Source organism: Rhodococcus kronopolitis, assembly GCF_042654025.1.
Taxonomy (GTDB): domain Bacteria; phylum Actinomycetota; class Actinomycetes; order Mycobacteriales; family Mycobacteriaceae; genus Rhodococcus_G; species Rhodococcus_G kronopolitis.
Window position 1 is genome coordinate 1 of sequence record NZ_JBHSFO010000003.1, and the last position, 111,675, is coordinate 111,675.

Genomic DNA, 111,675 nt, shown 5'->3' on the forward strand with positions numbered 1-111,675 from the left:
CACCGTTCCACCAGCCGGAACCGGCGAAACCTGCACATTCAACGTGACATCCGCACCCGCAACCGCCGAAACCGGACCCGTCACCACCGTGGTCGTCGCGACATCCGCCGGCGACACCGCAACCGCATGCGCCGCCGAGGTCGAGGTCAGGAACTCACCCGCACCGGAGTACACGGCCGTGATGCTCTGTGCACCCGCGGCCGCGAACTTCTGAGTGACCGAACCGTTGCCCTGAGCATCCAGGGTCACCGGAGAACCGAGATCTGCCGTGCCGTTCTTGAACTGGACGGCGCCGCCCGACGGAACCGGCGACACATTCACGTTCAACGTGACATCCGCACCGGCAACAGCCGAAACCGGACCCGTCACCACCGTGGTCGTCGCAACATCCGCCGGCGACACCGCAACCGCATGCGCCGCCGAGGTCGACGTCAGGAACTCACCGGCGCCCGAGTACACCGCGGTGACCTGACGATCACCCGCGACGAACTTCTGCGTGATGGAGCCCTTGCCCTGGGCATCGAGGGTGACCGGGCCACCGAGGTTGTCAGCGCCGTCCTTGAACTGCACCGTGCCACCGACCGGAACCGGCGAAACCTGAACGCCGAGAGTGACATCCGTACCCGCAACCGCGGAGGCCGGACCCGTCACCGACGTCGTCGTGGTGACGTTCGCCGGGGTCACCGGAATGTTGAGTGCACCCGAAGTCGACGGCTGGAACTCAGCATGTCCCGAGTACACCGCGGTGATGCTGCGAGCACCCGACGAGAACTGCTTCGTAATGGAGCCCTTGCCCTGGGCATCGAGGGTGACCGGGCCACCGAGGTTGTCAGCGCCGTCCTTGAACTGCACCGTGCCACCACTCGGAACCGGCGAAACCTGCACGCCGAGAGTGACGTCCGTACCCGCAACCGCGGAGGCCGGACCCGTCACCGCGGTCTGGGTCACGACGTCCGCCGGGGACACCGGCACGTTCTGCGCCGCCGAGACCGACTCGTTGGCCTTCGTAGTCCCCAGGAACTTCGCCGTCAGGCTGTGACCACCCGCGGCCGCAGGCGTCCATGCGAGCGCCGCCTTGCCGGCTGCCAGTGGGCCCTGGCCGACCTTGGTCGTGCCGTCGTAGAACTCGACGATGTTGCCGTCGACGCCGCCGGTCACCGTCGCGCTCAGCGGCACCGACTGGCCCACCTTCACGCCGCCGGGCACCGCCGCCAACGCCGTCGTCGAGACGTTCTTGCTCACCGTGACCGTCGGGCCCTTGTTCGGGTAGTTGCCCGCGCCGAGGTTTCCGGTGTAGTTCATCCAGGTCTGCAGCGCGACATCCCGGTCGCAGCCCGGGCCGACCTTGTAGGAGAAGTCGAACGTAACCGACGTCGGGTTGAGGACGGCGTTGATCTTCCAGCTGCCCGAGATCCGCGCGAAGTCCGCGGCCACAGTCTCGGGGGCCTTCGGCGTGCCGTCGACCTTGGCCGAGCCGTCCACGTAGGTCAAGCACGTCGGGTGGTAGTCGTTGATCGACTGGATGGTCTCGTTGGTGACGGTGCGCATGAACTTCGTCGAAGACGTGATGATCTCGCCCTCGGCCGGCGTCACGTTGCTGATGGTGCGGGTGTACTTGCTGCTGCCGTCAGACCAGTTCACCGACCCGGGAGCGGCATCCGCCATTCCGACGCCGGCGGTGACCGCGAACCCCGCCGCCACGGCGAATGCGCTCACACCACCGATCACCCGGCGGGTGTTTCCTACAGACATGGTTTCCTCTCCACAACGAAGCGGGGCAGCTGACCGCCGCCCCGCTCCCCGTCAGTTCTCGTCGACGCACGCAGTTGCAGCGAGATGGTGGCCACATGCGTCGAGTCGATCTGGAGTAGAGCACATCTTTGAACGTTCAATGGTGCTTTCGCGCACAAGCTGGACGATTGATCGGCAAATCACCGGCGATTGCCGACACCGCAGCACAAATGCCCCCGACCTGTACGTTCGCTAACATTCCGCCCCGGTGCGCAAACAAAAAAAGACGCCACCCGCAGCGCGGATGGCGTCCCGATGATCTGAAATTTGGTGGAGCTGAGGGGAATCGAACCCCTGACCTCTTCGATGCGAACGAAGCGCGCTACCAACTGCGCCACAGCCCCTAACCACGCTCCCGTAAGAGCGCTCGGCAACTGTAGCAGGAGCCCCGGCCAAGAAAAAAATCGGCCGGTCAACCACGGTTTCCGAGGCTCCCGCCGGCACTGCGAGCGCCGAGTGAACGGCACGTTCATTCGATCAGATCGAATGAACGCTTCCGTTCATTCGATGACGGACGGGGCGACGGACGGGATGGCGGTGGCGGTGGCGGTGGTGTGCAGGATGGTCTGCCCCTGCGGGGTCGCCCGCCACTGCGCGAACTCCTGCTCGAGCTCGAACTTGCCGCCGGGCTGACGGACCAGCGACCGGGTCTGCGCGTTGCCCGGATTCTCCAGCGACTCGAAGTACTCCACCGACCAGTGGAACCAGCGCATGCAGAACAGCCGCATGGTCAGCCCGTGGGTGACCACGAGCGTGTTCGGCGGGTACTCGGGCTTGGAAAGGTGCCGGTACAGCGTCTCCAGGAACGTGCTCACCCGGTCGAACACGTCCGCGCCGGACTCACCCTCGGCAAACCGGTAGAAGAAGTGACCGTAGGTGTCGCGCAGCGCGGTCTGCCGGGCGATCTCACGCGAGTCCTGGTAGTTGGCCCAGTCCTGTTCGCGCAGTCGCGGTTCCTCGATCCGCCGCTCGATCAGGTCGTCGATGCCGAGCGCCGCGAGAGTCTGGTGGGCGCGAAGGTAGGGCGAGACGTAGACGCAGACGGGACGGCCGCCGAACTGCTCACGCAGGCGCTCGCCGGCCTCGCGCGCCTGATCGACGCCGCGCGCGGTGAGCGGAATCCGGTAGTCCGGCACCCGCTCGTAGATCGAGGGATCGACGTTCGCCTCCGACTCTCCGTGCCGCAGCAGCACGATCCGCTCGGGCGCGGCGTCGGATGCGTCCACGGCTACTCCCCAGCGACTCTGCGCATCTCCTCGCGCGCATACTCCTCGCGCTCGTCCATGTCGTAGTAGTCGAGGTGGTCGAAGACCGGGTCGCCGTCGTCGATCTCAAGCACGACGGCACCCGGGCGCCGCAGCCGCTCCGGGATCAGTCGCAGCTCCTCGTCCTCGCGCGACTCGACGCCGAGCCGGGACCTGCCGAGCCGGGCGGTGCGCCGACGCCGGATCTCCTGTTCGATCTGCACCTGCCGACGCAGGTAGGCCAGGTACCCGACGGTGCCGGCGAACAGGGTCACGGCGACCCACCACATCATCGACGAGACGACGACCCCCATCGCCGCGGTCATGATCGTGGCGAGGATCAGGAACAGCAGGGCGCGCTGACGGAACGAGTACCGGACGGCACGGGCGAGGGCGTCGGCCTCGGGGTCGAATCCCCCGCGCCCACGACGCTGGGGCACGAACCCGCGAGGATCCTCCGACTCGTCGACGTCGTGTCCCGAGTCGGGGCCGTACCGCTCATCTCGGTACCGCTCGTCAGGAGTGGCGTCGGTTTCGGTGTGGGCGTCCATCCAGTCCTCCGCGTCCATGGGGCGGTTGGGGTCACTGACCCAGTTCGGGTCGCTCCGATGTCCGGCCGCGGGGCCACGCTTGTGCTGGCGAGCGAGTTGGTCGCGGTCAAGCACCCGCGTCGCGAGTGCCACGTCCGTGGTCTGCCGGATCCGGGGGCGACGCGTTACCTGCATGGGCAGCAGCACGAAGAGCCACATCACGACCAGCGCAATCCACACAAACGAACTCGGCATACCGGCGACCTCCCTCCAAGTCATCTACCAGCACTTTTGACCCAGTCGGTCATTTCAGGCTAGAGGTTCCGACGCAAAGTTCCCCGTAGACGCGCCGACCCAATTTCCTCTCTTGTCACATTAGTCACTACTGCCGCACGCTCGCACACCGGGTAGCGGAAAGTTAGCCAGATGGCGGCCGGGTCGAACCAGGCTCACCCCCAGGACGCCTTGCCCGCCCTGACCAGCCGGTCCGCGACCGTGCCCTCGACCTCCTCGACGGTCATCGCGACGAGCAGGTGATCACGCCAGTCGTGGTCCACGTCGAGGTAGCGCCGCAGCACGCCCTCCTCGCGGAAACCGACGTTGTGGAGCACGGCCCGGCTGGCCTCGTTCTCCGGCCGCACGGTGGCCTCGACGCGGTGCAGTCCGACCGGACCGAAGGCATGGTCCAGCGCGAGCGCGAGCGCCGCGGTCGCGACGCCACGCCCGCCGACCTCCCTGGTCACCCAGTAACCGATCCAGGCCGACCGCAGCGCCCCTCGGATGACGTTTCCGATCGAGATCTGGCCGCAGAACTTGCCGTCGAGTTCGATCACCATCGGCAGCATCCGGCCCTTGCGCGCCTCGGCGCGCAACGACGAGCACAGGCCCGGCCAGTTCCCGATGTGATGCCGGTCCGCCCAGCGACCCTCACCGGTCGGCTCCCACGGCCGCAGGTGGTCCTCGTCCCTGGTCCGGATCCGGCTCCAGGCGGCGGCGTCACGCAGCCGGATCGGCCGCACCGTCACCACGCCTGCACCCACCCGCAGTGGGCCGAGCTCCATCGGCCAGCCCGGATGGGCGGAGTACCGCCGCATCGGTGTCGCCACGCCCGTCAGCCCCGTTGTGCGAGGAAGGCCACTTCGACTTCGTCCCCGGTCTTGATCTCGGTGGTGTCGGGGTCGATCAGCACGAGGCAGTTCGCCTCGGCGAGGGTGGCCAAGAGGTGCGAGGACGCGCCCGGCGCACCGCCGAGCGCCTGCACCAGGTACTCGCCGGTGGACTCGTCCCGCATCAGCTGCCCGCGCAGGAATCCCTTGCGATTGGCGATCGACGTGATCGGCGAGACGGTCCGGGCGTTGACGATCCGGCGCATCGGCTGCCGACGGCCGAGGGCGATCCGGATCAGCGGCCGCACCATCACCTCGAACACCACCAGCGCACTGACCGGGTTCGACGGCAGCAGGAAGGTCGGCACCTCGTCGCGGCCGAGCTGACCGAAGCCCTGAACCGACCCCGGGTGCATCGCCACTCGCCCGACCTCGAGGTCGCCGAGTTCGCTCAGGGCCGCGCGGACCTGGTCCGAGGCTCCCCCGCCGACCGCGCCGGCGATGACGACGATCTCGGAGCGGATCAGCTGCCCCTCGACCACCTCGCGCAGCCGCCCGGGATCGGTACCGGCGATGCCGACGCGATTCACGTCGGCGCCTGCGTCGCGGGCGGCGGCGGCCAGCGCATAGGAGTTCACGTCGTAGACCTGGCCGGGCCCGGGGGTGCGGTCGACGTCGACCAGCTCGCCGCCGACCGAGATCACCGACAGCCGGGGACGCGGATGCACCAGCACCTTGTCGCGTCCGACCGCCGCCAGCAGCCCGACCTGGGCCGCGCCGATGATCGTGCCCGCCCGGACCGCGACGTCGCCGGGCTGGACGTCGTCACCGATCCTGCGGACGTAGTCGCCGGAACGCACCGGCGCCAGCACCTTGACGCGATGGCGTCCGCCGTCGGTGCGGTCGAGCGGCAGCACCGCGTCCGCGAGGGTGGGCATCGGCGCGCCGGTGTCGACCCGGACGGCCTGCCGGGGCTGCAGCCGCGTCGGCTGACGCGATCCGGCCGACACCTCGCCGACCACCGGCAGGGTGAGCTCGACTGGCTCGCCGTCCTCGCCACGGAGGTCGGTGCCCGCGGTCGCGACGTCGACGCCGCGCACCGCGTAGCCGTCGATCGCGGCCTGGTCGAATCCCGGGAGCGGCCGCTCGGTGACCACCTCCTCCGCGCAGAGCAACCCCTGCGCCTCGGAGATGGCTACGCGCACGGGCCGTGGCGCGACCGCAGCGGCCGTCACCCGGGTCTGCTGCTCCTCGACCGACCGCATGTAGTCACTGCCTACCGACCCCACTACTGTCCCGTCTGCCGCAATCTCTGTTCGAGCCACTCGCGCAACGACGGCCCGTACTCTTCGCTGTCCAGCGCAAAGTCAACCGCAGCGCGCAGGTAACCTCCGGGATTTCCGAGGTCGTGTCTCGAACCGCGGTGCACCACCACGTGCACGGGGTGCCCCTCCGAGATGAGCAACGCGATCGCGTCGGTCAGCTGCAGCTCGCCGCCCTGCCCGGGGCTGATCCTGCGCAACGCGTCGAAGATCGCCCGGTCCAGGAGGTAGCGGCCGGCCGCGGCGAAGGTGGACGGGGCGTCCTCGACCTTCGGCTTCTCGACCATCCCGGTCACCCGCAGCACGTCGGGGTTGACCGCGTCGGGGACCTCCTCGACCTCGAAGACGCCGTACGCACTGACCTGGTCCTTGGGCACGTCGATGGCGCACAGCACGCTGCCGCCTCGCTTGGCGCGCACCCGGGCCATCACGTCGAGCACGCCACGCGGCATCACCAGGTCGTCCGGCAGGAGCACGGCGATCGCGTCCTCGTCGTCGTCGAGCACGGACTCGACGCAGGACACCGCATGACCGAGTCCGAGCGGCTCGTCCTGCACCACCGACTCGACCTCGAGCAGACCCTGCGCCTTGCGCACCTTCTCGAGCAGGTGGGACTTGCCGCTCGCCATCAGCTTGCTCTCGAGCACCAGGTCCTCGACGAAGTGCGCGACGACGCCGTCCTTGCCCTCCGAGGTGATGATGACCAGGCGCGATGCGCCCGAGTCCGCGGCCTCGCCCGCGACCAGCTCGATACCCGGCGTGTCCACGACCGGGAGCAGCTCCTTCGGGACCGTCTTGGTTGCGGGCAGGAACCTGGTCCCCAGGCCTGCCGCCGGCACTACCGCCGTGCGGAACTGCCTATTCTTGTTGGTCCCAGCCTCTGTCATGTCCACACCCTATCTATCCGGTACGTGCGCACGAGATCCTAGGGTTGTCAGTCATGAGTCGACTGACCCGGGCACCGAGGTACGACCGGTGACCGCACCGCAGCACCGCACCAAGAACGAATGGCGCGAACGGATCCTCGCCGAGCGCCGGGCGGTCGACGCCGTCGTCCGCGCGGCCGAGGCCCTGGCGGTGACCGAGACGGCCCTGGCCCTGGCCGGGTCGGGCACCGTCTGCGCCTTCGTCCCGGTCGGCACCGAACCGGGCTCGACGGAGCTGCTGGTGTCACTGCGCGCCGCGGGCGTGCGGGTGCTGCTGCCCGTCGCCCGGGAGCCCGGGCCCCTGCACTGGGCCACCTTCGAATCGCTGGAGACACTGGTACCGGCGCGTTTCGGGTTGCGCGAGCCGGCCCCGCCACACCTGCCCCCGCGGGCGGTGGCGGACGCCGCGGTGGTCCTGGTGCCTGCTCTGGCCGTGGACCGACGGGGTGTCCGACTCGGGCGCGGCGCCGGGTTCTACGACCGAACCCTGTCCCTCGCGGGCCCGAACGCCAAGCTGGTCGCGGTGGTGCGCGACACCGAGCTTGTCGACGTCCTGCCCGAGGACCCCCACGACGTCCGGATGGGCTGGGCGCTCACCCCGGGCGGCGGGCTGCAGCAACTCGGGCGCCCGTCCTGACCCCGGCGACTGTGATGGAATAGGCAGCTGACTAGTGGCGTTGGCACTCCTGACTGTAAAGTGCCAATGCCCGCGGTAGCACTACCTCGGGCCTGTGTACCCCGTTGCGGAGGAACCTTCAGTGCCTACCTACTCCTATGCCTGCACCGAGTGCAGCAACCGGTTCGACATCGTCCAGTCCTTCACCGAGGACAGCCTGACGGTGTGCTCGGAATGCTCCGGCAAGCTGCGCAAGCTCTTCAACTCGGTGGGCATCGTGTTCAAGGGCAGCGGCTTCTACCGCACCGACAGCCGCGGCGGCTCCAGCACCGCGAGCGAGCCCGCCGCCAAGTCGGACGCCTCGGCGACCAAGTCGGAATCCAAGCCGGCCGCCGCCCCCGCAGCCGCCCCGACCGCAGCCGCAGCCAGCTAGTTCCCGGTTTTCCACAGCCACCGAGTTTCGTCCACAGGAGGGGTTCGGCGGCGCATTCCGCGACGTCGCCGCCCGTAGCGTGAGTCCATGGACCGCGCCACCGAGAGCCCCCGCGCATCGCTGAGCCCCACCCTGTCCGACCGGCTCACCGCGCTGACCCGGCCCGGCCGGGCGCGCGTCACCCTGGCCCGGCGGGTGACCGCCGCCGCACTCACCGCACTCGCGGCGGTCCTCCTGGTCCGGGGCGACCGGGACGGCGACACGGTACCGGTAGTCACCGCCGCCCGGGACCTGGCGCCCGGCGCGGTGCTGCGCCCCGAGGACCTGAGGCTGACCCCGCTACGCACCGACGCGGTGCCGAACGGCGTAGTCCGTCGAATCGACGAGGCAACCGGCCGCACGCTGGCCGGGCCTGCGCGCGCCGGCGAACCGCTCACCGACGTCCGCGTACTCGGTCCACGGCTGGCGGGCGCCGCCGCCGGAGTGCCCGACGCCCGGGTCGTCCCCATCCGCCTCGCCGACCCGGAGGTCACCGACCTGCTGCGCGAGGGCGATCGGGTGGACGTGCTCGCCCTGGCCGGCGACCGGTCGCCGGACGCCCGGGTGCTGGCCACCGACGCCGCCGTCGTCCTGGTCTCCCCCCAGGATTCCGGTCGCACCGTCCGGGAACGGGTGGTGCTGCTGGCGTTGCCCGCGGACACGGCCGCCGCGGTGGCGGCGGCATCGCTGTCCGACGCGCTCACGGTCACATTCCACTGATCCACCGCGTGTCCTCCTTCGCTCCCGTCCCCCGAATACCTAGCGTGGGAAACACCCACTCAGGCAGATCCTGCAGTCGAAAACGAAATCGGAGAAACACATGCTCAAGGGCTTCAAGGACTTCCTGCTCCGCGGGAACGTGCTCGACCTCGCGGTCGCAGTCGTGGTCGGCGCGGCGTTCACCGCCATCGTTACGGCGTTCACCTCGAACATCGTGGACCCGCTCATCGCGTCGTTCGGCGGCGCGAACGAGATGGGCTTCGGGTTCCAGATCACCGACAACCCCGAGACCTTCGTCAACATCGGCGCGGTGCTCACCGCCGCGATCAACTTCGTGATCATCGCGGCCGTCGTGTACTTCATCCTGATCGTGCCGTACACCCACGCCAAGAAGCGGTTCACCGTCGCGGAGGAGGCGGCCCTGACCGACGTCGACCTGCTCACCGAGATCCGGGACCTGCTCGCGGGCGAGGCGGACCGGCAGCCCAGCTGACAACCGCCGGCACGACACTGGGCCCGTACCGAATTCGGTACGGGCCCAGTTTCATGTCACAGCCACTGGCGGGCAGGGGCACCCGGTTTTGTCACCCGTGATGCGGAGGCACCTGACTGCGCAGCCACTCGTCGGCCGAGCCGTCCCGGGGATCCGGCCCGTCCGCGCGCTCGTCACGGGTCAGATCCGGCAGCACGTCCCCGAAGATCCGCTCCAGCCGGGCGCGGTCGACCGGGCCCTTGCCGGCATGCGCCGTACCGGGGGGCGACTGTTCGGCCTTGTCGCTGATGACCTACTCCTCGATCCAGGAGAGTTGGCCGATCACGTGACCGGCGAGCGGGGTGAGCGTGGCCATCCCGTCGCGCAGGGCCGCCCTCGAGGAGGCCAGGTTCACCACCAGGGTGCTGCCGGAGACCCCGACCAGTCCGCGGGACAGGCCCGCGTCGATCGCGCCTGCCGCCAACCCGGACGCCCGCAGCGCCTCGCCGATTCCCGGGATCTCCCGGTCCAGGACCGCGGCGGTCGCGTCGGGCGTCACGTCCCGCGGCGAGACGCCGGTGCCACCGACCGAGATGACCAGGTCGACGCCGCCGATCACCGCGGTGTTCAGCGCGTTACGGATCTCGACCTCGTCCGCGGCGACCGCGATCGTCGCGTCGACGAGGAAGCCCGCCTCGGTGAGGAGCTCGGTGACCAGCGGCCCGGTTGCGTCGACACCGTCGCCGTGTGCGGTTCGGTCGTCGACAATCACCACGAGCGCGCGGCCGGACAGCGAGGATTCGATTTCCATGATCCCTACGGTAGTGCCCGGCGGGTTCCGGTACCCGCCCTGGCGGTAATTCATCAGCGGCCGCCCTGGGTCGGCGCGGTGCCGAGGGTGGCCTCGACGGTCTTCTCGTTGCCGCCGTTGGCGTCGGTGTAGGTGATCGACACCTTCTCGCCCGGCGCGTGCGAGCGAATCGCCGCGATCAACGCATCGCCGCTGTCGATGACCCGGTCGTCGACCTTGGTGATCACCACGCCCTTCGGGATCCCGGCCTTGTCGGCGGGGCCGCCCGGGGTGACGTCCTGGACGCCGGCGCCCTGCGTGGCGTCCCGCGAGGACACCGTGACGCCGACGATCGCCTGGGTGGCCTTGCCGGTCGTGGTCAGCTCGTCGGCAATGCGTCGGGCCTGGTCCACCGGGATCGCGAAGCCCAGTCCGATCGACCCGGCCGTCTCGCCGGTCGCGGCGCCGCCGAGGGAGGCAATCGCGGTGTTGATGCCGATCAGCTTGCCCTCCATGTCGACCAGCGCGCCGCCGGAGTTGCCCGGGTTGATCGCCGCGTCCGTCTGGATGGCGTCGATGACCGTGTTCTGGTTGCCGGACTCGCCGCTGGTGGACACCGGACGGTTGAGGGCCGAGACAATGCCGCTGGTGACGGTCCCGGCCAGGCCGAGCGGCGAACCGATCGCCACCACCGACTGGCCGACCTGCAGGCCCGCCGAGTTGCCCAACTCGACCGGGGTCAGGTCGGTCTTGCCTTCCGCCTTGATCACGGCGACGTCCGAGGTGGGGTCGGTGCCGACCAGCTTGGCGGTCGCGCGGGTGCCGTCGGAGAACGCGACGGTCAGCTTGCCGTCCGGCCCGGCGCCGGCGATGACGTGGTTGTTGGTCAGGATCAGCCCGTCCGAGGAGAGCACGACACCGGATCCCTCGCCCTCGGCGCGGGCACCGACGACCTGGATCTGCACCACGCTCGGCAGCACCTTGGACGCGACCGACTGCACCGAGCCTGCCGGTGCGTTCGCGGTCGGGGTGGCGTTGGTCCGCACCTGGTCGAGCGCGTTGGTCACCCCAGCACCGCCGTTGTCGTTCTGCGTCGACATGGCACCGACGGCGCCGCCGATGCCGCCGCTGACCAGCGCCAGCGCGATGGCGCCGGCAACGAGCGCGGACCGTCCGGACTTCGGCTTGGCCGGGCCGGGGGTGCCGACGGACGTCGGTGCCGCGTTCGGGACGGAACCGGCGTGGGAGGCGCCCATCGCGGTGGTGCTGCCTGCGGTGGGGAACTGCTCGGTGGGCCGGTAGCCCTGCTGCTGGTAGGCGCCGTAGGCGGGCTGACCGTAGCCCTGCTGGGGGTAACCCGGGTATTGCGGCTGCTGCGCGGCGGGCTGCTGCACGGTCGGCTGCTGCGCGGCGGGCTGCTGCACGGTCGGCTGGTTGGGGTCCTGATGGGACGGCTGCGGGGACCAGTCGGAATCCTGGCCCTGGTTGTGCTCGCTGTTGCGGTCGTCGCTCATTCTGTCGTCTTCCGTTCTCCCCTGCCGCTCCCTCGTGAGGCGCGACTGCGATTCGATCTCGTTGTCCTCCAGCCAACACCGACGGCCTGAGAGGCGACTGAGATCGGCCTGTCAGTTTCCCTAGTTTTCGCCCGGCACCGTCAGCACCCGTCGACGCCCGGCTCGAAGTCGGCCGTACCCGGTAGCACGATGGTAACCAGCGCACCGCCACGGTCGGACTCACCGATCTCCACCGTGCCCCCGTGCTTGACGATCATCTGCCGGACGATCGCCAGGCCCAGTCCGGATCCCGGCATGGACCGCGCATCGGTCGAACGGTAGAACCGCTCGAACACCAGCTGCCGGTCCTCCACGGGGATCCCGGGCCCCGCGTCGGCGACGGTCAGCGCGAGGTGGCCGTCGTCGAGCTGACGCATCCGCACCCGGACCGCCTGTCCCGGCGGACTCCACTTCGCGGCGTTGTCGAGCACGTTGAGCACCGCGCGCGCCAGACCCGCGCCGTCGCCGTACACGAACCACGGGGTGGTCTCCGCCTCGAAGTCCACCTCGTTGCGGCGCCTGCGGACCCGCTCGAGCGAGCGCTCGACGGTGTCGCACAGGTCGACCCGCTCGTGCACCGTCTCCGGAGCATCCTCCCGAGCCAGGTCCACCAGGTCCCCGACGAGGGTGGAGAGCTCCTCGATCTGCGCGATCACGTCGGTGCGCAGTTCCGCCATGTCCTCGTCCGGGATGCGCGGGGCACCGGGACGGCCGGACGCGATGAGTAGCTCCATGTTGGTGCGCAACGAGGTCAGCGGCGTCCGCAGCTCGTGCCCGGCGTCCGCGACGAGTCGCGTCTGCCGGTCCCGTGACTCCGCGAGCGCGCGCAGCATCATGTTGAACGAGACCGTCAGTCGAGCCAGTTCGTCGTTGCCGGTCACCGGGATCGGGGTGAGGTCGTCGGTGCGCGCCACCCGCTCGGTGGCCTCGGTGAGCCGGGCGATCGGACGCAACCCGGTGCGTCCCACCGCCATTCCCGCGCCGGCCGCCAGCACCACGCCCACACCACCGACGAAGAACAGCACCCACGCCAGCCGGTCGAGCACCTTCTCGGTCGGCGCCAGCCGCTGCGCGATCACCAGCGTGCTGCCGATGTTCGTCTTCTGCGTCAGCACCCGCTGCCCACCGATGGTGCGCAGCGACGAGGTGTGTTCGCCCCGCGCGACGGCCATCTCGGCGTCACCGATCGGCGTGTTCGACCCGGCCGGCATGTACACGGTCATGTCCGGGAAGATCAGGGCCACGCTGATGTCCTGCGAGTAGACGGTGGCCACCGAGATCTGACGGAAGTCGAAGGCGTCGAGGTTGTTGTCGATCAGCGAGGCCGAGCGATCCCGCAGTTGCGAGTCGACGTCCGCGTACAGCGCCCGCGCGACCACCGCATAGGCGGCAATCGCCATGACCGCCACCGCAATTGCCACCACGGAGGCGGCCAGCAGCGTGACCCGCCAGCGCAGCGACACCGATCGGGTCAGCTGCATCGGCGGGCGCATGGGTTCCGGCGCGACCACCGGGACGGGACCGGAGGAGGGCGCGGCCGTCACGGCGGCGTCTCGCGAAGCACGTAGCCGACGCCGCGGACGGTGTGCAGCAGCCGGGACTCACCAGCCGCCTCGGTCTTGCGGCGCAGGTACCCCACGTACACCTCGAGCGCGTTTCCGGAGGTCGGGAAGTCGTACCCCCAGACCTCCTCCAGGATGCGACTGCGGGTCAGTACCCGGCGCGGGTTCGCCATCAGCATCTCGAGCAACGAGAACTCGGTGCGGGTCAGGCTGATCGAGCGGCCACCGCGAGTCACCTCTCGGGTCACCGGGTCGAGGGTCAGGTCCTCGAACGTCATCGCCTCCGAGTCCTCACCGACCTCGGGCACCGCCCGGCGCAGCAGCGCGCGAAGCCGGGCCAGCAACTCCTCCAGGGCGAAGGGCTTGGGCAGGTAGTCGTCGGCACCCGCGTCGAGTCCGGCCACCCGCTCCGAGACCGAGTCGCGGGCGGTGAGCACCAGGATCGGCAGGTCGTCGCCCGCGCTGCGCAGCCGCCTGCACACCTCGAGTCCGTCCAGCCGCGGCATCATGACGTCCAGGACGACGGCGTCCGGTCGTGAGGCGGCGATCTTCTCCAGCGCGTCGAGTCCGTCGACCGCCATCTCGGCGGTGTACCCGTTGAAGGTGAGGGATCGACGCAGGGACTCCCGCACGGCTCGGTCGTCGTCGACCACCAGTATGCGCATGCTCATAGTTTGAACCTATGAACTGAGATATGGCTGAGAGGTCGCTGAGCCGTGTCGTTCAATCCTGCACCAGCCGCGGTCCCGGCAACTGCCAGTGCCGCCACAGCGCGAGCAACCGGATCGCGGCGGCCAGCGTTGTGCCCAGCACCAGCCCGACGTCGACGGACAGCCCCAGCGTCGAGCACGCCACCACCACCGCCGACCCGATCAGCGCCGGTATTGCGTAGAGGTCGCGGTGCAGCAGCAACGGCATCTCGTTGACGAGCACGTCCCGGAGCAGGCCGCCTCCGATCGCGGTGGTCGCGCCGATCAGGCAGGCGGCCTGCCCGCTGGCACCGACCGAGAGGGCGACGGCGGCACCGCTGCTGGCGAACAGGCCCATGCCGATCGCGTCGAGGACCAGGATCTCGCGCCGCAACCGCCGCACGGCCGAGTGCAGGAAGAACACCAGCAGGGAGGTGAGCGACGCGACGGTCAGGAACTTCCAGGTGTTCAGCGACGTCGGCGGGACGATGCCGAGCAGCACATCCCGGATCACGCCGCCGCCGATCGCGGTGATCACCCCGATCAGGCACACCCCGAACAGGTCCAGACGCTTGCTGACCGCGACCAGCGCACCGGAGGCGGCGAAGGCCACCAGTCCGACCAGTTCGACCACGTCCAGCAGCACCGCTCCAGGGTGCCACGCAGTGGTGCCGGACACCGGGTCACCACCGGCGTCCGCACTGCAGCGTCAGCCACGCGGCGCGAGTCCGGTAGGATTGCGAAATCGTGACGCTGCGGACGGACGTCCGCGAGGTCACCTGCGAATTTTTCGGGCCTGTTCCGCGTGCGCGTACGCGGGACATCCCATCGTGGGGAACTGTCCGGCGTCCGCAGTCCAGCTGGTAACACTCGATCGGTAAGGGAAGCAATGGCAGTCAAGAGAGCCCCGTCCAAGAAGCCCCGCGGCGCTGACGCGGGTCGCAAGCCCAAGAAGAACCCGCTCTTCGCGGCGAAGATCGAGCACGTCGACTACAAGGACGTGAACCTGCTCCGCACGTTCATCTCCGACCGCGGCAAGATCCGCAGCCGTCGCGTCACCGGCCTGACCCCGCAGCAGCAGCGTCAGGTTGCCGTCGCGGTGAAGAACGCCCGTGAGATGGCGCTGCTGCCCTTCACCAGCCGGTAGTCAGCCAAGTTCCAGGCAAAGGCCGCGCAGTCCTCACGGACTGCGCGGCCTTCGTCGTTTCCCGACAACCACTAGAATCCGATGGGTTGTTCTCTAGGAGGTTCGCGGGTGTCGGGTGTGTTCGCGGGCTTCACCGTGATCTTCGTGGTCATCGCGATCGGGTACTACCTCGGCCGGGCCCGGGTGCTCGGCGAACACGGCGAGTTCGTGCTCAGTCGGCTGGTGTTCTTCGTCGCCACCCCCGCCCTGCTGTTCGACACCCTGGCCACCGCCGACCTGTCGGTGATCTTCTCCCCCACCCTGGCCGTCGCCGCCGCGACCGCCTTCGCGGTCGGCGGCATCTACCTTGCGATCGCGCTCCGGGCCATGCGCCGCCCCCTGCCCGAGGCGACCATCGGCGCGCTGGCCTCCTCGTACGTCAACTCGGCGAACCTCGGCATCCCGATCGCGGTGTTCGTCCTCGGCGACGCGTCCTTCGTGGCGCCACTGCTGCTGTTCCAGATCGTGGTGTACTCCCCGATCGCGCTGACCGTCCTCGACCTCACCACCACCCGCCGTGGAGCCTCGCTCGTCGAGACCGTCACCACCCCGTTCAAGAACCCCATCGTGCTGGCCGGCGCCGCCGGGCTGGCCGTCTCGCTGTCCGGCTGGACCCTGCCGGAGGCTCTGGTCCAGCCGTTCCGGATCATCGGCGGGGCATCCGTACCGGGCGCCCTGCTGGCGTTCGGGATCTCCCTCTACGGCGTGCGGGTACTCCAACGCGGGACCAGCCCACGCCGCGAGATCGCGCTCGCCTCGGCGCTCAAGATCCTGATCCAGCCCGTGCTGGCGTACCTGATGGGACGGTTCCTGCTCGGCCTGGACGGCCACGAACTGTTCGCGGTGGTCGTGGTGTCGACGCTGCCGACCGCACAGAACGTGTTCGTCTACGCCAGCCGGTACCAGCGGGGCACGGTGCTGGCGCGCGACGCCGCGTTGGTCACGACGCTGGCATCGATCCCCGCCATCGGGTTCGTCGCATGGGCGCTGGCCTGACGCCACAACCTACGCAACCGTAGGTTACGGTACCGTAGGTCAGGCAGATCCACGGTACGAAATGGGGACGACATGCTCAGGCCCGACGTTGCGCTCGACGACCAGCAGGGCGTCTACGACTTCTACCTGGAACACCGGCAGAACCGCCCGCTCGCGAAGCTGGCATACGCCGCACTCAGCGCCCGGTACCGCCCGCGGGTCAGCTTCGCCCCGGGAGCGGTGGAGTCGATCCGGGCACTGCTCTCCGACGGCACCAGCCTGATCATCGCGGCCAACCACCTCACCGACAGCGACCAGTACATCCTGGCGGCGACCGCCTGGCAGACACCGCTGCGGTCGGTGATCGGCCGGACCCGGGTGCTGGCGAAGGACGAACTGTTCCGCGATCCGAGGCTGCGCCGGCGCATCGACCTGATGGGCGGCATCCCCGTCTTCCGGAGCAAGAACCACGGGCTGCGCGCGGTCGCCGACGCCGGCCGACGCATGATGGAGATCTCCGCCGAACGGGTCCGCCGCGGGGACAGCCTGGCGATCTTCCCGGAGGGCACCTGCAACACGGAGGATCCCGCCCGCGTCCAGCACGTCAACAGCGGGATCGGCCACATCACCTCGCGCGCCGGGAAACTCGGTGCGACGCCCGCGCTCCTGCACCTGGGCATCAGCTACGGGCCCGACGCCGCGACCGTGAAGTCCGCGAGCGTCCACGTCGGGCACCCGGTGACCGATCTCCCGGCCAAGCCGATGGAGATCGCCCGGACCGTCCAGCAGCACCTGCAGGGCGCGGTGGACGAGGCGCGGCGGCGGTACTGACTCCCCCTACCGGCGTCGCAGTCGCATGTAGTCGCTGACGACCGCCGCACCGAGACCGTCCAGGTCCGGCGCGACCACCCGGCCACCGACGCGGTGCGCCATCCGGTCCACCACCCGGGCCAGGCCGGGGTCGTCTCCGAGCCGGAAGATCGTCACCTGGGCGCCGAGCCGGGCCACGTTGTCGAGTTCGCGGACGGTCAGCCCCAGCGTCTTGGGGTGCGGCGGGTAGTCGAAGAAGGCGTGGCCGTCCGGCTCGAGGTGCGCGGTCGGCTCCCCGTCGGTGACGATCAGCACCACCGGCTGGGCGTTCGGGTTGCGGCGCAGGTGCCTGCCTGCGAGCAGCAGCGCGTGGTGCAGGTTGGTGCCCTGGTCCCACGCCCCGTCCAGGCCGGCCAACTCGGACGGGGTGAGCTGGCGGGCGAGGCGTCCGAACCCGATCAGTTGCAGGTCGTCGCCGCGGAACCGGGTGGTGATCAGGTGGTTGAGAGCCAGGGCGGTGCGCTTCATCGGCACCCACCGGCCGTCCATCACCATCGAGAAGGACGTGTCCACGAGCAGCGCGACCGCCGCGTGCACCCGCTGCTCGGTCTCGGCGACCTCCACGTCGGAGACCTGCAGGCGGACCGGCAGCCGGGACCGCCCCGACGCCGACTCGCGCAGCACCGCGTTGGTGACGGTCCGGGTGACGTCCCACGGCTCGGTGTCCCCGAACTCCCACTCCCGGCTCGCCCCCGTCGGCTCCCCCGTCGCGCCGGCCCGTTGGGTGTCGCGCTCGCCGCGGCGGCCAGAGAGGCGCCCGGCGACATCGCGCAACGCCGACTGGCCGAGCTGGCGCATCGCCTTCGGGGACAGCCGCCACTGGCCGTCGGCGCCGCGGTCGAGGAAGCCCTGCTGCTGCAGCGCGCGTTCGAGGTCGGCGAGGGTCCGGGCGTCTGCGGCGGCCTCCTCGCCGAGCTGACGCAGCAACGCATCCGGGTCGATGTCGTCGAGCTGGGCGCCCGCGTACTCCTGCGAGAGTTGTTGTGCCAGTTGTTCGAGTTCGGCAATGTCCGCCAGCGCGCCGGTGCCCTCACCCAGCCCCATGCCGTCGTCCCCGCGGAAGCGCTGACCCCCGCCCCAGTCCTCTCCGGGCCGCGCCGCCCGCAGGTTCGCGTCCAGCCTGTCCAGCTGCCCCATCAGGCTCGGGCTGCCGAAAGCCTGCTGTGCCAACGCATCCAACTCGGCGCGCTGCTCGTCGGTCAGCGAGTTCCGCAGCCGTTGCGCGGCCGCCGCCCGGGCGGCCAGCGAGTCCAGGAGTTCCTCGGTGTTGCGGGGATTCTCGGGGAAGAAGTCGCCGTGCCGCTTCATGAACTCGTCGAAGTCCCGCTGACTGTCCTCGCCGCGAGAGTGCTTGTCCAGCAGGTCGTTCAGGTCCGAGAGCATCTCGTCGACGCGCCTGCGGTCCTCGTCGGTGGCGTTCTCGAGCGCCTGCTTCATCCCGGCGAAACGCTGGTCGAGCAGCTCCCGCCCCAGCAGGTCCCGGATCTTGTCGTAGTCCGCCGCCGCCTCGGGGCTGCGCCAGGTGTACTCAGACAGCTCGCGGACGGCCTGCGCGGTGGACGGCGACACCTCGTCGAGCTGCAGCTCGGAGAACCGGGCGTCGTCGTCGAGCGCGCGGGCCAGTTCCTTGCGCTCGGCCAGGACCGCGCGGTCGAGCAGCTCGCGCACCTCCGCCAGGGTGCCGCCGAGATTGCCCTGTTCCAACAACTCCCGTCGGCGCCGCTGTGCCTGCGCGGCGAGCTCGTCGAGCCCGCGCATGTTCCTGCTGCCCCGGCGCAGCAGTTCGCGCAGCGCCCGGCGAGGGGACGACCCCTCCAGCACGTCGTTGCCGATCGCGTCCAGCGCCTCGCGCAGGTCCACCGGCGGCGCCAGCGGATCCGGGCCGCCGTGGTACGGGCCGTAACGCTGGTCCATCAGCTGTACACCAGCTGCCCGTCGTCGTCCGGGTCCTTGGCGATCCGCCGGGCCAGGTACAGGCCCTCGAGCGCCAGTTCCACGGCGGCCGCCCGGGCGCCGGCGGTCTGCGCGCCGAGCCGGGCGGCCAGCTGGTCGAACACCTCGAGCTCGGGCAGCTCGCCGAGCAGGTCCTTCGCGGTGACCCGGGCACCGGTGACCACCGGGCCGCCCGACTCGACGGCCGCCACCAACGGGGCCAGGTCCAGGCCGCCGAGCCGCTCGCGCACCGTGTCCGCGGTGGCCCGGCGCAGCAGGTGCTCGAGCACCTCGAGCTCGCGGCCCTCCTCCCCCGACTCGAACTCGATCTTGCCCCGCAGCACCTCGATCAGGGTGCCCAGGTCCACCGGCCGCGCGGTAGGGTCGGCCTCGCCGAGCACCGCCCCCCGGTGCACCGCCGCGGCACTGACGGTCTCCGCGGCGGCCACCGCGAACCGTGCCGACACCCCGGACCGCTGGTCCACCGACGGCGACTCCCGCAGCAGCCGGGTGAAGCGCGCGAGGATCTCGAGCAGGTGCCCGGGCACCTCCGCCCGCAGCTGAGCCTCCTGCTCGACGACCGCGATCTCGTCGTCGAGCGCGTTCGGGTAGTGGGTGCGGATCTCGGCGCCGAAGCGGTCCTTGAGCGGGGTGATGATCCGGCCGCGGTTCGTGTAGTCCTCGGGGTTCGCGCTGGCCACCAGCAGCACGTCCAGCGGCAGTCGCAGCGTGTAGCCGCGGACCTGGATGTCGCGCTCCTCCATCACGTTCAGCAGCGACACCTGGATCCGTTCGGCCAGGTCGGGCAGCTCGTTGACCGCGACGATGCCGCGGTGCGCGCGCGGCACCAGCCCGAAGTGGATGGTCTCGGGATCGCCGAGGCTGCGGCCCTCGGCGACCTTGACCGGGTCCACGTCGCCGACCAGGTCCGCCACCGAGGTGTCCGGGGTGGCGAGCTTCTCCGAGTACCGCTCGTCGCGGTGCCGCCAGACGACCGGCAGCTCGTCGCCCATCTCGGCGGCCCGCCGGATCGACGCGGGGGTGATCGGCTCGTACGGGTGCTCGCCGAGCTCGGACCCGGCGATCACCGGCGTCCACTCGTCGAGCAGCAGCGGCAGCGTCCGCAGCAGCCTGGTCTTGCCCTGGCCGCGCTCGCCGAGCAGCACCACGTCGTGGCCGGCGATCAGCGCCCGCTCCAGCTGCGGCAGCACCGTGTCCCCGAAGCCGACGATCCCCGGCCAGGGGTCGCGGCCGTCGCGCAGCGCCGCCAGCAGGTTCTCCCGGATCTCGTCCTTGACCGGGCGGGCGACGTGTCCCGACGCGCGCAGCTCGCCCAGGGTGCGCGGGGCAGGCGGCGACGTGGGCGCGGCGGCGATCGTGGTGTGAGGGGCGGGGTTCGAGGCAGTCACCCTCTTCACGCTACGAGCGTTCGGCGGATTCGGCACCGCCAATCCCCGGACCGGGACGAGCCGTCGCGTTTCGGCACTGCTCCGCGACCCTTCCGTGACCGTCGTTGCCCGATGCCGCCCCGCGATCCGGAGTAACTTCCCGCATGTGCGGGCCGCGCCACGCCCCGCGTGAAGAGTGGGGAGAACCGCCGTGACAGACGAACCCGACGACACCACCGCACCCCCGGCCGACAAGGCGCTGCTGGCCGTCGCCGCCGTCCTGCTCGCGCTGCCCGTCGTCGCGATCCTGTGGGTGCCGTTCTACGCCCGCAAGGGTCCCGAACTCGGCGGTGTGCCGTTCTTCTTCTGGTACCAGTTCCTCTGGGTGTTCCTCTGCGCGGCCGCGACCTGGGGCGCGTACCGGCTGGTGCTCAGGGCCCGGCCGCACCGGCCGATGCGTGGATCCGCCGACGACGGCGACGCCCGGTGAGCACGCTGACAGTGCTCGCCGACGCGGACAACAAGACCGGCGTCGACGGCGTGGCCCTGGCCGTGCTGATCGCGCTGTTCGCGCTGGTGACGGTCCTGGGATTCCTGGCCTCACGGTGGCGCCGGGCGTCGAACCCGCAGTCCCTCGACGAGTGGGGCCTGGGCGGGCGCAGCTTCGGCACCTGGGTGACGTGGTTCCTGATCGGCGGCGACATCTACACCGCGTACACGTTCATCGCGGTGCCGGCGGCGATGTTCGCGCTCGGTTCGGTCAGCGGCTTCTTCGCGATCCCGTACACGATCATCCTGTACCCGATCATCTTCGTGTTCATGTCCCGGCTGTGGTCGGTGAGCCACCGGCACGGCTACGTCACCACCGCGGACTTCATCGGCGGTCGGTACGGCTCCAAGGGCCTCTCACTGGCGATCGCGCTCACCGGCATCCTCGCCACCATGCCGTACATCGCCCTGCAACTGGTCGGCATCCAGGCGGTGCTCGAGGTGATCGGCCTCGGCGGCTCGGACAACGTAGTCGCCCGCGACCTGCCGCTGCTGATCGCCTTTGCGGTACTGGCCGCGTACACCTACTCGTCGGGGCTGCGGGCGCCCGCGATCATCGCCTTCGTCAAGGACACCCTGATCTACCTGGTGATCATCGTCGCGGTGATCTACCTGCCGTCCCGGTACGGCGGGTGGTCGCACATCTTCGACGCCGCCGAGACCAAGATGTCCACCCCCAACCCGACGACGGGCAAGCCGACCGGCTCGTTCATCCCGAACAGTCAGCAGTACTGGGCGTACGCCACCCTCGCGCTCGGATCTGCGCTCGCGCTGTTCATGTACCCGCACTCGGTCACCGCGACGCTGTCCTCGAAGTCACGCAACACGATCCGGCGCAACGCCACCATCCTGCCCGCCTACAGCTTTCTGCTCGGCATGCTGGCGCTGCTCGGCTGGGTGGCCATCGCCGCCGGCACCAAGCCCGTCGGCCTGGACGGGAAACCCAACGCCCAGTTGGTGATCCCGCAGCTGTTCGAGGACTCCTTCCCGTCCTGGTTCGCGGGTGTCGCCTTCTCGGCGATCGCGATCGGCGCCCTGGTCCCGGCGGCGATCATGTCGATCGCGGCGGCAAACCTGTTCACCCGCAACGTGTACCGCGAATGGTTCCGGCCGTCGGCGACGCCTGCGCAGGAGGCCAAGGTCAGCAAGGTCGTCTCGCTGTTCGTCAAGTTCGTGGCACTGATATTCGTGCTGACGATGGACAAGCAGAACGCCATCAACTTCCAGCTGCTCGGTGGCATCTGGATCCTGCAGACCTTCCCCGCGATCGTGTTCGGGCTCTACACCCGCTGGTTCCACCGGTGGGCGCTGCTGGCCGGCTGGGCGGTCGGGATGGTCTACGGCTCGGTGGCCGCCTACAACGTGGCCTCGCCCACCGCCGCGCACTTCGCCGGCTCGCTGGCGGCCATCCCCGGCATCGCACAGATGGGCTACATCGCGCTCACCGCGTTCGTGGTGAACATCGTCGTCGCGGCGGTGCTCACCCCGGCGCTGCGGGCGGCCGGGGCGCCGGACGGCGCCGACACGACGATCAAGGGCGACTACTTCGCGGACGCCGGCGACCCGAAGGTCCGCCCGCTGCCCGCCACGCCGACCGAGGCCTCGCCGAGTCCCTGATCGCGGCCGCACCCGCCCCTACACTCGGCCCATGGAGACCTGGCTGCTGCCCACGATGCTCGGACTCGGCCTGGCGGCGGCCACCGGTCTGCGCACCTTCCTCCCACTACTGATGCTCAGTGCGGCAGCGCACTTCGGGCTGTTCGGCATCGCGCTCGGCGAGTCGTTCGCCTGGGTCGGGTCGACCGGCGCACTGGTCGCGCTGGCCGTCGCGACTGCCGTCGAACTGGCCGCCGACCTGATCCCGGTGGTGGACAACGCCCTCGGCGTGTTCGGCACCTTCACCCGGCCGATCGCCGCGGCCATCGCCGCGGGCGCAGTGTTCACCGACCTCGGGCCGAGCGGCGCGGTGATCGCAGGCATCATCGTCGGCGCACCGACCGCGCTGGCGTTCAGCGCCGCCCAGACCGGGACCCGGGCGGCGAGCACGGCCGGCACCGCGGGACTGGCCAATCCGGTGATCTCGGTGGTCGAGGACGTCCTGTCGTTCTTCATGGTGCTGGTCGCGTTCGTGCTGCCCTTGCTGATCCCGGTGCTGCTGGCGTTCCTGCTGTGGTTCGCATGGAAGGGCGTGCGCCGGGTGCAGGCGCTGCGGCGGGCGTAGGTCGCACGCCGGCGCCTGCGTCCTGCAGCGTCAGGGGATCTGCTTGGCCAGGCCGTTGCGTCGGAAGTCGGAGAACCGGCTGTCCGAGCAGAAACCACAGTTCTGGCCGAAGAACTCGGCGCGTGCGTTCTGGTCGTCCATCAGCCAGTACCGCAGCCACGCCGTCGACGGGGCGCGCATGTCGCCGCCGGAGATCCCGGTGCCGAAGTGGGTAGCGCCGCGCAGTTCCGCGTACTCGGCGGGAACGTGGTCGGCGTCGTTGTACATGCCCTTCACCAGGATCGGCCACACGATCGCGTCGAACTGCCCGGCCAGGTACAGGACCGGCTCGTCGATCAGGTCGACGTCGTTGAGCGGCCCCGGCTGGATCGCGACCACCGTGTCCACCCGGGGATCCACGGCCGCGTTGACGGCCGCGGAACCGCCCTGGGAATGACCGGCGGATCCGATCCGGTCCAGGTCGACCTTGCCGAAGAAGACGCTGGACGGGTCGGCGTTGAGCTGCTCGGCGAGGTCGATGCCGCTGCGCATGGTGATCGCAAAGTTGGTCATGGGCGTGTTGGCGGCGACCACGATGAAGCCGTGGCTGGCGTAGTGCCGCAGCAGCAGGGTGTAGGCGCCCGGCACCACCCCGGTGCCGTTGCCCCAGATGACCACTGGGTGCTTCTCGCCGTGCGATCCCATGTTCTGCGGGTAGTACAGCGTGTGGACCAGGCCGACGCTCACCTCCGGCGGGTACGGCCCGGCGGCGCCCCAGTTCCGGCCGACGCTCGGGATGCCCTCGGCCTGTGCGGGAGCGGCGACGGCCGTCATGGTCAGGGCCGCGACGGTGGCCACCATGGCTGCGGCGAGGATTCTGCGGACGGGGGCGGTGCGGGTGCCGTATCTGCGCATGCGCGAACATCTTCCCTTCGGCGGTCGCCTTCGACAGGCGAGGGTGGACCTGCCTGCCCGGCAGGTGAGCTGAAAGGTATTCCCCGCACCGCCGCCGCACAGCGGAAGGCCGAACTGGGACGAACCTTGTGCCCGAGCACAACCCGGCGGTGCCGAGACTGGCCCGCATGCCCAGGATCGGCGCTACCGGCGAGCTGCCTCGACGGCCAGCGCGAGCTCCACCATCTGCCGAGGATCACCGATGGAGCGGCCAGTGAGTTCCTCGATCCGACGTAGCCGGTTGAGGACGGTGTTGCGGTGACAGAACAGTGCGCGCGCCGCGACCTGCGCCGAGCCACCCGCATCGAACCAGGTGGTGAGGGTTGCGAGCAGCAGTTCCCGTTCGGCCCGCGGCAACCGGAGCACCGGGCCGAGGACGACCGTCCGGAGCCGCTCGGCGAGGTCCGACTGGGCTGCCACCAGGGCGGCGGGCAACCGCTGGTCGAGCACCACCACCTCGTCGCCCGCGGCCACACAGGTCTGCAACGCGATCTCCGCCAGCCAACGCGCCCTGACCAGTTCGGCGGGCGAGCCGACTACCGGACTCACGCCGGCCCGCACCCCGGGCACGCCGAGCGCCCGGACCGCGTCTCCGAGATCGCCCGAGCCGAGCGTGATCAGGCCGACCTCGTGATCGGCTCGAATCCGCCACATCACCTGGAAGGCGTCCGTCCGCGGGCCGCCGTGCGCGGATTCCACCCCGCGGCCGTCCGACCGCACGACGGCCACCGCATAGCGGCCGTGTTCGGCCAGGCCGAGGAATGCCGACGCCTCCGCGACCAGGCCCGCACCGCCACCGGCAGGCAGGTCGGCGCCCGGGCCGCCGAGGAGGACGTCGAACAACGCGTTGCGGCGCTCGATGTCGCGGGCCAGTCGCTCCGACTCCGTCTTCTGGTAGGCGTCGGCGACCGCCCCGGTCATCAGGTCGACGATGTCCCAGAGATCACCGACGCAGGGCAACAGATCGGGCAGCGAACCCGGGTCCTCCTCCCGCACCGTCTCGACCATGGCCTGCCACAGCAGGCGGCAACCGCGGCGATAGGCGTGCTGCAGCGAGGCGAGCGGCAGCCCTTGCTCGGCGCGGACCCGCCCGGTCCGGGTGGCGTCGGAGAGGTCCACCGGCCGGTCCGCCGACCGCGCGCGCATCGAGGCCGTCGCGTGGCGCAGGTTGTGCAGGATGGTCTCCCGCAGTTCCGCGGGTTCTATCAGTGCCGCGTAGGCCGCGTCCTCGGCCAGGATCTCGCCGGCCAGACCGCCCGCGATCGTGGGCAGCCGACGGGCGAGGGACCTGTCGACGGCGGTGAGAATGTGCGCTGCCGTGTCCCGGACGACCACCACCGCGCCGCCTCTCCTCGCCCGACCGTGCCCGCACCACGGGGAACGGGCGGAGCAGCAGAATATCCCGGCGGACAGTGGTGTGCGGGTGGTTCCGCGGCCGAGCCGTCCTGACAGACTGGTCCCCATGGCCGACATCGAGACCACCTTCACCAGCGGCGACGTCACCCTGCACGGCAGCCTGCGGATGCCCGCCGCGACCGCCGGTCCGGTGCCCGCGGCGCTGCTGCTCGCCGGCAGCGGACCGACCGACCGCAACGGCGACAGCGCCCTGCTGCCCGGCGACATCGGCACCCTGCGGTTCCTCGCCGAGACGCTGGCCGAGGCCGGCATCGCGAGCCTGCGCTACGACAAGCTCGGCAGCGGCGAGACCGGGCTCGGCCCGTACGAGGTCGAGGACGTCGCCGGGCTGGGCTTCTCGACCTTCGTCGACGCGGCCGCCGATGGCCTCGATCACCTTGCGGCGCAGCCGAACATCGACGCCGACCGACTGCTCGTCATCGGACACAGCGAGGGCGCGCTGGTCGCCCTCGCGCTGGCCGTCGCCGACGATTCCCCCGCCGTCGCGGGCCTCGGCCTGCTCGAGCCCCTCGCGGTCCGGCTGCTGGACCTGCTGACCCGGCAGATCAACGCCCAGGTGGACGCCGCGGTCGGCGCCGGGCAGCTCCCGCTCGAACTGGCCGACGAGCTGCGCACCGCGCTGGCCGAGGCCGTCGAGTCGCTGCGCGGCGACGGCACCCTCCCCGACGACCTGCCCGACCCGCTGCGGATGGCCGGATTCGTACCGGTCAACGCCAAGACCCTCGCCGAGGAGGACGCCCTCGACCCGCGCGCGCTGGCCGCAGCGCTGCCCGCCGGGCTACCCGTGCTCACCAGCTGCTCGGCCCGGGACACCCAGGTGACCGGCACCGACGTGGACGCGTTGGATGCGGCGCTGGCCGGGACGGCGTTGACGTCGCTGCGGATGACCACGGCGAACCACGTCCTCAAGGAGATCGGCCAGCGCTCCTCGACCGGCGCCGACTACATCGAGGACCTGCCGTACTCGGCCGAGTTCACCGCCGGATTCCAGGCCTGGCTCGCCCGCTTCTAGTTCCGCGCCGCGGTCGGGTCGGGCGCGCTGACCGATCGACAGTTGCGTCTCGCGCCCCACCCGACTGCATCGAGATGTCTGCATTGCCAAAGGAATTGGACTCGACGCACTGATCCGGGCGACGCGCCCGAGCCGGAAGAGGCCGGTATTGCCGGCGACACGACGCCCTCCCAGATCTCTGCCGTGTCCGAGAAGCACTGCGGCGCAAGGGGAATCGCGCAGCTCTGCCAGATCCTCGATCTGGGCGACGGCGGCGCGGAGTCGCCACCGTCAGAGCGCATCCGACTGGCCCTGATCGACGACGGACTGCCGCGGCGTCAGACACAGGCCAAGATCCGGAACCGGTCCGGGCGGATCCTCGCCCGCTCGGACACGGGCTGGGCACGCTGGAGGGTGCTCGTCGAGTACCACGGCGAAGGCCACCGACAGGAATGCCGGCGCACCTGGGACTACGAGCCGCTCGACCTGCTCGACTGGCGGGTTGTCCGCGTCAACTCGGCCCAACTGCGACTGCGCCCGCACACGATCGCCGCCCGGGCCGCAGCCAAGCTCCGGGAAGCTGGCGCACCCCTGTGACCAGCGCGGATTGTGCACCTTCCGGCAACCCGACTCGGCCGATGCTCCCGTATCTGCGCGCGCGGCCGACACGCCGCGGAACGATATCGAAGTGCAGATGCTGTCACCGTGCTGTAGCGTTCTCGCCTAACCACCATGCCTAGAGGAAAGGGACGGCCCACAGTGAAGCAGTTTGCGCATTCTTGCGTTGCACATTTCAACGGTGCACGCAGCGGCGCCGTACCCATGTGGCTCCGCCACTCCCAGGCAATGCGTGGAACCCGAGAACACTCCTGACGTAACGGATCTGTTCTCGGCACCCGGGCAATCGCCCCGGGTGCCGTTCTTCTAGCTACCCCAAACTTCTCGAGATCGTCGCTACCAAAGCACTCTCGAAACTGCACAACAAGGAGATCCACATGAAGCTTCGTATCCACACCCTGGCCGCGGTCCCGCCGCTGGCAGACCTGCCGGCCGACCTCTCCGGCCAGGTCATCACCCTCGACCTCTCGCACACCGACACCAGTCAGCGGGCTGCGGCCACCGACCTGGCTCGCGAACTGCTCGACCGCGGCGCCGCCCGCATCGTGATCTCCGGGACGTCGGCCGCCTGATCCGACCGCGCGAGTGTGCACCTTGCGGGGCATCGACCTGGAGAAACACCGAGAGGTGCACACTCGACGGAGTCGAGCGCGCACCTCTCGGTGAACGAAATGAGCTGACCGTCAGGTCAGTGGGCGAAGTGCCGGGCCCCGGTCAGGTACATCGTGACGCCCGCGGCCTTGGCCGCCTCGATGACCTCGTTGTCCCGCACGGATCCACCGGGCTGGACGACGGCGCGCACGCCTGCGTCGAGCAGCACCTGCAGGCCGTCCGGGAACGGGAAGAACGCGTCCGACGACGCGACCGAACCGGCGGCACGATCACCGGCACGCTGCACCGCGAGGTGCGCGGAGTCGACCCGGTTGACCTGACCCATGCCGACGCCGACCGAGGCGCCGTCACTGGCCAGCAGGATCGCGTTGGACTTCACGGCGCGGCACGCGCGCCACGCGAACTCGAGGTCGGCGAGGGTCTGCTCGTCGGCCGGGTCGCCGACCACCAGGGTCCAGTTCGCCGGGTTGTCGCCCTCGGCGTCGAGCACGTCGCGCTCCTGCAGCAGGGTGCCGCCGGAGATGGGACGCAGTTCGATCCCGGTCTCCGTCGGGGCCGACGCCACCAGCACGCGCACGTTCTTCTTGCGGGCGAGGACCTCGACGGCGCCGTCCGCGTAGGACGGGGCGATGATCACCTCGGTGAAGATGTCCGCGACCTGCTCGGCCATCTCGACGGTGACCTCACGGTTCGCGGCGATGACGCCACCGAACGCGCTGACCGGGTCGCAGGCGTGCGCCTTGCGGTGCGCCTCGGCGATGTCGGTGCCGACCGCGATGCCGCACGGGTTGGCGTGCTTGATGATCGCCACGGCCGGGTCGGCGAAGTCGAACGCGGCACGCCAGGCGGCGTCACCGTCGGTGTAGTTGTTGTACGACATCTCCTTGCCGTGCAGCTGCTCGGCCTGCGCGAGGCCGGCCGGCGCGGCGGCGTTGTCGTACAGCGCCGCGGCCTGGTGCGGGTTCTCGCCGTAGCGCAGCACCGCGGAGCGGTCCCACGTCGCGCCGACCCACGCCGGGAACTGCTCGTCGGTCTCGACCAGGTTGGAGGTCATCCAGCTCGCGACCGCGACGTCGTAGGACGCGGTGTGCTGGAAGGCCTGCGCCGCCAGGGCGGTCCGCTCGGCCAGGGTGAACCCGCCCGCGGCGACCGCGGCGAGGACGTCCTCGTACTTCTTCGGGTCGACGACGACGCCCACCGAGGGGTGGTTCTTCGCGGCGGCGCGCACCATGGACGGCCCGCCGATGTCGATCTGCTCGACGCACTCGTCGGGCGTCGCGCCGGACGCGACGGTCGCGGTGAACGGGTAGAGGTTCACGATCACCAGCTGGAAGGCCTCGATGCCGAGGTCCGCGAGCTGCGCGAGGTGGTCGTCCTTGCGGGTGTCCGCGAGGATGCCGGCGTGCACGCGCGGGTGCAGGGTCTTGACCCGGCCCTCGAGGCACTCGGGGAAACCGGTCAGCGACTCGACCGGGGTGACGGGGATGCCGGCGTCGGCAATCTTCGCCGCGGTGGACCCGGTGGAGACGAGCTCCACCCCGGCCGCGTGCAGCCCGGTGGCCAGTTCGACGAGGCCCGTCTTGTCGTAGACGCTCACAAGTGCGCGGCGCACAGCCTTACGTTCGGTCACTTCGGGATCACGGCCTTTCGTCCATCGGAAATAACACCTCGGGTTGCGACGGCCGCGAGTACCTCGACCAGCAGTCGCCGTTCCACAGTCTTGATTCGCTCGTGCAGGGTGGACTCGTCGTCGTCGTCGAGCACCGCCACCGGCTCCTGCGCCAGCACCGGACCCGTGTCGACACCCGAATCCACAAGATGCACAGTCGATCCGGTCACCTTCACGCCGTACGCGAGAGCGTCCGGGACCGCGTGCGCGCCCGGGAACGACGGCAGCAGCGCCGGATGGGTATTGATGATGCGACCACCGAAGCGGCCCATGAACTCGGGTCCGAGGATCTTCATGAACCCCGCGGAGACGATCAGGTCGGGGGTATGCGCGGCGACGGCCTCGGTCAGCGCACGATCCCAGGCCGCGCGGTCGGGGTACTCGCGCAGGCCGACCCGGAAGTCGGCGATCCCGGCGGCGCGGGCATGCAACGCGGCGTCGCAGTCGCGGTCCACCCCGACGGCCACGATGCGGGCCGGGTAGTCGTCGACGGCTGCCGCGATCAGCGACTGCAGCAGGCTTCCGGTGCCGGAAGCGAGGACCACCACCCGTACGGGTGTGGAAGAGTCGGGCCGAAAGTACTCACGCGAGGCAGTCAGCGCTCTACTCCTGTGTGCGGGTGACCGGCCGGAAGTGACGGCCGCAGAGAGATCCTAGTCGCTGCCCGGACGAGCGCCGTCGGGCAGGTCCGGCTCCGTGGCCTGCGCCACTTCGATGACCTCGCCCTCCAGAACCTCGCCGGCGACGACCTCGGGCTCGACCACCACGGCCTCGACCACCTCGCCGCCCGACGCGGCGGACTCGGCGGCCACCGACGGCGGCGAGTCCGGTTCCCCCACCATCTCCGCATCGATCACGGTGGCGGACGACTTGGCGGACGTAGCCGTCACGGCGGTCACCGCGGTCGGGAGTGCGGGCACCGGGGCGGGGGCCTTGGCAGCCGGGGTTGCCGGCCTGGCCGCCACCCGCCGCTCCCGCGAACGCACCAGCGCGGCCGTCGCGGCGCCGAACACCGCCAGCCACCCGAAGGCCGCCCCGACGAAGACCGCGTTCACCCCGACCGTGCCGAACGTGCCGAGGTCGCCCCCGGCGGCGACGGCGAGCCCGCCCAGCCCGAGCGCGGCCGCCGCGGCCGCGGCCAGGGCCCGCTGCACCGCCTCGAGCGGGGAGGCCGCCCCGCGTGCGCAATCCCGGCCGAGCAGCACCCCGATCGCGGCGGGGACGGTCAGCAGCGCCACCGCGGCACCTCCGCCGCCGCCCGCCGGAAGCGCTCCCAGCACCGGCAGCGCGGGCACCTGGCCGCCGGTCACCTCCAGCACGCCGACCGAGGCGGTCCCGACGTGGAAGGCGGAGCCGAGCAGCATCGCGGTCGCGCCGACCACCACGTTCGGCAGGTACAGGATCGAGAGCACCGTCAGCCCGAGTCCGCCGACCAGCCCGTCCCCGGCGGCGATCAGCTCTCCGACCGTGTCCCACGAGGCGATCAACGCCACCGCGGTGAGCGCGGCACCGGAGGCCAGCAGCGTCGCCGCGGCCCGCAGCGCGGGCGGGCCCGCCGCCCACACCCAGGCGGGCACCGGCAACTGTGCGGTCAGCGGCCGCCACAGCCGGGTGCCCATCCCGATCACCGCGGCCACCAGGTGCACGGCCAGCACCCAGGCGAAGGCAACCAGCGCGTTCGGCGACGCCAGCGGGATCACCGCGGACGCGTCCTGCACGACGGCCAGCGCGATCGCGGTGACCAGCAGCGGACCGGACAGCGCCGCCCCGAGCACCCACCAGCGCTCGTGTCGCGGACTGTCCGCGCTGATCGCACCCGCGCAGGCCTTGGCGCCGGCCCAGATCATCAGCAGTGTCGGCAGCAGCGGCAGCACACCGAGGGAGGCGCCGCTGACGGTGAGCCCCACCTGGTTCACGGCCAGCCAGCTCGCCGCGACGGCCCCGCTGGTCCCGTTCAACTCGCTGTTCGAGGCGACCAGCGTCACCAGCACGCAGGTGGCGATCACCAGCAGCGCCAGCGCGGCCGGCCGGAAGGCGACCACCAGCAGGGCCCGGATCTGTTCCGGGGTCGGCGTCGGGCGGGGCGCGGTCACCCGGCCCCGGGCCGCCTCCCCGCGGGTGGGCGTCCGGACGGTGTCGCGGCTACGCAAGGAACTCATATCTCCTCGAGGGTGGCATCTCGGCGGGTGACGGTCGCCCAGGCGCGCCGACGACCGAAGCGCCGAACACAAGCGCGCCCCTCGGCGGACCGAGGGGCGCGACGTCGGTCGGGTCAGTCGTCGTCGGCGGGCTTGGCGGACGCGTCGAACGCCCGGGCCGGCGCGGCGGGGGCGGCGGCGTCGGGGGTGGCGGCGGGCGCACCGGCGGACGGCGCGGCCGAGTCGTCCGCGGCCGGCACCGGCGCGGCGGCCGGAGCCGACGGCTGCGGGGACGTGCCCGGCGCCGGGTAGGCCTGGGTCTGCGCGTACGGGTTGGCCTGCTGGCCGTAGCCGGCCGGGTACTGCTGCTCACCGTAGGCGGGCGGCGACATCGGCTGACCGTAGGCCGGCGGCTGACCGAATCCCGCCTGGGGCTGCGCCTGCGGCTGCGGCTGACCGTACCCCTGCGGGTACTGCTGCATCGGGTAGCCCTGTTGCGGCGCCTGCGGCTGGCCGTAGGCGGCCGGGTACTGCTGCGGATAACCCTGCGGCTGGCCGTACCCCTGCGGGTAGCCGGCGGGCCGCGGCGCCGGCACCTTGACCAGGCCCAGCTCCATGAGCACCACGGCGACCGCGAGCACCACCTGGACGAAACCGAGGATCAGGATGACGACCCCGCCCCACGCCAGCGTGACGCCGTCCGAGAGCGAGAACAGGAAGCACAGCGAGACCACGAAACCCACCACCGACGCGGCCGCGGCGATCGGCTCGTAGGAGTGCTCGGGCAGCAGCGAGAGGCCGGCGAGCAGACCCGCCAACAGGATCATCGCCAGCCCGACCACCGGGTAGCCGCCCTCGAACGAGGTCTGCGAGAGGGTGGCGTCGGCGAAGGTGCTGACCTTGGCGAACGGAGCGAATCCGGTGAAGAAGACGATGACGCCGAGCGCCAGCACGGCGAGCGTCATCAGGTGCGGCATGCCCTTCGCGCCCAGGCCCGTCGGCGGCTGCGAAGGCGGTCCGTAACCCGGTCCGGCGGGGGGGAAACTCATGTCGGCTCCTTGCAGTGGGCACGCGCGGAATCTTGCGCCCTTCACGCTAGCGCATGTCCGTGCTCCGACCCCGGCACGGAAACGCCGAAGGGCACCCGAACTCGCTGTGTGCGAGTCGAATGCCCTTCGGTGGTGCCGTCACGGGGTGACGGCGGGAGTGACCTAGACGGACAGACCCTGCAGGATCTCGCGCGCGAGGGCGGCCGTGGCGGACGGCGTCTTGCCGACCTTCACACCGGCAGCCTCGAGGGCCTCCTGCTTGGCCTGCGCCGTGCCCGAGGAACCGGAGACGATGGCGCCGGCGTGGCCCATGGTCTTGCCCTCGGGAGCGGTGAAGCCGGCCACGTAGCCGACGACCGGCTTGGTGACGTGAGCCTTGATGTAGTCGGCCGCACGCTCCTCGGCGTCGCCGCCGATCTCACCGATCATCACGATGACCTTGGTGTCGGGATCGTTCTCGAACGCCTCGATGGCGTCGATGTGCGTGGTGCCGATGACCGGGTCGCCGCCGATGCCGATGGCGGTCGAGAAGCCGAAGTCACGCAGCTCGTACATCATCTGGTAGGTCAGGGTGCCCGACTTGGAGACCAGGCCGATCGGACCGGTGCCCGCGATGTTGGCGGGCGTGATGCCGACGAGGGCCTCACCCGGGGTGATGATGCCGGGGCAGTTCGGTCCGATGATCCGGGTCTTCTTGCCCTTGGACTCGTTGTACGCCCATGCGTATGCGGAGTCCTGGACCGGGATGCCCTCGGTGATGACCACGAGCAGCGGGATCTCCGCGTCGATGGCCTCGACGATGGCGTCCTTGGAGAAGGCCGGGGGGACGAACGCGATGGAGACGTCCGCGCCGGTCTCCTTCATTGCCTCTTCGACGGTCGCGAAGACCGGGAGCTCGACGGTGGAGCCGTCAGCGGCAACGTGCGAGACCGTGGTGCCGGCCTTGCGGGCGTTGACGCCGCCGACGACCTGGGTGCCGGCCTTGAGCATCAGAGCGGTGTGCTTGGTGCCCTCGCCGCCGGTGATGCCCTGGACGATGACCTTGGAGTCCTTGGTGAGGAAGATTGCCATTGTTCTGTAAGTCCCTTACTTCGCTGCGTTAGCGAGCTCGGCGGCCTTGTCGGCGGCCTCGTCCATGGTGGCGACGACCGTCACCAGCGGGTGGTTGGCCTCGGCGAGGATACGACGACCCTCTTCGACGTTGTTGCCGTCCAGACGCACGACGAGCGGCTTGTTGGCCTCGTCGCCCAGGGTCTCGAGTGCACCGACGATGCCGTTGGCGACCGCGTCACAGGCGGTGATGCCACCGAAGACGTTCACGAACACGCTCTTGACCTGCGCATCGTTGAGGATGACGTCCAGGCCGGCGGCCATGACCGCTGCCGAGGCGCCGCCGCCGATGTCGAGGAAGTTGGCGGGCTTGACGCCGCCGTGGTTCTCACCGGCGTACGCGACGACGTCGAGGGTCGACATGACCAGGCCCGCGCCGTTGCCGATGATGCCGACCTCGCCGTCGAGCTTGACGTAGTTGAGGTCGTTCTCCTTGGCCTTGAGCTCGAGGGGATCGGTGGCGTCCCGGTCCTCGAAGGCCTCGTGGCCGGGCTGACGGAACGCGGCGTTCTCGTCGAGGGTGACCTTGCCGTCGAGGGCCAGGATCTCGTCGCCGGGGGTGCGGACGAGCGGGTTCACCTCGACCAGGATGGCGTCCTCGTTGATGAACACCTCCCACAGCTTCTGGATGGTGATCGCGGCGGCGTCGAGGACCTCGGCGGGCAGCTTGCCGGCCTCGGCGATCTCACGCGCGAACGCCAGGTCGACACCCTTGACGGCGTCCACGGGGATCTTCGCGAGGGCGTCGGGGTTCTCCTCGGCGGTGACCTCGATCTCGACGCCACCCTCCACCGAGCACATGGCCAGGTAGGTGCGGTTGGTGCGGTCGAGCAGGAAGGAGATGTAGTACTCCTCGGCGATGTCACTGGCCTCGGCAACCAGCAGCTTCTTGACGACGTGACCCTTGATGTCCAGGCCCAGGATCGCCTCGGCGTTGGCCACTGCGGCATCGACGTCGGGCGAGTACTTCACGCCGCCGGCCTTGCCGCGGCCGCCAACCTTGACCTGTGCCTTGACCATCACCGGCTTGCCGATTTCCTCGGCAATCTCGCGCGCTCCGGCGACCGTGTCGGTAACACGCCCGGCCGAAGTCGGCACACCGTGCTTGGCGAAGAGTTCCTTCGCCTGGTATTCGAAGAGATCCATCTGCTCACCGTCTCGTCTGCTTGACGCCCGCTCGAGGGGTAAGAGCGGGTCCGTTCGGACATTATCTAGTTGAATCGCCGCCACGCCGATCGCCTCGGTGGTATGTGGCATATCTCACCGGGGACACCTGGAGCGCGGCAGCTCACCGCAGCCGGGATCGAACCGCCACGACAGCGGCCGCACCCAGCAGCACGACTCCAAGGATCGCACCCACCGCTCCGGGGCCTGCGACCGGCTCGGCTACCCGACCGGTGGCCAGCGGCCAACCGATCAGGTATGTGCCCATTGCCAGCGCCGCGCCCGCGAGCAGAGACGCCCCTCGGGCGGGCCGGGACCGGGCCGCCACCGCGACCGCGACCACCACGACGACGACCAGCAGCACCCGGACCCACAGGTCGACACCCCGGCCGGGACCGGGACCGACGCCGTCGACGAGCGGCTGCGCCAACCCGACCACGGACGCGAGCGCCCCCGCCACGCCGACACCCAGGACCGCCGGACGCAGCGCCGCGGGCTCGGAGGTGTCGATGCCGTCCCGCTCGGTGGACCCCGCGCACGCCGCGCCGAGGCCCGCACCGACCGCGGCGAGCGCGGACAGCGTCAGCACCGTGGCGCCGGGCCCCCACCCCACACCGGGCACGTCCAGGACCGGCAGCACCGCCGCGAACACCCCGGAGACCGCCGCCACCTGCGCCGCCCAGAGCACGCCGACCGCGGGACGGACCAGCGCCGCGAACTCCGAGAGCAGCAGCCAGACACCGGCGACCACCAGCACCGCGCCGGTCACCAGCACCACCCGGGTGGCCGGCACCGACGGGAGCGCGGTCCAGCCGGTGGCGGTCAGCACCGGCAACAGCGATCCCGCCACCGCGAGCAGTCCGGCGGCAATGGTGACCACCCCGGTTCTCGCGTGCCAGCGCCCCACCCGGGACCGAACGGCGGCGTCGGCCGCCGCGGCCGCCTTCCGGCCCGAGGCCCCGGCCCGCGGCGCGGCGTCGGCAGGTCGCGACCGGCAGGCAAGCAACCGGGCCAGGCCACGCCGGGCCCGAGCCGCGGCGACCACCGGGACGGCCACCGCGACGGCGGCCAGCACCAGTCCGGCCAGCACGCCGACCACCGCGCCGGGCCCGACCGACACCCCGTCGGCCGCCACGCCCGCCGCGAACCGGGGCCCGACGAGCGAGAGCGCCGCGGTGGCGGCGCCCAGCATCGCGGCCGCCGCGACCTCGACGGAGGTGGCAACCAGCGACGCCGCGACCACGACCAGGAGCGCGGCCGCCACCAGTGCACTTCCGACGGCGACGGCCGCGGGCGCGTCGAGCAGCGGACGCATCAGCAGCACCGGGTCGGCGGAGTTCAACGGCCTGGCGCAGAGCGCGGCCGCCAGGGCGAGCGCGGCGGCAACGGCAACGCCTGCCAGCGGCGCCCCGATGCGGCGGCCCACCGCGGCACCGTCGTGGTCGGGAAGGTCGCTGCGTCCGTAACCGTCCTCGTGCGCGGCCCGGGCCACGGTCACCATGCCGAGCACTCCGGCGAGGACGGCGAGCCCGTGACCGAAGACCACCACGGCCGCGCCCGGGCCGACACCGAGGCGGGCCGCGGTCAGCGGCCGGAAGAGTTCGAGTCGGTTCGCGTCGATCGGACCGGCCCACAGCTGCAGGTCGGTCACCAGCAGCCCGAGCGCGAGCGCCCCGGCGCCGGCCAGCAGCGCACCCGCGACCGCGGGACGGCGACCGAGCAGCGCCACCAGTGCCAGCAGCGGGGCGGCGGTCGCGCAGACCGCGGCGACGACCACGGCGGCCGAGACCGCCTCCCCCGCGACCGGACGCGTCACCGCCAGCAGTGGCGCAATCGCGAGCGCGAGCGCCCCCAGCAGCGCGAGCAGGACTGCGACCGCCGACGTCGGCCGGCCGAGCCGTCGAACGGGGGGCCGGCTCGCAAGTGAAGTCACCACGGTCCGACGGTAGTGCCGCGCACGCGGAAATTCCCGCACCCAACCGTCGTGACCATTCTGTGACAGATGTCACATATCACTAAGTATGCACTCGAGGAGTTGCGGCCACTGCGACCGTTTCGTTACCGTCGCTGAGTCATTGTCACAGGCAGGTCACGAGTCGAGGAAGGTTGCAGGTCTTGTCTAAACACCGCACTTCCTTCACCACCAGCCGCTTTGTAACGCCGGCGGCCGACGACGACACCACCGCATATTCAAATATGCCGCAGTGGTCACCGCGTTACAGCGAGCCGGAAGCGCCCGCGGAGCCCCGGTACACCGGCGCCACGAGCTACCGCTCCGACGACAGCTACTCCCAGCTCGACAGCCCCACCCAGGACGACAGCTACTCCAGCCAGGCATTCGCCGGCACCGATCTCGACGCTCCCGCACGACGCGGTGGAGCACACCGGATCCCCACTCCCCCCTCCGCCCTCAAGGGCCGCGCCGCAGTGCTGGCAGTTGCCGCAGGCGCAGTCGGCGTCGCCGGCCAGTCCGTGATCACCGACGCCCCCGGCCCCGCCGGCGGGGTCGTCCTCGCCGCGGACAGCGCGTCGAGCATCGGCGCCACCGCCGAGCCGCAGGCCGCCCAGTTCGCCAGCACCGCGAACGCCGCGCCCGCCTCGCAGGCACCGCAGGTCCTCAACGTCGCCGACCCGGCGGACCTCGGCCAGTTCTCGAACCTGCTCGCCAAGGGCCAGCGAGTCGCCGAGGAGCGTGCCGCCCGCGAGGCCGCCGCCCGTCGTCCGCTCTTCGCCCTGCCCGCGGTCGGCTCCTTCACCTCGCACTACGGCTCCCGCTGGGGCTCGCTGCACGCGGGCGTGGACATCGCCAACGCCATCGGCACCCCGATCTACGCGGTCGCCGACGGCCAGGTCATCGACTCGGGCCCGGCCTCCGGCTTCGGCATGTGGGTGCGACTGCTGCACGCGGACGGCACCATCACCGTCTACGGCCACATCGACGCCTCCAACGTCTCGATCGGCCAGCAGGTCATGGCCGGCGACCAGATCGCCACGATGGGCAACCGCGGCTTCTCCACCGGCCCGCACCTGCACTTCGAGGTCCACCTCGCCGGCGAGAACAAGATCGACCCGCTGCCCTGGCTGGCCTCGCGCGGCATCAGCCTCGGCGTCGAGCGCGACTGACCGTCGCCTCCCCCAGTCACCGAAAAGGGCCGTCTCCCCCAGGGAGACGGCCCTTTTCGCGCGGCCGGGCCCTCGGTCCCGACCGACCGACCGGACCGGGACCGAGGGCCGATCGGCCGGTCTACAGCTTGACCATCGGGACGCCGCCGATCAGCATCAGCCGCACCTTGCCTGCCGAACCGAAGTCGACGGTCACCGTCGCGGTCGGCCCCGCGCCCTTGACCTCGAGCACCGAGCCCAGTCCGTACTTGTCGTGGCTGACCCGGTCACCGACCGCCAGCACCAGGTTGTTGTTGCGACCGCGCGGCGCACCGAAACTCGGGGCGGCCTCGGGTGCGGCCGACCGACCGCCACCGTAGCCGCCACCCCCGCCGTACCCACCGCTGCCGTAGCTGCCGCCGTAGCCCTGGCCGCCGCGCGCCCGGCCACCACCGATGGCGCCGCCCCCGGGGCCCGGATCCTCACGCCGCCAGTGCAGCAGGTTGGTCGGGATCTCCTGCAGGAAGCGGGATTCGGGGTTGGTGATCGGCTGACCCCACGCCGACCGCATCACCGCGCGGGTCAGGTACAGCCGCTGCCGGGCCCGGGTGATGCCGACGTACGCCAGTCGGCGCTCCTCCGACAGCTCGGCGGGATCACCGAGCGCCCGCATGTGCGGGAACTGCCCGTCCTCCCACCCGGTCACGAACACCACGGGAAACTCGAGGCCCTTCGCGGTGTGCAGCGTCATCATCGTGACCACGCCGTCGCCGTGATCGGGCAGCTGGTCGGAATCCGCCACCAGCGACACCCGCTCGAGGAACGCGGCCAGCGATCCGGGGTCCGGCTCACCCTCCCCGGGGTTGAGCTCGTCGACCTCGGCTGCCGCCGCGGCGCCCTCGAACGACTCGTCGATGTCCGGTTCCGGTTCCAGTCCGGCGGCGTTTCGGGCATCCGAACTGAATTCCCTTGCCACGCTGACAAGTTCGTTCAGGTTGTCGAGACGGGCGCCGTCCTGCGGGTCACTGCTCGCCTCGAGCTCGGCCCGGTACCCGGTGCGGTCGAGGACCGCCTCGACCACACCGCCGATGTCGATCAGACCGGTCTCGTCCGGCGTCATGGTCTCGCGGATGCCGTCCATCATCTCCGCGAACGCGGCGATCGCCTTCTGTGAGCGGGTGTTCAGCAGCGGGACGGTGCCGTCGACCGCGTCCTGCAGCGCGCGGGCGAACCCGATTCCGCGCTGCTCCGAGTGCACGGCCACGCAGGCCTCGGCACGGTCGCCGATGCCCCGGCGCGGGGTGTTGAGGATGCGCCGCAGGCTGACGGTGTCGTCCGGGTTCGCCAGCACCCGCAGGTACGCGACGATGTCGCGGACCTCCTTGCGCTCGTAGAAGCGGGTGCCGCCGACCACCTTGTACGGGATCCCGAGGCGGATGAAGATCTCCTCGAGCGCCCGCGAGGCGTTGTTGGTGCGGTAGAAGACCGCGACGTCGCCGAACTTGGCGTCGCCTGCGTCGACCAGCCGGTCGATCTCCGACGCCACGAACTTGGCCTCGTCGTGCTCGTTGTCGGCGACGTACCCGGTGATCAGCTCGCCCTCGCCGGAGTCGGTCCACAGCCGCTTGTCCCGACGGCCGGTGTTGCGGGCGATCACCGCGTTGGCCGCCGACAGGATGTTCTGCGTCGACCGGTAGTTCTGCTCGAGCAGGATGGTCCGGGCGTCGGGGTAGTCGTGCTCGAACTGCTCGATGTTGCGGATCGTCGCGCCGCGGAAGGCGTAGATCGACTGGTCGGCGTCGCCCACCACGCACAGCTCGGCGGGCTGCACCGTCGGGTCCGCCGACTCCCCGGCCGCCCCGACCAGCTCGCGCACCAGCACGTACTGGGCGTGGTTGGTGTCCTGGTACTCGTCGACCAGCACGTGCCGGAACCGGCGTCGGTAGTACTCGGCGACCTGGGGGTAGGCCTGCAGCAGCCCGACCGTCTCGCCGATCAGGTCGTCGAAGTCCAGGGCGTTGGCCGCCCGCAGCCGGGCCTGGTAGTGGCCGTACACGGTGGCCACCAGCCGGACCAGCTCGTTGGGGTCCTTGTCCGCGTCCGCCGCCGCCTGGTCGGGTCCGATCAGCTCGTTCTTGAGGTTCGAGATGTGGGTGGACAGCAGTCGCGCCGAGTACTTCTTGCTGTCGATCTCGAGGTCCTTGGAGATCATCGTCAACAGCCGCCGCGAGTCGTCCGCGTCGTAGATCGTGAAGTTCGAGTTGAGCCCGGTCAGCAGCGCCGCCTGCATCCGCAGGATCCGCACGCAGCTGGAGTGGAAGGTGGAGACCCACATGTTGCGGGCCCCCGGCCCGACCAGCTGCGCCACCCGCTCGCGCATCTCCGCGGCCGCCTTGTTGGTGAACGTGATGGCCAGCACCTGGCCGGGCGAGACGTCACGCTCGGCCAGCAGGTAGGCGATCCGACGGGTCAGCACCGCCGTCTTGCCCGATCCGGCCCCGGCCACGATGAGCAACGGCGAACCCGCGTGCACCACGGCCTCGCGCTGCTGCGTGTTGAGCCCCTCGAGGAGCCCCGCCGTGGAGGTACGGGTGTCCGCCTGACCTGCTGCAGAGAAAGTGTTCATCGCCTCTCAACGCTACCGGCGAGCACCGACAACGACGCCTCCGGATGGCCCCGGTCGTCGCCTCCGGCCGCTCCACGTGAGAAAATGTGGCCGACACGAGGAGAACATCACATGGGCACCCCAGTTTCCGCCGACGCGTCCGACGCCGACCTGCCCACCAGCGAGGCGGAGATCGACGAACTGCGCAAGGAGATCGACCGGCTCGACGCCGAGATCCTCGCGGCCATCAAGCGGCGCAGCGAGGTATCCCAGATCATCGGCCGCACCCGGATGGCGTCCGGCGGCCCGCGACTGGTGCACAGCCGCGAGATGAAGGTGCTCGAGCGGTTCAACGAGCTCGGCCAGGAGGGTCACACCCTCGCGATGCTGCTGCTGCGCCTGGGCCGCGGCCGCCTGGGGCACTAGCGGCTCGCGCCGTCCCAACTTCTGGAAGCACGCCAGCACAGCCGAATCCGTCACACTAGGCTCACCGCATGAGTCTCGACATCACCGGAACATCCGCCTGGCAGGAGTTGCGCGCGCACTACGACCTGGTCGCGCCCACCCACCTGCGCGAACTCTTCGCGGACGACCCGGAACGCGGTCGTGAGCTCACCCTGACCGCGGGCGACCTCTACATCGACTACAGCAAGCACCGGGTGAGCCGGGAGACGATGCGGCTGCTGGTCGAACTGGCCAGGGCGGCCGGGGTCGAGGAACGCCGGGACGCGATGCTGCGCGGCGAGCACGTCAACTCCTCCGAGGACCGGGCGGCGCTGCACACCGCCCTGCGACTGCCCGCGGACGCACAGCTGACGGTCGACGGCCAGGACGTCGTCGCCGACGTGCACGCGGTGCTGGCCCGGATGGGCGAGTTCACCGACCGGCTCCGGTCCGGCGACTGGCGCGGCGCCACCGGCGAGCGGATCACCACCGTGGTCAACATCGGCATCGGCGGCTCCGACCTGGGACCGGTGATGGCGTACCGCGCGCTGCGGCACTACGCGGACGCCGGCATCGCCGCCCGCTTCGTCTCGAACATCGACCCGGCCGACCTGGTGAGCAAGCTGGCCGGCCTGGACCCGGCGACCACACTGTTCATCGTCGCCTCGAAGACCTTCTCCACGCTCGAGACGCTCACCAACGCGACCGCCGCCCGCCGCTGGCTGACCGCTGCACTGGGCGAGGACGCCGTGGCCAAGCACTTCGTCGCGGTGTCCACCCACGAGCAGCGGGTGGCGGACTTCGGCATCGACACCGCCAACATGTTCGAGTTCTGGGACTGGGTCGGCGGCCGCTACTCGGTGGACTCCGCGATCGGGCTCTCGCTGATGGCCGTCGTCGGCAGGGAGGCGTTCGGCGAGTTCCTCACCGGCTTCCACACCATCGACCTGCACTTCGCCGAGGCGCCCCTCGAGCGCAACGCACCGGCCCTGCTCGGACTGATCGGGGTCTGGTACTCGAGCTTCTTCGACGCGGACTCCCGCGCGGTGCTGCCCTACTCGAACGACCTCGGCCGGTTCGCGGCGTACCTGCAGCAGCTCACCATGGAGTCGAACGGCAAGTCGGTCCGCTGCGACGGCTCCCCGGTGAGCACCCCGACGGGCGAGATCTTCTGGGGTGAGCCGGGCACCAACGGCCAGCACGCGTTCTACCAGCTGCTGCACCAGGGCACCCGGCTCTCGCCCGCGGACTTCATCGGGTTCGCCGAGCCGACCGACGACCTGCCGACCCGCGACGGCACCGGCAGCATGCACGACATCCTGATGAGCAACCTGTTCGCGCAGACCAAGGTGCTGGCGTTTGGCAAGACCGCCGAGGAGATCGCGGCCGAGGGCACCGCGCCGGAGCTGGTGCCGCACAAGGTGATGCCCGGAAACCGGCCGTCGACCACCATTCTCGCGCCGAAGGTGACGCCGTCGGTGCTCGGTCAGCTGATCGCGCTGTACGAGCACCAGGTGTTCGTCGAGGGCGTGGTGTTCGGCATCGACTCGTTCGACCAGTGGGGCGTGGAACTGGGCAAGACCCAGGCACTCGAGCTCGAGCCGTTGCTCACCGACGCGCAAGCGCCTGCCCCGCAGGCTGATTCGTCGACCGACACGCTGGTCCGGTGGTACCGGGGACGGCGCGGCCGGGCGGTCTGACCGACCCAGGACCTCGGGCCGCCAGGCTCATGCGACGTGGCCGTGCCTCGCCAACCGCGTCCACGCCTCGGTGGTGCGCACGGCCCCACGCCGGTAGGCCACCCGTCCCGCGAGGTCGTTCTCGGCCAGCCACCGCAACGCCGCGACACCCCGGCCGAGCGCGGCGGTCGCGGCCGCGTACGCCCACAGCCCGTCGTCGGTCAGCACGGTGACGGTCTCGAGCCCCGCATCGACGTCGCCCCGGCCCGGCACCGCGGCGCTCACGCTCGAGAGCGCGTTCCCGGTGAGCACCTCGACGACCGCGGCCGAATGGGTCACCCTCGCCGTCGCGTTCCCCCCGACCAGTACCTGCCAACCGCCGATCGGGCAGTGCCCCGCGGTGGCCACGACGTCGTCGATCCGGACCAGCACGCCGCACTCGAGCATGCCTGCGGCCACCCGGGCCGCCTCGTGCGCGGTGCCGGCCTTCGCGGTACCGGTGATGTCCAGGCACACCCCGAACGGGGCCAGCACGGTGTCACCGCTGACCCGGATGTCGGCGAAGGTCGGTTCCGGGTGGATCGGCGGCACCAGGACCGGGTCGGCCGTGTCCCGGGACAGCGGCGAGACCGCCCCGCCGGTCATCCGCGCCGCCCACAGTGCCGAACGGATCAGCGCGAGCAGCCGGCGACTGGCCTGAACCGGCGTGCCCTGCGCCAGGTTGACCGCGTGCAGCTCGGCGTCACCACACGAAAGGTCGCACGCCGCACGGACATCCGACAATGCCGCGGCCACGATGTCGGCGGCCTCGCCGAGCGCTGCCCACTCGGTGACGCGCACCTCGATGTCGCTGCCCCAGGTGCTCCACTGCGTACTCGGAACCATGATCGCGCTCCAGGTGCTCTCTCGCGCCGACCCGGAGGTCGGCCGGGGGGTGAAATACCAGTATGCGCCCTGATTCTGCCAATCGACCGCGGCGTGCGGAGTAACGTCGTCCCATGAGTGTGCGTATCGAGCGCGACCGCGCCGTCACCACCGTCGTCCTGCACCGGCCCGCGGCCCGCAACGCCGTCGACGGCCCCACCGCCGCCGCACTGGTGGACGCCTTCACCTCTTTTGACGCCGACGACACCGCCGCGGTGGCGGTGCTGTTCGGCGACGGCGGCACCTTCTGCGCGGGCGCCGACCTCAAGGCGCTGGGCACGGCGGACTCCAACCGGCTGGACCGGGACGGCGACGGCCCGATGGGCCCGACCCGGATGCGGCTCGGCAAGCCGGTGATCGCCGCGATCGCCGGGCACGCGGTCGCGGGCGGGCTCGAGCTCGCCCTGTGGTGCGACCTGCGCATCGCCGAGGAGGACGCGGTGTTCGGGGTGTTCTGCCGGCGCTGGGGCGTGCCGCTGATCGACGGCGGCACGGTGCGGCTGCCCAGGCTGATCGGCGCAGGCCGGGCGATGGACCTGGTGCTCACCGGCCGTCCGGTCGGCGCGCAGGAGGCCCTGTCCATGGGCCTGGTGAACCGGGTGGTCCCGGTCGGCCAGGCCCGGGCCGAGGCGGAGAAACTGGCCGCCGAACTGAGCGCGTTCCCGCAGACCTGCCTGCGTCAGGACCGGCTCTCGCTGCTCGGGCAGGAGGGCCTCGACGAGGACGCGGCACTGCGCGAGGAGTTCGAGCGGGGGCTGGTCGCGGTGCAGGCCGACGCGCTCTCCGGCGCGGCCCGGTTCTCGGCAGGCGAGGGCAGGCACGGCAGCTTCGGCTGAGCGCGCCGTCGCTACATGAAGCGCCCGGTCAGCCGGGCCGGCAGGACCCGCAGCAGCACGTCGATCGGCCGCCACGGCCACCCCGGCACCACCGCGCGCCGCGGTTCCCGCTCGATGGCGGCAACCATGGAGCGCACCCCCGGGACGGTGTCCGCCATCAGCGGCGTCTTGGCGACCCTCTCGTTGATCGGGGTGCGGATGTAGCCGGGCAGGACCGTCGTGACGACGATGTCCCCGCCCGCCAGTTCGGTGGCCAGGCCCTCGCCCATCGCCGCGACCGCCGCCTTGCTCGCCGAATACGCGGTCTGCGCCTTCGGCAGGCCGCGCACCGCGCTCATCGACGAGATCAGCACCAGGTGCCCGGCGCCGCGGGCCCGCAGCAACTCGAGGGCGGCCTCGGCCTGCGCCAGCGCACCGACGAAGTTGGTCTGCGCGGTCTCGAGATTGGCTTCCGGGCGGCCGGACCCGATCACCGCGCCCTTGCCGAGGCCCGCGTTGACCACGAACCGGTCGATACCGCCGAGCTCGCCGTCCAGCTCCGTGAAGACGCGGCGCACCGCGGCATGGTCGTTGACGTCCAGGGCCCGCACGGCGACGGTGATCGTCGGATGCGCGGCCAGCAGTTCCGCCCGCAACGCGTCCAGCGCCGCCACCCGCCGCGCGCACAACGCGAGGTTGCGGCCCTTCGCCGCGAACTGCCGGGCCATCTCGGCGCCCAGCCCGGAGCTGGCGCCGGTGATCAGGATGCTGGTGCGGGTCTGCCGCGTTGCGCTCACGGGCACCCACCCTGCCATTACGGTGGAACCCATGACCACCACGACGGACGAATACGACGTCATCGTGATCGGCGGGGGGCCCGCCGGGGAGAACGCGGCCGCCTACGCCATCGCCGGATCGTCTCGCACCGCCGCCATCGTCGAGCACGAACTGGTCGGCGGCGAGTGCTCGTACTGGGCATGCATGCCCAGCAAGGCACTGCTCCGGCCCGCGGAGGTACTCGGCTCCGCCCGCGCCATGCCGGGGGTCCGCGGCCTGGTGGGCGTCGGCCGTCTCGACGTGCCCGCGGTGCTGCGCCGGCGCGACGCCGTCACCCACAATCACGACGACTCCGGCCAGGTGTCCTGGGCGGAGTCCGTGGGCATCGAGGTGATCCGCGGGGCGGGCTCGCTCGGCGGCGAACGGACGGTGCTCGTCACGCGGCCGGACGGGCCCACCCGCACCTTGCGCGCCCGCTCCGCGGTGGTGCTGGCCACCGGCAGTACCGCCGCGCTGCCACCGGTCCCCGGCCTCGCGGCGGCACTGCCGTGGACCTCGCGTGACGCCACCAACCTGCGGGAGGTGCCCGCCCGGGTGGCGATCATCGGCGGCGGCGTGGTGGCCACCGAGTGCGCGAACTGGATGCTCGCCCTCGGGGTGCGCGAGCTGACGCTGCTCGTCCGCGGCGACGCGCTGCTCGCGTCCGCGGAACCCTTTGCCGGCGAACTGGTCACGCGGTCGCTGCGGGAGGCAGGGGCCAGCGTGCGGTTCGGTGCCCGGCTGCAGTCGGTCGAGCGCGAGAACCCGGAGGACACCGGCATCGGCCGCGTCCACGGCGGGCCGGTCACCCTGGTCGTCGACGGCGAGCCGCTCGTCGTCGACGAGGTGATCGTCGCGGCCGGGCGTGTTCCCGCGACCGCGTCGTTGGGGCTCGCCGAGGCGGGCGTGGTGGCGACCGGCTCCGGACACGTCGCCACCGACGAGCATCTGACCGTGGCAGGCATTGCCGGACAGTGGCTCTACGCGGTCGGCGACGTCAACGGCCGGGCGCCGCTCACCCACATGGGCAAGTACCAGGCCCGTGTGTGCGGGGACGTGGTCGCGGCCCGCGCGGAGGGCCGCGACCTGGACGGCCCGCGCTTCACCGCGCACGCCGACCACGACCAGGTGCCGCAGGTGGTCTTCACCGACCCCGAGGTCGCCTCCGTCGGCCGCACCGAAGGCCGGGCCCGCGCCGACGGACTCGACGTGGAGACCGTCGAGGTGCCGATCGCGGTGGCCGGGTCCTCACTGGCCCGAGACGATTTCACCGGTCGCGCCAAGCTGGTCATCGACCGGACCACCGACACGCTGGTCGGCGCCACCTTCGCCGGCACGGAGGTCGCCGAGCTGGTGCACGCGGCGACGGTGGCCGTGGTCGGCGCCGTACCGATGGACACGCTCTGGCACGCCGTCCCGTCGTACCCGACCGTGAGCGAGGTGTGGCTGCGGCTGCTCGAGGCCCGCCGTGGCTGACCCGCTGCTCGTCCACACCGCGGAGGGCCCGGTACTCGGGCGCGAGCAGGGCGGGCTCCGGTCCTGGCACGGCATCCCGTACGCCGCGCCGCCGGTGGGCGAGCTTCGGCTGCGGGCGCCGCAGCCGGTGGCGACCTGGACCGCGCCCCGCGAGGCGCTCGAGTTCGGTTCGGCCGCACCGCAGTCCGGCCGGTTCGGCCGCCACTCCGGTGGCACCGACGAGGACTGCCTGACCCTGAACGTGCTCACCCCCGCCGTCCGCAGCATCAACCCGCGGCCGGTCATGGTGTTCATCCACGGTGGCGCATACAGCGGCGGGACCTCCCGATCCACGATCTACCGGGGCGACGAGCTGGTCCGCAACGGGCACGTGGTGTACGTGTCGCTGAACTACCGGCTCGGCGCGCTCGGCTACCTCGACTTCGGCGAGTACTCCACGCCGGAACGCACTTTCGACTCCAACCTGGGCCTGCGTGACCAGGTGGCCGCACTGGAGTGGGTGCGGCGCAACATCGCCTCGTTCGGCGGCGACCCGGACGCCGTCACCGTGTTCGGCGAGTCGTCCGGCGGCAACGCGGTCACCACGCTGATGTGCACGCCCGCCGCGCGCGGACTGTTCGCCCGGGCCATCGCGCAGAGCCCGCCCGCCGCGTCCGCGTACGGCCCGCACCGGTCGAAGATCTGGGCGAGGGAGTTCCTGGAACTGCTCGGCGGGGCCGACGACCCGGTCACCGCGCTGACCACCGCGAGTGCCGAGACCCTGACCCGGGCCGGTGACGCGCTGGCCGCCCGCGGCGCGGACGAGGCGCCCGGCACCCGCGCGTTCGCCCCACTGGTCGACGGCGAGTTCCTGCCGCGGCACCCGCTCGACGTCTTCGCCGACGGGCACCAGCACCGGGTGCCGCTCGTCATCGGCACCAATGCCCGTGAGGGCACGATGTTCCCACGGTTCCTCGACATCATCCCCACCGACCCGGTGCGGATCGAGAAGATGTTCGCCGAGACCGACCCGGCGCTGAAGGCCCGGATCCTGGCCGCCTATCCCGGCTACCCGGACCGCGCGGCCGCCGTACAGCTCGGCGGCGACGTCACCTTCTGGGAGCCGTCCGTCCTGGTGGCACAGGCCCACGCGGCGGTGGCGCCCACCTACGACTACCGCTACGACTTCGCACCGCGCCTGCTGCGGGCCACCGGATTCGGCGCCACCCACGGAACCGAACTGCTCGCGGTGTTCGGCGCCGCCGACCGGCTGCTCGGACGCGGGGCGACGGTGCTCGGCGGCCGGAAGGGGTTGCGCGCGGTCACCTCGATCGTGCAGTCGCACTGGCTGCACTTCGCCCGGCACGGCGAGCCCCTGCCGACGTGGCCGCGGTACACCGCCGAGCGCCGCGAGACGATGGTCGTCGACACGGTCGCCCGGGTCGAGCACGACCCGCACGCCGAGCTGCGTCGGGCCTGGATCGGCTACCAACACCGCCGCTGAGCGGTGTCCCGACGATTCACTTGAGCAGCTTGGACATCCGCCGATCCGCGAGGACCTTGCCGCCCGTCTGACAGGTCGGGCAGTACTGGAACGAACGCTGCGCGTACGACACCTCGCGCACCGTGTCCCCGCACACCGGGCAGGCCAGGCCGGTGCGGGCGTGTACCCGCATGCCGGAGCGCTTCTCCCCCTTGAGCCGCGCCGCGTCCTGACCGACCGAGCGGGTGACCGCGTCGGTCAGCACCGATCGCATCGCGGTGTGGAGGACGGCCACCTGCTCCTCGGTCAGCTTGTTCGCCGTGGCGAACGGCGACAACTGCGCCACGTGCAGGATCTCGTCGGAGTACGCGTTGCCGATCCCGGCGAGCACGCTCTGGTCGGTGAGCGCGGACTTGACCCGCTGGCCGGTCTTGGCGAGCAGCCGGGCGAACGCCGCCTCGGTGACGTCGAGGGCGTCGGGCCCGAGCTTGGCGATGGTCGGCACCTCGGCCGGGGTGCGCACCAGCCAGACCGCGAGCCGCTTCTGGGTACCCGCCTCGGTGAGGTCGATCGCCGGGTTGCCGCCGTCCGGGGCGAAGAAGTGCACCCGCAACGCCAGCGGCCCCTTGCCGGGCTTGGGCGGCGCGTCGGCGGGGTGGTCGACCCAGCGCAGCCAGCCGGCCCGGGACAGGTGGGTGATCAGCCACAGCCCGTCCTCCTCGCCGCACCGGATGCCGAGGTGCTTGCCGAACCGGGCGGCGCCGCTGACGTCGCGGCCCGGCAGCGTCGAGAGCGGCGGGTCGAAGGTCTTGAGCACGCTCAGCGCCGCGACGTCCACCCTCCCGATCACCGCACCCACCGCATGGGTGCGCAGGAACTGTGCCAGGGCCTCTACCTCGGGCAGTTCGGGCATGCGACCAAGCGTAAGGCGTCAGCGCCGGATCAGATAGGTGTCCATGATCCAGCCCTTGCGTTCGCGCAGCTCGGTGCGGACCCGGACGATCTCGTCCTCCACCTGACGCAGGTTCCCGGAGATCAGCACCTCGTCGTCGGTGCCGAGGTAGGCCCCCCACCAGATCTCGGCGTCGTCGCCCGGGACCTGGGTGAAGGTGCAGTCGGCGTCGAGCATCACCACGGCGTCGTCCACCCCGTCGGGCAGGCCCTCGCGCAGCCGGCGGCCGGTGGTGATGTGGACCGGACGACCGATCCGGTTGAGCACGATCCGGTGCTGGGCGGCCAGCGACTGCACGCTGGTGACGCCGGGGATCACCGCGTAGTCGAAGTCGGCGTTGCCGCGCGCGAGCACCCGCTCGACGATCCGCAGGGTGCTGTCGTAGAGCGAGGGGTCGCCCCAGACCAGGATCGCGCCGACGCCGTCGACGGCGTCGAACTCGGCCTCGAAGACCGCGGCCCGCCGGTCGTGCCAGTCGTCGACGACGCCCTCGTAGTCCGACGGCGTCCGGTCGCGCGGCGGGTCGGCGATGTCGACCACCCGGTACGGCCCGCTCATGTGCTCGTCGAGGATGCCCATCCGCAGGTCCACCAGGTCCTGCTTCTCGTCACCCTTGCCGATGACGAAGAAGACGTCGGCCCTGTTCATGGCCTTGACGGCCTGGATGGTCACCTGGTCGGGGTCGCCGGCACCGATGCCGATCACGAGGAGCTCACGCATGTGAAGCAGGTTAGCTGTGGCCGCGCCCACGCAATTACACTCGCACCCGTGCACACTCCCTACGAAGACCTCCTGCGCCTGGTCACGGCGACCGGCACCCCGAAGGCCGACCGCACCGGAACCGGCACCCGCAGTGTCTTCGGTCACCAGATGCGCTTCGACCTGCGCGAGGGCTTCCCGCTGGTCACCACCAAGAAGGTGCACCTCAAGTCCATCGTCTACGAGCTGCTGTGGTTCCTGCGCGGCGAGTCCAACGTCAAGTGGCTGCAGGACCACGGCGTCACCATCTGGGACGAGTGGGCCTCCCCCGAGGGCGAGCTGGGCCCGGTCTACGGCGTGCAGTGGCGGAACTGGCCGACCCCGTCGGGCGAGCACGTCGACCAGATCGCGCAGGTGATCGAGACCCTCAAGTCGGACCCGGACTCGCGCCGGATGATCGTCTCGGCCTGGAACGTCGGCGAGATCCCGCAGATGGCGCTGGCCCCCTGCCACGCCTTCTTCCAGTTCTACGTCGCCGACGGCAGGCTCTCCTGCCAGCTCTACCAGCGCAGCGCGGACCTGTTCCTCGGCGTGCCGTTCAACATCGCCAGCTACGCGCTGCTCACCCACATGGTGGCCCAGCAGGCGGGGCTCGAGGTGGGCGAGTTCATCTGGACCGGCGGCGACTGCCACATCTACGACAACCACACCGAGCAGGTCGCCGAGCAGCTGAGCCGCGAGCCCTACGAGTACCCGACGCTGAAGCTGCGCAAGCGGGACTCGATCTTCGACTACGAGTTCGAGGACGTCGAGATCGTCGGCTACCGGCACCACCCGGCCATCAAGGCCCCGGTGGCCGTCTAGTGATCGGTCTGATCTGGGCGCAGGACCGGTCCGGGGTGATCGGCCGCGACGGCGCGATCCCGTGGCGCATCCCCGAGGACATGGCCTACTTCAAGGACGTGACCACCGGCCACCCCGTGGTGATGGGCCGCAAGACCTGGGACTCGATCCCGGCCCGGTTCCGGCCGTTCAGCGAACGGCGCAACATCGTGGTCACCCGCGACCCCCACTGGGCGGCCGACGGCGCCGAGGCCGCGCACTCGGTGCCCGACGCGCTGGCCCTGGCAGGCGACGGCGAGACCTGGATCATCGGCGGCGGACAGATCTACACCGCCACAATGGATCTCGCCGACAGACTGGCGGTGACGGAGGTCGACCTGGACGTCGAGGGCGACGCCCACGCGCCGCAGATCGGCCCGCAGTGGTCCCCCGACCACACGGGGGACTGGCAGACCTCCAGCCGGGACGGCGTCCGGTTCCGGTTCCGCACCTACGTCCGACGCTGACTCGTTACCCCACCCTCGACCCTCTTTCGCGTGACGTGGGTCATACTGCTGGGGCAGGTGACAGACCCACCTTCGAGAGGCACGAGATGGACAAGAAGTCGCTGACCGCCGTTGCGCGGCAACAGCTCAAACTCGCCGCCGCCGCCTCGAGCGGCCGCAGTTCGCAGACGCTCGTCGGGGGCCATTCCCGCGCCCTCCGGCAGACGGTGGTCGCGCTGCGCGCCGGCGAGGGCCTGGCCGAGCACGACAACGCCGGGGACGCCACCCTTCTGGTCCTGAGCGGAACCCTGTCCCTCGTCGCCGGCGAGAACTCCTGGAAGGGCTCGACGGGCGACCTGCTGGTCATTCCGCAGGCCCGGCACAGCGTCGAGGCCCTCGAGGACGTCGCGTTCCTGCTCACCGTCGCCAAGTAGCACGCGACCGAGACCGCGGCGGGCGCGTAGGTTTGGGCGCCATGAGCGAGTTGTTCGAGCGCGACGGCGTGCACGGCCACCTGCACCGTCCGGACGGCGAGCCGGTGGCCGCGTTGCTGCTGGCGCACGGCGCCGGCGGCAACTGCGAGGCGCCGCTGCTGCGCCGCGCGGGCGACGAGTTCGCCGATCGCGGGCTGCTGGTGCTGCGCTACGACCTGCCGTTCCGGCAGCGGCGGCCGAAGGGTCCGCCCAGCCCGTCCACCGCGAACCAGGACCGGGACGGCATCGCGGCGGCCGCCGCCGCGGTCCGCGGACTCGCCCCGGGACCGCTGCTGCTCGGCGGGCACTCGTACGGCGGCAGGCAGTCGTCGATGCTGGCGGCCGAGCGCCCCGAGATCTGCGACGGCCTGCTGCTGTTCTCGTACCCGCTGCACCCGCCCGGCAAGCCCGAGAAGGCCAGGACCGCACACCTTCCGGACCTGCGCTGCCCCTGTGTCTTCGTGCACGGCACCCGCGACCCGTTCGGTACGCCGGACGAGCTCCGGGAGGCGCTCACCCTGGTGCCCGCCCCGACCGAGCTGGTGCTGGTCGAGGGCAAGGGACACGACCTGGCCCCGGACCGCAGCGACGCCGTCCCGCGCGCGGTGGCCGCCGCCACGCGGGCCTTCGCGCTGCCCACGCCCCTACCGGAGGACCCGCGATGACCACCGCCCCGCAGCCCGTGATCGAGGCCGCCGTTGCCGCCTCGCCCGACCTCCTCTGGCAGGCCCTGCGCGACCCGGCCCGGATCCGGCGCTGGCACGGCTGGGAGTACGACGGCGAGGACGGCCTGGACGCGGAGATCACGCAGATCTACTTCGACGGGGTGAGCGAGGACGCGTCGTCGCGGACCCTGACCCTGCAGGGCGGCGACCGCTTCACCCTCACCCCCTGCGGCGACGCCACCACCGTGCGGATCACCCGGACACCCAAGGGCCGCAACCCGGAGTGGGACGACTGGTACGAGGACATCACCGAGGGCTGGACCACCTTCCTGCAGCAGCTGCGCTTCGGCCTGGAACGGCACGACCTCGCCGAGCGCCGCACCCTGCACCTGGACGGGCCGACCGGCGGCGTCACTGCCGCGCACCTGCTCGGGGTGGACGCCGTCGTGGGCGACCCCGGTTCCCGGTACTCGGCGACGGCGGCGACCGGTGACCCCCTGAGCGGCACGGTGTGGTTCCGCTCCCCCACCCAGCTCGGGCTGACCGTGGACGGGTGGGGGCCGGGGCTGCTGATGCTCGGCGTCCTGCCCGGCAGCCCGCAGCGCCCCGACGGAGGCGCTCAGATCGTCATGAGCACCTACGGCCAGGGCGCCGAGGAGTTCGCGGCCCTCGCGGACCGGTGGGGCAGCTGGTGGGACACCCGCGCGAGCGCGGGCAGCTGCGACTGCGGCTGAACCGCCGCCCTCGACCGGCCTTGACCTGCGTCGACGTCGACGAGGGTCCCGGCGCCGCGGCCACCGAAACCGCGTTTGCCAGTATGGCGTGATGGGTATCAACCTGCTGATCGTCGAGGACGACGACCGTGTCCGGGCCGCGCTGCGCCTGGCCCTGGAAGACGAGGGCTACGACGTCGACGAGGCGCCGGACGCGGAATCGGCCCTCGACCACCTGCGACGCTGTGGCCCCCCGGAGGTGATGATCGTCGACCTGATGCTCGGCGCGATGGACGGTTTCACGTGCATCCGGCTGGTCCGGCACAACCACGACGTCCCGATCATCGTGGTCAGCGCACGCGACGACACCCACGACGTGGTCGCAGCGTTGGAGGCCGGTGCCGACGACTACGTCACCAAACCGTTCGAGATCAAGGAGATCACCGCCCGGATGCGGGCCCTGCGGCGACGCGCGGGTGCCACGAGCTCGGCCAGCGCACCGCCCGACATCGTCCTCGAGCCGGACCCACACCTGCCACTGGTGCTCTCCCCCGGCGGCGGCATCGTCCGGCGCGGCGACGAACAGGTGCACCTGACGCTGACCGAGTTCCGACTGCTGTGTGAGCTCGCCCAATCGCCCGGCCTGGTGCTCAGCCGCAGCATCCTGCTGGAGCGGGTGTGGGATCGCGGCTTCTTCGGTGACGAGCGGATCGTCGACGTGCACGTGCGTCGGCTGCGGACCAAGATCGAGAAGGACTCCTCGGACCCGCGCATGGTGGTGACAGTCCGCGGACTCGGCTACCGGTTCGATGCCCCGCGGTAGCCTCCGCCTCCGGCGACGAGGGCTGCGCGACCGGATCATCCTGTCGTTCGCGGTCGGCGCCGCACTCGTGTCGCTGGCGCTCTCCCTCGCCGTCTTCACCACGAGCCGCGAGTACATGGTCGGCCAGCGGGAACGGTCCGCGCAACGGCAGACATCCACCCATGCCGACTTCGTGCGCAGCCTGCTGTATGCGTCCGACGCGTCGGCAGAGGAGATCCTGCGTGCGGTCGACCTGCCCGCCGACACCGTACTGCTGCTCGACCGGCAGTCGACCTGGTCCACCTCCGACCCCGGGATTTCCCCGTCGCTGCTGCCCGACGAACTGCGCGCCGCCTCTGCGGACGAGGGCAACGCGACGGTGCACGCCACCATCGCCGGCCACCCCTACATCGGCGTCCGACTGGTCCTCAACGACGCCGGCGACATCCTGTACGAGCTGGCCCCGGTGGTCGAACTGCACTCCACCCTGCAGATCCTGCGCATCGCGCTGGTCTCCTGCGCACTGGCCACCACCATCGCCGGTGCCGCGGTGGGCTTCTGGGCCAGCCGTCGTGTGCTGAAGCCGCTGCACGAGCTCGCGGGAACCGCCGCCCGGATCTCCGGCGGCGACCTCGACAGCCGACTGACTCCCACCTCCGACCGCGATCTCGACACGATCACCACCTCGTTCAACGTGATGGTCGACTCCCTGCACCAGCGGATCGAGCGCGAACGGCGGTTCTTCGGCGACGTCAGCCACGAACTGCGCACCCCGTTGACCACGCTGATCACCAGCGTCGGGGTGCTCGACCGGCAACGCCACGAGATGCCCGAACGTTCCGGCCGGGCACTGGATCTGATCAACGCCGAACTGGACCACCTCCGCCGCCTCCTCGACGATCTGCTCGCGCTGGCGCGATCGGAGGCCGGACTGCACCAGGACGAACCGGAACCGATCTCGGCGGCAGACCTGTTGACACACACCATGGTCCGCTCGAAACGCTCCCCGCAACTGGTGACGGTCGTGGACGACGGGCACGTCGACGGCCGCAAACTGGCGCTCGAGCGGGCGCTGACCAACCTGATGGACAACGCAGACCGGCACGGCGGCGGCCTGGTCGGGGTCACCGTCCGCAGGCTCGAGGCGCAGGTGGTCATCGAGGTCGACGACCGCGGTCCCGGTGTCCCCGTCGTGGACCGACAACGAATCTTCGAACGGTTCGCCACCGCGCATCTCGGTCGCCGGTCCGCCGCCGGCGGCGGTACCGGGCTGGGACTCGCCTTGGTCGCCGAAACCGTTGCCGCGCACGGCGGAAGGGTCTCGTGCGGAGAGCATCCCGGCGGTGGCGCCCGATTCACTGTCGCCCTCCCGCACGTTCCCGGGCCCCTCACGGTTCCGTAACGCAATCGCAAAGTAGGCGACAGGGCCAGCTCAACATCGTTCGAGCACCCTGGGACTCCCGACTCCAGAAGGGAGCACCATGCCCGACAACCTCGCCACGGCCGCTCGTGCGGAGACGATGACCCTGCGTCGACCACGGCTGTCCGACGGAACCCGGATGTGGCAGATCGCCTGCGACTCCGGGGTCCTCGACGTCAACTCCAGTTACGCCTACCTACTGTGGTGTCGCGACTTCCGCAACACCTCGGCGGTCGCCGAACTCGACGGCCGCGTGGTCGGATTCGTCACCGGATACATCCGCTCCGAAGCGCCGGACACCGTGTTCATCTGGCAGGTGGCGGTCGACGCGGCCGCGCGCGGCCGCGGGATTGGCGTCGCCATGCTCGACCGAGTCCTCACCCGGGTACGGCCGTTCAGTGTTCGGTTCGTCGAAACCACCATCACCGCACAGAATTCCGGCTCGATTGCGATGTTCACCTCGCTTGCGAGGCGCCATGACACCGGCATCTACTGCCGCCCACTGCTTTCGGCGGATCATTTTCCGGACACGCACGAGACCGAGGACCTCTACACCATAGGACCGATCCACAAAGGCGGACATCGATGACCACCGTGCTGGCGCCCGACACCACCATCTTCGAGCAACGCGAATCCGAGGTACGCAGCTACAGCCGGGCCTGGCCGGCGGTATTCACCCGGGCCCGCGGCTCCTGGATCCAGGACGAGGCCGGCCGTGACTACCTCGACTTCTTCGCCGGCGCGGGCGCACTGAACTACGGCCACAACAATCCCGTCCTCAAGCGTGCCCTGCTCGAATACCTGGACTCCGACGGCATCACCCACGGACTCGACATGAACACCGTCGCCAAGCGCCGGTTCCTCGAGACCTTCCAGCGCAACATCCTCGCGCCCCGTGGCCTGGACTACAAGGTCCAGTTCCCCGGACCCACCGGCACCAATGCCGTGGAGGCCGCACTCAAACTCGCGCGCAAGGTGACCGGCCGCTCCTCGATCGTCAACTTCACCGGCGCCTTCCACGGGATGACCCTCGGCTCGCTGTCGGTGACCGGAAACTCGATGAAGCGGGCCGGTGCCGGTATCCCGCTGGTGCACTCGACACCGATGCCGTTCGACAACTACTTCGACGGCGAGATGCCCGACTTCCACTGGTTCGAACGCGTCCTCGACGACACCGGCAGCGGACTCAACCGTCCCGCCGCCGTGATCGTCGAGACCGTCCAGGGCGAGGGCGGCGTCAACGTCGCCCGGCCCGAGTGGCTGCGAGCCCTCGCCGACCTCTGCTCGAGCCGCGGGATCCTGCTGATCGTCGACGACGTGCAGATGGGCTGCGGCCGTACCGGCCCGTTCTTCTCGTTCGAGGTTGCCGGCATCACCCCCGACATCGTCACCCTGTCCAAGTCGATCGGCGGCTACGGCCTGCCGATGGCCCTGACCCTGATGCGGCCCGAACTCGACGTGTGGGCCCCCGGCGAGCACAACGGCACCTTCCGCGGCAACAACCCGGCCTTCGTCACCGCCACCGCCGCGCTCGAGCAGTACTGGTCCGACGGCATGCTCGCCCGGTCGGTGCGCACCAAGGGCGATCAGGTGCACGCGGCACTGGCCGACCTGGCGGGCCGCTTCGACGGCCTCAGCGCCCGCGGACGCGGCCTCGTCCAGGGCCTGGCGTTCACACGTCCGGAGCAGGCCGCAGCGGTGTGCCGCACCGCCTTCGACGCCGGCCTGCTCGCCGAGACCGCCGGCCCCACCGACGAGGTAGTGAAACTTCTTCCACCACTGACCATTTCAACCGACGAATTGGCACTCGGACTGAACATCCTCACCGAGGCCGTGGCCTCCGTGTGCCGAGAACAGGAGCAGCGCGCATGATCGTGCGTACCACCGACGAGATCACCGACACCGACCGCGACGTCACCAGTGCCGACGGAAACTGGCGTTCCAAGCGCATCGTCCTCGCGGGCGACGCCGTCGGGTTCTCCTTCCACGAGACCACCATCGCCGCCGGAACCGTCAACGAGTTCCACTACGCCCACCACGTCGAGGCGGTCTGGCTGATCGCCGGCGACGGCATCCTCACCGACCTCGACAACGGCGAGGTCCACCAGCTGCGGCCGGGCACCATGTACCTGCTCGACGGCCACGAGCGGCACCGCGTCGAACCGGTCACCGAGATGCGGATGCTGTGCGTGTTCAATCCGCCGGTGACCGGCCGCGAGGTGCACGACGAGCACGGGGTGTATCCGCTGGTCGAGGACCCGAGCCGGGTCTGACCCCTACTCGGGCGAGACCGGCGGCCGGACGATCAGCACCGGGCAGTCCGCGGTGTTCATCAGCGCGTTGCTCGTCGACCCGAGCAGCATGCCCTTGAAGCCGCCACGGCCGTGGCTGCCGACCACCAGCAGCTGGGCCCGCTCGGAGTACTCGCTCAGGACGCGGACCGGACGGTCGCGGCTCACCACCCGCTGCACGGTCACGTCCGGGAACCGCTCCAGCCAACCGGCCAGCCGCTCCGAGAGCACCGCCTCCTCCGCGGTCTGGATGGCGCTCCAGTGCGGATCCGACTCGGTGGCACCGAGCGAGGGCTGGACCGACACGTCGCTCCAGACGTTCACCGCGACCAGCGTCGCCCCGCGGGTGGACGCCTCCTCGAATGCGACGGCCACCGCCGCCTCGCTCACCTCGGAGCCGTCGACGCCGACGACGACCGGCCCCTGGGTGGGCGGCCGGCCGTCGAGCGTGCGTCCGCGGACCACGGCGACCGGGCACGTCGAGTGCGAGGCCACCGCCCGGGTCACGGAGCCGAGCACCGCCCCGGTGAACTCGCCGAGGCCGCGGCTGCCGAGCACGATCATGGTTGCCTCGGCCGAGTACTGCAGCAGGATGTCGGCGATCCGGCCCTCGTGCAGCTTGGTGTCCACCTCGACGTCGCCGAGTTCCTCGGCGACGGTCCGGGCCAGCACCGCGGCACCGTCGAGGTGCGCGCGGCCGGCGTTCTTCAGGTCGTCGCTGTACCCGCGGGCCAGGTAGGGCTCGGAGTAGTAGTACGAGGGCACGTGGACCACCGAGACCAACACCAGCGGGATCCTGCGGATCGCGGCGGTCCGGGCCGCCCACACCACTGCCGCCGACGACGACTCCGATCCGTCCACTCCGACTACGACGGGCTTGCCTGCGCTCACGATTGTCCTCCAGGTGTCCGGGGTTTCACCGATTGTGCCCCCCAGACCCATCGCGCGGGGCGCACCCCGCCGCCGGGGCACCCGAAGTCCGAGGCGGCCGAGGCGCTGTGTGAGAAACGGCACCACCACCGGTGCACGTGTGTGCCCCGGCTGCGCCGCGCGGCTGACCCTCCCGTTACGCCGCCGGACCGATGCCGCGGCGGGCGTCCGGCGCTAGGTTGAAGCCATGCATGCGCGGGTGCCGAGGCCCTTCGACGTCGCACTCGCGACGGCGGTCGGCGTGGTCTCCTGCGTCGGTTCGGTGGCGGCGTCCCGGCACCAACCCGGCGCGCAGCCGCTCGACGCGGCGGCCTTCGTCCTGCTCGCGGTGGGTCCGGTCGCGCTGCTGTGGCGGCGGTCCGCGCCCGTCACCGTGCTCGCGGTGACCGTGGCCGCGGCGCTGGCCTACCTGCTGCTCGGGTACGGGGAGGGACCCGTCTTCCTGTCCCTGCTCGTCGCGTTCCTCACCGCCGCCCCGACGACCCGGCGCTGGCCGATGTACGCGCTACCGGCCGTCGGCTACGTGGTGTTCGTGTGGGGGGTCCCGTGGGTCACCGGCCGCGCCGTGCCACCGGCCGCGGCGATGGTGGGCCTCGCCGCCTGGCTGCTCACCCTGCTGGCGGTGGCCGAGCTGATCCGGCAGCGCCGCGAGGCCGCCCGGGCTCGCCGCCAACGCGCCCTTGCGGCCGCCCGCAGCGCCGAGGAGGAACGTCTGCGCCGCGCCACCGAGGAGCGGCTCGACATCGCCCGCGAACTGCACGACGTGCTGGCACACAGCCTTTCGATGATCAACGTCCAGTCCGGGGTGGCCCTCGAACTGCTCGAGAGCCGGCCGGAGCAGGCCGGCATCGCGCTGGCCTCCATCAAGACCGCCAGCCGCGACGCCCTGCTCGAGGTGCACTCCATGCTGCGGACGCTGCGCCGCGGCGGCGCCGACCTGGCGCCGCTCACGCCGGCGCCCACCGTCGCGGACCTCGACGCCCTGGTGGAACGGGCCCGCACCGCCGGAATCCGGGTGCAGACCACCTCGACAGGTGCGGCGCAGCCCCTTCCTGCGGCGGTGGACCTGGCGGCAGCCCGGATCGTGCAGGAGGCGCTGACCAACGTCGCGCGACACTCCGGCCAGACCGCGGCCCGGGTGTCGGTGCGCTACCTGCCCGGTGCGCTGGAACTGGAGGTGGACGACGACGGCACGGGCGACGGCGGTGACGCGGGCCCGCGCGGCGCCGGCATCGCGGGGATGACCGAGCGTGCCCACGCGCTCGGCGGCACCCTGAGCGCGGGACCCCGGTCACCGCAGGGCTTCCGGGTACACGCGCGACTGCCCCTGACCGGCACCGACGTCGGCGGCGGTGGGCCGACGTGAGGCCGCACGCGATCCGGGTCCTGGTCGCCGACGACCAGGCACTGGTGCGGGCCGGGTTCGCCGCCCTGCTCGACGCCCAGGACGGCATCGAGGTGGTCGGCCAGGCCCGGGACGGCGCGGAGGCGCTGCGGCTGGCCACCGAGTTGGTGCCCGACGTGGTGTTGATGGACATCCGGATGCCGGTGCTCGACGGGCTCGAGGCCACCCGCCGGATCGCCGCCCGGCCCGCGCTGTCCGGGGTCCGGGTGGTGGTGCTGACCACCTTCGAACTGGACGAGTACGTCTTCGAGGCGATCCGCGCCGGCGCCGCCGGGTTCCTGGTCAAGCACACCGAACCGGCGGACCTGGTGCGTGCGGTGCGGGTGGTCGCGGACGGCGAGGCGCTGCTCTCCCCCGGCGTCACCCGACGGCTGCTCGCCGAGTTCGCGGCCCACGCCAAGCCGGCCCCGGACGCCGCCCCGCTGGCCGGGCTCACCGATCGCGAACGGCAGGTGATGACCCTGGTGGCGGAGGGCCTGACCAACGCCGAGATCGGGGAACGGCTGTTCCTGAGTCCGGCCACCGCGCGCACCCACGTCAGCCGGATCCTGTTCAAGCTCGGCGCGCGGGACCGCACCCAACTGGTGGTGCTCGCCTACGAGTCCGGGCTGGTGCGGCCCGGCTGGCGGGACTGACGTACGTCTCCGCGCGTACCCGAGGTACCGCGCGGCGGCCGATGCGCGCGACCCCCGCGAGCGGCCAGGCTCGGGACATGAACACTCTCAGCGCACAGACGTCCCTGCTCCTGGCCGACCACTTCGACGGCCGCTACGGACCCGGCTGGGGCCCCGGCCCGTGGTTCGTCCTCGTCCCCATCGCCTTCTGGGTGACCGTGATCGTGCTGGTCGTCCTCGCCCGTCGCCGTTGGCGCGGACACCACGGCGAGTCCACGCTGCGCGACGTCTTCGCCCGCGGCGAGATCACCGAGGCCGAGTACCGGGCCCGGTTGGCTGTGCTGCGGGAGACCCGGCGATGAGGGTCGTGGTGGTCGAGGCCCCCGCCCGCTCGGGCGCCGACTGGACCGCGCGGGCACGGCACCTCGAGGAGTGGGGCTTCGGCTCGCTGCTGGTGCCGGACACCCTGTGGACCACCTCGCCCTTCCCCGCATTGGCGGCCGCGGCGGCGACGACGACCACGCTCGGGCTGCGGACCTGGGTGGCCGCGGCGCCGCTGCGCACGCCGGCCGCGCTGACACGGGAATGCACCGCCCTGCAGGAACTCTCGGACGGACGGTTCGAGCTGGGCATCGGGCCGGGGCGCCCGGACGCCGAGGAGGAGGCGCGGCGGCTCGGCGCGTCCTGGGGCTCCGCACCGGACCGGATCGCCGCGGTGGAGGAATCGGTGGCCGCGGTGCGGGCGGGCGTCGACCCGGCGCCGGAGGTGATCGTCTCGGCGGCGGGGCCGAGGATGACGGCCGCCGCGGGGCGGATGGCCGATCGCATCGCGCTGGCCCTCGGCCCCACCGCGACCGAGGCAGATCTGACGGCAACCGTGGCAGCCGCGCGCGAATCATGTGGCCCGGCAATGGTGTTCACCCATTCGCTGGTGGGCGTCGGCGAAGCGTTGCCGTCGTGGTTCGCCCGGACCGGCGGACCCACCCTCGCCGAACTCCGGCGGCTGGGCTCGGCCGGTCTGCTGCCCGCCGACCCCGGCCGGGCCGTCGACCTCCTGCGCGAGCGTGAGGAGCGGCTCGGCATCACGGAGGTGACGGTGCCGGGCGAGCTTGCCGAGGCGTTCGCCCCGGTGCTGGCCCGGCTCCGCCTGTCCCCCGCGCGCTAGTCGGCGATCTTGCGCAGCTGCTCGATCAGCGAGACCCGGCCCGCCGAGTCCGCGGCGAGGGGCGCGACGTTCAGGGTGGTGACACCGGCCTCCGCGAACGCGGCGACCCGCTCCTTGACGTAGCCGGCGGGACCGATCAGCGAGATCGCGCGGACCAGCTCGTCCGGCACCGCGGCCGCGGCCTCCTGCTTCTTGCCGGAGAGGTAGAGCTCCTGGATGGTGGCGGCCTCGGCCTCGTAGCCGTAGCGGCAGGCCAGGTCGTTGTAGAAGTTCTTGCCCACCGCGCCCATGCCGCCGATGTAGAGGGCCAGGTTCGGCTTGACCCACTCGAGCATGTGGTCGACGTCCTCGCCGATGGCCAGCGCCGGGCTGGCGAAGACCTCCAGCTCGCCGAGGCTCGGGTCGCGCTTGGCCTTGCCCTTGGCCAGCGACTCGCCCCACACGCTCTGCGCGCGCTCGGGGTGGAAGAAGATCGGCTCCCAGCCCTCCGCGATCTCCGCGGTCAGCGCGACGTTCTTCGGGCCGAGGGAGGCGATGACGATCGGGATGCGTTCGCGCACCGGGTGGTTGATCAGCTTGAGCGGCTTGCCGAGCCCGGTGCCCCTGTCCGCGGGCAGCGGGATCTGGTAGTGCTTGCCCTGGTAGTTGACCTTCTCGCGGCGCCAGACCTGACGGCAGATGTCCACCAGCTCGCGGGTGCGACCGAGCGGGGCGTCGTAGGCCACGCCGTGGAAGCCCTCGATCACCTGCGGGCCGGAGGCGCCGATGCCGAGCACGAAGCGCCCGTCCGAGACGAAGTCCAGCCCCGCCGCGGTCATCGCCATCAGCGAGGGTGTGCGGGTGTAGATCTGGAAGATGCCGGACGCCAGCTTGACCGTCGACGTCTTCGCGGCGAGGTAGCCGAGCTGGCTGACCGCGTCGAAGGAGTACGCCTCGGCGATGAAGGCGATGTCGAGGCCCGCGCGTTCGAGGTCTCCGACCTCCGCGACGGTCTCGGCGAAACCGCCGCTGTAGGTGATCTGCATTCCGATCTGCACCGGGCACCTCGTATCTGTTCGTGGGACGTTCCCTCGCACCCTACGCAGCGCGGCCGCGCGAACGTATGACAGAAGTGACCGTCATCCATGACCGAGTGACCCTACGATCGCGCCGTGAGACGAAAGACGCGGATCGACTGGCCGGACGCGCACGTGCTGGTCACCGGAGGCTCCCAGGGCATCGGCGCCGCGGTGGCCCGCGCCGCCGCGGCCCGGGGTGCGACGGTCTCGATCATTGCCCGCGGCGAGGACCAGCTGCGCTCCACGGCCGAACCGCTGGGCGCGAACTGGGCGGTCGCCGACGTCACCGACCCGACGGGACTGTCGCGGGCGGTCGAGCAACTCGAGGCCCGGTCCGGTCCCTGCGACGTACTGGTCGCGTGCGCGGGCACCGCCCTGCCGGGGCGGTTCCTCGAGGTGCCGGTCGAGGAGTTCGAGTCCCAGATGCGGCTGAACTACCTGGGAGCGGTGCACGCCGCGCGGGCGGTGCTGCCGGGAATGGTCGCCCGCGGCCGCGGCACCGTGGTGCTGACAAGTTCGACCGCCGGGCTGATCGGGGTGGTCGGCTTTCTACGCGCCAGCTAATTGCCGCGGTGCACGAACTCGCGCACTGCCTGCGCTACGAGGTGCAGCCGGCCGGGGTCACGGTCGCGGTGCTGTACCCACCGGACACCGACACCCCCGGCTTCGCCGTCGAGAACACCCGCAAACCCCCGGAGACCGCGGCGGTGTCGGGTGCCGTCGCCCCGGTCTCGCCCGACCGGGTCGCGGCCGCGGCGCTGAAGGGGATCGAGCAAGGCCGCCACCACATCTCGGTGGACCCGCTGACCCGCGTCCTGGTCCGGGCCGGTGGGATCGCCGAGCCTGCGCTGCGGCCGTTCCTGGCCCGCACCATCCGCAGGTCCCTGCGCACCCAGGGTTAGGGCAGCGTCCACAGCACCGTCGTGACGAGCCAGAAGACGACGGCGGCCGCCGCCAGGAACGCCAGCGAGACCACCAGTCCGAGAGTGTCCCGGCGGCGGTCGCGATGGTCGGCCGGTTCGAGCCAGAAGCCCAGCGCGCGGGTGACCACCGGCATCACCACCCAGGTCAGCAGAGCGACCGAGGCGACGTTCCCGACCAGCAGCGTGAACCAGAGCGCAGCATCCGGCCACAGTTCGGTGAGGGCGACGGTGAGGACCACCACGGTCGGATACAGCCCCACCAGGACTGAGAGCGCCGTCTTCCAGGACGCGGTGGCGACCGCACCGGGCCCGGCGGCCGGGAACCACGAGCCGTACGGGTCGACGATCCGCTGAACCTCGAAGTCCCGACGGTCGCGACGTTCCGCGAGCAGCGCGGCGCGGTCGGGTGAGCCGAGCCAGCCGTCGAGGTGCGCCGCGGTGTCGAAGCTGACCACGGTCGTCCAGCTGTCCTGGATCCCCGGCACCGGTCGGTGCAACCGCGAGCCGCGGAACCCGGGAAACTTGGCCTCCGCCTCGACCACCCGCCGCTGCCAGGCCAGGAACTCGGCCTCGGCACCGGGCAGGTACGGGTGGGTGACCACGACCGTTGCCACGTCGTCGTCCGGCGCGGCCGCGAGCACGTGCTGGGTGGGCGGCGCCGCGAGGAGGTCCGCGCCACGCGCCAGCAACGCGCGCCGGGTGGCGCTGCCGAGCCAACCTCGCAGGTGGTCGGTGTCGTCGAAGCGGTAGACCACCGACCACTGCGCATCTGACTCGGGCTCGGTGTCGGCGGGCGCGGTGACCTCGGCGCCGAGGAATCCGGCGAACCCGGCGGCCGCGGCATCCACCTGGTCCTGCCAGCGCCGGAACTCCGCACGGCGGCCGACGCGAACGCGCTGCGTGACGACCACCGTCGCGCAGGTTGCCATGTGCCGCCTCCACCTCATCGCCCTCGGCTCCAGCCGATCGGCGCGGGTCATTCAATCTACGCCACGGTGACGTGGCTCACTTCCGGCCCGAAGTGTGTCTGAGCCGACAATATTGCGCGTCTCTGCAATATTGCAGAGACGTGCAATTTCAGTACGGTCAATCAGGTGAACTGCTCCCTGCCCCTGCGCGACCGCAAGAAGGCGGCCACCCGCACCGCGCTGAGCAATGCGGCCCTGCGGCTCGCCCGCACCGTGGGCGTCGACGCCGTCACCGCCGAGGCCGTCGCCACCGAGGCAGGGGTGTCCACCCGGACCTTCCACAACTACTTCACCTCCAAGGAAGAAGCGATCCTGTACCGCTTCGAGACGGAGGCGAAGGTGTGGGCGCAGCTGCTGCGCGCCCGGCCCGCCGACGAGCCCATCTGGGAGTCCCTCGAGCAGCTGTCCCTGAACCTGATCACCGATCCGGCCCGCACCCTCGACGAGACCGTCGCGGTGATGGCCCTGGTCGAGGACAGCCCAGCCCTGATGACCCGCAAGGTGGAGATGAGCGGGCGGGTCGCGCGGATCATCGGCGAGGCGATCGCCGAGCGCACTGGCACCGACATCGACGCCGACCTGTACCCGAACCTGGTGCAGATGGCCGCGGCCGCCGCCTGCAAGTCCGCGATCGAGCTGTGGCTGCGCGGTACGTCCAGCGCCAGCTCCCCCGAAGAGCTTGTCTCCCAGGCATTCCGGCAGCTGCGGGCGGGCCTGCCACCCCCCACAGCCGCCGCCACCCAGTCCTGACAGTCCCAGACGCACCGAAGGGTCCTCCATTGGCCACCTATCTGTACCGGATCGGCAAGTTCGCCTATCGGCGAAAAGGCACTGTGCTGGCGATCTGGCTCGCAATCCTCGTGCTGATGGGGGTCGGCGCCGCCACCCTGTCCGGGCCGACCAACGACTCGGTCACGATCCCCGGGACACCGGCGCAGCAGGCCCAGGACCTGATGGCCGAGCGTTTCCCGGCCGCGGGCAAGGACCCGTTCAACTCACTGAGCGCACGATTCGTCTTCGCCGCCCCGGCGGGCCAGACCCTGGACACCCCGGTCAACGAGGCGGCGATGGACGCCGTGCTGGCCAAGGTCCGCACCATCGAACTGGTCGAGCCGGCGGCAAAGGTCGACCCGGGCGCACCCGTCGCCGAGGGCACGCACAGCGCCGCGCTGGTCAATCCCGTTGTCGCCCACACGGAGTTGCTCGAACAGATCACGGCACAGGCCGAGGAGCAGGGCAAGCCGGTCGACCAGGCGGTCACCGACGCGCAGGCCCTGTCCGCCCTGAGCCCCGACGCGGCCGTCGGCTACGTCGACGTCCCGTTCAGCGGCGAACACACGGACGTCACCAAGGCCCTCACCGACGAGATCGACGCGGCCGCGCAGGCCGGTCGTGACGCCGGGCTGACCGTGCAGGTCAGCGGCAGCGCCGCCCAGAGCGTCGACATGCCGGGCGGCACGACCGAACTGATCGGCATGGCCGTCGCCGCGGTGGTCCTGATGATCACCTTCGGGTCGCTGGTGGCCGCGGGACTGCCGCTCATCTCGGCGATCATCGGCGTGGGCATCGGCAGCATGGGCATCACCATCGCCACCGGGTTCACCACGCTCGGGTCGATGACCCCCACCCTGGCGATCATGATCGGCCTGGCGGTGGCCATCGACTACTCGCTGTTCATCGTCTCCCGGTTCCGCCACGAGATCTCGGTGACCGACGACCGGGAGGAAGCCGCCGGACGGGCCGTCGGCACCGCCGGGTCCGCAGTGGTGTTCGCAGGCCTGACCGTCATCATCGCGCTGGTCGCGCTGCGGGTCGTCGGAATCAAGTTCCTCACCGACATGGGCTCGGCCGCCGCGTTCGCGGTGTTCGTCGCGGTACTCATCGCGCTGACCTTCCTGCCTGCGATGCTCGGTCTGTTCGGCCGCAAGGCGTTCGCAGGCAAGATCCCGTTCCTCACGTCGAAGGACCCCGAGTCCGACGAGGGGAAGCCGGGCATCGGCACCCGGTACGCCCAGGCGGTCACCCGCGTTCCCCTCGTACCGTTGATCGGCGGCGTGCTGCTGCTGGCGGTGCTTGCCCTGCCTGCCGCCGGACTGCGGCTGGCACTGCCCAGCCAGGCCACCGCCGACCCCGCCACCAGCGCGCGGCAGGCCTACGACCTGATCGACGAGGGCTTCGGTCCGGGCCGCAACGGCCCGTTGGTGGTCGTCGTCGACGCCAAGGACGCCACCGTGCCTGCGGACCAGGCCTTCGGCGACGTCGTCACGCACATCGAGAGCCAGCCGGACGTCGCCAACGCCCAGGTCGTCGGGGTCAACCCGGCCGGTGACACCGCGCAGATCCTGGTCACCCCGGCCAGCGGGCCGAGCGACCCGCGGACCGTCGAACTGATGAAGTCCCTGCGCGACGGCGAGGCCGGCCTGCACGAGCAGATCGGCGTCAACTACGGGGTCACCGGCATGACCGCGCTCGAGACGGACGTCTCGGACCGGCTGCAGTCCGCCCTGCTCCCGTACCTCGCCGTGGTCGTCGGGCTGGCGTTCCTGCTGCTGATGCTGGTGTTCCGCTCGATCCTGGTGCCGCTGACCGCGACCCTGGGCTTCCTGCTCTCCGTCGCGGCGACCTTCGGCGCGACCGTCGCGATCTTCCAGAACGGCTGGGGCGGGCTGATCGCGAACCCGCAGCCGCTGGTCAGCTTCATGCCGATCTTCCTGATCGGCGTGGTCTTCGGGCTGGCGATGGACTACCAGGTGTTCCTGGTGACCCGGATGCGTGAGGAGTACGTGCACGGCGCGTCCGCCAAGGAGGCCGTCACCGTCGGGTTCAGCCACGGCGCCCGGGTGGTCACCGCGGCGGCCCTGATCATGATCTCGGTCTTTGCGGCCTTCATCGCCGAGCCGGACTCGTTCATCAAGTCGGTCGGTTTCGCGCTGGCCGCGGCGGTGTTCTTCGACGCCTTCGTGGTCCGCATGGTGATCATCCCCGCGGTGATGGCCCTGCTCGGCGACAAGGCCTGGTGGCTGCCGAAGTGGCTGGACAAGATCCTGCCGAACGTCGACATCGAGGGCGAGAAGCTGCGGACCACGCAGCCCGCACCGGAGCCGAACGAGGACGACGCGGTCCCCGCGCGGTAGGCAGCGCACTTCTCCGAGGGCACCGTGTCCGCACCGCACAGGTGCGGGCACGGTGCCATCATCGTCTGAAGGTCCCGCGACGGAAGGCGAGCACCAGTGGCAGCAACCGAACCGGGCCGGCCGAGCTCCGTGGTGCGGACCGCGCGCTTCTGGGCGGCACCGCTGGTGGTGGTCGCCGCCCTGATGTCGCTGCTCGCCGGGCTCTACCTGGGCGGCGTCCTCGACGCGCAGGAGGAGCTGCACGACTTCCCGATCGCGCTGGTCAACCAGGACGAGGGCGAGACGCCCGCCACCCCGGGCGCGCCGCCGGTGAACTTCGGCGACCAGATCGCCGACGGACTGGTCGCGAACGTCCCCGCGGACAAGATCGACCTGCAACGGATCGGCATCGCGGCCGCGCGGCAGCGGCTCGGCGACGGCGACCTCTACGGCGCGATCGTGATCCCGAGCGACTTCAGCAAGCGACTGCTGATCCTCGCCGAGGCCAGCGTGGTGCCCGGCGACGTCGAACGGCCGATCATCACCGCCTACACCAACCCCCGCACCGGGACGTACAGCGCCGGGATCGTCACCACCGTCACCCAGCGCGCGCTCGACGAGGTGAACGCGACGGTCGGCAGGCAGCTCACCGAGCAGGTCAACGCCCAACTGGCAGGCATGGACGGCGCCCCGCAGGTCGCCGGTGCCGCCCGGCTGACCCTGGCCGCCCCGATCGACGTGGTGACCACGCCGTTCCACCCGCTGCCCGCGGGCACCGGCAGCGGGCTGTCCGCGTTCTACTACGCGCTGCTGCTCCTGCTGGCCGGCTTCACCGGCGGCATGATCGTGCACTCGCTGGTCGACGCCGCCCTGGGCTTCGCGCCGACCGAGTTCGGCCCCCGCTACGTGCACAACCCCGCCGTCGAGATCTCCCGACTGCACACCCTCCTGCTCAAGTGGGCGGTGATGCTGGTGCTGGCGCCGCTGGTGTCCGGGCTCTACGTCGGGATCGGCCGGGCGCTGGGCATGCCGATCCCCCACGGCCTCGGGCTGTGGCTGTACGGCGCGTTCGCCATCACCGCGGTGGGCGTCACCGCGCTGTCGGTGCTGGCCGCCTTCGGCACCGCGGGACTGCTGGTCAACCTCATCCTGTTCGTGGTCCTCGGCCTGCCCTCCTCCGGCGCCACCATCCCGATCGAGGCGACGCCACCGCTGTTCGGCTGGCTGGCGAACTTCGAGCCCATGCACCAGGTGTTCCTCGGCGCCCGTGCGCTGCTCTACTTCGACGGCGGCGCGGACCTGACCCACGCGGTCGCGATGACCGGGGTCGGGCTGCTCGTCGGACTCCTGCTCGGCCTGGTGGTGACGAGGCTCTACGACGTGAAGGGATTCCACCGCGGGACGGCGGCACCGGAGCCGGAGCAGCCGCCGACATCGCCGTCACCGGGCGTCGGATAGACTCCGCTGCGGTGTGTACACACACAACGCCTTCGTAGCTCAGGGGATAGAGCAACCCTCTCCTAAAGGGTAGGTCGCAGGTTCGAATCCTGCCGAGGGCACCGAGTCGCCGCTTCTCTTCTTTCACCCCCGTGGGATGAGGCTGGGCAGCACGTCCGCCGGGATCCTGGAAGCTCCACTGGTGCGAGCTCAGGAGCGTCGAGGCATGGACAAGTCAAAGGTAGACCTGGCTGCGGATCTGAACAGGATCGGCGTCCCGGACCGGGTGGAAACACCCCTGGGCACGTTCGAGTTCTTCGACGGCGTACCGCTGCCCGACTCGACCCGCGCACTGTACGACGGCCTGGACTTCGTCCGCGGCATCGACGCCTTCCTCAACGCCGTGCCGGGCGCGTCCCTGGTCGCGATGCGGCACGGCCTCCGCAGTGTCGGCGTCGACGGGCTGAACGTCCTCGGCGTCACCGACCCCCGAGCCAACTCGGGAAGCTACTTCCTGACCCCGAACACCGCCACCGCGTACGGAACGATGTTCATCGACCTGCGCGACGGGCCGGTGGTCATCGAGCCGCCGACGAACTCCCTGTGTGTCGTCGACGACTTCTGGTTCCGGTACGTGACGGACATGGGCATCGCCGGGCCGGACAAGGGTCAGGGCGGAAAGTACCTGTTCCTCCCGCCCGGATACACCGGCGACGAGCCCGAAGGCTACTTCATCTGCCGCACAACCACTTTCACCAACTGGGTGGTCATCCGCGCCCTCGACGGGATCGCGGCCGTCAAGCAGTCCCGCGTCTACCGACTCGCCGACGCGGGCGCTCCCCCCGAGATGACCTTCGTCAACCTCGCGGAGCAGGTGTTCAACACCGTCCACGCCAACGACGCCTCCTTCTTCCACGAGATCGACGAACTCGTCCAGGAGGAGCCGGACGGCTCACTCGACACCGAGCGGGCAGGCCAGCTCGCCGCCATCGGCATCGAGCACGGGCGCCCCTTCGCACCGGACGAGCGCCTGTCCGCGATCCTCGACTCGGCGGCGAAGACGGCGGCGGGCATGAGCCGCGCGCTGCTGTACTTCCCGCGCGACGCGGAGGCCTTCGTGTTCGACGGTGCGTCCTGGAAGGAGGGCTTCGTCGGGGGCAGCTACGAATTCCTGCGCGGGCAGGCCCGGCTGCTCGACGCCCGAACGCAGTTCCACTACTTCGCCACCGTGATCACGCCCGCGATGGCCCACGCGCAGGTCGGAGCGGGCTCCGCCTACACCTACACGGCCCAGGACTCGCAGGGGCGTCTGCTCGACGGTGCGAAGACCTACCGGCTCACCCTCCCGCCGAACCCGCCGGCGAAGAACTTCTGGTCGCTCGACATCTACGACACCCAGACCCGGTCCCTGCTGCAGACCGACAACCCGTACCCGAGCCTGATGAGCCTGAGCGGCACCGTCGAGGAGGAGCTGGACGGGTCGATCGTGCTGTGGTTCGGACCGACCGTGCCGGCCGGGAAGGAGGCGAACTGGATCCGGACCGTCCCCGACAAGAGCTGGTTCCCGATGCTCCGTCTCTACGGTCCACTCCAGCCGTGGTTCGACAAGGCCTGGCAGCCCGGCGAGGTCGAGGAAGCCAGCTAGCCAAGCGGACTCCACCGACGACGGGGCAGCGGCGGGTCGGCGTGCACACCGACCTGCTGTTGCCCCGGACACATTGTCCATGCACTATGTCCGGGTGCGCCGAATCGGACATCGCCCCGTCACGCTGGTCCTCGTCGCCGTCTCCGCGCTGGCACTGAGCGGATGCTCGATCCCCACCACCGGTGCGGACACCGATGCCGACGCCACCTCGACCGAGTATCCGATTGCCCAGACCGAGCTGCCGTCCACCGCCGCGGTCGGCAACTGCGGTCCGAACAGCGACGCCACCGTCAAGAAGGGCACGCTGACCATCGCGACCGACTCCCCCGCCTACGAGCCCTGGTTCAGCGATGACGATCCCGCCAACGGCGAGGGATTCGAGGGAGCGGTCGCGAAGGCCGTCTACGAGAAGCTCGGCTACCGGGCCGGGCAGGTGGAGTTCGTCCGGGTGCCGTGGGGCGAGGCGATGGCGCCCGGGCCCAAGAACTTCGACTTCGACATCAACCAGTTCACCATCGTCGGCGAGCGGCGCGACGCCGTCGACTTCTCGTCGCCGTACTACGCGGTGGCGCAGTCGATCGTCGCGATGACCGGCACCCCCGCCGCCTCGGCCCGCAACCTCAACGACCTGGTGCCCTACCGGCTCGGCGCGCAGCGCGGGTCCACCAGCCTCCTCGCGGTCACCGGCAGCATCCACCCCGTCCAGCCGCCCGTCGAGTTCGACACCACCGACGCCGCGAAGGCGGCGCTGGCCGCCGGGACCATCGACGCCCTGGTGGTGGACATTCCGACCGGGTTCCAGATCACCGCCGCGGACCTGCCGAAAAGCACTCTGGTGGGCCAGTTCCCGCGACCCAACTCGGTCACAGAGTTCTTCGGCCTGTTGCTGGAGAAGGGCAGCCCGATGACCCCGTGCGCCTCGGCTGCGGTGGACTCGCTCTACGCGGACGGCACCCTGGACCTGCTCGCCCAGACCTGGCTCGTCGACACCGGCGACGCCCCCTTCCTCGAGTAGCGTGGGCCGTCGGGCGGACTACGTGTAGAGGCTGACGAAGGTGCGCAGCGAGGCCTCGATGTCGCCCTTGAGCGCCCGTGCCACGCCCGACCCGATCGGGCCGAACAGCGGTGCGCCGCCGAGGTCGATGTCGAGTTCCACCTCGGATCCGTCCCCCTTGGGCCGCACCGACAGTGTCATCTTGATCTTGACCCCGCCCTTGCCGTCGCCCTTGAGCACCAGGTTGCGCGGCGGCGTGTAGCCGGTGAGAACCCACTTGACCCGGTTGCGGAGGCCCTTGACCGAGACCACCGACTCCGCGGTGGTGCCGGTGGCAAGCCGCTCGGGAATGTCGCTGCGCCAGCCGTCGTGGATCGACAGCCACTTGTCGAATTCGTCCAGGGCGCTTGCCTTTTCCCAGGCAACCTCAGGAGCGAGCGGCACGTCGATCGAGACCTTCAGCTTTGCCATGGGTCGAATGGTAGCGGCCCGGACAGCAGAACGTGCCCCACACCCGGCCACCTGGGCACCGGGCGCGGGGCACGTTCGCTCCGCCGTGTCGGCGAGCGGAATCGGCTAGTGCGCGACCGCCTTCTCCACGCCGACACCGGTCAGAGATCGCACCTCCATCTCGGCCTGCTTGCCCGCGTCCTCGAGCCGCCGTCGGCCCACGTAGGTGCCGACGATGCCGAGGACGAAGGCCAGCGGGATCGAGACGATGCCGGGGTTGGCCAGTGGGAACCAGGCGAAGTCGGCGCCCGGGAACATCGAGGTCGGCGAGCCGGAGACGGCCGGCGAGAAGACGATCAGCGTCAGGCAGCTGAGCAGGCCGCCGTAGATGCTGAACAGCGCTCCGGTGGTGTTGAAGCCCTTCCAGAACAGCGAGTACAGCAGGGTCGGCAGGTTCGCCGACGCGGCGACCGCGAAGGCCAGGGCCACCAGGAAGGCGATGTTCTGCCCCATCGCGAGGATGCCGAGCACGATCGAGACCAGCCCGATGACCACCACGGTGATCCGGGAGACCCGGACCTGTTCCTCCTCGGAGGCGTTGCCGCGCTTGATGACACTGGCGTAGATGTCGTGGGCGAAGGACGCCGACGCGGTGATCGCCAGCCCGGCGACCACGGCCAGGATGGTGGCGAACGCGACCGCGGAGATGATCGCCAGGAAGAGCGTGCCGCCGAGCTCGAAGGCGAGCAGCGGGGCGGCCGAGTTCTCCTTGCCGGGCGCGGCCAGGATCACGTCGGGTCCGACCATCTTCGCGGCGCCGTAGCCCAGCACCAGGGTGAACAGGTAGAAGGCGCCGATCAGTCCGATCGCCCAGGTGACCGAGCGGCGAGCCTCCTTCGCGGTGGGCACGGTGTAGAAGCGCATCAGCACGTGGGGCAGGCCGGCGGTACCCAGGACCAACGCGAGGCCGAGGGAGATGAAGTCCAGTCGCGACATCGAGCTGATGCCGTACTTGGCACCCGGCGCCAGCACGTCCCGGCCCGCGACCGCCTCGTTGGTGGAGTTGTCGACCATCGACTGCGCATCGGCGAGCAGCTGCGAGAAGTTGCCCCGCACCGCGAACAGCACCAGCACGAACATGATTCCCGCACCGAGGATCAGCAGCACGGCTTTGACCATCTGCACGTAGGTGGTGCCCTTCATGCCGCCGATCAGCACGTAGACGATCATCAGCAGCCCGACCACGGTGACCACGACCGCCTGACCGACCTTGCCGTGGATGTCGAGCAGCAGCGCGACGAGTCCGCCCGCTCCGGCCATCTGGGCGAGCAGGTAGAACAGCGAGACCACCAGGGTCGACAGCGCCGCGGCCATCCGGACCGGACGCTGCCTGAGCCGGAAGCTCAGTACGTCGGCCATGGTGAAGCGGCCGGTGTTGCGGAGCAGCTCGGCGACCAGCAGCAGGGCGACCAGCCAGGCGACCAGGAAGCCGATCGAGTAGAGGAAGCCGTCGTAGCCGTAGACCGCGATGGCACCGGCGATGCCGAGGAACGACGCCGCCGACAGGTAGTCACCGGCGATCGCGAAGCCGTTCTGCGGACCGGTGAACTGGGCGCCGCCGGTGTAGAAGTCGGACGCCTTGGTGGTGGTCCGGCTGGCCCGGATCACGATGGTCATGGTGATCACGACGAACGCCACGAAGATGGCGATGTTGAGCACGGGATTGCCGACGTCGGTCCCCGATGCCGCGAGGATGGAGTTCACAGCTGCGGCCCTTCCAGTTCTTCGCGAATCGCCGAGGACCGCGGGTCGAGTTCGCGGTTGGCGAACCGCACGTAGAGGCCGGTGATGACGAAGGTCGTGACGAACTGACCGAGGCCGAGGATCAGGCCGAGATTGACGTTGCCGATCACCTTGGTGGCCATGAAGTCGCTGGCGTACGTCGCCAACAGCACGTAGGTGGCGTACCAGAGCAGGAAGAAGGCCGTCATCGGGAACACGAAGTTCCGCAGCCGGCGCCGGAGGTCCTGGAACTCCGGGCTGGCCTGCATGTCGATGAAGGCCTGCTCGTCCGGTGCCGCCCGGTCGGGCGACCTCTCCGGACTCAGGTCGGCTGCGGTCACTGCGGACTCCTCGGGCGGCTCGGCGGGCAGGGGTGGAGCTGTCAGCCGTTGACGCTAGTGAGATGCAGCTCACACAGCGATGCTGTGGCGGCAGTCACACGCCGAGACGTCGCGTTGCGCGCCAGACGGTCACCCGGGAGCGACGAACGGCTCAGGTGGCTGCGTCACCCGTGAGGTCCAGCTCCCGGTCGGACCCGACGCCGAGCCGCTCCGGCACGTGCATCCGGGCGAAGATCAACCCGACGCCCGACGGCACCTGCGCCCGGGTGGCCAGGCTGACCAGGATCATCACCGCGAAGGCCAGCGGCACGCTGACCGCCGCCGGGTACCCGACCAGCGCCGCAGGCCAGCCGCCCCACAGCGCGTCCCCGACGCCACCCGCCACCGTCACCGTCCCGGCCGCCCCCGACGCCAGGCCGCCGACCACCATCCCGGCCGCGGCACCGGCCGCCGTCAACCCGCGCCACCAGATGCCCAGCACCAGCAGCGGGCACAGCGTCGACGCCGCCACCGCGAACACCAGCCCGACGGTGCGCGAGAGGTCGAGCGAGACCACCCCCACCGCCAGCGCCAGCGGAATCGCGCCCGCCACCACGGCGGCAATCCGGAAGTCCCGGACCCGCCCGCGCAGCACGTCGGTGGCCAGCACCCCCGCAACGCTGACCAGCAGACCCGAGGAGGTGGACAGGAAGGCGGCGATCGCACCGGCCGCGACCAGCGCCGCCAGCAACTGCCCGCCGACGCCCGAGAACACCGAGCCCGGCAGCAGCAGCACCGCCGCGTCGGATGTCCCGGTGATCAGCAGCTGCGGCACCCACAGCCGCGCGAACACCCCCAGCAGCATCGGGAACAGGTAGAACACCCCGAGCAGTCCGATCACCGTGAGCGAGGTGGAGCGGGCGGCCCGGCCGTCCGGGTTGGTGTAGAACCGCACCAGCACGTGCGGCAGTCCCATGGTGCCCAGGAAGATTCCGATCATCAGCGAGTACACCTGGTAGAGCGGGTGCTCCCCGCCGAACCCCCAGCCCGGTTCGAGCCACTGCGCCTCGGTGGACGGCGCTCCCGCCACCACCGGGACCGGCGACCCGGCGTCGAGCACCAGCACGGTGCCCGCGCCCAGCTCGTGCTCACCGGGTCCCAGCGTCACCGGACCGTCCACCGGCGCACCGTCGAGCGTGCCGGTCACCCGTACCGGCAACGGGGCCGAGACCTGCACGACGACGTCGGCGGTGATGTCGACGCTGGTGCGCTGGTCGACGGTCGGCGGCGCGGGTGAGCCGAGATCGTGTGCGCCGCCGAAGAAGTGCACCGCCAGCACCAACGCCGGCACCGCGACCGCGGTCAGCTTGAGCCAGTACTGGAAGGCCTGCACGAAGGTGATCGACCGCATCCCGCCGCCGACCACGTTGGCGATCACGATCAGCCCGACGACCAGTGCGCCCACCCAGGTCGGCCAGCCGAGCAGGATGCCCAGTGTCAACCCGGCGCCCTGGAACTGCGGGACCATGTAGAGGATGCAGATCACCACCACGACCAGCATCGCCAGCTTGCGCAACCACGCTGAGCCCAAACGGAACTCGGCGAAGTCGGGCACCGTGTAGGCGCCGGAGCGACGCAGCGGCGCGGCCACGAACAGCAGCAGGCCGAGGTACCCGGCGGTGAACCCGACCGGATACCAGAGCGCGTCCGCGCCGTACTTCGCGATCAGTCCCGCGACACCGAGAAACGAGGCCGCCGACAGGTACTCGCCGGAGATCGCGGCGGCGTTCCAGCGCGGGCCCACGCTGCGCGAGGCGACCAGGAAGTCGGAGGTGGTGCGCGCCATGCGGACTCCGTAGAACCCGATTCCGACGGTGGCGACGGCGGCCGCCAGCAGGGCCAGCAGGGTCACGAAGGGGAAGGGCTGTCCGGACAACTCGGTCCCCACTCAGTCGTCGGCCAGGTCGACGAATTCCTGCTCGGTGTGTTCGGCGAGCCGCCGGTAGAGCCAACCCGCGCCGTAGAGCATCGGGTACACCGCCGCCCCGAGCACCAGCCACGGCAACCGCACACCGAACACACTCGCGGTGGTCAGCGCGGGCAGTACCATCACCAGCAGCGGGATCAGACCCAGCACTGCCGCGACGAGCACGGCGATCCGCACCGCCAGCCCGAGCTGCGCACGCACCAGAGCCCGGACCATCACCTCGCCCACCTCGGTCTGCTCCTGGACCTCCACCCGGGTCCGCACCACGCGGGCGCCACGCCGGGTCGCCAGGACCACCCGTTCCCGGGCCCGCGGCGGGCCGCCGGGATCGGTCACCGGGGAGCCCAGCCCTGCCGCGGCGCCCGCACCAGCGTGTCCCTGAGCTGACGGGTGTGCCGACGGCTGACCGGCAGTTCCACCGTCGGGCCGTCGTCGGTGGTGCGCAGGCACACCACCGTTCCGGTGCCGGCACTACGAATGCCGGTGACCAACTGCAGCGCCACCAGGTAGGAGCGGTGCACGCGCAGGAAGCCGACGGACTCCCAGCGGGCCGCCAACGTGGAGATCGGGATCCGGACCAGGTGGGAGGCGGTCGCGGTGTGCAGCCGCGCGTAGTCGCCGTCGGCCTCCACCCAGGCCACCGCCGAACGGCGCACCAGGGTGGTGACCCCACCGAGTTCGACGGGGATCACCTCGTCGGCATCCGGCTCGGGTCCGGCCGGCTCGGCCGGCTGGCCGCGTTGCTGGCGCAGCGCGAGGATCCGACGCACCGACTCCGCGAGCCGCTCCTCGCGCAGCGGCTTGAGCAGGTAGTCGACGGCGCCGAGTTCGAAGGCGTCGACCGCGCGGTCGTCGCGGGCGGTCACGAAGACCACCACCGGCGGGTCCGCGAAGGCTGCCAGGACCCCGGCCAGCTCGAGCCCGTCCAGACCGGGCATGTTGATGTCGAGGAAGACCGCGTCGATGGGGGCGACCGGACCGCGTCGGTCCTTGATCACCCGAAGCGCCGTCGTCGCGTCGCCCGCGGTGAGGATCTCGCCCACCTCGTCCTGCGCGCGCAGCAGGTATGCCAGCTCGTCGAGCGCGGGGCGCTCGTCGTCCACGGCCAGCACCGTCAGTGGGGCCTCGCAGGTCCCCTCGGCTTTCTGCGTCACAACGACATCATCGTGCCACGCCCGCCGGTTCATGCCCGGATTCCCGCGCGAAACTTCGGCACCCGCATGCTCACCTTGGTCCCTGCCCCCGGCGCGGTCTCCACCACCAGCCCGTAGTCGTTGCCGAACGCGGCCCGCAGTCGGTCGTCGACGTTGGCGAGCCCGACGTGCGCGGTCTCCTTGGCACTGGTGCGGCCGGTACCGGACACGATCGCGTCGAGCGAGCCGGACCGCAGTAGTTCCGGGTCCATTCCGGATCCGTCGTCCTCCACCGTGATCACGCAGTCGGTACCCTCGTCGGCCGCGACTATGGTCACCGTTCCGCCGTGCGCCTGGCCGGAGAGTCCGTGCCGGACAGCGTTTTCCACCAGCGGCTGCAGCGCCAGGAACGGCAGCACCACGTTGAGCACCTCCGGTGCCACCTGCAGTCGGACCTCGAGGGCGTCGCCGAACCGGGCACGTTCGAGGGTGAGGTACCGGTCGATGTTGCGCAGTTCGTCGGCCAGCAGGGTGTACTCCCCCGCGGACCGGAACGAGTAGCGGGTGAAGTCCGCGAACTCGAGGATCAGCTCGCGGGCCCGGGCCGGGTCGGTCCGCACGAACGACGCCACCGTGTTGAGCGCGTTGTAGATGAAGTGCGGGCTGATCTGTGCGCGCAACGCACGGACCTCGGCCCGGTCCAGCCGGGCACGCGAGGCGTCCAGTTCGGCGAGTTCGATCTGACTGCTGGCGTACCGCGCCACCTCGGTCACGGCGCCGAGCGTCCCGGGTCCGGGGCCGACGGAGGTGACCACACCCAGCACCCCCACCACGCCGGTGTCCTCGACCAGCAGCGGCTGCGCGATCAGGGCTCGGGCGCTCGCTCCGGGATCGGACAGTTCGACCAGTACCTGCCGGTCGCCCAGTACGGCCCGCACGGCGGCCTCCCGGAACCGCTCGGCGAGTTCCAGGTGCGGGCCGTGCCAGGCGAGGAGCAGCCCGTCGGCGTCCGCGATCGCCAGTGCGTCCGCCCCGGTGAGCCGGCTCAGATGCGGGGCGGCCTCGGCCGCGGAGGTCTCGTCGAGGCCCCGGCGCAGGGACTGGGCGGCGAGCGACGCGGTGTGCAGGGTGTCGTGGACCGCACGTTCGGCCGGGGTGGTGAACGCCGGTCGGGTACTGCGCCACAACGCGACGATCGCGACCGCCAGGGCCAGCACGACCACCCCCAGGACGCCGAGAAGGGCGGCGCTCACTGGGCGCCCGAATCCAACCGGGACACCAGGTTTCGCGGTGCCACAGTCCGATAGGCGTCCTCGACGATGTCCGCCACCTCGTCCCAGTCCACCCGCACGTCGAGGAACACCCCGATCCAGCCGCGGGTCCCCACATAGGGCGGCCGAAAGTACCGCAGCGAGTCCCGTCGTATCCAATCCTCTTGCGCCCCGGCCGGTGCCGCCGCCCAGAAGGCAACGCGGTCGTCGTGGTGACGGTCGGCGAACATCGCGAACTGAGGCGCCCGGCGGACGAACCACGCGGGCTCGCCGTGGCTGACGCGTTCCGTGGCCTCCGGCAGCGCCAGACACAGTCCGCGGAGGCGGTCGAGCGGCGTGGTCGCGGTCATGGCACTGACGCTACGACAGCCGGCGGGGGCGCAGACTGCGCACCATGCCCGTGTCGGTTTCGTACATCGTCCAAAAGAAGATGATTGTCAGTGTTTTTCCGGAACCGCCCCACCCGGGGCGCACCGTCCCTACCGTGAGTCCTTCCCATCCCCGAACGGAAGGACATCACCGATGACGAAGCGAGCATGGCGGCTGCCGATCGTGGTAGCCACGGCCGGCGCGTGCCTGGCGATGACCGGCGGCGTGGCCGCTGCCGCCGAACCGGATCCGGGGCAGACCACGGGCCCGGTGCGGTTCGTGGCGACCGACGAAGGCGGCTGCAACGCCAAGTTCACCATCGAGAACAACACCAACATCACCAGCTACACGATCGACTTCCGGATCGACGACGAACCGCTGACCGGACCGGACTGGGGACAGACCCCGACCGGCCCCACCGGACGCACCTCCGGACTCGAGGCCGCGGCCCACTCGCCGTCCTACCCCGAGTTCGAGAACACCCCCGAGACCCCGATGGTCAAGGACCGCGAGACGGTGTCGACCAGCCACGTCCGAAACCTGAAGACCGGCCTCAAGCCGACGGACCCGCCGCTGCCGAACCCGGACGCGGACACCCACAAGCTCGACTACCGGATGGTGCTGGGCCCGCCCGGGAACCTCGGCGACGGCGGCCCGGAGTGGATCGGCGACCGGGCGTGGCACACCACCACCGTCACCGGCTGCAACCCGCCGCCCGCCGGCGGCTCGATGGACTTCGGTTCCGTTGACCTCGGTTCGGTGGACGTCGGCGGCTCGCTGGCCGGTCTCTTCGGCTAGCCGACCCCCGGTCACCGGCTCTCGGGTCACCACCGCTCCCGCTGCACCCGGGACTCCGCCACCGCCTCCTCCAGGTCGAGCGCCTCGAGGACCGAGCGAAGCACCTCGTCGTCGAGGTCGCCGGAGTCCCGGGCAGCGATCAGCGCCCGGCGCTGCTCCTTGAGCATCTGGTTCCGCAGCCGGTTGAACAGTGCACCGGTCTTGTGCACCCTGGCCTCGTGTTCGCCGGCGTCCTCGGCCCGTTCGGCCGCCAGCCGGGCCTGCATGGACCTCCGGACCTGTTCCGCGACCTCCGCCAGGTCCCGGGTCGCGACGGAATCCGGCGGGTCCCGCAGCGACTCGCGCAACGACCGCTCGGCCGCCACCCGGGAGATCTCCCGCGCGTACGCCGCCTGCTGGGCGCGCCGCAGTTCCTCGTCCGGATCGGCCAGGTCGAGGCGCCGGATCAGCAGCGGCAGCGTCGACCCCTGGATCAGCAACGTGCCGACCGCGACGGTGAACGCGACCGCCTGGATGACGCCGCGGCCGGGGAACGGGTCGCCTGCCAGCGTCACCAGCGGCACGCCTGCCGCCGCGGCGAGGGTGACCACCCCGCGCATCCCGGCCCACGAGACCACGAGGTTCTGCCGCCAGTTCAGCCGGTCGCCGGCCCAGGTGTCGCTCGGACGCCGGGCGATCGACCGGGTCACGTGGCGTCGCCCCATGTTCACGAAGATCCACGCCGGACGCACCACGATGACCAGCCCGAGCACCGCCAGCCCGTACCCGAACACGTGCACCACCGGCAGGCCGTCCGCGCGCACGTCCTCGATCACCGACTTCAACTGCAGGCCCATGTACGCGAAGACGAACGTCTCGAGCACCAGGTCGACAGTCGGCCACACCGAGCGTTCCTGGATCCGGGTCGCCACCGACTCGTCGCCGGCGCTGTGGCCCATCACGAACCCGGCCGCGACCACCGCCAGCACCCCGGAGGCGTGGATCTCCTCCGCCGCGAGGTACGCGGCGAACGGCAGCACCAACCCGAGCACCGTCTCCATCGGCGAGTCCTCGATCCTGGACCGCACCAACCGGACCAGCCCGGCGAAGGCGAGGCCGACGAGCACGCCGCCGACGATCTCGTAGAGGAAGAACACCACGGGCGAGTCGATGGCGATCTTGCGTCCCGTCACCGCGGCCGTGGTCAGCGCGAACAGGGTCAGGGCGGCCGCGTCGTTGACGAGGCTCTCGCCCTTGAGGATGGCCATCACCCGGGCCGGCAGCCCCAGCCGCCGCCCGACCGCGACCGCGGCGACCGCGTCGGGCGGTGCCACCACCGCGCCGAGCACCAGCGCGGCACCGAGGGTGAACTCCGGAACCAGCCAGTCCGCGAAGAACCCGACCGCGAGCGCGGTCACCAGCACGAGGGCGACGCCCAGCCGCAGGATCGCGCTGATGTTGCGACGGAAGGTGGTGAAGGAGAAGTTGAGGGCCGCGGAGTACAGCAGCGGGGGCAGCACCACCCCCAGCATCAGCTCCGGCGCGATCTCCACCGACGGGACGCCGGGCAGGAACGAGGCGGCCGCGCCGATCGTGACGAGGACCAGCGGGACCTGGAGGTCCAGCCGCTTGGCGAAACCGGCGACCGCGATGCCCGCGACGATCACGACGAGCAGGCCGGCGACGTTCACGGGTCAGTCGATCGCGCAGCTGCCGCCCCGACCGGGCAGGCGGTGGCGGTTGCGGGCGACCAGTCGGTAGAGCGCGTCCTGCACCTGGCGCACACCCCAGACCCGGTAGAACCACAACGGGATCCGGCCGCCGAGGATCCCCGACAGCGCCGCGTTGATCGCGCCTGCGCCTGCGTGCCGGTCGCCGCGCGAGTCCACCGCCCAGGCCCGCTCGAGGGCCTCGTCGGCGCTCACTCCGAACCGCTCGACCGCGCCGGGTTGCTGCAACGGCACGGCGGTGACCCGGCCGCGACGGTCCAGGCGGCGGAGCCAGCCGACGCAGAACACGCAGAAGCCGCAGTCCCGATCGAAGAGCAACTCCACGGTGTATCCGGTGGAGCGCGGTCTGTCGGGCATTGCGGCTCCTGAGTGTCGGCGGCTCTGTCGCGGACTACTGCTTCGGCGGGATGACCTTCTTGGCTGCGTCCTGCGCCTTGTCGACGTGCTGGGCGTACTTGCCGCCGGTCTTCTGGTCGACGATGTCACCGGCCTTGTCGATCGCGCCCTCGATCTTGTCCGAGTGCTCAGAGGCGAGCTGCTGACCCTTGCCGAAGAGGCCCTTAAGCGTATCCATGAAGCCCATTGCGGTTCCTCCTCCGACGCCCGGACCGGGCGCCTGTCGTCGAGGGGCGGTCCCCCCGCTCAGACCCAGTCTCACAGTTTTGCCGGATGCACGCCACAGCTAGGGCGTGCCGGTCAGCCCGCCGGAGACTCCGGAAGCGAGAACACCCGGCGCTTGTCACCGGACAGCAGTCCCGACACCCACCAGCCCAGCTCCACCAACACGATCCCCACGCCGCCGCAGACGATCGCGGTGGTGGTCGCGGCGATGTTGGAGGGATCCAGCTTGAAGAACTCGCGCGTGAACGGGAATGCGAAGAGCACCAGGTAGCCGGCCACCGACCCCGCGATCAGCACGATCTTCCACCACACGTACGGCCGCGCGACGATGGCGAGCACCCACAGCGCGATCATGATCAGGGTGATCAACGCCGTGGTGCTGGCCTGGACCTGCTGGGTCGGCGTGGACTCCGGGCCGGCGTAGACCAGCACGTAGGACACGAACGACGCCACCCCGATCACCACGCCCGACGGCACCGCGAACCGCATCACCCGCGAGACGAAACCTGTGCGGGCCCGCTCGTTGTTCGGTGCAAGCGAGAGGATGAACGCCGGGATGCCGATGGTGAACCAGGCCGCGATGGTGACGTGCCGGGGCAGGAACGGGTACGGCAGCGGGTCGAAGTGCAGCACCTGGGACAGGAGCCCGGACAGCCCGATCAGCAGGGCCAGCAGCACCGAGTAGACGGTCTTGGTGAGGAACAGGTTGGAGACGCGCTCGATGTTGCCGATCACGCGTCGGCCCTCGCCAACCACGTACGGCAGGGTGGCGAACTTGTTGTCCAGCAGCACGATCTGCGCCACCGCGCGGGTGGCCGCGCTGCCCGATCCCATCGCGACCCCGATGTCCGCGTCCTTGAGGGCGAGCACGTCGTTGACGCCGTCGCCGGTCATCGCGACGGTGTGGCCCCGCGACTGCAGCGCCCCGACCATCTCCCGCTTCTGGTCTGGCCGGACCCGACCGAAGGTGGTTGCCGTGTCGAGCGCATCCGCGAGTTCCTCTCGCCCGGAAGGCAACTCACGGGCGTCGACGGGACGGTCACCGCCGGGCAGGCCCAGCGAGCTGGCGACGGCGCCGACCGAGACCGCATTGTCGCCGGAGATGACCTTGACGGACACCTTCTGCTCGGCGAAGTAGTCCAGGGTCTCGGCGGCGTCGGGCCGCACCCGCTGCTCGAGGATCACCAGCGCCCGCGGGGTCACCCGGCCGGGCGCGCCGGCGTCGTCCACCGGCAGGTCGCTGCTGGCCACCAGCAGCACCCGCAGGCCCCGGGCACCGGCCTCCTCGGCCTGCCGGGCGGGCTCGCTGTCCGGGTCGAGCAGCACGTCCGGCGCGCCGAGCACCCAGTTCCCGTTGTCGCCGTAGGAGATTCCGCTCCACTTCTTGGCGGAGGTGAACGGCGCGATCGAAGTCGAGGTCCAGCCCGGGTCGCGGTCGCACGCCTCGGCGATCGCCAGCATGCTGGCGTTGGGGCGCGGGTCGTCGCCGGCGAGCGCCGCCAGCGCGTCCCGGACCTCCGCCTCTCCCCCGTCGCCGACGATCCGCAACTCCGACAGGCGCATCCCGTTCTCGGTGAGGGTGCCGGTCTTGTCCGCGCAAACCACGTCTACCCGGGCCAGGCCCTCGATGGCAGGCAGTTCCTGCACCAGGCACTGCCGCCGTCCCAGCCGGACGACGCCGACCGCGAAGGCAAGCGACGTCATCAGCACCAGACCCTCCGGAACCATCGGGACCAACGCCGCGACCATGCCGTTGAGCGCGGGCCGCAGCGCCTGCTCGCTGAGGAAGAGCTGGTTGTAGATGATCAGCAGGCCCGCCGGGATCATCAGGAAGGTGATGAACCGGAGGATCTTGTCGACGCCGGTGCGCAGTTCGGAGTGCACCAGGGTGAACTTGCTGGCCTCCTCCGCCAAGCGCGCCGCGTAGGCGTCCTTGCCGACCTTGGTGGCCTGGTACGCGCCGCTGCCGGACACCACGAAACTGCCGGAGAGGATCTGCTCCCCGGGTTGCTTGTGCACGGCGTCGGCCTCGCCGGTGAGCAGCGACTCGTCGACCTCGAGGGCGTCTCCCTCGACCAGTGCCCCGTCGACGACGATCTGGTCGCCTGCGCCGAGCTCGATGACCTCGTCGAGCACCACCTCGTCCGGCGCCACCGCGACCGACTGGCCGTCGCGTCGTACCTGTGGCCTGGCCTGACCGACGATCGCCAGCTTGTCCAGCGTCTGCTTGGCCCGGACCTCCTGGATGATGCCGATCGCGCTGTTGGCGACGATCAGCAGGCCGAACATGCCGTCGATGACGGAGCCGGTGGCCAGCACGATGATCAGCAGCACGCCGAGGATCGCGTTGATCCGGGTGAACACGTTGGCGCGGACGATCTCCCGCACCGAGCGGCTTGCCCGGCTGGGGACGTCGTTGGTCCGGCCGTCAGCTCGCCGCTGCGCCACCTGATCCGCGGTCAGCCCGACCGAGGGGTCGATGTCGGCGTGCAGGGTCGCGGTCGCGACGGGGCCGCCCGGGCTGTCCTCGATTGCCATGCCCGCCAGGCTATGCCAGCCGGAGCCACCAGTGCCGCTGTACACCCGGACGCAGCACGTCGACCCGCTGGCCGGGCATCGGCACACTGACCCGGGTGCCGGCTTCGCGCGCGGCCGCGAGCAGCCGGGTGACCGGCTCCGCCCACGGGTGGAACGCCAGGTTGAACGTCGCCCAGTGCACCGGGACCAGCAGGCCCGCCGCGGCGTCGCCGACGTTGAGGTCGGCGTGCATCCGGACCGCCTCCTCCGGGTTCATGTGGATGTCGGGCCAGTGCTCGTCGTACGCCCCGACCGGCAGCAGCGTCAGGTCGAAGGGGCCGTGCCGCTGACCGATCTCGGCGAACCGCGGGGTGTAGCCGGTGTCGCCGCCGAAGAACGCGCGGTGCCGCGGCCCGCGGATCACCCACGACGACCACAGTGTCGTGTTGCGGGCCAGTCCGCGACCGGAGAAGTGCCGGGCCTCGGTGCAGGTGAGGGTGAGCTCGCCGAGCACCACCTCCTCGTCCCAGTCCAGTTCGACGATCCGGTCCTCGGGCACCCGCCAGTGCCGCAGGTGCGCACCGATCCCGGTCGGCACCAGGAACGGCGCGGTCTGGGTGCGCAGCAGCGCCTCGACGGTGGCCTTGTCCAGGTGGTCGTAGTGGTCGTGGGAGATGACGACGGCGTCCACCCGCGGCAGGTCCTCGATGCCGACCGGCGTCGGGTGCAGGCGCAGCGGCCCGACCAGCGGGGACGGCGAGACCCGGTCGCTCCACACCGGGTCGGTGAGCACCCGGTACCCGTCGACCTCGATGAGCGCGCTGGCGTGCCCGTACCAGGTGACGGCCAGGTCGGCCGCGGCCGCGGGGGCCAGCGGCGTGGCCAGCGGGATGGCCTGGCGGGGCCGACCCAGCCGGCCCCGGGTGAGCAGCGCCGAGACGATGCTCGAGTCGGAGCCGCCGACCATCTGGCGGCTGGGTTCGGTGTTGTGGAAACGCCGGTCGCGGTACCGCGCCGAGCCCAGCGCGTGCGGGGCGATCGCCGCCACCGACGCACCGATCTGCGACCGCACGCCCCAGCCCACCCGGGCCAGTGCGGCCACCCCGGCCAGCGTGATCCCGGCCGCGAACGCGCTCTTCGTTCCCATCGTCCCCGCCCCGTCCCGCTACTTGCCCTGGAACATCGGCCGGCGCTTCTCCAACCGGGCCAGTCGTGCCTCGTCCATGTCCTCGCTGCTCCAGGCCGCGACCAGCGCCTCGTGCTGGTCCTCGGTGGCGTCCGCGCGGGTGCCGTCGTCGTTGAGCACGAGCTTGAGGTGGCGCAGGGACAGCGGTGCGAGCGCGGCGATCTGCTGGGCCCACTCCTGCGCGGCGGCCAGGTCGCCGATCTTGTTGGCCAGCCCGGCGGTGAGGGCGGCGTCGGCGGTCAGCCGCTCGGCGCCGAGCAGGACCGTGCGGGCGGGCCCGCCGCCTGCCAGGGCCACCAGTCGTTTGACGGTCCAGTTGTCCACCGAGATGCCGAGTTTGGCTGCGGGGACGGCGAAGTAGGCGTCGGGCGCCACCACGCGCAGGTCCGAGGCGAGGGTCAGCTGGGTGCCCGCGCCGATCGCCGGACCGTTGACCGCCGCGATCACCGGCACCGGCGCCGAGTCGATGGTGCGCAGCATCTCGAGCAGGGTGTCGAGGAAGCCGTCGGCGTACACGTCGCCGGACAGGTCCGCGCCCGCGCAGAAGGCCGAACCCGAACCGGTCAGCACGATCACCCGGGCGCCCTGGTTCACGGCCTCGTCGACAGCGTCGCGCAACAGCACACAGAGTTCGGTGTTGAGCGCGTTGCGGCGGTCCTCACGCTGCAGCTCGATTGTCACCACGTCGCCGTCCCGGCTGGTCCCGATCATGGTTGTGACCGTACCGTTTGTCCCGGGGAGGTCGCCAACATGGATTCACGCGTCGACGTGGCGGTGATCGGCGCCGGCCAGGCCGGGCTGTCCGCCGGGTACTACCTGCGACGGCTCGGGGCGGACGCGGGGTTGCGGTTCGTGGTGCTCGATCACGCGCCGGGACCGGGCGGCGCCTGGCAGTTCCGGTGGCCGTCGCTGACCCTGAGCACCGTCAACCGGGTCCACGACCTGCCGGGCATGGCGTTCACCGACGTCCTCGGCGCCGAGGCGCCCGAGACGGTGCCGGCCGCCGACGCGGTGCCGCGCTACTTCGCCGAGTACGAACGCCGGTTCGCGCTGCCGGTGCGCCGGCCGGTGCACACCCGGGTGGTGTGCGACCACGACGCCGGCGGCCTGCTGACCCTCGAGACCAGCGCGGGCACGCTGACCGCCCGCGGGATCGTCAACGCCACCGGCACCTGGGAGCGGCCCTTCGTGCCGCGGTACCGGGGCGCCGAACTGTTCGCCGGCCGCCAGCTGCACACCCGCGACTACCGGACGGCGGACGAGTTCGCCGGCAGGCACGTGGTGGTGGTCGGCGGCGGCATCTCCGCGGTGCAACTGCTCGACGAGATCTCCCGCGTCACCACCACCACCTGGGTCACCCGCCACGAACCGCAGTTCCGGGACGAGCCGTTCACCGGGGACGAGGGGCGGGCCGCGGTCGCGATCGTGGAGGACCGGGTGCGACGCGGGCTGCCGCCGGGTTCGGTGGTGTCGGTGACCGGCCTCCCGCTCACCCCCGCGCTGCGGGCGGCCCGCGAACGCGGTGTGCTGCAGCGTCTTCCGATGTTCGACGAGATCACCGCCGACGGCGTCCGCTGGGCCGACGGCGCCGCGGTTCGGGCGGACGTGATCCTGTGGTGTACCGGGTTCCGCAGCGCCCTGGACCATTTGGCGCCGCTGCGCCTACGCGGACCGGGCGGCGGCATCACCATGGACGGTCGGCTCGCGACGCGGGTGGCCGCGGACCCGCGGATCCACCTGCTCGGGTACGGACCGTCGGCCAGCACAATCGGCGCGAACCGCGGCGGGCGGGCGGCGGCGTCGGAGCTGATCGAGCACCTGGGTATGGGTAGCGCAGACACCAACCGCCAGGTCGGGTCCTCGCCGGTGCGCTAGCGCGCCCGGCATCGAGACAATCGAGACGCTGGTCGACAGCTCGCGGGACGGGTACGGCGGCGGAGCCGGCCGCCTCGACTGCCAGGTCGTCGACATCACGGTGCAAGACCTCGAGTGGTGTCTGCGCACCGCCGGACAGGCGAAGTGTCCGGGACCCGGCCACTCAGGACCCGGCCAATCAGGGCTTGGGGACCACCGCACCGACCGGCCCGACCCCGACGCACAGCGACAGTTCCGGGTCCAACGTGCGCACCCGCACGCCCGGTCCGCCGCCGTCGAGGCTGACGTAGGCGGTGTTCAGTCCGGCCCGCACCGGCACGGTGACCGGCTCGCCCTCCGCGAGGCCCACCTCGATCTCGCCGTCGCGGCTCGCCAGGTAGTTCAGCTGCACGGCCCACTCCCAGCCGGCCAGCGGACCGTCGAGCGGCAGCACGGTCGTGGCGTCGGTGACCCGGTAGCCGCAGCCCGGGACCGGGCCCTCGCCGATCGCGCGCACCCAGCTCACCTGGGCGTCGACGATGTCGCCGGAGTCGTCCATCTTGCGCAGCACCGGCGTCGACGGGGCGAACTCCGGGCGATCGGGCAGCGCGGCGAAGACGGATCCGGCCATGTTGTGCGGGTAGGCCACGGGCAGCAGCACCCAGATCGACACCGGCTGGTCGAGCATCGGAGCGTCGGCGTTCGCGGCGAGCGAGGCCTTGGCTCTGGCCAGGTAGTCCACGGTCGGGTTGTCCTCCCACCGCGCGACGAAGGTCGCCGTGGACCACAGGCTGCTCGCGACGAACGCCGCCACCAGCACCGACACCACCCCCGCCGTGCGGGGACCGGACCGTCGGCCCGACCAGCGGTCCCGGGTGGGGGCGCGCAGCACCAGGGCCAGCGCGATCGCAACGACCACCGCGCTGTCCGTCAGGTAGCGCAGCGTCTGACCCAGCTCATAGGTGGTGTCCGGCGAGGACCGCGCGATCACCATCGCCGTCTCGGAGGCGAGGACGTACGCGGCGGTCGCGATCCACACCCAGCCGACGCGGCGCTTCCACGCGAGCGTCCCCGCTACACAAGCGAGGACGGCCAGGGCCGCCACCACGACGAGGGCCTCCGGCGGCACCGCCCACGGCGGGCTCGGTGGCCAGCGGTCCCACCGCCACGGCCCGCCGAGCAGCGTCGGGAACAGTCCCCGGTAGTTCGAGTGACGGATCAGCTCGACGGTCATCTCGGGGGTGCGCTCGCCGGGGCTCGGGGTCACGACGAGGGCGTACACCGCCGCCCACCCGGCGACCACGACGGCGGACCAGGCCCACAGCCGCCGGCCCCGGACCAGCGCGGCACGCAACGGCTTCCGGTGCCCGTCCACCCGGTACGCCAGCGCGACGACGGCGAAGGCCACCACCGGCACCAGCACGGCCTTCTCGAAGAACAGCAGCGACGCGACGAACACCGCGAGCGCGGACCAGGCGTAGCGGGCCCGGCCGGTGCGGCACAGCAGCACCGCGTCCGCCGCGACCGCGGCCAGGCCGATCTGCATGGGCAGCGCGTTCAGTCCCGCCGCCCACCAGGCGAACGCGGGCAGCGTCAACGGCGAGAACAGGTAGAGCGCAAGGGGAATCAGCAGGCTCGGCCTGCGACCGAGCAGCACGACGAGCAGGCGCAGGACCGCCAGGGACGCGAGCGCCTGCAGGATCACCAGGATCAGCGCGGGCAGCGCCCACTGGTACGGGGCGAGGGTGTTCGCGATCCCGGCGACCAGGAACGCCGCAGGCATGAAGTGACCGTCGTGGTCGTAGAGCAGGAACTCGGGCGAGAGCAGCGACATGGTGCCGGCCCGCCCGGTGAGGATCAGGTCGTCCCAGTAGTAGTAGCCGCGGGCCGCCACCACCCCACGGACCAGCAGTTGCAGCGCCACCAGCGCGGCGGCCACCTGCAGGACCCGGGTACCGGTCGGGCGCCACCAGGGAGCGTCGCCGCCGACGGACGGGGCCGTCTGCGGTGAGGTGGACTCGGCGGTCGGGACTGGCGCAGTCATCGGTCACCAACCCTAGCCGGGCCCGATCACCCGGGGACCCGCCGGAATTTCCGGCGTGTCAGTCCCGTCCGTCCGCCCGCGACGGCCTCGTCAGGACGGCGACGGGGAACATCCGCCCGGACCTCGCCTCGTGCTTCGCGATCGCCGGGGCCGCGGGCACGATCGTCCGTCGCCAGAGACGGTCCCGCTCCGCGCCGGTCGCGATCCTCGCCGACACCTCCCACTCCTGACCGCGGATCCGAATCCGGGCGAACTCTGTCGCCGCGAGGTTCCGGATCCAGTCGGGATCGGTCTTCGATCCGTAGGCGGAGCCCACCACCACGTACGCATCGCCGCGCTCGAGGTAGCAGACTGGGGTCGTCCGCGGAACACGGGTCCTGCGTCCGGGCACCGTCAACAGCAGGACGGGCAGTCCCGCGGCTCGCCCGCCGAGACGGCCCGCGGACATCCGGTACCCGGCGACGCTCGCCCGGTTGCGGAACGCCAGGACGGTCTTCAGCATCGATCGCCGTCAGTCATCCGAGGTGCCGTCCGGCATGATCGCCCCCGTGAGATCGGCGCCATCCAGGGCCGCGGTGACGATGTTCGCACCGGTCAGGTGGGCCTTGCCGAGGAAGGCGCGGATCAGGATCGCGCCGGACAGGTCGGCGTCGCCGAGATAGGCACCGGTCATGTACGCGTCGGAGAGGTCCGCCCCGGCGAGGTCCGCGTGCCCCATGAAGGTCGACGTCAGGTACGCCGCCGTCAGGTCGGCGCCCCGCATGCGGGCCCGGGTGAGGTAGGCGCCGGTGAAGTTGGCGTCGTGCGCGATCACTCCGGTGAGATCGGCCCTCGTCAGGTCGGCGCCGACCAACTCGGCCGAGGTCAGGTTGGCACCCGCCAGGGTGGCGTCGGCGAGGTCCGCTCCCGACAGGTCGGCGCCGGTGAGGTCCGCTCCCGACAGGTCGGCGCCGGTGAGGCTCGCCCCCGCCAGGTCGGCGTCGACGAGATCGATGCACTCCGAGTCGCCTTGCGTCCGAAGGCTGTTCCAGGCCGCTACGTCGCGGCGGAGCAGGTCGAGAGGTGGTGTCTGCGTAATGGACGTCATCGAACCCCCGGATAGGACGAGCATGTTGACGGCGTCAACCTAGCGCGGCTTGTTGACAGCGTCAACCACCACATATCCTTCGGGGATGCAGGAACAGACCCGGGACACCCGGCGCGCCCTGATCGCGGCGGCGAGCGAGCTCCTGGCGCAGGGTGGGCCCGCGCACGTCACCCTGCGGGCGGTCGGCGCGGCCGCCGACGTGTCGCGGACGGCGCCGTACCGCCACTTCCAGGACAAGAACGACCTCCTCAGCACCGTGGCAGCCGAGGCCCTGACCGACCTGAAATCGGAGATGCAGCGCGCCGCCGCGGACACCACGACGGCCACCACCCCGCTCTTTCGGGCGTGCCTCGCGTACGTCCGCGTCGCCTGGGAGTACCCGAACCACTACCGGCTCGAGTTCGGCGACGACTACACGATCAACCCGAGCCGGGCGCTCGTCGACGCCGCCGTCGACTTCAACGGCTACTTCAACGAACTCGTCGTCGAGGCGCAGCGGAGCCACACCCTCGTCGCCGGCGACGTCCGGGAGGTCGGCCCGCTGCTCTGGGTCCTGCTGCACGGGATGGCCATGTCCAACCACCTGGTCGTCGACCGGGGGTGCGAGCCCGGGACGGGCTACAGCGCCGAGGACGCGGAGCGGGTTCTCGCCCTGGCCCTGGTAAGCCTGGCCCCGCGCTGAGCCCCGGCCCGCGCCGCCCGCTCGCGGCCGGCTACCCCATGTCGAACTCGTCGGGGTCCGGGCCCAGCCGGTTCCCGGCGTCGAGCCCGGCGATCGCCACCAGGTCGTCCGCGTCGAGCTCGAAGTCGAACACCTCGAAGTTCTGCCGGATCCGGTACGGCGTCACGGACTTCGGGATCACCACGTTGCCCACCTGCAGGTGCCAGCGCAGCGTCACCTGGGCGGCCGACCGGCCGTGCTTGAGGGCGATGCGCGAGAGGACCGGGTCGTCGAGCAGCCCGCGACCCTGCCCCAGCGGCGACCACGCCTCGGTGACGATGCCGTGCTCGGCGTGGAAGGCCCGCAGCTCCGGCTGCGCGAAGTCCGGGTGCACCTCCACCTGGTTGATCGCGGGTACCACCCCGGTCTCGTCGATCAGCCGCTGCAACTGGGCGAGCTGGAAGTTGGACACGCCCACCGACTTGGCCCGGCCGCTCTCCTCGAGCTCCGCAAAGGCCCGCCAGATGGCGACGTAGTCCTCGCGCATCGCGCGCGGCCAGTGGATCAGGTACAGGTCCAGGTAGTCGAGGCCGAGCCGGTCCAGCGAGGCGTCGAACTCGCGCAGCACGCTCTCGCGCGTCCAGGTCTCCGCGGCGCCGTTCCAGAGCTTGGTGGTGACGAACAACTCCTCCCGCGCGATGCCGGAGTGCCTGATCGCGCGACCCGTGCCGACCTCGTTGCCGTAGATGGCGGCGGTGTCGATGCTCCGGTATCCGACGGTCAACGCGCTGGTCACCGCGGTGTAGCTCTCGTCGTCGGGCACCTGCCACACCCCGAATCCGAGCTGCGGGACGGTGTTGCCGTCATTGAGGGGCACGTTCGGCACTGGGTTCGGAGAGGTCATGAACCGGAACAACCGCTCGCGCCGGGAGGATGTTCCCCCGCAGCTGAGACAATTGACTCATGAGCGCCACCCTGCACGCCGACGACCTCTCCGCCTCCCGCGGCGACCGCACCCTGTTCTCCGGCCTCGACCTCGTCGTCGCCCCCGGCGACGTGATCGGCCTGGTGGGCGCGAACGGTGCGGGCAAGTCCACGCTGCTCTCCATCCTGTCCGGCCACACCAGCGCCGAGGTCGAGGGCACCGTCACCCTGAGCCCGCCGCACGCGACGGTCGGCTACCTCGCCCAGGAACCCGAGCGCCTGCCCGGCGAGACCGTCGAGGGATTCCTCGGCCGCCGCACCGGCGTCACGGAGTCCGAGGCGGAGATGAACGCGGCCGCGGAGTCGCTCGGCGAGCCGGGCGGCGACGACCGCTACTCGCACGCCCTCGAGCGCTGGCTCGGCCTCGGCGGCGCCGACCTCCCGGAGCGGGCCGAGAAGGTGCTCGACGACCTCGGGCTCGACGTCGGGTTGCACGCCGAGATGACCTCGCTCTCCGGCGGGCAGGCCGCCCGGGCCGGGCTGGCCTCGCTGCTGCTCTCACGCTACGACCTGCTGCTGCTCGACGAGCCCACCAACGACCTCGACCTCGACGGCCTGGACCGGCTCGAGCGCTTCGTCGACGAGGCCCGCACCGGCATCGTGGTGGTCAGCCACGACCGGGAGTTCCTGGCGCGCACCGTCACCGGGATCGTCGAGCTGGATCTCGCGCAGCAGCAGATCGCGGTGTACGACGGCGGCTACGAGGCATACCTCGCCGAGCGGGAGATCGCCCGCCAGCACGCCCGCGAACGCTACGAGGACTACGCGGACACCAAGAGCGGCCTCGAGGATCGCGCTCAGATGCAACGCAACTGGCTCGAGCACGGCGTCCGCAACGCCCGCCGCAAGGCCAAGGGCGGGGACAGCGACAAGATGGGCCGCAAGGCCCGCGCGGAGTCCACCGAGAAGCAGGCCGCGAAGGCCCGGCAGACGCAGCGCCGGATCGAGCGGCTCGAGGTGGTCGAGGAGCCCCGCAAGGAGTGGGAGCTGCGGATGGAGATCGCCAGCGCGCCGCGCAGCGGCACCGTCGTGGCCACCCTCAGCGGCGCAGTGGTTCGACGTGAAACATTCGTCCTCGGTCCGGTCACCGCCCAGATCGAGTGGGGCGACCGGGTTCTCGTCACCGGGCCGAACGGTTCCGGCAAGACCACCCTGCTGCGGCTGCTGCTCGGCACGCTCACCCCGGACGAGGGCAGCGCCACCATCGGCAGCGGCGTCGCGATCGGCGAGGTGGACCAGGCACGCGGGCTCTTCGTCGGCGACGAACTGCTCACCGAGGCGTTCGGCGCGGCCGTCCCCGACTGGCCGGACGCGGACGTGCGCACGCTGCTCGCCAAGTTCGGCCTGCGCGGCGCGCACGTGCTGCGGCCGGCGAGCTCGCTGTCCCCCGGCGAACGCACCCGGGCCGCGCTGGCGCTGCTGCAGGCGCGTGGGGTGAACCTGCTGGTGCTCGACGAGCCCACCAACCACCTGGACCTGCCCGCCATCGAGCAGCTGGAACGGGCGATGGACGAGTACGAGGGCACCCTGCTGCTGGTCACCCACGACCGCCGGATGCTGGACACGATGCGCAGCACCCGGCGGTGGCAGATGGACGGCGGCCGGCTCACCGAATCCTGATCACCCGCCCAGCAGCTGCTCCCCCAGGTACCCGCCCGGAGGACAGCCGGGCGGTATCGCGAACACCGCCGAGCCGATCGGCGTGGACCAGGTGTTGAACAGGTCCGCGTCCGAGAGTCGTTGCTGCACCGGCACGAACTGGGCCTGCGGATCCGCCTGGTAGGTGACGAAGATCAGGCCCGAGTCGGACACCGCCTCCCCTGCCGGCGCCTCGTCGTAGTTGTAGGCCCGCCGGTGGAACCGCTGCCCGGAATCGGCGGAGCGGGCCAGGGCGATGTGCGAGTTCGGCGCGATCACGCTGATCCCGGACGCGTCCACCGCCCCGAAGTCCGGCTCGTCGTGCTCGGCGTCGCCGGTCAGCGGCGCCCCGTCGGACATCCGCCGGCCCATCACCACCTCGCGGCCGGGACGGTCCAGTTCGTCCCAGCCGTCGAGGTCGAGGCGGATCCGCCGGATCACCACCGAGGTCCCGCCCGCCAGCCACGGCTGCTGCGCGCCGTCCTGCCAGACCAGCGCGTCGAAGTCCCCGCTGCCAGCGCGCGGGTTGACCGTGCCGTCCACCTGCCCCATCAGGTTGCGCATGGTGGTGCCCTCCGGCTCGGTGCCCCGGGACCGCCGGAACCCGCGTTGGGTCCACCGGACGGTCGCGGCGGCGCGGGCGCCCTTGAGCAGCACCCGCAACGCGTGCGCCACGGTGACCTGGTCGTCGGAGCCGACCTGCAGTAACAGGTCACCGTCGTTCCACCGCTCCTCGAGCCGGTCGATCGCGAAGGGCGGCAACGGCTTCAGCCAGGACGGCCGCCGGTCCTCCGCCCCGGCGGCGCGGAACACGCCGGGACCGAAGCCCACCGTGACGGTGAGCCTCGCCGGCGCCGTGGCCAGGTCCGGTTCGGTGTCGGCGAGCGCGCCCCGGCCTGCGGTGAGCCGTTCCGCGTCCGACGTCCACACCTTCAGCAGCCGCACCAGCGAGGCCCGGTCGGCCCCGGGCCGCAGGTCCAGCCCGACGAACGTGGTGTGCGCCTGCGGCGGGGTCGCGACGCCGGCCTGGTGCTCGCCACGGAAGGGCACCACCGCCGGGGCCGCCTCCGCCTCCCGGTTCCCGGTCACCGCCCCGGCGCCCCAGCCGAGTGCGGCGCCGCCGACAGCAACCGCACCCGCGCCGAACAGTCGCCGCCGGGTCAGCTCAGCCACCGTGCGCCCCCTCGTCGTAGGACTCCCGGGCACCCGCGAAATCCCGTACCTGAGCGGTGAACTCGACGTCGCCTGCGTCGGCGAACCGGAAGGTGAACGGCACCTCGGTACCCGCCTGGATCGGCGCGGGCAGGTCGAAGAGCATTACGTGGTCGGCGCCGGGCTCGAGCGCGTACGAACCTCGCGGGGGCACCGCGATGCCGCCCTGCTTGCGGCGCATCACCATCGCACCGCCGCTCTCGGCCATCTCGTGGATCTCGACGCGCGGCGCGGCCGGGCTGCTCACCTCGGTGAGCAGCAGTTCGGAATCCGAGTTGTTCACCAGGGTGCCGAACAGCGCGGTCATCCCCGAGTCCGCGGCCTTGACCCACTGCTCGTCGAACGTGACCGAGGTCGCGGCCGAGTCCGGCTGCGGCGGCGCCGAACCCGGGTCGCCCGAGCAGCCGGCGACGGCGAGTCCGACGGTGACGAGGCCGGCGATCGCGAGGCGGGAACGGGTGAACGTGATCATGACTGGATCTCCTTGGTTGCGAGCGTCTTCGACTGCGTGGACTTCTTCGACCGGGCGGACGCGACGAGTCCGAGGAACACGTCGACGACCAGGAACGCCGCGAGGGACAGGCCGAGCAGGGGCACGAACAGGCCGACCGCCAGCGCGACGACGGCCACCACCGCGACCACCGGCAGCCGCTGCCTGCGCAGCGCACCCCGGCGCGGCGCGGCACCGAACGCGGCGCCGGACGCGCGGGTGGGCCGGCGCCGCCACCACATCAGGTAGCCGCGTGCGATCACGGTGATCAGGGCGACCGCGAGCGCCGCGAGCGCCACCTGGTTGGCGAGACCGAACAGGGTGCCCATGTGTAGTGCGATGCCCCAGGAGGTGAGCTTGGCCGCGAGCGGGCCGTCGGCGAAGTCCACCCGGTCGACGACCCGCAACGTGTACCCGTCGACCGCGATCGAGTCGCCGCCCGCCTTTGCCGTCTCCTTGACCGTCCATGCGGTCGACACGTCGGCGGGGATCCCGACCGACAGCTGGCCGGTCAGCCCCTGGGCGCGGGCCACGTGCAGCACCCCGTCGATGGCGGTGACGTCCACCGGGTCGGCGCCGGACGCCGCGTCACCGGCGGGGCCGCCGTCCGCGGTCGGGGCGGCGCCGTGCCCGTCGTGCTCTCCCCCGCCGGCCGCCGGGGCACCGCCGAGCGAGGTGTTCAGTGCCGGTGCGTTCCAGCTCATCTCGGCGCGGACCGTCTTGATGTTGGCGCCGGCGTAGTCGGACCAGGACAGGCCGGTGGCCGAGAGGAACAGCAGGCCGAGCGCCGCCCAGGCACCGACCGCGCCGTGCCAGTTCAGTGTCAGGCGGCGCCCGGTGAGCGAGCGGTCGACGGTCAGCAGGCGAGCCTTCTTCCCGCGGGGCCGGTCCGCGCGCGCCTTGTTCCACCACAGGTACAGGCCACCGAGGACGATGACGAACAGCCACGACGCGGCCAGTTCGGAGTAGAGGTTGCCCACGTCACCGAGGTGCAGGTTCTTGTGCAGCGCCGACAGCCAGGCCCGCAGCGGCAGGTCACCGGAATCGGTCTCCAGCGCGCCGAGCACCGTCCCGGTGCCCGGGTCGACGAAGACGCTGCTCTGCCCGGACCCGACGTCGGGGTCGTCGAAGAGCACGCGGGTGGTGCCGCCCGGGTCGGCGGTCTGCACCGACTGCAGGGCCGACGCATCGCGACCGTCCAGGGCGGCCTGCACCTGGGCTGACTCGGCGACCGGTTGCTCGACGACGGGCGCCCGCAGGTAGCTCCCGTACACCCAGCTCTCGAGGGTCGGGGCGAACGCGTAGACGAAGCCCGTCAGCGCGGCGATCAGCAGGAAGGGGCCGACAAAGATGCCGGCGTAGAAGTGCAGCCGCAGCATCAGCGCGCGCAGCGGTCGGGTGTTCTTCGGTGGCGGCGAGTGTTCGCGCACGCCGGTGGTTTCGATGACAGTCATGGAGGTCGCTCTCGTCGATCAGACAGGGGCGAGGGCCCGCACGGCACTGAGTCGCTTCGCTGCTCAGTCGGCGCACTGCTCGCGCGCGGCACTGCTCAGTCAGCGCCGTGCTCAGGCACGGCACTGCTCAGGCACGGCGGCACCCTCGTGGGCGCGGTCCCGACCGGTGTCGGGATCCGCGAAAGCCGCGCACCGGCCTGCTCGGCCGAGGGTGCGCGGGGTGAGGTGTGTTCAGACGAGAACGGGTGGCCCACGCCGGGGCGTGGCGGCGCGGCACAGCGCGGAGACGATCGGGTGGACGTCCACGACGGGACGCCAGGTACGGGCCCGTTCGGCAACGGGGATCGCGGCGAATATCGCGGCCACGACGGCGCGCAACGCGGCCTCGGTGCGCGGACCGATCCGCTCGGCCGCGGCGATCGCGGCCGCACAGACCCCGATCGCGAGCACGTGCGCGACGACCATGCCGAGGCTGGGCACCGCCGAGTCGGACACCCCCGAATGGTGGCCCCCGACGCCGAGCGTCAGGTGCGCCCCGACCTGTCCGGCCGCGAGGACCGCGACCAGGGCGGGCCTGCCGGAACGGAGCACAGGGATGGCGGCGCTGACGCCGACCAGCACCGCGGCGAATCCGGCGAGCAGCACCAGCGTGGAGCCGGACGGGAGGCCCCCGCCTGCGATCCCGTGCGCGGCGACCGCCACGGCGACGGTGACCCCGCCGACGGCGGTGCCACGCACTCGGCGAGAGAGCTTCTCACCTGGGCCGACACGCATGCCCGAACCGTACTACACCGCGTCGTACCCCTCGGCCGCAGCCGCCGGGAGCCCGGAGTCGAATACGGACAAACTTGACAGAGTGTTGGGTTTTCCCAACACTCTGATGCATGAGTCCGGTACGGCGCGGGGAGTCCCGCCCCATCCACAACCGCATCGGCGTGCTGCGCGCCGAGCGGTCGCTCAGCCGGGTCCGGCTGGCCGAGCTGATCGAGGTCAACCCGCAGACGGTGGGCGCCCTCGAACGCGGCGACCACTACCCGAGCCTCGACCTCGCGATGCGGATCTGCGAGGTGTTCGGCCTGCCCGTCGAGGCCGTGTTCTCCCGGACCGAGTTCACGCCGCTCTCCGACGTGGTCTACCGGCGGCCCGACCGCACCGACAACCAGGAGGGCGACGCCCGCGATGTCTGAGCCGAATCTCGTCGAGCGCTACCAGGCGTACCGGGTACGCCGGTTCCTCGCGAACTCCGAGAGGTGGCGCGACATGCTGCCCGGTTGGCGCACCCGGCGACGCCGCCGGGCACTGGCGGTGGCCCTGCTGATCACATTCGCACTGATGCTGGCGGTGGCGGTCACCTGTCACTTCTACGAGTGGGCACCGCTGCTGTGGCTGCCTGCGTGCGCGGCGTTCCTGCCCGTCTGGACCTCGCTGGCCATCGTCTCGGGCCGCCAGGGCGACGCGCCGACCGAGGCACTCGACGAGTGGGAGGTCCAGCAGCAGAACAGCGCCCGCTCGATCGCCCTGAGCGTCACCCAGTGGCTGATGATGATCCCGGTGACGTACCTGATCGTCGGCAGTGTCGTCACCGGAGGCGACCACGGCACCATGGCCTACACCGGCGGGCTGCTCACCCTCACCATGCTGATGATCGGCGGCTGTCTGCCCACCGTCATCGTCGCCTGGAGCCAGCCCGATCCCGAGCCCGACCCCGTAGTGGACCACCCAGAGGAGGCGGCATGACTGCCGGCAACACCCTGACCATCGACCGGATCTGCAAACGCTACGGCGACGTCGTGGCACTCGACGACCTCAGCTTCGAGGTGCGCCCCGGCGAGATCTTCGGCTTCGTCGGCAGCAACGGCGCGGGCAAGACCACCACCATGCGGATCACCCTCGGTGTGCTGTCCGCCGACTCGGGCGAGGTCCGCCTCGGCGGGCGGCCCGTCGACCTGGACGTGCGCCGCACCATCGGCTACATGCCGGAAGAACGGGGGCTGTACCCGAAGATGAAGGTCGGCGCGCAACTCGCGTACCTCGCAGAGCTGCACGGACTCTCGCGTCGCGACGCCCACAGCGCGGTGGCCCGCTGGACCGAACGCCTGGGGATCGACACCCGCGTCGAGGACACCGTCGACTCGCTCAGCCTCGGCAACCAGCAGCGGGTGCAGCTGGCGGCCGCACTGGTACACGACCCCGCGGTGCTGGTGCTCGACGAGCCGTTCTCCGGACTCGACCCGGTCGCGGTGGACGTGATGAGCGAGGTGCTGGTCGAGAAGGCGGACGCCGGTGTGCCGGTGATCTTCTCGAGTCACCAGCTCGACCTGGTGCAGCGGCTGTGCCACCGCGTCGGCATCATCGCCGCGGGCCGGATGCGTGCCGTCGGCACCGTCGAGGAGTTGCGCGGCGGCGGCCAGACCCAGCTGGTGGTGCACGCCCCGTCAGCCCCGGACGGCTGGGCCGAACCGCTCGACGGGGTGCGGACGCTGAGCCACCAGGACGGTCACACCGTGCTCGCCCTGGACCCGGGCGCCGACGACCAGGCCGTCCTCGCCGCCGCCCTGAGAACCGGCCCGGTACACGAGTTCTCGCTGCAACGGCCCTCCCTGACCGAACTGTTCCGAGAGGTGGTCGCCGCATGAGCGCCCCGACGTCACCCGCGTTGAGCCCGGCCCGCGCCGTCGGCCTGGTCGCCCGCCGCGAGTTCCTCACCCAGGTCCGCAAGAAGAGCTTCCTGATCAGCAACCTGATCATCCTGATCGCGATCATCGGCGGCATCGCCGCGTACGCGCTGTTCTCCGGGAGCGATGAGCCCAGCCGCACCACCGTCGGGCTGGTCGGCGACCAGTCGTTGACCGCGACGCTGGTGTCCGTCGGCGACGCCGCGGGGACGCCGATCGAGGTCCGCGAGTTCGACGACGAGGCCGGTGCCCGCGACGGCGTCGAGGCCGGCGACGTCGAGGTGGCCGTCATCCCCGCCGCGGACGGATCCGTCACGGCCGTCACGGAATCGGAGCTCGACCCGGGCCTGCGCATGGTCCTGGACGTGGCGGTCGCGGAGCAGGCCCGCGCAACCGAGCTCAGCGCGCAGGGCGTCGACACCGCCGCGCTGAGCGCGGCAACCGGTCGCGCCGTCGTCACCGTCGACACCCTCGAGGCGCCGGATCCCGAACGGGGCCAACGCCTCGCCCTCTCGATCGCCGCGGTGGCCCTGCTGTACATGCAGATCCTGATGTTCGGCATGTACGTCGCGATGGGCGTCGTCGAGGAGAAGTCGAGCCGGGTGGTCGAGCTGCTGCTCTCGACGCTGCGTCCGTTGCAGTTGTTGTGGGGCAAGGTCATCGGCATCGGCGCGGTGGGGTTGGTGCAGCTGGTCGCGTACGGCGCGGCGGGCCTGGGCGCGGGACTGGCGACCGGCGTCCTCACCGTCACCGGCACCGCCATCGGCGTGTTCGCGGGCACCCTCGGCTGGTTCGTGCTCGGCTTCACCTTCTTCGCGGTGCTCTACGCCGCGGCTGGGTCGATGGTCTCGCGGCAGGAGGACGTCAACTCCACCGCGATGCCGCTGACGGTGCTGATCATGGCGATGTTCTTCACCGCATTCTCGGTGGTGAGCGACCCGGACGGCACGCTGAGCAACGTGCTCAGCTGGATCCCGCCGTTCTCGGCGATCCTGATGCCGCTGCGGATCGCGGCCGGGGTGGCCAGCACGACGCAGGTGGTCGGCACCGTCGCGATCATGCTCGCGGTCACCGCGGCGCTGTCGGTCGTCGCGGCGAAGATCTACCAGCGTTCGGTGCTGCGGGTGGGCAAGACCGTGTCCTGGCGGGAGGCGTTCGGCCGCTGAGCGGGGTTATGGTCGGGCGATGAGCCAGCGCCTGTCCGCCCACGAGATCCTCGACCTGGTGCTCGACGCCGGCAGCTTCGTATCCTGGGACGCTGCCCCGATCGCGGTCGACGCCGACGCATCCTACCGCGCCGACCTCGACGCGGCCGCCGCGAAGACCGGCCTGGACGAGTCGGTGATCACCGGCGAGGGCATCGTCAACGGCCGGCCGGTGGCAGTGATCGCCTGCGAGTTCGGCTTCCTCGCCGGGTCGATCGGCGTCGCGGCGGCCGAGCGGATCGTCGCCGCCGTCGAACGCGCGACCGCGCGGTCGCTGCCGCTGCTGGCCTCGCCGACCTCCGGCGGCACCCGCATGCAGGAGGGCACCCTCGCGTTCGTGCAGATGGTGAAGATCGCCGCGGCCATCGCCGTGCACAAGGCCGCGCACCTGCCGTACCTGGTGTACCTGCGCAACCCCACCACCGGCGGGGTGTTCGCGTCCTGGGGTTCGCTGGGGCACGTGACCGTCGCGGAGCCGGGCGCGCTGGTCGGATTCCTCGGCCCGCGGGTGTACCAGGCGCTGTACGGCGAGGAGTTCCCCTCGGGCGTGCAGACCGCCGAGAACCTCTACCGCAACGGCGTGATCGACGGGGTGGTGGCGCCGAAGTCGCTGCGGCACCTCGTGATCCGCGCGCTGCGGGTGCTGACCGGCGAGTCCGACGCGGTCGTGGACCCGCTGCCGGAACCCGCGCACATCCCGGACGTGCCTGCCTGGCAGTCGGTGATGCTCTCCCGGCGGGCCGACCGGCCCGGCATCCGGGCGCTGCTGCGGCACGCCGCCACCGAGCAGGTGCCGCTCAGCGGCACCGGGCAGGGCGAGACCGACAAGACGGTGCTCCTCTCGCTGGCCCGGTTCCGCGGCGCCCCCTGCGTGCTGTTCGGGCAGGACCGCAGCGGCCAGTCCGCGCAGCACACGATGGGCCCGGGCGCGCTCCGCGAGGCGCGCCGGGCGATGAAACTGGCCGAGGAACTGCGGATCCCGCTGGTGCTCGTCATCGACACCCTCGGTGCGTCGCTGTCGAAGGAGGCGGAGGAACGCGGGCTCGCCCCGGAGATCGCGCGCTGCCTCGCCGACCTGGTCACCCTCGACACCTCGACGGTCTCGGTGCTGCTCGGCCAGGGCACCGGCGGCGGCGCGCTGGCCCTGCTGCCTGCGGACCGGGTGCTCACCGCGCAGAACGGGTGGCTGGCCCCACTGCCCCCGGAGGGCGCCAGCGCCATCGTGCACCGCGACACCACGCACGCCCCCCGGATGGCGGCCGCCCAGGGCATCCGGTCGCTGGACCTGCTGCGCGACGGCATCGTCGACGCGATCATCCCGGAACTGCCGGACGCCGCCGACGAACCGGTCGAGTTCTCCAAACGGGTCGGCGCGGCGATCGCCCGGGAGCTGGTCGCCCTCGCAGGCGAACCCGCCGCGGACCGTCACACCGCCCGCGTCGCCCGCTACCGCAACCTCGGGCTGCCCCGGTGAGCCCCGCCGCGAACGACCACGACTACGACCACGCCGCGCTGGCCCGGTTCGAGCTGTTCCTGTTCGCGGCGGTGGCCACCGTGCTGATCACCCGCGCGTACCTCGCGGCCACCGGCTACCCGCAGATCGGCGGCGGCGCCCTGCACATCGCGCACGTGCTGTGGGGCGGGCTGTTGATGGCCGGGGCGCTCGTCGCGGTGCAGATCAGCCAGGGCAGCCGGGTCCGGGTCCGGGCCGCGCTGGTCGGCGGCATCGGGTTCGGCCTGTTCATCGACGAGATCGGCAAGTTCGTCACCGCCGACGTCGACTACTTCTTCCAGCCCGCCATCGCAATCATGTACGTCGTCTTCGTGCTGTTCTACCTGGTGGTGCGGGAGCTGCTGCTGCGGCGGCCGTTGACCGACCGCAAACGCCTGGCGGTCGGCCTCGGCGCCCTCGCCGATCTCGCGCTCGGCCAGCTCGACGAGGTCCGGTACCGGTCCGCGCTGCGCGTCGTCGACGGGGTGCGGGACCCGAGGTTCGCGGACCTCGCGGGCCTCGTCCACGCCGGGCTGACCTCGCAGACCCCGCCGGCGCGGGGGCTCGAGTCGAGGATCACCCACGCCCGCGACGCGATCGCCCGGCGCTCGACGGCGGTGCTCTCGCACTGGCTGGTGCGCCGAACCGTCCTGGTGCTGTTCGTGTTGCAGGCCGCGGTGTCCGTCGTCGGGGTGGTCGTCTCGCTGGTCGTCGACGGCAGCTACGAGACCGACGACGTCGCCGACCTGATGGTGCAGCTGTCGAGCGCGGTTTCCGTCGTGCTGATCGTGGCCGGGGTGTGGCTGCTGTTCCGCGGACCGTACCTGCGGTCCCTGCGGCTGCTGCGGGCGTCCATCGTGGTCAACCTGCTGGTGACACAGGTGTTCCTGTTCGCCGAGAACCAGCTCGGCGCGCTCACCGGGTTCGCCTTCTCGCTCTTCCTGCTCGCCGTCCTGCGCATCGCCATCCGCACCGAGGAGGGCGTCGCGCTCACCGAGGCGCCGGAGGCCTCGGAGACCGGCGCGGTCACTCCGGCCTAGGACGTGCCGCCCGCCGCGATCGACGGCACGATGACCGCGACCAGCACCGCCGCGTTGACGGCCTCGACCGCCCTGCGCACCGCGGCGCCCGCCCACTCTCCTTCGGCGATCTCCTTGGCGCGCTTGTTGACAGCGCGCCGGTCGCCGTCGGGAAACACCTTCGCCGTCGCGTCGACCGCGGCGAGCAGCGAGACCAGTGCGGAGGTCCGGGGCGACGGGGCGGCGCCGCCGATCACCGCGTCACGCAACTCGGTTCGGAGCTGACTTTCGTGGGTGTCGTCGACGGCGGGCCACACCGTGGTCGGGAAGATGCCGAGCAGTTTCGCCTTGCCCTCGCGCACCCAGCCCTTCGCCACGATCCGTTCGAGCACCGCCTCGCGCAGGCCCTTGTCGAGCTTCTCGATGGCCCGCTCCGGCTTCATCGGCTTGGACTCCCGCAACCGGGCGACCGCCCGCGCGAGGATCGCGTCGTCCGGGGCGGACTCGCTGCGCAGCACCAACCGCCCCCGGCGCACCTCCTCGCCCTCCCCGGCCGGCTCGACCACGCCGTCGAGCGCGAGCTCGAGCAGCACCGCGCCGGCGAGCACGCGCGGCAGCGCGGCGCTGTCCACGACGGGCTTTCCGGTCTCGTCGTCCAGGAGCAGCAGCAACAGGTCTTCGGCGAGCAGCGTCATGGCTCCACCGTACGACGGACCGAGCGGTGGAGCGGTCAGGCGGCGGTCAGCGCTCCCCGCCCGATGCCGGCTCCGACGCCGCGAACTCGGCTCGCCGGCGGCGCACGACCCGCACCGCCACCAGCGCGAACAGCACCAGCACGACCGCCAGCAGGATCCCCGCATCGGAAACCCGCCGCGCCCAGTCGCTCAACGTCACCTGGAGCGAGAACTGGTCGTCCACACCCATCACGCCGCCGAGGTTCGCGGTCCCGTCCGTGACGAGGAAGAGCACCCCGAGCCCCACGAACAGCAGGCCGGACACCAGCGACGTCGTGTGGGTGCGCACCGGCCCGAGCGCGATCGGCCTGCCCCGCAACCACGTTCTCCGGCCCAGGTCGAACCGGTCCCACAGCAGCGCCAGCACGAAGAGCGGGACGGTCATCCCCAACGCGTAGACGGCCATCAGCAGGCCGCCGTAGCCGACGCCGCCGCCGGCCACCGCGATCGTCAGGACGCTGCCGAGCAGTGGCCCCGAGCAGAACCCGGCGAACCCGTACACCGCTCCGAGCGCGAACACCGACACGGTTCCGGAGACACGGACCGACCCGGCGGCGCGTTGCGCGGGGGCGAACGCGAATCCCAGGCCGAACACCGTCATGACACCGAGCGCGATCAATACCAGACCGCTGACCGTCGTCACCGTCTCCCGGTGCGCGGTCAGCAGCGATCCCATCGCCCCGAGCCCGGCACCGAGCGGCACGAGCACCGCCGCGAGGCCGAGGTAGAACACCGCGGTCCGGGCCGCGAGGCGCCCGGCACCGTCGAAGGCGTACGCGAAGAAGGACGGCAGTAGCAAGGCCGAGCAGGGGCTGACCAGTGAGAGCAGGCCACCCAACAGCGCACCGAGCAGTCCGACGTCGGTCACGGCAGTTGCCCACCGGTCTTCTCGATCAGCTGCTCGAAGGCAGGCAGGGGCTGGGCACCGAGCACGGGATAGCCGTCGATCACGAACGACGGAGTGCTCGCCACCCCGATCATGTTGGCCTCCATTGCGTCCGCGGCGATGGCGGCGTCCACCGAGGTGTCCGCGGCGTCACGGTCGAAGCGATCCAGGTCCGGCACGCCTGCCTGCTGCGCGAATCCCCGCAGTGCGGCGTGATCGAAATTCGGGTGCCCGCGATCCGGCGCCGCCGCGTAGAGCGCGGAGTTGAACTCCCAGAACCTGCCCTGCGCGGCCGCCGCCCGACCGGCGCGCGCGGCGGCCATCGACTCCTCCCCGAAGATCGGCAGGTCACGCCACTCGATCCGGAGCTTCCCGGCCTCGACGTACTTGTCGACGAGCTGTGGCTCGGTGTCGCGACTGAACTTCGCGCAGAACGGGCAGCGGTAGTCCGAGTACACGACCATCACCACCGGCGCGTCGACCGGTCCCCGCGCCAGCGGGTCGCCCTCCGTCCGTCGGGCCAGGTCCCCGACGGGCCCGATACCCGGATCCAGATCCGCCGTCGCCGATGCCGTCGGTTTGTCCGGGGCGCCCGTCCGGTCCAGTACGAGAAGACCCGCCAGCACCAGGGCGACAACGCCGAGCGCTCCGAGCAGCCACACGTCCCACCTGCTCGCGAACGGCCTGCCCTGCGACTTCATCCGAACTCCATTCGTTCCAGCACACCGACCCGCACCTACTATCGGCGATAGTACATGGACCTACTATTCTCCTTAGTAGTCAAGCAGGCCGGCACCGACGAAAGGGTTCGAGCACCGTGGCCGAAATCTCCTGCAGTGGAATGTATTTGGCTCGCGCGCTCACGGCGGGTCTCGTGACCGTGATCGCGGTCGGCGTCCCGACGGACATCATCGACACCCCGTTCTTCGGACGCGAGGTGCCCGTGCGCTGGTGGGAGTACCCGGTCCTCGCGGCCACCGCCATCCTGACCGCCCTGTGGTTCGGCCTCCGCCCCGTCGCCCAGGAACGCCGTCCGACCGGGGCGGCGGCCGGGGTGGTGCTCGCGGTGTTCGCGGTGGGCTGCCCGGTCTGCAACAAGATCGTCCTGCTCGCGATCGGCACGAGCGGCGCCCTCGGGTTCTGGGCACCCCTGCAACCGGTGCTCGCGGTGATCTCGCTCGCCCTGTTGACGGTGGCCGTAGTGCTGCGCCGTCGGCAGAGTCTGTGCGGTCCGGCCTGCGCCGTCCCCGCCGCGGATCGCGACGTCGCCGGTCAGGCGCCGAGCATCGCGCAGTAGGCCGCGAGCGCCGCGACCACCACCGGGACGGTCCCCAGCACCGGCAGCGCCGACAGGGTGAGCGCGAGCGGATAGTCCAGTGCCCGCGCCCCACGACGCGGGTCGCGCAACCCCGACAGCCACACCACACGATCCTCGACGAAGCCCGCGGCAGGCGTCGGCACCGGCCGGGAGCCGCCAGGCTCGTCGTGCCACCGCTCCAGCGCCGCGCACACCGCGGACGGACCACACGACGCGGCGGCCTGGCGGTCCGCGGACAACTCCACCAGCACCCGAACCCACGTCGCGCCCACCCTCGCCAGCGGGACCGCCGGGACCGCGGCGCGCAACGAGTCGGCCCACGCGACCAACAGGTGGTGACGCCCCCGCAGGTGGGCGCGTTCGTGCGCCAGGACCGCCGCCCTGGTCGGTGGTTCGAGATCGACCACACCCGTTCCCAGCACGATCGCCGGCGAACGGCCGCCGATGCTGTACGCCGCGACCCCCGGCCCGACGAGGTGGACGACGTCGTCACCGTCGGCCGGGTCGCGCCGTCCCACCAGGCGCAGCACCGACGCGTGCTCCTCCGTCACCCGGCGATGCCGGCGCAGACCCCGCGAGACGACCAGCACGATCCGTCCGGCCAACAGCAGGCCGACGGCCCAGAGCGCCGCCTCGACCGCGAGCAACCAGGGGACGGTGCCGTTCTCGCGCAGGGCGGCGACGCACGAGAGCGTCGAGGCGGGCAGCAGGTGCCAGCGATCCCCCGGTCGCACCCACAGGACGAGCGGCACGGCCGCCACCACGCCGACGAACAGCGCCTGCGACGTCAGCCAGGCCGCGAGCGCCACCCGCGGGTGCCGGTGCGGCGCGGCGAGCCGGCCGAGCCAGTGCGGCGCCGCGAACCCGAGAACCGCCGCGGCGACCAGCAGCCCGATCGCGGCGATCACCCGGCACCGCCGGGTCGACGCGTCCGGGTACGGCGAGCGGCCCGCCGCAGGATCCTCGACTCGTCCTCCGAGGCGGAGTTCGCGAAGTGCAGCATGACCTGTTCGGCGTCACCGCTCGCGCGGAGCACCTGGCGAAGCAGGTCCGCCGCGGTCTCCTCCCGGCTGCGCGCCGCCCGGTACCGGTAGGCCCGTCCGACGCGCTGCCGGGACACCATGCCCTTGGTGTGCAGGTTGTCGAGGACGGTCATCACGGTCGTGTACGCGAGCGGCCGCGGCGGCTGCAGTCGATCCATCACGTCTCGCACGCGGACCGATTCGTCCACGCTCCACAACACGTCCATCACCGCGGTCTCGAGGTCACCGAGTCCGATCACGCGGCCACCCCACCGGCGCCCGGGAGACCGGGCCTCTCGTCAGCGCGGGTTCCGCTCGCTCGTGCCATGCCGCAAGTACAGGACGCCACGAATCGCGAGTCAAGTTCGGACGGTGCCGTTCGAACTGGGCGGCCCCGCGGACGACCGCGTCGGCGGCCGCCCGGACGACCGTTCGTCGACGCTGCCGCGCCGATCACCGACGGACCCGGCCGCGGACCGCGCTTTCTCGCGGTCCGCACGCCGCGGTCCCCTAGTGTTCAGTGCGCGTCACAGGCAACCAAGCACGGGGAGAGGACAGCGATGAGTGCAGTCGAGCGGGCCGGCGGATCGTACGCCGAGGCCTTCCGTCGGAGCGTCGAGCAGCCGGAGCAGTTCTGGCTCGAGGCCGCGGCGGCCGTCGACTGGGACGTCGCCCCCACCCGCGCCCTGGACTCGTCGTCGGCCCCGATGTACCGCTGGTACCCGGACGCGACGATGAACACCTGCCACAACGCGCTCGACCGGCACGTGGCGGCCGGCCGGGGTGACCAGGCCGCGCTGATCTACGACTCCGCCATGCTCGGCACCACCCGCACCTACAGCTACGCGCAGCTGCTCGACGAGGTGTCCCGGTTCGCCGGAGTGCTGACCGCGCAGGGCATCTCGGCCGGCGACCGCGTCATCGTGTACATGCCGATGATCCCGGAGGCGGCCGTCGCAATGCTCGCCTGCGCGCGCATCGGCGCGGTGCACTCGGTGGTGTTCGGCGGGTTCGCCGCCGCCGAGCTCGCCGCCCGCATCGACGACGCGGAGCCCAAGGCCCTGGTCACCGCGTCGGGCGGGCTGGAACCGGGGCGCACCATCGAGTACCTGCCGATGGTCGAGCGGGCGCTCGGGCTGACCGACAAGGCGCCCGCCGTGGTGGTCGTCAAGGACCGTCCGGGCATCCCCGGCGCCGCCGCCGACTACGCGGGCTGGCTGGACTGGGACGCCGAGGTGACCGCCGCCGCCCCAGTGGCCTGCGTGTCCGTCGCCGCGACCGACCCGCTCTACATCCTGTACACCTCGGGCACCACCGGGAAGCCGAAGGGCGTGGTCCGGGACAACGGCGGGCACGCCGTCGCGCTGACCTGGTCGATGCGCAACCTCTACGACATCGGCGTCGGCCAGGTGATGTGGACGGCTTCCGACGTCGGCTGGGTCGTCGGGCACTCGTACATCGTCTACGGCCCGCTGCTCGCCGGCGCCACCACCGTGATGTACGAGGGCAAGCCGGTGGGCACCCCCGACGCCGGAGCCTTCTGGCGGGTGGTCCAGGACCACCGGGTGCGGGCGCTGTTCACCGCACCGACCGCGATCCGCGCAATCCGCAAGGAGGACCCGGAGGCAAAGGAGCTCGCCAAGTACGACATCTCGTCGCTGGTGACGCTCTTCGCCGCGGGCGAGCGCCTCGATCCCGACACCTACGAGTGGGCGGGCAAGGTGCTCGGGGTCCCGGTCGTCGACCACTGGTGGCAGACCGAGACCGGTTGGGCGATCTGCGCGAACCTGCGCGGACTCGAGCCGATGCCGATCAAGGCGGGCTCCCCCACCGTCCCGGTGCCGGGCTACCGCGTCGAGATCCTGGACGGCGAGGGCGCGCCGGTCGAGGCGGGCACCGAGGGCAACATCGTCATCGCCCTGCCGATGCCGCCGGGCACGCTCGCCGGGCTCTGGCGCGACGAGGACCGGTACGTCAGGTCGTACCTGTCCACCTTCGACGGCTACTACCTCACCGGCGACTCCGGGTACATCGACTCCGACGGCTACGTGTTCGTCCTCGGCCGCAGCGACGACGTGATCAACGTCGCCGGGCACCGGCTCTCCACCGGCAGCATGGAGGCCGTGGTCGCCGAGCACGTCGAGGTCGCCGAGTGCGCGGTGATCGGGATCCGGGACGAGCTCAAGGGCCAGCGGCCCAGCGGCTACGTGGTGCTCAAGTCCGGTTCCGAGATCGATCCCGAGCAGTTGCGGAAGGAACTCGTCGCGATGGTCCGCGACCAGATCGGCGCCGTCGCGACGTTCCGCGACGTGACCGTGGTGCAGGCCCTGCCGAAGACCCGGTCCGGCAAGATCCTGCGCAAGACGATGCGTCAGATCGCCGACCACGACGAGTACACGGTGCCGTCCACGATCGAGGACCCGGCGGTGCTCGACGCGTTGGCCAAGCTGCTCGGTCCGGACGCCTGACGGGAAGCGCCTGCCGACGATCCGCGGGGCGGGCGCAGCCCGGGCACCGGCAGTGCCCGTCGGGCGCGGACCGTCGCCACCGTTCCGCGGCCGGTCGGTAGGCCGGCGCCACGTCCGGCGGCATCGGCAGGTCCCGTGCCCATCCGGGTACTGGCCCGGTATGACGGGTCGTCTCGGGGTTACGGTCGAAAGGAGCCGTCTGACCCATCCGACCGGCCTACGGCGTCGAACCACCACTGACACGGTTGTCCGCTACCGGAAGGTGTGACCGCGATGAACCTCGTCAGCGCCCTGCTCGCCGCGGGATCGACACTGCTCCTCGCAGTCCCCGCCCAAGCCCAGACCGCCCCGCTGGCACCGGTGCCCGCCCTCGACGTCGCCCGGTACACCGGGACCTGGCTGCAACTCGCCGCGGTACCGCAACCGTTCAGCCTCGCGTGCGCCCGCGACACCCGGGCGACGTACTCGCTGCTCGACGCCCGGAACGTCCGGGTCCAGAACACCTGCGAGACCTGGTCCGGGGGCCGCAACGAGATCGTCGGCAACGCACGGGTCAACGACCCGGTCACGAACGCCCAGTTGCACGTCAGCTTCCCCGGCGTGTCGTCCCAGGACTCACCGGACGGACCGACGAACTACGTCGTGACCTACCTCGCCGACGACTACTCGTGGGCGTTGGTCGGGGACCCGGCCCGCTTCTCCGGCTTCGTGCTGTCACGGGTCCCGGCCGTCACCGCCGAGAGGTGGAGTCAGATCCGTACCGTCGTCGAGTCCCGCGGGTACAACTCGTGCCTGCTGCTCACCACACCCACCTCCGGCGGCCGCGACGGCATCCGTCCGCTCTGCACTCTCTGACGGGGTCAGGGTCCGCTCGAGTTCCGGCGGGCGGCGGCGCCGGTGATGTTGTTGACCATGCCCTTGAAGATGACCCAGTGGAACGGCAGGATCGCGTACCAGTAGGCGCGGCCGGCGATTCCGCGGGGGAAGAAGATCGCCCGCTGGTCGAGCCGGGAGCCGTTCGGCGCCACAGGATGCACCCGCCACTCCAGCCAGGCGCCGCCCGGTGCCCGCATCTCCGCCCTCAGTCTCAGCAGGGCGCCGCGGTCGATCTTCTCCACCCGCCAGAAGTCGAGCGCGTCGCCGGTCTGGAGGCGGCGCGCGTCACGCCGGCCGCGCGTGAGACCCACCCCGCCGACCAGCCTGTCCAGCCAGCCGCGGACCGCCCATGCCAGCGGGAAGGAGTACCAGCCGTTCTCACCGCCGATGCTCTCGACCACCTGCCACAGCGTCTGCGCGTCCGCCGCGCAGGTCTTGCTGCGTTCGTCTGTGAACACCACCTCGCCGGCCCAGGCCGGGTCGGACGGGAGGGGGTCCGACGGCGCTCCCACCGGCGCGGCGTTCGCCCATGTCGTCTCCACCTCACCCCGCTCGATGCGGCCGAGCGCCAGCCGCACCGCCTCCCGGTACGGGGTGAGTCCGCCCGCGGGCGGCGCAACGATGTCGTCGATGTCGTGCTCGGTCATCACCGCGTCGTTGTGCAACGACTCGATCAGCGCCCGCCCCAGACGAGGCGGGATCGGGGTCACCAGCCCGATCCACAGGCCGGCCAGCCGGGGCGTCAACACCGGAAGGACCAGGATGCGACGGTTGGCCAGACCCGCGACCTGCGCGTAGGTCTTCATCATGTCGCCGTAGCGCATCACGTCCGGTCCACCGATGTCGTAGGTACGACTGCACGGCAGCGGGGCGTCCGCCGC

The 111,675-nt window shown here is 71.2% G+C and carries 112 protein-coding genes, 2 tRNA genes and 1 pseudogene (1 of these 115 only partly in view); 55 read left to right on the top strand and 60 right to left on the bottom strand.

Translation table 11 applies throughout. The features are described 5' to 3' along the window. The 7 genes from ACFO6S_RS06520 to ACFO6S_RS06550 form a co-directional block, all read right to left on the bottom strand. The coding region (locus tag ACFO6S_RS06520; protein WP_378415267.1) for an Ig-like domain-containing protein at positions 1–1,752 on the bottom strand (1,752 nt) is incomplete at its 3' end. 307 nt (positions 1,753–2,059) lie between these two features. After that, positions 2,060–2,135 (bottom strand) — tRNA-Ala (locus tag ACFO6S_RS06525). Positions 2,136–2,291: 156 nt separating this feature from the next. Continuing rightward, positions 2,292–3,017, bottom strand: coding sequence for a phosphoglycerate mutase family protein (locus ACFO6S_RS06530; protein WP_378415269.1), 726 nt, complete (start codon positions 3,015–3,017; stop codon positions 2,292–2,294). 2 nt (positions 3,018–3,019) lie between these two features. After that, positions 3,020–3,820: a divisome protein SepX/GlpR gene (sepX, locus tag ACFO6S_RS06535; protein WP_378415271.1), complete on the bottom strand. Its 801-nt coding sequence runs from the start codon at positions 3,818–3,820 to the stop codon at positions 3,020–3,022. 194 nt (positions 3,821–4,014) lie between these two features. Next, positions 4,015–4,659 (bottom strand): GNAT family N-acetyltransferase, encoded by a 645-nt coding sequence (locus ACFO6S_RS06540; protein ID WP_378416088.1) that lies wholly within the window; start codon positions 4,657–4,659, stop codon positions 4,015–4,017. A gap of 17 nt (positions 4,660–4,676) precedes the next feature. After that, complete coding sequence (gene glp / locus ACFO6S_RS06545) at positions 4,677–5,936, bottom strand: molybdotransferase-like divisome protein Glp (protein ID WP_378415273.1); 1,260 nt, start codon at positions 5,934–5,936, stop codon at positions 4,677–4,679. Between the two features lie 23 nt (positions 5,937–5,959). Beyond that, positions 5,960–6,880: a UTP--glucose-1-phosphate uridylyltransferase gene (locus tag ACFO6S_RS06550; protein ID WP_378415275.1), complete on the bottom strand. Its 921-nt coding sequence runs from the start codon at positions 6,878–6,880 to the stop codon at positions 5,960–5,962. 88 nt (positions 6,881–6,968) lie between these two features. On the opposite strand from ACFO6S_RS06550, the gene ACFO6S_RS06555 reads away from it, so the two are divergent. From ACFO6S_RS06555 to mscL, 4 genes are all read left to right on the top strand, one after another. Continuing rightward, on the top strand, positions 6,969–7,556 hold the full coding sequence (locus ACFO6S_RS06555; protein WP_378415276.1) for a 5-formyltetrahydrofolate cyclo-ligase: 588 nt from the start codon (positions 6,969–6,971) through the stop codon (positions 7,554–7,556). A gap of 121 nt (positions 7,557–7,677) precedes the next feature. Then, positions 7,678–7,968, top strand: coding sequence for an FmdB family zinc ribbon protein (locus ACFO6S_RS06560; RefSeq protein WP_378415278.1), 291 nt, complete (start codon positions 7,678–7,680; stop codon positions 7,966–7,968). Positions 7,969–8,055: 87 nt separating this feature from the next. After that, positions 8,056–8,727 carry an SAF domain-containing protein gene (locus ACFO6S_RS06565; RefSeq protein WP_378415280.1) on the top strand — a complete coding sequence of 224 codons (672 nt, stop codon included), beginning with the start codon at positions 8,056–8,058 and terminating at the stop codon, positions 8,725–8,727. Between the two features lie 100 nt (positions 8,728–8,827). Continuing rightward, the gene (mscL, locus tag ACFO6S_RS06570; protein ID WP_378415282.1) at positions 8,828–9,220 is read left to right on the top strand and encodes a large conductance mechanosensitive channel protein MscL; all 393 of its coding nucleotides are present in this window, start codon (positions 8,828–8,830) and stop codon (positions 9,218–9,220) included. 91 nt (positions 9,221–9,311) lie between these two features. Here mscL and ACFO6S_RS06575 read toward each other — a convergent pair whose 3' ends face one another. The 6 genes from ACFO6S_RS06575 to ACFO6S_RS06600 form a co-directional block, all read right to left on the bottom strand. Continuing rightward, the gene (locus ACFO6S_RS06575) at positions 9,312–9,509 is read right to left on the bottom strand and encodes a hypothetical protein (protein ID WP_378416089.1); all 198 of its coding nucleotides are present in this window, start codon (positions 9,507–9,509) and stop codon (positions 9,312–9,314) included. A 3-nt stretch (positions 9,510–9,512) separates the two neighbouring features. Beyond that, positions 9,513–10,010, bottom strand: a complete 498-nt coding sequence (locus ACFO6S_RS06580; protein ID WP_378415284.1) for a MogA/MoaB family molybdenum cofactor biosynthesis protein — start codon at positions 10,008–10,010, stop codon at positions 9,513–9,515. Positions 10,011–10,063: 53 nt separating this feature from the next. After that, the gene (locus ACFO6S_RS06585; RefSeq protein WP_378415286.1) at positions 10,064–11,503 is read right to left on the bottom strand and encodes a S1C family serine protease; all 1,440 of its coding nucleotides are present in this window, start codon (positions 11,501–11,503) and stop codon (positions 10,064–10,066) included. 140 nt (positions 11,504–11,643) lie between these two features. Further along, positions 11,644–13,035, bottom strand: coding sequence for an ATP-binding protein (locus ACFO6S_RS06590; protein WP_378416091.1), 1,392 nt, complete (start codon positions 13,033–13,035; stop codon positions 11,644–11,646). Positions 13,036–13,082: 47 nt separating this feature from the next. Further along, on the bottom strand, positions 13,083–13,775 hold the full coding sequence (locus tag ACFO6S_RS06595; protein ID WP_378415287.1) for a response regulator transcription factor: 693 nt from the start codon (positions 13,773–13,775) through the stop codon (positions 13,083–13,085). 52 nt (positions 13,776–13,827) lie between these two features. Further along, the gene (locus tag ACFO6S_RS06600; RefSeq protein ID WP_378415290.1) at positions 13,828–14,439 is read right to left on the bottom strand and encodes a trimeric intracellular cation channel family protein; all 612 of its coding nucleotides are present in this window, start codon (positions 14,437–14,439) and stop codon (positions 13,828–13,830) included. On the opposite strand from ACFO6S_RS06600, the pseudogene ACFO6S_RS06605 reads away from it, so the two are divergent. The 4 genes and pseudogenes from ACFO6S_RS06605 to ACFO6S_RS06620 form a co-directional block, all read left to right on the top strand. Further along, positions 14,336–14,646 (top strand): annotated as a pseudogene (locus tag ACFO6S_RS06605) (uS14 family ribosomal protein); the annotation flags it as partial. The gene ACFO6S_RS06600 and the pseudogene ACFO6S_RS06605 sit on opposite strands and share 104 nt — an antisense overlap. Before the next feature lie 36 nt (positions 14,647–14,682). Next, positions 14,683–14,940, top strand: a complete 258-nt coding sequence (gene rpsR, locus ACFO6S_RS06610) for a 30S ribosomal protein S18 (protein ID WP_072842868.1) — start codon at positions 14,683–14,685, stop codon at positions 14,938–14,940. Between the two features lie 108 nt (positions 14,941–15,048). Continuing rightward, on the top strand, positions 15,049–15,975 hold the full coding sequence (locus ACFO6S_RS06615) for an AEC family transporter (protein WP_378415291.1): 927 nt from the start codon (positions 15,049–15,051) through the stop codon (positions 15,973–15,975). Between the two features lie 72 nt (positions 15,976–16,047). Beyond that, complete coding sequence (locus tag ACFO6S_RS06620; RefSeq protein ID WP_378415292.1) at positions 16,048–16,785, top strand: lysophospholipid acyltransferase family protein; 738 nt, start codon at positions 16,048–16,050, stop codon at positions 16,783–16,785. A gap of 6 nt (positions 16,786–16,791) precedes the next feature. Here the strand turns inward: ACFO6S_RS06620 and ACFO6S_RS06625 are convergent, their stop codons facing one another. Further along, on the bottom strand, positions 16,792–18,738 hold the full coding sequence (locus ACFO6S_RS06625; RefSeq protein ID WP_378415294.1) for a VWA domain-containing protein: 1,947 nt from the start codon (positions 18,736–18,738) through the stop codon (positions 16,792–16,794). After that, positions 18,738–20,132, bottom strand: coding sequence for a sigma 54-interacting transcriptional regulator (locus ACFO6S_RS06630; protein WP_378416094.1), 1,395 nt, complete (start codon positions 20,130–20,132; stop codon positions 18,738–18,740). The genes ACFO6S_RS06625 and ACFO6S_RS06630 overlap by 1 nt, the downstream gene beginning before the upstream one ends. 223 nt (positions 20,133–20,355) lie before the next feature. On the opposite strand from ACFO6S_RS06630, the gene ACFO6S_RS06635 reads away from it, so the two are divergent. From ACFO6S_RS06635 to ACFO6S_RS06645, 3 genes are read left to right on the top strand one after another with little or no spacing between them, the layout of a single operon-like run. Further along, entirely contained in the window at positions 20,356–20,634 is a 279-nt protein-coding gene (locus ACFO6S_RS06635; protein ID WP_378415296.1) for a DUF3311 domain-containing protein, read from the top strand. Next, entirely contained in the window at positions 20,631–22,310 is a 1,680-nt protein-coding gene (mctP, locus tag ACFO6S_RS06640) for a monocarboxylate uptake permease MctP (RefSeq protein ID WP_378415298.1), read from the top strand. The genes ACFO6S_RS06635 and mctP overlap by 4 nt, the downstream gene beginning before the upstream one ends. 31 nt (positions 22,311–22,341) lie before the next feature. Beyond that, positions 22,342–22,914, top strand: a complete 573-nt coding sequence (locus ACFO6S_RS06645) for a DUF4126 domain-containing protein (RefSeq protein ID WP_378415300.1) — start codon at positions 22,342–22,344, stop codon at positions 22,912–22,914. Positions 22,915–22,944: 30 nt separating this feature from the next. On the opposite strand, the gene ACFO6S_RS06650 is transcribed toward ACFO6S_RS06645, so the two are convergent. Together ACFO6S_RS06650 and ACFO6S_RS06655 are read right to left on the bottom strand one after the other, a co-directional pair. Further along, positions 22,945–23,808, bottom strand: a complete 864-nt coding sequence (locus tag ACFO6S_RS06650; RefSeq protein ID WP_378415302.1) for an alpha/beta hydrolase family protein — start codon at positions 23,806–23,808, stop codon at positions 22,945–22,947. Between the two features lie 183 nt (positions 23,809–23,991). Further along, positions 23,992–25,185: a PucR family transcriptional regulator gene (locus tag ACFO6S_RS06655; RefSeq protein ID WP_378415303.1), complete on the bottom strand. Its 1,194-nt coding sequence runs from the start codon at positions 25,183–25,185 to the stop codon at positions 23,992–23,994. Between the two features lie 124 nt (positions 25,186–25,309). On the opposite strand from ACFO6S_RS06655, the gene ACFO6S_RS06660 reads away from it, so the two are divergent. From ACFO6S_RS06660 to ACFO6S_RS06670, 3 genes are all read left to right on the top strand, one after another. Then, on the top strand, positions 25,310–26,275 hold the full coding sequence (locus ACFO6S_RS06660; RefSeq protein ID WP_378415305.1) for an alpha/beta hydrolase family protein: 966 nt from the start codon (positions 25,310–25,312) through the stop codon (positions 26,273–26,275). A 183-nt stretch (positions 26,276–26,458) separates the two neighbouring features. Next, positions 26,459–26,851 carry a hypothetical protein gene (locus tag ACFO6S_RS06665; RefSeq protein WP_378415307.1) on the top strand — a complete coding sequence of 131 codons (393 nt, stop codon included), beginning with the start codon at positions 26,459–26,461 and terminating at the stop codon, positions 26,849–26,851. Positions 26,852–27,249: 398 nt separating this feature from the next. Next, complete coding sequence (locus tag ACFO6S_RS06670) at positions 27,250–27,444, top strand: hypothetical protein (protein ID WP_378415309.1); 195 nt, start codon at positions 27,250–27,252, stop codon at positions 27,442–27,444. Positions 27,445–27,560: 116 nt separating this feature from the next. Here ACFO6S_RS06670 and purH read toward each other — a convergent pair whose 3' ends face one another. The 7 genes from purH to ACFO6S_RS06705 all read right to left on the bottom strand — a co-directional run bounded on the left by purH (position 27,561) and on the right by ACFO6S_RS06705 (position 36,550). After that, complete coding sequence (gene purH, locus ACFO6S_RS06675; protein WP_378415311.1) at positions 27,561–29,114, bottom strand: bifunctional phosphoribosylaminoimidazolecarboxamide formyltransferase/IMP cyclohydrolase; 1,554 nt, start codon at positions 29,112–29,114, stop codon at positions 27,561–27,563. Then, complete coding sequence (gene purN, locus ACFO6S_RS06680; protein WP_378416096.1) at positions 29,111–29,752, bottom strand: phosphoribosylglycinamide formyltransferase; 642 nt, start codon at positions 29,750–29,752, stop codon at positions 29,111–29,113. The genes purH and purN overlap by 4 nt, the downstream gene beginning before the upstream one ends. 54 nt (positions 29,753–29,806) lie before the next feature. Beyond that, positions 29,807–31,312, bottom strand: a complete 1,506-nt coding sequence (locus ACFO6S_RS06685; protein WP_378415313.1) for a cell division protein PerM — start codon at positions 31,310–31,312, stop codon at positions 29,807–29,809. A 113-nt stretch (positions 31,313–31,425) separates the two neighbouring features. After that, positions 31,426–32,340 carry a DUF5336 domain-containing protein gene (locus ACFO6S_RS06690; RefSeq protein ID WP_378415315.1) on the bottom strand — a complete coding sequence of 305 codons (915 nt, stop codon included), beginning with the start codon at positions 32,338–32,340 and terminating at the stop codon, positions 31,426–31,428. Positions 32,341–32,502: 162 nt separating this feature from the next. After that, on the bottom strand, positions 32,503–33,411 hold the full coding sequence (sucD, locus tag ACFO6S_RS06695; protein ID WP_378415317.1) for a succinate--CoA ligase subunit alpha: 909 nt from the start codon (positions 33,409–33,411) through the stop codon (positions 32,503–32,505). Between the two features lie 15 nt (positions 33,412–33,426). Beyond that, positions 33,427–34,596, bottom strand: a complete 1,170-nt coding sequence (gene sucC / locus ACFO6S_RS06700) for an ADP-forming succinate--CoA ligase subunit beta (RefSeq protein ID WP_378415319.1) — start codon at positions 34,594–34,596, stop codon at positions 33,427–33,429. A gap of 142 nt (positions 34,597–34,738) precedes the next feature. Then, a complete protein-coding gene (locus ACFO6S_RS06705; protein ID WP_378415320.1) occupies positions 34,739–36,550 on the bottom strand; it encodes a hypothetical protein in 1,812 nt (603 codons plus the stop codon). Positions 36,551–36,729: 179 nt separating this feature from the next. Here ACFO6S_RS06705 and ACFO6S_RS06710 point away from each other — a divergent pair, with 179 nt between their 5' ends. After that, positions 36,730–37,737, top strand: a complete 1,008-nt coding sequence (locus ACFO6S_RS06710; RefSeq protein ID WP_378415322.1) for a M23 family metallopeptidase — start codon at positions 36,730–36,732, stop codon at positions 37,735–37,737. Between the two features lie 121 nt (positions 37,738–37,858). Here ACFO6S_RS06710 and ACFO6S_RS06715 read toward each other — a convergent pair whose 3' ends face one another. Continuing rightward, the gene (locus ACFO6S_RS06715) at positions 37,859–40,342 is read right to left on the bottom strand and encodes a UvrD-helicase domain-containing protein (RefSeq protein ID WP_378415324.1); all 2,484 of its coding nucleotides are present in this window, start codon (positions 40,340–40,342) and stop codon (positions 37,859–37,861) included. A 111-nt stretch (positions 40,343–40,453) separates the two neighbouring features. Between ACFO6S_RS06715 and ACFO6S_RS06720 the strand changes: the two genes are divergently transcribed. Further along, positions 40,454–40,747, top strand: a complete 294-nt coding sequence (locus ACFO6S_RS06720) for a chorismate mutase (RefSeq protein ID WP_072842886.1) — start codon at positions 40,454–40,456, stop codon at positions 40,745–40,747. A 68-nt stretch (positions 40,748–40,815) separates the two neighbouring features. Next, positions 40,816–42,465, top strand: coding sequence for a glucose-6-phosphate isomerase (gene pgi, locus ACFO6S_RS06725; RefSeq protein WP_378415326.1), 1,650 nt, complete (start codon positions 40,816–40,818; stop codon positions 42,463–42,465). A gap of 27 nt (positions 42,466–42,492) precedes the next feature. On the opposite strand, the gene ACFO6S_RS06730 is transcribed toward pgi, so the two are convergent. Beyond that, complete coding sequence (locus ACFO6S_RS06730; RefSeq protein WP_378415327.1) at positions 42,493–43,329, bottom strand: FAD:protein FMN transferase; 837 nt, start codon at positions 43,327–43,329, stop codon at positions 42,493–42,495. Positions 43,330–43,442: 113 nt separating this feature from the next. Between ACFO6S_RS06730 and ACFO6S_RS06735 the strand changes: the two genes are divergently transcribed. Continuing rightward, a complete protein-coding gene (locus tag ACFO6S_RS06735) occupies positions 43,443–44,204 on the top strand; it encodes a crotonase/enoyl-CoA hydratase family protein (RefSeq protein WP_378415329.1) in 762 nt (253 codons plus the stop codon). Positions 44,205–44,215: 11 nt separating this feature from the next. Here ACFO6S_RS06735 and ACFO6S_RS06740 read toward each other — a convergent pair whose 3' ends face one another. Then, positions 44,216–44,980, bottom strand: a complete 765-nt coding sequence (locus ACFO6S_RS06740; protein WP_378415331.1) for an SDR family oxidoreductase — start codon at positions 44,978–44,980, stop codon at positions 44,216–44,218. A gap of 31 nt (positions 44,981–45,011) precedes the next feature. Between ACFO6S_RS06740 and ACFO6S_RS06745 the strand changes: the two genes are divergently transcribed. Both ACFO6S_RS06745 and ACFO6S_RS06750 read left to right on the top strand, forming a co-directional pair. Then, complete coding sequence (locus ACFO6S_RS06745; protein ID WP_378415332.1) at positions 45,012–46,475, top strand: dihydrolipoyl dehydrogenase family protein; 1,464 nt, start codon at positions 45,012–45,014, stop codon at positions 46,473–46,475. Then, entirely contained in the window at positions 46,468–47,958 is a 1,491-nt protein-coding gene (locus ACFO6S_RS06750) for a carboxylesterase/lipase family protein (protein ID WP_378415334.1), read from the top strand. Before ACFO6S_RS06745 ends, ACFO6S_RS06750 begins: the two co-directional genes overlap by 8 nt. A 16-nt stretch (positions 47,959–47,974) precedes the next feature. On the opposite strand, the gene ACFO6S_RS06755 is transcribed toward ACFO6S_RS06750, so the two are convergent. Together ACFO6S_RS06755 and cobF are read right to left on the bottom strand one after the other, a co-directional pair. Further along, positions 47,975–48,850 (bottom strand): Fpg/Nei family DNA glycosylase, encoded by an 876-nt coding sequence (locus ACFO6S_RS06755; protein ID WP_378415335.1) that lies wholly within the window; start codon positions 48,848–48,850, stop codon positions 47,975–47,977. Positions 48,851–48,868: 18 nt separating this feature from the next. Next, positions 48,869–49,609, bottom strand: a complete 741-nt coding sequence (cobF, locus tag ACFO6S_RS06760) for a precorrin-6A synthase (deacetylating) (RefSeq protein ID WP_378415337.1) — start codon at positions 49,607–49,609, stop codon at positions 48,869–48,871. A gap of 48 nt (positions 49,610–49,657) precedes the next feature. Here cobF and ACFO6S_RS06765 point away from each other — a divergent pair, with 48 nt between their 5' ends. From ACFO6S_RS06765 to ACFO6S_RS06810, 10 genes are all read left to right on the top strand, one after another. Continuing rightward, entirely contained in the window at positions 49,658–50,452 is a 795-nt protein-coding gene (locus ACFO6S_RS06765; protein ID WP_378415338.1) for a thymidylate synthase, read from the top strand. Next, positions 50,452–50,937, top strand: coding sequence for a dihydrofolate reductase (locus ACFO6S_RS06770; protein ID WP_378415340.1), 486 nt, complete (start codon positions 50,452–50,454; stop codon positions 50,935–50,937). Before ACFO6S_RS06765 ends, ACFO6S_RS06770 begins: the two co-directional genes overlap by 1 nt. Positions 50,938–51,023: 86 nt before the next feature. Further along, positions 51,024–51,350 (top strand): cupin domain-containing protein, encoded by a 327-nt coding sequence (locus ACFO6S_RS06775; RefSeq protein ID WP_378415342.1) that lies wholly within the window; start codon positions 51,024–51,026, stop codon positions 51,348–51,350. A 41-nt stretch (positions 51,351–51,391) separates the two neighbouring features. Continuing rightward, a complete protein-coding gene (locus ACFO6S_RS06780) occupies positions 51,392–52,054 on the top strand; it encodes an alpha/beta hydrolase family protein (protein ID WP_378415343.1) in 663 nt (220 codons plus the stop codon). Continuing rightward, positions 52,051–52,788, top strand: a complete 738-nt coding sequence (locus ACFO6S_RS06785) for an SRPBCC family protein (RefSeq protein WP_378415345.1) — start codon at positions 52,051–52,053, stop codon at positions 52,786–52,788. The genes ACFO6S_RS06780 and ACFO6S_RS06785 overlap by 4 nt, the downstream gene beginning before the upstream one ends. Before the next feature lie 91 nt (positions 52,789–52,879). After that, positions 52,880–53,590: a response regulator gene (locus ACFO6S_RS06790; RefSeq protein WP_378415346.1), complete on the top strand. Its 711-nt coding sequence runs from the start codon at positions 52,880–52,882 to the stop codon at positions 53,588–53,590. Beyond that, positions 53,577–54,971, top strand: coding sequence for an ATP-binding protein (locus ACFO6S_RS06795; RefSeq protein WP_378415348.1), 1,395 nt, complete (start codon positions 53,577–53,579; stop codon positions 54,969–54,971). Before ACFO6S_RS06790 ends, ACFO6S_RS06795 begins: the two co-directional genes overlap by 14 nt. Before the next feature lie 79 nt (positions 54,972–55,050). Then, entirely contained in the window at positions 55,051–55,578 is a 528-nt protein-coding gene (ectA, locus tag ACFO6S_RS06800; RefSeq protein WP_378415350.1) for a diaminobutyrate acetyltransferase, read from the top strand. Then, the gene (gene ectB, locus ACFO6S_RS06805) at positions 55,575–56,861 is read left to right on the top strand and encodes a diaminobutyrate--2-oxoglutarate transaminase (RefSeq protein WP_378415351.1); all 1,287 of its coding nucleotides are present in this window, start codon (positions 55,575–55,577) and stop codon (positions 56,859–56,861) included. The genes ectA and ectB overlap by 4 nt, the downstream gene beginning before the upstream one ends. Then, positions 56,858–57,262 (top strand): ectoine synthase, encoded by a 405-nt coding sequence (locus tag ACFO6S_RS06810; RefSeq protein WP_378415353.1) that lies wholly within the window; start codon positions 56,858–56,860, stop codon positions 57,260–57,262. The genes ectB and ACFO6S_RS06810 overlap by 4 nt, the downstream gene beginning before the upstream one ends. 3 nt (positions 57,263–57,265) lie before the next feature. On the opposite strand, the gene ACFO6S_RS06815 is transcribed toward ACFO6S_RS06810, so the two are convergent. Then, complete coding sequence (locus tag ACFO6S_RS06815) at positions 57,266–58,171, bottom strand: universal stress protein (RefSeq protein ID WP_378415354.1); 906 nt, start codon at positions 58,169–58,171, stop codon at positions 57,266–57,268. A gap of 226 nt (positions 58,172–58,397) precedes the next feature. Between ACFO6S_RS06815 and ACFO6S_RS06820 the strand changes: the two genes are divergently transcribed. The 4 genes from ACFO6S_RS06820 to ACFO6S_RS06835 all read left to right on the top strand — a co-directional run bounded on the left by ACFO6S_RS06820 (position 58,398) and on the right by ACFO6S_RS06835 (position 61,394). Then, positions 58,398–59,576 carry a sensor histidine kinase gene (locus tag ACFO6S_RS06820; RefSeq protein WP_378415356.1) on the top strand — a complete coding sequence of 393 codons (1,179 nt, stop codon included), beginning with the start codon at positions 58,398–58,400 and terminating at the stop codon, positions 59,574–59,576. Next, entirely contained in the window at positions 59,573–60,250 is a 678-nt protein-coding gene (locus tag ACFO6S_RS06825; protein ID WP_378415358.1) for a response regulator transcription factor, read from the top strand. The genes ACFO6S_RS06820 and ACFO6S_RS06825 overlap by 4 nt, the downstream gene beginning before the upstream one ends. Positions 60,251–60,327: 77 nt before the next feature. Beyond that, positions 60,328–60,591 carry an SHOCT domain-containing protein gene (locus tag ACFO6S_RS06830; protein WP_378415360.1) on the top strand — a complete coding sequence of 88 codons (264 nt, stop codon included), beginning with the start codon at positions 60,328–60,330 and terminating at the stop codon, positions 60,589–60,591. Beyond that, positions 60,588–61,394 (top strand): LLM class flavin-dependent oxidoreductase, encoded by an 807-nt coding sequence (locus tag ACFO6S_RS06835; protein ID WP_378415362.1) that lies wholly within the window; start codon positions 60,588–60,590, stop codon positions 61,392–61,394. The genes ACFO6S_RS06830 and ACFO6S_RS06835 overlap by 4 nt, the downstream gene beginning before the upstream one ends. On the opposite strand, the gene ACFO6S_RS06840 is transcribed toward ACFO6S_RS06835, so the two are convergent. Then, on the bottom strand, positions 61,391–62,431 hold the full coding sequence (locus tag ACFO6S_RS06840) for an LLM class F420-dependent oxidoreductase (protein WP_378415363.1): 1,041 nt from the start codon (positions 62,429–62,431) through the stop codon (positions 61,391–61,393). The two genes, ACFO6S_RS06835 and ACFO6S_RS06840, sit on opposite strands and share 4 nt — an antisense overlap. Before the next feature lie 114 nt (positions 62,432–62,545). Between ACFO6S_RS06840 and ACFO6S_RS06845 the strand changes: the two genes are divergently transcribed. Continuing rightward, the gene (locus ACFO6S_RS06845) at positions 62,546–63,016 is read left to right on the top strand and encodes an SDR family NAD(P)-dependent oxidoreductase (RefSeq protein ID WP_378415365.1); all 471 of its coding nucleotides are present in this window, start codon (positions 62,546–62,548) and stop codon (positions 63,014–63,016) included. Between the two features lie 8 nt (positions 63,017–63,024). Continuing rightward, the gene (locus tag ACFO6S_RS06850; RefSeq protein ID WP_378415367.1) at positions 63,025–63,354 is read left to right on the top strand and encodes a Rossmann-fold NAD(P)-binding domain-containing protein; all 330 of its coding nucleotides are present in this window, start codon (positions 63,025–63,027) and stop codon (positions 63,352–63,354) included. Here the strand turns inward: ACFO6S_RS06850 and ACFO6S_RS06855 are convergent. Beyond that, a complete protein-coding gene (locus ACFO6S_RS06855; protein WP_378415369.1) occupies positions 63,351–64,304 on the bottom strand; it encodes an antibiotic biosynthesis monooxygenase in 954 nt (317 codons plus the stop codon). The two genes, ACFO6S_RS06850 and ACFO6S_RS06855, sit on opposite strands and share 4 nt — an antisense overlap. A gap of 165 nt (positions 64,305–64,469) precedes the next feature. On the opposite strand from ACFO6S_RS06855, the gene ACFO6S_RS06860 reads away from it, so the two are divergent. The 6 genes from ACFO6S_RS06860 (at position 64,470) to ACFO6S_RS06885 (ending at position 71,553) form a co-directional block, all read left to right on the top strand. Then, complete coding sequence (locus tag ACFO6S_RS06860; RefSeq protein WP_378415371.1) at positions 64,470–65,093, top strand: TetR/AcrR family transcriptional regulator; 624 nt, start codon at positions 64,470–64,472, stop codon at positions 65,091–65,093. Positions 65,094–65,122: 29 nt separating this feature from the next. Further along, positions 65,123–67,477, top strand: a complete 2,355-nt coding sequence (locus ACFO6S_RS06865) for an MMPL family transporter (RefSeq protein ID WP_378415372.1) — start codon at positions 65,123–65,125, stop codon at positions 67,475–67,477. 183 nt (positions 67,478–67,660) lie between these two features. Continuing rightward, positions 67,661–68,914, top strand: coding sequence for a YhgE/Pip domain-containing protein (locus ACFO6S_RS06870; RefSeq protein WP_378416098.1), 1,254 nt, complete (start codon positions 67,661–67,663; stop codon positions 68,912–68,914). A 28-nt stretch (positions 68,915–68,942) separates the two neighbouring features. Continuing rightward, a tRNA-Arg gene (locus ACFO6S_RS06875) sits at positions 68,943–69,015 on the top strand. A gap of 104 nt (positions 69,016–69,119) precedes the next feature. After that, entirely contained in the window at positions 69,120–70,538 is a 1,419-nt protein-coding gene (locus ACFO6S_RS06880) for a DUF1254 domain-containing protein (RefSeq protein WP_378415373.1), read from the top strand. A gap of 79 nt (positions 70,539–70,617) precedes the next feature. Next, a complete protein-coding gene (locus ACFO6S_RS06885) occupies positions 70,618–71,553 on the top strand; it encodes an ABC transporter substrate-binding protein (protein ID WP_378415374.1) in 936 nt (311 codons plus the stop codon). A gap of 18 nt (positions 71,554–71,571) precedes the next feature. Here ACFO6S_RS06885 and ACFO6S_RS06890 read toward each other — a convergent pair whose 3' ends face one another. From ACFO6S_RS06890 to ACFO6S_RS06925, 8 genes are all read right to left on the bottom strand, one after another. After that, positions 71,572–72,003: a type II toxin-antitoxin system Rv0910 family toxin gene (locus ACFO6S_RS06890; protein ID WP_378415375.1), complete on the bottom strand. Its 432-nt coding sequence runs from the start codon at positions 72,001–72,003 to the stop codon at positions 71,572–71,574. 105 nt (positions 72,004–72,108) lie between these two features. Beyond that, on the bottom strand, positions 72,109–73,746 hold the full coding sequence (locus ACFO6S_RS06895) for a solute symporter family protein (RefSeq protein WP_378415376.1): 1,638 nt from the start codon (positions 73,744–73,746) through the stop codon (positions 72,109–72,111). Continuing rightward, positions 73,743–74,105 carry a DUF485 domain-containing protein gene (locus tag ACFO6S_RS06900; protein ID WP_378415378.1) on the bottom strand — a complete coding sequence of 121 codons (363 nt, stop codon included), beginning with the start codon at positions 74,103–74,105 and terminating at the stop codon, positions 73,743–73,745. Before ACFO6S_RS06900 ends, ACFO6S_RS06895 begins: the two co-directional genes overlap by 4 nt. Before the next feature lie 151 nt (positions 74,106–74,256). Continuing rightward, positions 74,257–76,020 carry a sodium/solute symporter gene (locus ACFO6S_RS06905; protein ID WP_378415380.1) on the bottom strand — a complete coding sequence of 588 codons (1,764 nt, stop codon included), beginning with the start codon at positions 76,018–76,020 and terminating at the stop codon, positions 74,257–74,259. 12 nt (positions 76,021–76,032) lie between these two features. Continuing rightward, complete coding sequence (locus tag ACFO6S_RS06910; RefSeq protein ID WP_378415382.1) at positions 76,033–76,407, bottom strand: hypothetical protein; 375 nt, start codon at positions 76,405–76,407, stop codon at positions 76,033–76,035. Continuing rightward, positions 76,404–77,258 carry a LytR/AlgR family response regulator transcription factor gene (locus ACFO6S_RS06915; RefSeq protein WP_378415384.1) on the bottom strand — a complete coding sequence of 285 codons (855 nt, stop codon included), beginning with the start codon at positions 77,256–77,258 and terminating at the stop codon, positions 76,404–76,406. The genes ACFO6S_RS06910 and ACFO6S_RS06915 overlap by 4 nt, the downstream gene beginning before the upstream one ends. Then, positions 77,255–78,457 carry a sensor histidine kinase gene (locus ACFO6S_RS06920; RefSeq protein ID WP_378415386.1) on the bottom strand — a complete coding sequence of 401 codons (1,203 nt, stop codon included), beginning with the start codon at positions 78,455–78,457 and terminating at the stop codon, positions 77,255–77,257. Before ACFO6S_RS06920 ends, ACFO6S_RS06915 begins: the two co-directional genes overlap by 4 nt. Next, entirely contained in the window at positions 78,454–78,825 is a 372-nt protein-coding gene (locus ACFO6S_RS06925) for an MmcQ/YjbR family DNA-binding protein (protein WP_378415388.1), read from the bottom strand. The genes ACFO6S_RS06920 and ACFO6S_RS06925 overlap by 4 nt, the downstream gene beginning before the upstream one ends. Positions 78,826–78,997: 172 nt before the next feature. Between ACFO6S_RS06925 and ACFO6S_RS06930 the strand changes: the two genes are divergently transcribed. Continuing rightward, positions 78,998–79,642 (top strand): hypothetical protein, encoded by a 645-nt coding sequence (locus ACFO6S_RS06930; protein WP_378415389.1) that lies wholly within the window; start codon positions 78,998–79,000, stop codon positions 79,640–79,642. A gap of 26 nt (positions 79,643–79,668) precedes the next feature. Here ACFO6S_RS06930 and ACFO6S_RS06935 read toward each other — a convergent pair whose 3' ends face one another. The 6 genes from ACFO6S_RS06935 to ACFO6S_RS06960 form a co-directional block, all read right to left on the bottom strand. Continuing rightward, positions 79,669–81,312 carry a Na+/H+ antiporter gene (locus ACFO6S_RS06935; RefSeq protein WP_378415390.1) on the bottom strand — a complete coding sequence of 548 codons (1,644 nt, stop codon included), beginning with the start codon at positions 81,310–81,312 and terminating at the stop codon, positions 79,669–79,671. 3 nt (positions 81,313–81,315) lie between these two features. Next, positions 81,316–81,708, bottom strand: coding sequence for a thiol-disulfide oxidoreductase DCC family protein (locus ACFO6S_RS06940; RefSeq protein WP_378415392.1), 393 nt, complete (start codon positions 81,706–81,708; stop codon positions 81,316–81,318). A gap of 34 nt (positions 81,709–81,742) precedes the next feature. Then, the gene (locus tag ACFO6S_RS06945; protein ID WP_072842920.1) at positions 81,743–81,934 is read right to left on the bottom strand and encodes an antitoxin; all 192 of its coding nucleotides are present in this window, start codon (positions 81,932–81,934) and stop codon (positions 81,743–81,745) included. A 113-nt stretch (positions 81,935–82,047) separates the two neighbouring features. Next, positions 82,048–84,510: a cation-translocating P-type ATPase gene (locus ACFO6S_RS06950; RefSeq protein ID WP_378415394.1), complete on the bottom strand. Its 2,463-nt coding sequence runs from the start codon at positions 84,508–84,510 to the stop codon at positions 82,048–82,050. Between the two features lie 10 nt (positions 84,511–84,520). Then, positions 84,521–85,636 carry an MBL fold metallo-hydrolase gene (locus ACFO6S_RS06955; RefSeq protein WP_378415396.1) on the bottom strand — a complete coding sequence of 372 codons (1,116 nt, stop codon included), beginning with the start codon at positions 85,634–85,636 and terminating at the stop codon, positions 84,521–84,523. Positions 85,637–85,654: 18 nt separating this feature from the next. Then, complete coding sequence (locus tag ACFO6S_RS06960) at positions 85,655–86,386, bottom strand: enoyl-CoA hydratase (RefSeq protein ID WP_378415398.1); 732 nt, start codon at positions 86,384–86,386, stop codon at positions 85,655–85,657. A 39-nt stretch (positions 86,387–86,425) separates the two neighbouring features. Here ACFO6S_RS06960 and ACFO6S_RS06965 point away from each other — a divergent pair, with 39 nt between their 5' ends. After that, positions 86,426–87,550: an NAD(P)-binding domain-containing protein gene (locus ACFO6S_RS06965; protein WP_378415400.1), complete on the top strand. Its 1,125-nt coding sequence runs from the start codon at positions 86,426–86,428 to the stop codon at positions 87,548–87,550. A 178-nt stretch (positions 87,551–87,728) separates the two neighbouring features. On the opposite strand, the gene ACFO6S_RS06970 is transcribed toward ACFO6S_RS06965, so the two are convergent. Genes ACFO6S_RS06970 through ACFO6S_RS06980 form a run of 3 tightly spaced genes read right to left on the bottom strand, consistent with a single transcriptional unit; the run spans position 87,729 to position 90,660 of the window. Then, positions 87,729–89,573 carry a hypothetical protein gene (locus ACFO6S_RS06970; RefSeq protein WP_378415402.1) on the bottom strand — a complete coding sequence of 615 codons (1,845 nt, stop codon included), beginning with the start codon at positions 89,571–89,573 and terminating at the stop codon, positions 87,729–87,731. Between the two features lie 58 nt (positions 89,574–89,631). Continuing rightward, complete coding sequence (locus ACFO6S_RS06975) at positions 89,632–90,075, bottom strand: nitroreductase/quinone reductase family protein (protein WP_378415404.1); 444 nt, start codon at positions 90,073–90,075, stop codon at positions 89,632–89,634. Between the two features lie 9 nt (positions 90,076–90,084). Then, positions 90,085–90,660, bottom strand: a complete 576-nt coding sequence (locus ACFO6S_RS06980) for a pentapeptide repeat-containing protein (RefSeq protein WP_378415406.1) — start codon at positions 90,658–90,660, stop codon at positions 90,085–90,087. A gap of 85 nt (positions 90,661–90,745) precedes the next feature. Here ACFO6S_RS06980 and ACFO6S_RS06985 point away from each other — a divergent pair, with 85 nt between their 5' ends. After that, the gene (locus ACFO6S_RS06985) at positions 90,746–91,342 is read left to right on the top strand and encodes a TetR/AcrR family transcriptional regulator (protein ID WP_378415408.1); all 597 of its coding nucleotides are present in this window, start codon (positions 90,746–90,748) and stop codon (positions 91,340–91,342) included. A gap of 31 nt (positions 91,343–91,373) precedes the next feature. Here ACFO6S_RS06985 and ACFO6S_RS06990 read toward each other — a convergent pair whose 3' ends face one another. Continuing rightward, positions 91,374–92,225 carry an aldo/keto reductase gene (locus ACFO6S_RS06990; protein WP_378415410.1) on the bottom strand — a complete coding sequence of 284 codons (852 nt, stop codon included), beginning with the start codon at positions 92,223–92,225 and terminating at the stop codon, positions 91,374–91,376. 59 nt (positions 92,226–92,284) lie between these two features. Between ACFO6S_RS06990 and ACFO6S_RS06995 the strand changes: the two genes are divergently transcribed. Continuing rightward, a complete protein-coding gene (locus ACFO6S_RS06995; protein ID WP_378415412.1) occupies positions 92,285–93,925 on the top strand; it encodes an ABC-F family ATP-binding cassette domain-containing protein in 1,641 nt (546 codons plus the stop codon). Here the strand turns inward: ACFO6S_RS06995 and ACFO6S_RS07000 are convergent, their stop codons facing one another. The 4 genes from ACFO6S_RS07000 to ACFO6S_RS07015 form a co-directional block, all read right to left on the bottom strand. Beyond that, positions 93,926–95,116 (bottom strand): Dyp-type peroxidase, encoded by a 1,191-nt coding sequence (locus ACFO6S_RS07000; protein WP_378415414.1) that lies wholly within the window; start codon positions 95,114–95,116, stop codon positions 93,926–93,928. Further along, positions 95,109–95,627 carry a copper chaperone PCu(A)C gene (locus tag ACFO6S_RS07005; RefSeq protein ID WP_378415416.1) on the bottom strand — a complete coding sequence of 173 codons (519 nt, stop codon included), beginning with the start codon at positions 95,625–95,627 and terminating at the stop codon, positions 95,109–95,111. Before ACFO6S_RS07005 ends, ACFO6S_RS07000 begins: the two co-directional genes overlap by 8 nt. Next, entirely contained in the window at positions 95,624–97,099 is a 1,476-nt protein-coding gene (locus tag ACFO6S_RS07010) for a PepSY-associated TM helix domain-containing protein (RefSeq protein ID WP_378415418.1), read from the bottom strand. The genes ACFO6S_RS07005 and ACFO6S_RS07010 overlap by 4 nt, the downstream gene beginning before the upstream one ends. A 231-nt stretch (positions 97,100–97,330) precedes the next feature. Continuing rightward, on the bottom strand, positions 97,331–97,873 hold the full coding sequence (locus ACFO6S_RS07015) for a hypothetical protein (protein ID WP_378415419.1): 543 nt from the start codon (positions 97,871–97,873) through the stop codon (positions 97,331–97,333). A 110-nt stretch (positions 97,874–97,983) separates the two neighbouring features. On the opposite strand from ACFO6S_RS07015, the gene ACFO6S_RS07020 reads away from it, so the two are divergent. Genes ACFO6S_RS07020 through ACFO6S_RS07045 form a run of 6 tightly spaced genes read left to right on the top strand, consistent with a single transcriptional unit; the run spans position 97,984 to position 103,511 of the window. Continuing rightward, positions 97,984–98,286: a helix-turn-helix transcriptional regulator gene (locus tag ACFO6S_RS07020; RefSeq protein ID WP_378415421.1), complete on the top strand. Its 303-nt coding sequence runs from the start codon at positions 97,984–97,986 to the stop codon at positions 98,284–98,286. Further along, on the top strand, positions 98,279–98,836 hold the full coding sequence (locus tag ACFO6S_RS07025) for a hypothetical protein (RefSeq protein ID WP_378415423.1): 558 nt from the start codon (positions 98,279–98,281) through the stop codon (positions 98,834–98,836). The genes ACFO6S_RS07020 and ACFO6S_RS07025 overlap by 8 nt, the downstream gene beginning before the upstream one ends. Continuing rightward, positions 98,833–99,735: an ABC transporter ATP-binding protein gene (locus tag ACFO6S_RS07030; protein WP_378415425.1), complete on the top strand. Its 903-nt coding sequence runs from the start codon at positions 98,833–98,835 to the stop codon at positions 99,733–99,735. The genes ACFO6S_RS07025 and ACFO6S_RS07030 overlap by 4 nt, the downstream gene beginning before the upstream one ends. Further along, a complete protein-coding gene (locus tag ACFO6S_RS07035; RefSeq protein WP_378415427.1) occupies positions 99,732–100,940 on the top strand; it encodes an ABC transporter permease in 1,209 nt (402 codons plus the stop codon). The genes ACFO6S_RS07030 and ACFO6S_RS07035 overlap by 4 nt, the downstream gene beginning before the upstream one ends. Before the next feature lie 19 nt (positions 100,941–100,959). Then, positions 100,960–102,453, top strand: a complete 1,494-nt coding sequence (locus tag ACFO6S_RS07040; protein ID WP_378415428.1) for a carboxyl transferase domain-containing protein — start codon at positions 100,960–100,962, stop codon at positions 102,451–102,453. Continuing rightward, positions 102,450–103,511: a hypothetical protein gene (locus tag ACFO6S_RS07045; RefSeq protein ID WP_378415429.1), complete on the top strand. Its 1,062-nt coding sequence runs from the start codon at positions 102,450–102,452 to the stop codon at positions 103,509–103,511. Before ACFO6S_RS07040 ends, ACFO6S_RS07045 begins: the two co-directional genes overlap by 4 nt. Here ACFO6S_RS07045 and ACFO6S_RS07050 read toward each other — a convergent pair. Genes ACFO6S_RS07050 through ACFO6S_RS07060 form a run of 3 tightly spaced genes read right to left on the bottom strand, consistent with a single transcriptional unit; the run spans position 103,508 to position 105,811 of the window. Then, positions 103,508–104,185, bottom strand: a complete 678-nt coding sequence (locus tag ACFO6S_RS07050; RefSeq protein ID WP_378415431.1) for a GOLPH3/VPS74 family protein — start codon at positions 104,183–104,185, stop codon at positions 103,508–103,510. The two genes, ACFO6S_RS07045 and ACFO6S_RS07050, sit on opposite strands and share 4 nt — an antisense overlap. A 46-nt stretch (positions 104,186–104,231) precedes the next feature. Further along, positions 104,232–105,092 carry a cytochrome c biogenesis CcdA family protein gene (locus ACFO6S_RS07055; RefSeq protein ID WP_378415433.1) on the bottom strand — a complete coding sequence of 287 codons (861 nt, stop codon included), beginning with the start codon at positions 105,090–105,092 and terminating at the stop codon, positions 104,232–104,234. Continuing rightward, positions 105,089–105,811: a DsbA family protein gene (locus tag ACFO6S_RS07060; protein WP_378415435.1), complete on the bottom strand. Its 723-nt coding sequence runs from the start codon at positions 105,809–105,811 to the stop codon at positions 105,089–105,091. The genes ACFO6S_RS07055 and ACFO6S_RS07060 overlap by 4 nt, the downstream gene beginning before the upstream one ends. 173 nt (positions 105,812–105,984) lie before the next feature. On the opposite strand from ACFO6S_RS07060, the gene ACFO6S_RS07065 reads away from it, so the two are divergent. After that, positions 105,985–106,407, top strand: coding sequence for a hypothetical protein (locus ACFO6S_RS07065; RefSeq protein WP_378415437.1), 423 nt, complete (start codon positions 105,985–105,987; stop codon positions 106,405–106,407). On the opposite strand, the gene ACFO6S_RS07070 is transcribed toward ACFO6S_RS07065, so the two are convergent. Both ACFO6S_RS07070 and ACFO6S_RS07075 read right to left on the bottom strand, forming a co-directional pair. Next, positions 106,383–107,336: a M56 family metallopeptidase gene (locus ACFO6S_RS07070; RefSeq protein WP_378415439.1), complete on the bottom strand. Its 954-nt coding sequence runs from the start codon at positions 107,334–107,336 to the stop codon at positions 106,383–106,385. The two genes, ACFO6S_RS07065 and ACFO6S_RS07070, sit on opposite strands and share 25 nt — an antisense overlap. Next, on the bottom strand, positions 107,333–107,707 hold the full coding sequence (locus tag ACFO6S_RS07075) for a BlaI/MecI/CopY family transcriptional regulator (protein ID WP_378416100.1): 375 nt from the start codon (positions 107,705–107,707) through the stop codon (positions 107,333–107,335). The genes ACFO6S_RS07070 and ACFO6S_RS07075 overlap by 4 nt, the downstream gene beginning before the upstream one ends. Positions 107,708–108,010: 303 nt before the next feature. Between ACFO6S_RS07075 and ACFO6S_RS07080 the strand changes: the two genes are divergently transcribed. Both ACFO6S_RS07080 and ACFO6S_RS07085 read left to right on the top strand, forming a co-directional pair. Beyond that, the gene (locus tag ACFO6S_RS07080; RefSeq protein WP_378415440.1) at positions 108,011–109,918 is read left to right on the top strand and encodes a propionyl-CoA synthetase; all 1,908 of its coding nucleotides are present in this window, start codon (positions 108,011–108,013) and stop codon (positions 109,916–109,918) included. Positions 109,919–110,191: 273 nt separating this feature from the next. Further along, complete coding sequence (locus ACFO6S_RS07085; RefSeq protein ID WP_378415442.1) at positions 110,192–110,773, top strand: lipocalin family protein; 582 nt, start codon at positions 110,192–110,194, stop codon at positions 110,771–110,773. 5 nt (positions 110,774–110,778) lie between these two features. Here the strand turns inward: ACFO6S_RS07085 and ACFO6S_RS07090 are convergent, their stop codons facing one another. Continuing rightward, positions 110,779–111,675 carry the 3' portion of an SDR family oxidoreductase gene (locus tag ACFO6S_RS07090; RefSeq protein ID WP_378415443.1) on the bottom strand. Its footprint extends 585 nt past the window's final position, so 897 of the gene's 1,482 nt are visible here — the last part of the coding sequence; its start codon lies beyond the right edge, outside the window — the gene reads right to left on this strand; it ends in the stop codon at positions 110,779–110,781.

Coding starts and splice junctions, on each gene's coding strand:
- sepX (WP_378415271.1), bottom strand. CDS start 3,820: ATGCCGAGTTCGTTTGTGTGGATTGCGCTGGTCGTGATGTGGCTCTTC.
- ACFO6S_RS06540 (WP_378416088.1), bottom strand. CDS start 4,659: ATGCGGCGGTACTCCGCCCATCCGGGCTGGCCGATGGAGCTCGGCCCA.
- glp (WP_378415273.1), bottom strand. CDS start 5,936: ATGCGGTCGGTCGAGGAGCAGCAGACCCGGGTGACGGCCGCTGCGGTC.
- ACFO6S_RS06550 (WP_378415275.1), bottom strand. CDS start 6,880: ATGACAGAGGCTGGGACCAACAAGAATAGGCAGTTCCGCACGGCGGTA.
- ACFO6S_RS06565 (WP_378415280.1), top strand. CDS start 8,056: ATGGACCGCGCCACCGAGAGCCCCCGCGCATCGCTGAGCCCCACCCTG.
- mscL (WP_378415282.1), top strand. CDS start 8,828: ATGCTCAAGGGCTTCAAGGACTTCCTGCTCCGCGGGAACGTGCTCGAC.
- ACFO6S_RS06580 (WP_378415284.1), bottom strand. CDS start 10,010: ATGGAAATCGAATCCTCGCTGTCCGGCCGCGCGCTCGTGGTGATTGTC.
- ACFO6S_RS06585 (WP_378415286.1), bottom strand. CDS start 11,503: ATGAGCGACGACCGCAACAGCGAGCACAACCAGGGCCAGGATTCCGAC.
- ACFO6S_RS06590 (WP_378416091.1), bottom strand. CDS start 13,035: ATGCGCCCGCCGATGCAGCTGACCCGATCGGTGTCGCTGCGCTGGCGG.
- ACFO6S_RS06595 (WP_378415287.1), bottom strand. CDS start 13,775: ATGAGCATGCGCATACTGGTGGTCGACGACGACCGAGCCGTGCGGGAG.
- rpsR (WP_072842868.1), top strand. CDS start 14,683: ATGGCAGTCAAGAGAGCCCCGTCCAAGAAGCCCCGCGGCGCTGACGCG.
- ACFO6S_RS06620 (WP_378415292.1), top strand. CDS start 16,048: ATGCTCAGGCCCGACGTTGCGCTCGACGACCAGCAGGGCGTCTACGAC.
- ACFO6S_RS06625 (WP_378415294.1), bottom strand. CDS start 18,738: ATGGACCAGCGTTACGGCCCGTACCACGGCGGCCCGGATCCGCTGGCG.
- ACFO6S_RS06645 (WP_378415300.1), top strand. CDS start 22,342: ATGGAGACCTGGCTGCTGCCCACGATGCTCGGACTCGGCCTGGCGGCG.
- ACFO6S_RS06650 (WP_378415302.1), bottom strand. CDS start 23,808: ATGCGCAGATACGGCACCCGCACCGCCCCCGTCCGCAGAATCCTCGCC.
- ACFO6S_RS06660 (WP_378415305.1), top strand. CDS start 25,310: ATGGCCGACATCGAGACCACCTTCACCAGCGGCGACGTCACCCTGCAC.
- ACFO6S_RS06670 (WP_378415309.1), top strand. CDS start 27,250: ATGAAGCTTCGTATCCACACCCTGGCCGCGGTCCCGCCGCTGGCAGAC.
- ACFO6S_RS06685 (WP_378415313.1), bottom strand. CDS start 31,312: ATGAGTTCCTTGCGTAGCCGCGACACCGTCCGGACGCCCACCCGCGGG.
- ACFO6S_RS06690 (WP_378415315.1), bottom strand. CDS start 32,340: ATGAGTTTCCCCCCCGCCGGACCGGGTTACGGACCGCCTTCGCAGCCG.
- sucD (WP_378415317.1), bottom strand. CDS start 33,411: ATGGCAATCTTCCTCACCAAGGACTCCAAGGTCATCGTCCAGGGCATC.
- sucC (WP_378415319.1), bottom strand. CDS start 34,596: ATGGATCTCTTCGAATACCAGGCGAAGGAACTCTTCGCCAAGCACGGT.
- ACFO6S_RS06715 (WP_378415324.1), bottom strand. CDS start 40,342: ATGAACACTTTCTCTGCAGCAGGTCAGGCGGACACCCGTACCTCCACG.
- ACFO6S_RS06720 (WP_072842886.1), top strand. CDS start 40,454: ATGGGCACCCCAGTTTCCGCCGACGCGTCCGACGCCGACCTGCCCACC.
- pgi (WP_378415326.1), top strand. CDS start 40,816: ATGAGTCTCGACATCACCGGAACATCCGCCTGGCAGGAGTTGCGCGCG.
- ACFO6S_RS06730 (WP_378415327.1), bottom strand. CDS start 43,329: ATGGTTCCGAGTACGCAGTGGAGCACCTGGGGCAGCGACATCGAGGTG.
- ACFO6S_RS06735 (WP_378415329.1), top strand. CDS start 43,443: ATGAGTGTGCGTATCGAGCGCGACCGCGCCGTCACCACCGTCGTCCTG.
- ACFO6S_RS06745 (WP_378415332.1), top strand. CDS start 45,012: ATGACCACCACGACGGACGAATACGACGTCATCGTGATCGGCGGGGGG.
- ACFO6S_RS06755 (WP_378415335.1), bottom strand. CDS start 48,850: ATGCCCGAACTGCCCGAGGTAGAGGCCCTGGCACAGTTCCTGCGCACC.
- cobF (WP_378415337.1), bottom strand. CDS start 49,609: ATGCGTGAGCTCCTCGTGATCGGCATCGGTGCCGGCGACCCCGACCAG.
- ACFO6S_RS06775 (WP_378415342.1), top strand. CDS start 51,024: ATGGACAAGAAGTCGCTGACCGCCGTTGCGCGGCAACAGCTCAAACTC.
- ACFO6S_RS06780 (WP_378415343.1), top strand. CDS start 51,392: ATGAGCGAGTTGTTCGAGCGCGACGGCGTGCACGGCCACCTGCACCGT.
- ACFO6S_RS06785 (WP_378415345.1), top strand. CDS start 52,051: ATGACCACCGCCCCGCAGCCCGTGATCGAGGCCGCCGTTGCCGCCTCG.
- ACFO6S_RS06790 (WP_378415346.1), top strand. CDS start 52,880: ATGGGTATCAACCTGCTGATCGTCGAGGACGACGACCGTGTCCGGGCC.
- ACFO6S_RS06795 (WP_378415348.1), top strand. CDS start 53,577: ATGCCCCGCGGTAGCCTCCGCCTCCGGCGACGAGGGCTGCGCGACCGG.
- ectA (WP_378415350.1), top strand. CDS start 55,051: ATGCCCGACAACCTCGCCACGGCCGCTCGTGCGGAGACGATGACCCTG.
- ectB (WP_378415351.1), top strand. CDS start 55,575: ATGACCACCGTGCTGGCGCCCGACACCACCATCTTCGAGCAACGCGAA.
- ACFO6S_RS06810 (WP_378415353.1), top strand. CDS start 56,858: ATGATCGTGCGTACCACCGACGAGATCACCGACACCGACCGCGACGTC.
- ACFO6S_RS06820 (WP_378415356.1), top strand. CDS start 58,398: ATGCATGCGCGGGTGCCGAGGCCCTTCGACGTCGCACTCGCGACGGCG.
- ACFO6S_RS06830 (WP_378415360.1), top strand. CDS start 60,328: ATGAACACTCTCAGCGCACAGACGTCCCTGCTCCTGGCCGACCACTTC.
- ACFO6S_RS06835 (WP_378415362.1), top strand. CDS start 60,588: ATGAGGGTCGTGGTGGTCGAGGCCCCCGCCCGCTCGGGCGCCGACTGG.
- ACFO6S_RS06855 (WP_378415369.1), bottom strand. CDS start 64,304: ATGGCAACCTGCGCGACGGTGGTCGTCACGCAGCGCGTTCGCGTCGGC.
- ACFO6S_RS06870 (WP_378416098.1), top strand. CDS start 67,661: ATGTCGCTGCTCGCCGGGCTCTACCTGGGCGGCGTCCTCGACGCGCAG.
- ACFO6S_RS06880 (WP_378415373.1), top strand. CDS start 69,120: ATGGACAAGTCAAAGGTAGACCTGGCTGCGGATCTGAACAGGATCGGC.
- ACFO6S_RS06885 (WP_378415374.1), top strand. CDS start 70,618: ATGCACTATGTCCGGGTGCGCCGAATCGGACATCGCCCCGTCACGCTG.
- ACFO6S_RS06890 (WP_378415375.1), bottom strand. CDS start 72,003: ATGGCAAAGCTGAAGGTCTCGATCGACGTGCCGCTCGCTCCTGAGGTT.
- ACFO6S_RS06915 (WP_378415384.1), bottom strand. CDS start 77,258: ATGAACCGGCGGGCGTGGCACGATGATGTCGTTGTGACGCAGAAAGCC.
- ACFO6S_RS06925 (WP_378415388.1), bottom strand. CDS start 78,825: ATGACCGCGACCACGCCGCTCGACCGCCTCCGCGGACTGTGTCTGGCG.
- ACFO6S_RS06930 (WP_378415389.1), top strand. CDS start 78,998: ATGACGAAGCGAGCATGGCGGCTGCCGATCGTGGTAGCCACGGCCGGC.
- ACFO6S_RS06940 (WP_378415392.1), bottom strand. CDS start 81,708: ATGCCCGACAGACCGCGCTCCACCGGATACACCGTGGAGTTGCTCTTC.
- ACFO6S_RS06945 (WP_072842920.1), bottom strand. CDS start 81,934: ATGGGCTTCATGGATACGCTTAAGGGCCTCTTCGGCAAGGGTCAGCAG.
- ACFO6S_RS06950 (WP_378415394.1), bottom strand. CDS start 84,510: ATGGCAATCGAGGACAGCCCGGGCGGCCCCGTCGCGACCGCGACCCTG.
- ACFO6S_RS06955 (WP_378415396.1), bottom strand. CDS start 85,636: ATGGGAACGAAGAGCGCGTTCGCGGCCGGGATCACGCTGGCCGGGGTG.
- ACFO6S_RS06960 (WP_378415398.1), bottom strand. CDS start 86,386: ATGATCGGGACCAGCCGGGACGGCGACGTGGTGACAATCGAGCTGCAG.
- ACFO6S_RS06965 (WP_378415400.1), top strand. CDS start 86,426: ATGGATTCACGCGTCGACGTGGCGGTGATCGGCGCCGGCCAGGCCGGG.
- ACFO6S_RS06970 (WP_378415402.1), bottom strand. CDS start 89,573: ATGACTGCGCCAGTCCCGACCGCCGAGTCCACCTCACCGCAGACGGCC.
- ACFO6S_RS06975 (WP_378415404.1), bottom strand. CDS start 90,075: ATGCTGAAGACCGTCCTGGCGTTCCGCAACCGGGCGAGCGTCGCCGGG.
- ACFO6S_RS06980 (WP_378415406.1), bottom strand. CDS start 90,660: ATGACGTCCATTACGCAGACACCACCTCTCGACCTGCTCCGCCGCGAC.
- ACFO6S_RS06985 (WP_378415408.1), top strand. CDS start 90,746: ATGCAGGAACAGACCCGGGACACCCGGCGCGCCCTGATCGCGGCGGCG.
- ACFO6S_RS06990 (WP_378415410.1), bottom strand. CDS start 92,225: ATGACCTCTCCGAACCCAGTGCCGAACGTGCCCCTCAATGACGGCAAC.
- ACFO6S_RS06995 (WP_378415412.1), top strand. CDS start 92,285: ATGAGCGCCACCCTGCACGCCGACGACCTCTCCGCCTCCCGCGGCGAC.
- ACFO6S_RS07005 (WP_378415416.1), bottom strand. CDS start 95,627: ATGATCACGTTCACCCGTTCCCGCCTCGCGATCGCCGGCCTCGTCACC.
- ACFO6S_RS07010 (WP_378415418.1), bottom strand. CDS start 97,099: ATGACTGTCATCGAAACCACCGGCGTGCGCGAACACTCGCCGCCACCG.
- ACFO6S_RS07015 (WP_378415419.1), bottom strand. CDS start 97,873: ATGCGTGTCGGCCCAGGTGAGAAGCTCTCTCGCCGAGTGCGTGGCACC.
- ACFO6S_RS07020 (WP_378415421.1), top strand. CDS start 97,984: ATGAGTCCGGTACGGCGCGGGGAGTCCCGCCCCATCCACAACCGCATC.
- ACFO6S_RS07025 (WP_378415423.1), top strand. CDS start 98,279: ATGTCTGAGCCGAATCTCGTCGAGCGCTACCAGGCGTACCGGGTACGC.
- ACFO6S_RS07030 (WP_378415425.1), top strand. CDS start 98,833: ATGACTGCCGGCAACACCCTGACCATCGACCGGATCTGCAAACGCTAC.
- ACFO6S_RS07035 (WP_378415427.1), top strand. CDS start 99,732: ATGAGCGCCCCGACGTCACCCGCGTTGAGCCCGGCCCGCGCCGTCGGC.
- ACFO6S_RS07040 (WP_378415428.1), top strand. CDS start 100,960: ATGAGCCAGCGCCTGTCCGCCCACGAGATCCTCGACCTGGTGCTCGAC.
- ACFO6S_RS07050 (WP_378415431.1), bottom strand. CDS start 104,185: ATGACGCTGCTCGCCGAAGACCTGTTGCTGCTGCTCCTGGACGACGAG.
- ACFO6S_RS07060 (WP_378415435.1), bottom strand. CDS start 105,811: ATGAAGTCGCAGGGCAGGCCGTTCGCGAGCAGGTGGGACGTGTGGCTG.
- ACFO6S_RS07080 (WP_378415440.1), top strand. CDS start 108,011: ATGAGTGCAGTCGAGCGGGCCGGCGGATCGTACGCCGAGGCCTTCCGT.
- ACFO6S_RS07085 (WP_378415442.1), top strand. CDS start 110,192: ATGAACCTCGTCAGCGCCCTGCTCGCCGCGGGATCGACACTGCTCCTC.